The organism is Janthinobacterium pasteuri (assembly GCF_051380775.1).
Taxonomy (GTDB): Bacteria; Pseudomonadota; Gammaproteobacteria; order Burkholderiales; family Burkholderiaceae_D; genus Janthinobacterium.
In genome coordinates, this window is sequence record NZ_JBNYXS010000003.1 from 54,493 (window position 1) to 167,038 (window position 112,546).

Below are 112,546 nucleotides of genomic sequence, written 5' to 3' on the forward strand. Positions count from 1 at the left end.
TGCGAGGCGGATAATTGCCCGCCATTCGCATACGACGTTTCCATGGCCGCGTAGCGGCGGCGCTCGATCAGGGTCACGTCCACGCCCCGTTTCGCCAGCGCATACGCCGTCGTCACGCCCGTGATGCCCCCGCCCAGCACGGCCACGCGCTTCATAGTGGCGACACCTTGTGCACGACGGTATCGCCCGCCTGCAAGGTGCGTCCATCCTCGGCCAACACGTCGATGCGGCGTACGGGCAAGCCTGAACTGCGCTGCAGCAGGGTCGAGTGCGCCTCGCCTTGCTCGAACAACTGCGCCTCGCTCCACTGGCGCAAGCCCACCACGACGGGAAAAATGCCTAGCCCCTTGGCAGTCAGCACGTATTCCTGGTAAGCCGAGCCATCCGAGGCGGGCGCAACCGTAAAAATGCCCTCTTCCACCAGAGTGTGCAGGCGGTCGGCCAGGATATTCTTCGCCACGCCCAGGCTTTTCTGGAATTCCCCAAACCTGCGCATGCCGTCGAAGGCGTCACGCACGATCAGCAGCGACCAGCGCTCGCCGATCACGTCGAGCGCGCGCGCCACGGGACAGGGGTCGGTTTTCAGGCTTTTGCGTTTGGCCACGGTGCCTCCTTGATTGAGTGGTTGCATTTTAAAACTTCCCGGCGTAGACTCCAACTGGTTTTAATTTGAAACCACTTATATACCATCCTATGCGCGACACAAACCCTCCCCTCACGACCGCACTTCCCCCCACCCTCGTCTGGCTGTTTGCCACGGCAGCCGGCCTCAGCGTGGCCAATGTGTATTACGCCCAGCCCTTGCTCGCCACCCTGGCGCACGAATTCGGCATGACGGACGCCGCCAGCGGCATGGTCATCACGGCCACGCAGATCGGCTGCGCGCTGGCCCTGCTGCTACTGGTACCCTTGGGCGACATGCTGAACCGGCGCCGCCTGACCTTGATCCAGCTGGGCCTGCTGGCCATCACCCTGGCGGCGCTGGGCTGCGCCCGCTCCACGGCCGCCCTGCTGGGCGGCATGCTGCTGGTGGGCTTGCTGGGCACGGCCATGACGCAAGGCTTGATCGCCTACGCGGCCAGTGCGGCGGCCAGCCACGAGCGGGGCCGGGTGGTGGGCAGGGCGCAGGGCGGCGTGGTGATCGGCTTGCTGCTGGCGCGCACCTTGTCCGGCGTAGTGGCCGATCTCGCCGACTGGCGTGCCGTGTATTTCGTCTCGGCGGCCATGGCTTGCGCCCTGCTGTTGCTGCTGTGGCGCAAGCTGCCGCCGGCGCAGCCGGGCAGTCAACGGCTGGCCTACGGCGCGCTGATTGCCTCGATGCTGGACATGCTGCTGCATAACAAGGTGCTGCGCGTGCGCGGCATGCTGGCCCTGCTGATGTTTGCCGTATTCAATATTTTCTGGAGTGCCCTGGTGCTGCCATTGACGGCGCAAGGCTATACGCACGCGGCCATCGGCGCATTTGGCCTGGTGGGCGTGATCGGCGCGCTGGGCGCGGCGCGTGCCGGGGCGCTGGCCGACAAGGGCCGCGCGCAATGGACGACGGGCGCGGCGCTGCTATTGCTGCTGGCCGCCTGGCTGCCACTCGGCTTTGCCAGTATGGCCCTGTGGCCCCTGGTCGTCGGCATCATCGCGCTGGACCTGGCAGGACAAGCCATCCACGTGACGAACCAGAGCCTGATTTTCAAGCACGATAGCGACGCGCACAGCCGCCTGGTAGCGTGCTATATGCTGTTTTATGCGGTGGGAAGCGGTGTGGGAGCGATTGCCGCCACCAGCGTGTATGCGCTGGCGGGCTGGCATGGCGTATGCGCGCTGGGCGCGGGGGTCAGCTTGCTCGCCCTGCTATTCTGGCGGCTGACCTTGCCTGCTGAAAAAGTTTAGTTCAAGAGCGCCGTGGCGGAACCGTGGCGGTACGTCTTCAAGGCATCAGGCTGGATCTGGATCAGCGAACCGCTGACTTTAATCAAATGCAAGTCCGTCAATTGGTGCAGCACGCGCGACAGGGTGGCGGGCGCCAGGTTCAGGAACGATGCCAGCAGACTTTTCTTCAGGTCCAGCTTGACTTCGTTCGAACGCTGCTGGTCCGACGCCTGCAGCAGGTACTCGACCACGCGCTGGGTGGCGTTCTGCACGGAGCAGCGCTCCACGTTGCGGATAAAACCCATCAGGTGATGCGACAGGCTGTTCATCATCTGGCGCGCGATGCGCGGCGACTGGTCCAGCAGGCGCAGCAGCGCGTGCGGCGGGATGCGCAGCAGCAGGCAGTGCTCGAGCGCTTCGGCGCAGAACGGGTATGGTTCATCGAGGAAAATCATGGCTTCGCCGAAGCTCTGGCCCGGGCGAATCAGTTCCAGTACCTTGTCGGTACCTTCCATGGAGAATACGCTCAGCTTGACGAGGCCGAAGACCACCACATAGGCGCCTTCCGCCACTTCGCCCTTGCGGAACAGCACTTTGCCTTTTTCCACTTCGACGCGCACGACATCCTGGCGCAATTGTTCTAATTGCGAAGGGGAAATATGGCGGAACAGAGCCTGGCTCGATAGCAAGCCATCGACGTTGACCTTATGCATGACACTCTCTTATTAGATTAGCGAATGACTAAGAGTGTAATGCGCAGGCAGCGTCAAGGCCATACGTCAAAGGAACTAGGGTTGTCTAGGCCGGAACGCCATGCAGATCAAACAATCGCGCATTCCTTGTGGCCTATTTGCGCTTTGCTTGATTTTTATTTGCCCAGTTCGCGCTCCACCGCATACACGGCGATCTGCACGCGGCTGCTGAGCTTAAGCTTTTTGAGGATGTTTTGCACGTGGATTTTCACCGTGCTTTCGGCCACGTCCAGCTGGCGCGCGATTTCCTTGTTGCTCTGGCCGCGCGCCAGGCAGGCCATGGCTTCGCGCTCGCGTGGCGTCAATTTGTCGTAGTCGGCCTGGGGCGCGTTCTGCCCCGCGCGGAACTGCGACACCAGCTTGGCCGTCATGGCGTCGGCAATCACCGATTCACCGGCGGCGGCGCGGCAGATTGCCTGGCCCAGCTGCTCGGCTTCTATATTTTTCAGCAAGTAGCCGCGTGCGCCCGCGCGCAGTGCCGCGCCCAGGTCGGCTGCGTTTTCCGATACGGTCAGCATCAGCACCACCATCTGCGGCATGTCCTGCAAGATCAGCTGCAGCGCTTCGACGCCCGTTACGCCGGGCATGTTCAAGTCCATCAGCACCACGTCGGGCTGCAGCTCGGCCGTCAGGCGCACGCCGTCGAGCCCGTTCGATGCCTCTCCCACCACCTGGAATTGAGGATTGCGCTGCAGCAGCAGCTTGACGCCGCTGCGCAGCAAGGTATGGTCGTCGACCAGCAGGATTTTGATTGGAGCGTTCACGTATTTGTTTCTTCTGACTGGTAGGAATGAATCGTCTGTTACGCCGCCTGGCGCCGGGCTGCCGGCAAGGCCAGCGAGATCGTCGTGCCGCCGCCGGGCGTGCTGTCGATGGCAAATTGCGCACCGAGCCGCTCGGCTCTTTCCTGCATGATACGCAAGCCGATCTGCAATTCCGTTTTCTTGTCGCGCAGGTTGGCGGCGAAGCCTTCGCCATCGTCGCGCACCTGCAGAGCAAAATCACGCCCGTTTTCCACGCGCAGGGCCACATTGCTCGCTTGCGCGTGCTTGCGGATATTCGACAGCGCTTCCTGCACGATGAACAGGATCTGCAACTGTTGCTCCGGCGCCAGCGGCGCGCCATTGCCGCTCATGTCCAGGGTGCCGACGACGCCCGTCTGCAGCTCGAACTTGGCCAGCACTTCGCTGAGTTTGCTTTCCAGGTCGCTGCCATGCCAGCGCGTGCGGAAATTGACCAGCAATTCGCGCACATCCTGGTAACTTTGTTCGACGCCCATGCGCATCAGCGGCAGCACTTCGGCCGCTTCGTCGAGCTGGCCCCGGCGCACGGAATCGTCGAGCATCTGTACTTGCAGGCTGATGAAGTTCAAGCTTTGCGCGATGCTGTCATGCAAGCCTTCGGCCAGCAGGCTGCGTTCGCGCGCGACGGCGAATTCCTTCTCGCGCGCGATCAGGCGCTGGTTCTCGATGGCGATGCCCAGGCTCTGGCCCAGCGTTTCCAGCCAGCCCTGCTGCTGCGCATGCACCGCTTGCGGGCCCGCAAAGTGCAGCGAAAAACTGCCCACTACCTGCTCGCGTGCGAGGATGGGAAAGACGGCGATGGCGATAAAACCTTCGTCCTGGCAGCGGAAGCGCTGCAGCGCATCGACCTGGCGGAAATCACGGATCTGGATCACGCCCTGCGCCACGGCCGCGCCACACAGGCAATCGTTGTTGCGGATGCAGTGTTCCTCTTCCACCATGGCGTCCGAAATGCCCTCATGCACGATGATGTGCACGGTATCGTTCTGCGGATCGAGGATGCGCACGGTGCCGCCTTCGGCTTGCGCGAACTGCATCACATGGCGCAGGAAGCCACGGCATAGCGCATCGATGGCGTGCTGGCCCGCCAGCAGGGTGGAGATCTCATGCAGGGTGGCCAGCTGGCGTTCCTGTGCGGCGCTCAGGCCCGATTCGGCCTGCGCCAGGCGGCGCTGGCGCCAGCGCGAGGCTGGAAGTTGTTTGCGGGAAGGTTGACTGCGCGGCGCATGCATGAAAAACTCGAATCTGAAAAGTGGTGCGCCCGGCAAACGCTGCGGCCTGCCGGGCTGGTAAAGGTTACAAATGGATTTCGGTACCCAGCAGCTTGACGAACTGCGCCAGCCAGGCTGGATGCGCGGGCCAGGCGGGCGCCGTAACGAACTGGCCATCGGTGACGGCGTCCGTGACGGCGATGTCGGCATACGTGCCGCCCGCCAGCTTGACTTCCGGCGCGCAGGCGGGATAGGCGGAAATGCGCTTGCCACGAATGACGTCGGCGGCCGCCAGCAATTGCGCACCATGACAAACGGCGGCGACAGGCTTGCCCGCGTCGGCAAAGTGGCGCACGGCGGCGATGACTTTCTCGTTCAGGCGCAGGTATTCGGGCGCGCGACCGCCGGCGATCATCACGGCGTCATAGTCGGCCGGATCGATCTCGTCGAAGCTGGCGTTCAGGGTGAACAAGTGACCCGGCTTTTCCGTGTAGGTCTGGTCGCCCTCGAAATCGTGAATGGCCGTCTTGATCGTCGCGCCGCTTTTCTTGCCGGGACAGACGGCATGTACGGTATGGCCCAGCATCAGCAGGGCCTGGAACGGCACCATCGTTTCATAATCTTCTGCAAAATCGCCGGTCAAAAACAGAATTTTCTTCGCTGCCATTTAGTTCTCCTATGAAAGATTGACCCCGTATCCCTGCCTGCAGGACGCACCGCAAGGCGTATCTTAGCGCGACTTGGCAGCCATACTGGATATTTATCAAACTTTTGCGCCTTGATCGAGGATTTTACAGGCTGAGGCAGAATTTTTTACAGGCTGGCAGGTCGAAGCAGGGCAAGGCGGCATGACGCCTCGTTGGCGACATCGGCACTCCACAGTAACGGTAACAGGGCACGCCATCGTGCAGGCGTACACGCGCTGGCGGGCGCAGGCCCTCCCCCGCGCGGCCAAACTATGGCAAGATCAAGCTTCCTTCAGTCCACAGTGGAACTTGACATGATTTTTGAAATTGCCCACATCCAGATCAAATCGGCCACGCATGACGCTTTCGAAGCTGCCGTCGCCAAAGCCGTGCCCCTGTTCCAGCGCGCGCGCGGCTGCGTCTCGATGCGCCTGGAGCGCTCGATCGAAAACGGCGATGCCTACCGCCTGGTGGTAGGCTGGAGCACCCTGGAAGACCATACCGTGCATTTCCGCGGCAGCGACGACTTCCAGGCATGGCGCGGCCTGGTGGGCGAATTCTTTGCCGCCCCTCCCCAGGTCGAGCACATGAACACGGTGGTCGCAGGCTTCTAGACCGGTACTGGCACGGCAGGATGGTGAAACACCTGCCGCAAGTAGGCGAGGAAGGTTTCATCCTTGCACAGGGTCTTGCCCGGCGAGTCGGACAGTTTCGCCACCGACTGGCCATTGCAGCGCACCAGTTTCATGACGATGTTGAGCGGCGTCAAACCCACATCGTTGGTCAGATTGGTGCCGATGCCGAAACCCGTCATGATGCGGTCGGCGAAATGCTGGTACAGGGCAAACGCCTTGTCCAGGTCCAGGCCGTCAGAAAACACGAGGCGCTTGGTATTGGCGTCGATGCGCAGGGCCGCGTAGTGGGCCAGCGCCTTCTCTCCCCACTCGACGGGGTCGCCCGAATCGTGGCGCAAGCCGTCGAACAGCTTGGCGAAATACAGGTCGAAGTCGGCCAGGAAGGCGTCCATGCCCACCACATCCGTCAGGGCGATGCCCAGGTCACCCCGGTATTCCTGCACCCAGTCTTCCAGAGCCGCCTTTTGAAAGTCGCGCAGGCGCACGCCGAAGGACTGGAATGACTGCATGTATTTATGTACGATGGACTTGTTCATTACTTTTTCTCAGCTTTACGACGTGTTTACGTTTGACCTCTCCTCTGTAGCCACCTTCGCTTATACGTTTGACCTCTGGACTGAGTATAAGCAATGCGTCATCTATTCTCACGATGAAAATTTGTTCATTCAACTTCTGATTCATTGCGGAAACCTCTTTCCGGCATTACACTGTGTTCATTACGCCATTGAAAAAATTGCATGACTATCAGTGTTCACAAAGCTGTTCTGTTACCAAAAGACAGCCCTTGGTTTTCTCATGCACTTCCAGAAAATTTTCCGTTCCTAGTCATCGATGAGCAATCGAAAATCATTGAGCCGGCTCTGCTCTACCTCATACATACCCAACTCAAACGTGGCCCGCGTCATTGGAAGCAACACACGGCTGACGCCATGGCATACGACCTTAGAGACTGGTTCGACTACCTAGCCCACTGCCAGTGGGTCAACCCTGTCACCAAGAAGCTTGAGGTCGGCAAGCCATGGGACGTAGCCGCTGAATCAGATTACATTGCTTGGCGGGACACAATGCAGGAAGTCATCAGTCCGCAGACAAACAAACATCTATCCAGCAGAACAATCGCCAGACGTCAGGTCTATGTAGAGCGCTTCTATGCATATGCCCAGAAGAAGGGCTGGTACGACGGCGAATTTGTTATTTCCAAAATAAGGAAGGGGCGCCTCTCTCACGACATAAATCAAGGCGAATTTGACCCTGAAAGCAACTCCGCGAAGGCGGAAGTCGTCGTCTCTGAATACAGAGAACGGATGGAGTACGGGGAGCCGGTTCGACCGTTATCGGAAGACGAGTGGCACCGCATACAACTAGAACTCGGTCCGCTGCCGAGCGAACGTGAATTCGACCTCAGACCAAGCAGGGACAGGATTGCGTCCGAACTCACAATCGGGACTGGAATGCGCGTCGACGAAGTTACTTCGCTTACGGAGTTTCAACTGCGTGACCTGCATCAAGCATGGTTAGTAGCCGATGAGGAACAGCGCAAGGATGGCTTTTTCGCGCTCTACATCGTTAAAACTAAGCGCCTCAAACCCCGCACTGTTCTCGTGCCTGGCTACCTTATCCCTGAATTGATGGTTTATCTGGACAACGAGCGCGAAGCTTCAATTATAAGAGGCATGACACGTGCTAATGCGAAAGGTCAGAAATACAATCGCCCGACAAGCCTGTTCGTTAATCACACTGAATCAGCAGTGCATTCAGGTAATGCAGTCAGAGCAACCTCATTATCATGTGAATTCAAAAAAGCATGCTTGGACGCAAAAATTACGCATTCGGTTGAGAAAATTGATATTGAGACGAGCGAGAGATACAGAGTAAATTTATCAAAACATCACTTTCATGACCTTCGGCATACCTTTGCCGTCTGGACTTATCACAATTTAAAATCCAACGGTGAAACTGAGCCGTGGAAAGAGATTCAGGTCCGTCTCGGCCACGCCAACTTAAAAGTAACAATGGATACTTATCTCAAAGTTGTCGACGTTGACCGCCGTAATGCCGGACGTGTTCAATATAATTTCAAGAGAACGATGGGGCAGCCTGATGCGTAAACAAAAAAAGCCGAGCGCATATACGCAAAAGCGAGCTGGCTCAAATGTTACAGACTTCGTTGCGGAGAAAATTGCTAAGTCTTACCGTGTCGAACATCATGAAGAGCCATCGGGGCCAACTCTCAAATTAGTCGTCCCCTTTAAACCAGCACCCGGTGGCGAAAAATCAATTGACATTAGCTTCCTGCTGGATTTCCCGATGTTGTGGGAGCCTTTTTCCCAGGCGCTTGCGTTACCAGCTCGACTTGTTGCCAGTCCCTTTGTAACGGTCAACGGAAAAGTCCGCAACTTGAAGAATGGCCTCGTCAAGTATCTCCGGGTGGCAGCGCCTGATGCCGGCCTCGGCGACATCACCACGGACGTTTTTGAGAGGTTCATTATCTGGCTTCGACGCACTGAGAACGGAGCAGCGAAGTATAAAAAAATGTCGAAGCAGCATTTCGAAATGACTGCGTCCGCAGTCATGCGCTACCTGCAGAAGTCTGACGGATGGAAGGAGCAGCTTTCTCCTGAGCTCCACATTAGGAAAAACTATTGGATTGGCGAGCCGGATGACCGCACTCAGGTAAAAATCATTCCGGAAGAAGATTACCGCGACATCTACGTTGCGTGCAAAAAAGAGATTACAGCTACGATGACAAAGGTGCGCCATCAACGAGCCCTTATGCAAGCTCAACTTGACAATCCTATAGCTTTGCAAGGGGATATCTTCCCGGGTGAGGCATATCATCCATGCGGGAAGTTTAACAATTCAATTTGGAAAACAAACCCTTATAAAGACCTAGGGCTTTGTTTAGCAGCTCTCCGACATCGCGTACCTGGCGTTATTCTTAGTATTACCAGACTTAAAAAAATGCAGGACAAAATGTTGCTGCGGGTCGTCGAAGGCACTCAACCATTTGGAAGTATACCGCAACTCCATTACTGTTTCTATCCATACGCGCGAGAGCTCGTCCCCTTTGTGCTAATGCTTGCAATTCATCTTGACTACAATCCTGAGACGCTACTACAGAGCCTCTTACATGATTACGTCATTCGCAAAAATGAGATTGGGAGCATCGAGTTAGTCGCTTCGCCTGCAAACATAAATCGCGAGAAGAAAGAAGCACTGGACGCGTCTGGGGAGCGCGAGCCGGCGGAGCTCGAAATTCTTGCTCGGGCAAAGAAGGGGCGGTCAAATAATGCTGCACAGTCGCAAATTAGACCAGCTACGGACGACCTAGATAATCCGGCGAGTATCGTTCAATTCCTCAAGGAGTGGACTTCGTTCTCACGTCCCTTGGTCCCTCCGGCAGAGAGGGAACGTCTATTCATTTTTGCTACTGAACAAAGAGACCGTATTTTTAAGTCCTTTGTCGGAACATCCACTGCAACTAGCGATAACGCATGGCGAAATAGCCTTAAGCGGTTCTATGACGACCACGGCCTGCCCCAGACGGCTCTCAATCGGTTTCGACCAACTGGACTTGATTTCACAGATGTGTTGTTCGGTGGTGATATCAGAGCCAAGCAAGCCGCAGCGAACCACGCATCGCCTGAGACAACGTACCGCCTCTACAGCACAGACGCCCAAAAGCAACGGGGGGATGAGTTCCTTGGCCAGGTTGGCCTGCTCCGACGTAGGTGGCGTGAAAGCCGCGGGAAGGTCGACCCAAGGAACAAGCCTAGTAGCTCCGATGTTGGGGCGGCTACGCCTGGCTGGACTTGCGTCGACCCGTTTAGCGGCCCGTACACCCCGAACAAACTTTGCAACAGCTACGGTTCGTGTCCGGGCTGCCCGCACGGCTCCATTGCTCTCGACGACCCCTATGCACTTGCGCAGGCATGGAACCTACTTTACGCGATTGACGAAGCAGCGGTCGAGATTGCGCCCGATGCATGGCTTACCAGATGGGCTCCGATAAAGGAGAAACTCTTGAAGATTTGGCTGCCGAGCTTTCCTGACTTGATACAAGAGCAAGCCAAGCGCATCAAGCTCGCTAAATTACCACCACTAGAGTGACAAGAACATGACTGATTCACGCAGAAAAATACGTTACCCCACTCTCGCAAAAGGTGCGTTGCCCCTCGCAGATGTCAATGTCGGCGACAAAGTAATTTGGGTCTCGAGCGTCAGTCGATGGACCGACAGGAAATGGGTATTCGATGGGAGGTTGGTCGGAGCAGGTACAAACACCGTTACCTGCATCTGGGACTTCAAGCTTCATGATGGCACTTCGCTTTTTGACCCGCAGCATTCGCGCCTGCTTAATGAGGCCAGGCACTTCTTTTGGAGTCTCTACTCAGCGCGACGTGTAGGTAGGCAGCTCAAGTCAGGCGGCGCCGGGAGCATCTTTTCTGGTTTGCGACGCCTGTTGAAATGGATGGTCGAACACGACTACGCTGGATTCGACGAATTGAACAATCGTGCCTCGGCCAGATTCTGCGACTGGCTTGTCGATTTCTATGCGATGAAGGCTGATGAGAACGATTTTACCGACGACAGCGGCAGCCTCGACGACGACACAGAACTTGACGAGTTGGACCAGGCTGATGCCGCAGTCAAGGGCAACGACTCCAGTGAGTTTCTAAGTGACGATGGCGAGGCAGTAGACCCGGAAGACATCGGCGGAGTTACCCCTGGAACGTTCAGTCGCTCGCTTTCTGTTTGGTGCTACCTGTGGGAACAGCGGTTTGCAATGTCTAAACTCGGAATTGGGGCGATGCAGGAAGCACCTTTTTTTGGACGCTCTGTTAACAAGGTCAGCATTGAACTATCTACGAAACTTCCGGTCCGCATCCCCGCCCTTCCGGACGCCGTCGCTATCTCTTTGATGAACGCGGCGCATGAATTCATCGCGATGACGGCTAACGATTTGATTGAGCTTGTGAACGGCTTGTATCAGATTCGCGGCACAACCCCTGAAGACAAGCCAGATGCTCCGCCGGATACCCCTGAAGTTAGCGCTTTTCTTCGTAACTTTCGGTTCTCGGCTGTTGAAGGCGGGTTGCCCTGGCATGACCCGCTTGGTTCGAGAGGCAGCTCGGCGTTTGCCGAGTTAAGACGTCTTGTTGATGAGTTGGTCGATGCGTGCGTGATAACTGCACAGGGCGAAACCGGCATGCGCATCGGCGAACTTAGCGCTCTTCTCGGGGGCATGAACGAGCAAACTGGGCTGCCATCGTGCGTTACGGTACGTCCATCAAAAACGGGGATGCTGGACCTGTACTACTTGAATTCGAAGCTTACAAAACTGCGTCCTGCACCGGTCAACGAAGAATGGCTGCTTGCTGCTGCTCCCCGTGGTACGACGGAACAGCCCGACGCAGTACGGGCAGTTGTGGTTCTTGAGCAGCTACTTGCGCCTCTTAGGGCATTAGCAGACCCACAGATAGGGCAATACCTCATCGTCACAATTGGAGTGCCTTCCGGTTTTCCAATTAGTCGCTCGGGCGTTACTGAGCCTAATAACCATTTACTTCGTTTAGGGCAGAAAGATTTTGCGCGGTCATTCGTCGACTGGCACGAAATCCCAATGACCGAAGAAACGCGTCCGTACAAAAAAAGCCGAGGGAAGTGCATCCGCACTCACCAATGGCGTAAAACGTACGCTCAGTACGTATTTCAGGTCAACAAACGCATGCTACCTGCCATCGCAAGGCAGTTCAAGCACCTGGCGCTGGCAATGACTGAAGGTGCTTACGTTGGGACGAGTGCAAGCCTAATCACCGGTGTGGCCGAGTTCAATCGTAACCTCACATCAGACTTCTTCTTGTCTAGGGTGCGAGGCACCTCTTCGAAGCAAGAGGGACGGTTGGCGAAGCTAATGGAGCAGTATCTGCCTGAGCTGCGGAAAATCGTCGAGGGCATGGACGACAATAAGGCTCGAGGAGCAATCGATGCATGGTGCCGAAATCGTGACATGAAGATTTTCTTCCATGGCTACGGCCAATGCATTCCTGCAATTGCCCCCTTGCAGGCTGAGTGCCACAAGCGTGCTCAGACGGTCCATTGGGCAAACAAAGCCCCAAACTTCGCGCACCGTGAGCCATCAATTTGCACTGGCTGCTACCTTTTCTTAGCTGGCGAACAGAACATCGACCACTGGACGAAGCGTTACGTTGACAATAAGGTCATCTGGTTGAAGGCGAATGCGGTAGGGAGAGGCAATGAATTTCGAGTTGCAAAAATTCGGGCAGACCAGGCAAAGAGCTACCTCTTGAGCCTCGGCGCTACGCTCCCAGAACTGGAGACGACCGATGAGGGGTAAGCGGAAGGACTTGCCTGCTACACGCGAGGGTATGGAGCGACACCTGCTCGACGCTTGGGCTAGAGTTAAAGAAGGTCGCCCAGAGAATCCTAAGTTAGCTGTCTTGGCAAAACAAGGAAAGTTGAAGGCGAATCCTACAACGGTGTCTATAGAGGCAGGGGTCTCACGTACGTTGATTGGCTATGATAAATGTCGCTATCCAAATGTGCGTCAAGCGATTTGTGAAAAAGACGCTGCCGCTGACCAGCTACCTGTACGCGTGCCTACCGACATGCGTGCAATCAACGAGGACTTGAAGCAAATCAACCGTACCCTAGAGCAGCGCCTCAAGGTCTCCCTATCCGAGCAGGCAGCGATGCTAAAACGCATGCAGAAACTCGAGACAGAGTACCGCGACAAGGCGGAAGAAATCAATCGAATCAATAAGCGTGCGGACCGTAATCCCAACGAGGTCGTCGGCCTCCATGTGGTGAGGCCTGTCGACAAGCCGTAGAAGGCCCGGCGATTGTCAAAAAAAAGTGACGGCCCCACGTTCACCGCGATAGCTAAGCCCCGAGCTCGTCGTGCCACGCCCATACTGCGGGACGTTTAGCACTCGCGAACACCTTGGTTTTCATCATCTCAAAGAACACGGCGTCCGACTGTTTTTTTGGGTTATAGGCCCCATAGTCGCGGCCCAGTTGGAAGAATGGTTCGCTGGGGCGCTTCGAGGCCTTGTTCACGACAAGTACCGCAGGAAGAAATATGTATAGGTCGTAGATGTTGGTAAAAATTTGACCCAATATTTCTCCTGTAAGCCCACGGTGATGCGAGTTCCGCCAGTTCAGACCAATGCCGTTCATGAAGGCACCGTACTCAGAAGTCTCGCCGGACTTGGCCATTGCGTGTATTCATCGCCGCCTTCTAGGCCGACAACTCAACGCTGGAGTATCATGGCGAGAGGCTAATATCGATGCAAAAGGCACTATGAATATTGAACTCGGCAATGAGCCGCAAGACGAATCGGAAGCGGCACTCTTTGCTGCGCTGCCATTAGATTTCCCACGTCCAAGCAACCTAGGCGCCGTTTCAGGCGCCCAGCCTAAATTCTCCATGAATCGGTACCAAGGCCGGTTCTACAGCCCTGGCTGCTCGCCGCCGGAACTACTCGAGCGCTGGAACAACTGCGAAGACCTCGCACAACAGCTGTCCGTAACATCCCTTGAGTCCAAGGCCGGGAAACGCTCGCACATGTCAGAGACTGAGATTCTCGACCAATATTTGCCGCGGCTGATTGCAACGGGCTGGGTGTCCGAGCCAGAGGCCAGGTGGGTAATGCGTCGAACCGCCGACTTGGTCGGATGGCAGGTTCCTCCATCCGCGTCCCGCTGACTTGCTTCAAGACAGCAGCAAATGACGATAATAATCCAATAATAACCCGAAGTGAAAAGTTTGGCTCCTGTGACTCAAAACGAGGTCGCCGAGGCTGCCGCAGTCGACGCGAAGGTCCAGGGGATACCGTGCGCAGCACGCGCACGTGGACCGGCTGGCTCCATTGCAGCTCCGGAGTCTATCCGTGACGGCAACGAGTGCATGGTTTCTGCCCTTTGCCAAGCGAGCACTTCCGCGTGACTTTTAGCGGTGGCGGGTAATGTTCGACTAGCAAGCCCCGCAACCTGCAGTGTAGACTGCATACAAAACATCTCACATGGGACGAGCATGGCGTCTGAATACCTGAGCTACGTGAAACAAGACGAGGAGCTCTATCGCATCGTCGAACAGGCGCTGCCGGGTTTGGAGACTCTTAACGCGCAACAAGTGGAAACCTTCATTTTTTATTTGAAGTCCCTCCATGGTTACAACCCGGCCAGCGAGAACCATGTCGCCTACTACGACCGCTTCAGCAAGCAACTTGAGGAGCTCCGTAATAGCAAATTTCAACAGGCATTGCAAACCAAGGCCGCACGGTTGATGTTGATGGCGATGGTCGCCGGCGGTGTCGGCGGAATCGTTCTTGCAGTGGGGGCGGTGATTATGCTGGGGGGTGCTGCGGGTTGGGGGACGACACTTATCGTCGTAGGCTTGGGACTTTTCGTGCTGGCAGAAGCCCGATTCGGCAAGCCCGCCCTAGAAACCGCCAAGGAACAGGAGCGGCGGTACTTCTTGAAATCGCTCCGTTCGGCGCGTGCCTGCAATGAATTAGACTGGGCAGGCCTGTTCAGCCACAACGGTGTTACCCAACCAGGTCCACAAAGTGACGCTGATATCGAACAAACGGGAATACGAATTGCAGAGTTGACCCACCAACTTCGCACCGCACTCTATAACGACGAATATATGCAGTATTCGCATCCCAGGGAACGATAGTCTAAACCACGGGATATGGTCCAAAACACATGCCGCCTGCATGGCGCGAGCACTGCATCAGGTACCGCAACTCGTCGGGCCCCAGAACGTCCCCTGAGCGTTGTAGTCTACACGGGCCCTGCGGCCCATACCCTACTAAATTGAACCCAGTTCTGCCGGCCGAGTCCTTGGCGGGTGCGCTCCTTACGCTGCTGTAGCCACTGCCTCGCAGGACACGTTGTGAAGGACAGTCGCACAGAAGGTCTCCTAGCCGAAAAAATATGCGCTGGGGTGCATCGCCCCGCTATCAATGCTACATTGTGTTATCGCTCACGGCCAACCTCTTCGTGTTGACTGCAATGCTAACATTTGGCCCATAGCCAACGGTCTTTATCTTGCCAACCTATAGCCCCCTGGACCATGTGCGCACAATGGTTTCGCTCTTGTGCGAGAACCGTGTGTCTGCGCTGCAGCCAAAACTTCTATTTAGTGGTCAAAAATGCATAAGAAAACGATTGTTTGGGATGTAGCGAGAACATTAGCAAAGCTGAAAGAACTCGTTGAACCTGGCGTCATTGGGTTCTATCGTAGTGTCGAAATCACCGAGGTCCTTGGGGTTCAAGGCAAAGCGTTCACGAACTTTTTAACACTTGCGGTTGCAGAACCGCTTGAGGCACCTTTGGAGATTGACTGGAAGTCGGTTCTTCTAAACGGGAAGGAGCGGCATAAGTTACCAGGAACGGATTGGGACGTCGCCATAGCCCAGTACCGGCTTCCGCTCAAGACCTTCCTCGAGAAAGTGGCTGAGTTTGGGGCGAACGGACAATGGAAGCCTGCGCCGATTCCAATTCAGACTGGCACCCTCGTAGCATTGCCACCTCAATTTGTGCCTTCCGATGGGAACGACCATCACCCGTGGAACGGCGTTCTTAAGAACAACTTCTTCGAAGGTGCTCATGTACTAGAGCTTTTCGATACCGACAAGACGCGCTTGCGGTTCCTCCTTGACGATTCACGCAGACTGACAAATCTTGCGGAGACCGTTAATAAGTATTTGCCGATGAAGGTAGATGGGATGTCGGACTGCCTGGGCAACGTCATCATCCAGCTGCCGGTGACGGTTGTGTCCACAGCAGTACTCCGCTCCCCCGAAGCTGACCATTCAGTGATGGTTGCTTGGCACCCTGACGCCCCCCCTCGCAGCGTGCGGGTTTCAGCTGATATTTGGCGGGACTCCACCGTTAGTAGCTTCGATTCAGCTGTAGCTGACGCCGACATTGCGAAACTTCAGCTCAACTCTCCAAGTGGCGGAGCACGCACGCATGTTTGGGATGAAAAGAAGCACATCCTCCTGAGCGCTACGCCTCCGCTGGACTTCATCACGAGCTTCTCCTTTTCGATGTTCGCGGTGCCTTCTGGGACAGAGTCACCCATTCGAGAATTCCTTCTTGCGGACTCAACGGGAAAGAAGTCCATGCATTCACTTTTTCTTATACAGCCCAACGAACCAACGCAACTCATCGGGAATATAGTTAATGCCTCCCGCGAACCGTGGGTTTCACAACGTGTCTTCGGTGAATCAGTGACCAGCCTCAAAGCGCGAAAAGAGTTTGTTCAATACGGCATCGATGAGGCCACTAAGCAACAAACCACGAAGCATGACGGCATACCGAAAGAGCGCTATCAGGGGGAGGATACGAGCCCGGAGGGTATATCGCGGAAGTACTTAAGAAGGCAGGCAGCACTTGAGGACCTTCGGTGGCTGATGAAAGAACACGGTACAGAAGGCGTCTGGCTATGGGACCCATTCTTAAATGCAGAGGATGTTTTGCGTACTTTGTTCTTCTGCCCACACAATGATGTACCGCTTCGGGCATTAACTGCCGGCAAGACCGCTCCGAATTGTACGCAGCGACTGAATACAGCAAATTGCTTGTCCGAGCGGGAGCGTCAACGCCTGGCCCGCGAGCGAGCTGAACGAGAAAAGCAAGAGCAAGCTGCCCAACTAGAAGCGGCAAAGGGGAACTGCAATGGCCTGCAACTTGAGTTTCGCATACGAGAGGGAGGCGCTGGATGGGGATTCCATGACCGATTCATTATCTTCCCGCGAGCACAAGGAGGCGCACTAGCGTGGTCTCTCGGCACATCGATAAATAGCTTCGGCCATGAACACCACATCCTTCAAAAGGTGTTGCACGGTGAGCCTATCGCACAGGCCTTCCAAGACTTGTGGGGACAACTTGAGGGAGCAGATTATCTAATATGGAAAACGCTAACGCGTGACGGGAAGGAGCAATAATGGGTAATTCATTGGACCGCGCGGTAAACCACACTGTCGAAGTACCCGCTGCTGCCGCAAGAATATTAGCGAGCATACCGGAGCTCTACGCTCAGTCGAAGCCTATCAACGCAACGCAGTTAAATAGTGAGCTTCAAGAAGCGCTTTGGTGGGGTACTGAGCCAGGAAGTTCGGAGCAGGAAGCGCAAACCCGACAACGGCTGCGTGCCCAATGTTGGGCGCTGGAGGAACTTGAAGCCTTTATACCTGAGCCTTCCCATGAGCAGTACCATTTGCAGATTGTTCTCACGACGTTATTGATATCATCGAATTCCGACAGAGAAGCAGCAGAGGCGGCACCGCCGCAAACGGCCGGCTCTCCACTTATAGAAAGTCTGGTACTACTTTTAAGCGCTATGAATACAGGGGCTCTAAGTCGTCGTGACCGTTTTGGTGACCAACAGCAGCAGGAAGAAATACTAGCTGCAGGTCGTCGCGGTGATTACCGCCAGATTGGGAATCGGATTCGCCATATGGATATGGAGCTTCCGTCCGCTTTATGCATGGCTGTCATGCTCCTCACGAGGTTTGAACCCGAAAGGCTCGCCCTGCATATAGAACATAGGCAGGACGTTTTCTTCTCAGCCGCTGTCCGAAACACACTAGCGGGAGATGCCCCACAATTTGCTCTATTGGTCAACGATGTCACCTTCAAGTTCGTTTGCGCATCCATGCTGGGGGATATGCTGGTTTCCAATGCACCGGACGGCTCTGTGGATACAGTCCGTAAGTTACTGCTTCAAGTAGCCCAGACTGACCGTTGGCAAGACTGGCTACTTGATTTCGCTCGATATCCGCATCTAGGTACAGTTACCGAAAAAGCACTTTCCGAGGCCCTCCCGCATTTAACACCGACCCATTGGTCTGCTTTTGTGGACGCTGTCGAGCTTTGGACACACGCGGCGACCGCAGGGCCGGTAGCCAACATCCTAGTCCCCTTCCTACATGCATTGGGAAACGAAAAGTCCGCCGACATGTGGCAATTCGCGTTCGAGCGATGGAACAAATGGGACTACGGCCGTGACGATAGAGCCAAGCACTTGTTTGCGCCTTCAGCATGCTCCTTTGATTTTCCAGTGGCTATGTATTACTCCCTTCTACCTTTGGATGACATCCAGGCTGAAAAGGCCAGGCTGCTGGAATGCATTGCGACCGTTGAGCAGAAATGGTTCACCGACTTGTCCAAGCTTGTGAGCTACCGCAATCGTCTCTTCTCTCGGCTGCGCTTGGTTCAGCATGGCCTCACCATTCGCAGCTCATCACCAGGAAGTGCGAGTCCCCTGCCACCTCCGGTCAAACCGGACAGTGAGTTTGCAAAAATTCGCTACCGATTCTACGACGCAAGCTCCCCAAGGGAGTAAAAAGAGGCGCTGTCTCGAGCCGTGACCGTCGGGCCTTTGTTAACCTCTGCCAAATGGGTAGCAACGACAGCCCGACAAGGTTCGTGTGTGCGGACTATTCTGTTAGCTGTTAATGACGCGATTAAAGACAAAAGGAAAATGGGCAGCCGTCGGGTATCGTTCTCGGCGTCGAGCATTGCGCCGGACAGCCCAGATGACATTCAGAAGTTCGAAGCGGGATGACCGAAACGCCGCGGCTAAGCTCCTACCGGTGCCGGCACGAAAACTCGAATCCGCTGTTGTAGGTGCCACCGCAATGGCGGCATAGCGGTAGATGGCATTTCTATGAGGGTGCTAGTGCTGCAGTAAATCGAGGATATCAATCTTCAGCACGTCGGCCAATTTCTCAATATTGTCTAGAGATACGGTCTCGAGAGCTCCCTCGAGGCGAGAAAGAAACACGCGGGATAGACCCGAGTGCTCCGCCAGAACATCCTGGCTCATACCTCTTTTTACACGCCAATCCTTTAGATTACGAGCGAGTCGTTCTCGGGCGGTTTTGACTGTGTAAGGGCTGCTCATGACAGCCGTAGCATGAGTTATATACTTTGCTCGGTCTATAAAGTATACGATACAATATTTCACAATGCGGCAAATCACCATTGCCGTGAGCTTCCGCGTCATTTTTATCTTCTGTTTTTACTGCCATCAATACGGGTAAGGCAGGTTTGCTCCTATTCGTTTACTAACAGAACGCATCCACATGATGCTTTGACCATCGCGATTTTTATCTACGAAATGACTTCAGCCCAATTCCTTTCTTCCTACTGCATTTTTTCAGCCGCGGTGGGTGCATTCCGCGGAGGGCTTCTGCCCCCAGAGCGAACCGATGCCGATAGCAAGGCGGTGGCGAAAGCGTTCAGGGAAGCCACCAAAGGGCTGGCACAGTCTGATTTGGCGCGCGTTACCGAGTACTTGCATTGGATATCCGCGCAGCCAGCTTGCGTCGAAAGTAATCGAACCCAGGCATACGTCACAGAATTCCGTCTCGACCGGGCCATGGCGAGAAGTGGACGTGAGTTAATCGACGATGGAACCTTAATCACCGCAACTGAGCTGTGCCTTCGCACCGGCACCGCTGAAGGTCACTTACTCGAGTTGGTACGTGAACGAAAAATCTTCGCGATGCCGCACTGGGTTGAGGGTGTCTTTGGCGAGGACTATTACCCTGCTTTTTTCGCTGAATCCCACTACGACTGGGCTTCTCTTACCGCTGTCTCAGAAGCGTTGCTTGGCATTGATGGAATTCGTAAATTTCGCTTTTTTACGACCGAACATCCGGACTTGGACAACCAGACACCGTTAAAAATACTAGCGGCTACAGCGCGACACGGTGGCGCCGTAACGCGCGAACAGGTGCTTGAACGTGTGCTACCGGCTGTAAAGGAATTCCGAAGGCGGGCACCTAAATTGAGGTTAAAGCCATGAAACTGCATGACGAAGCTCACTCTCATTACACGTTCATTAAGCGAGCCTGGCGGCATCTGCTCCTACTAGCCACCCTTATGCCGCCGGTCAGTCACGCATACACCGCCATTGCGCAGGTCGACGGCACACCACACGGTACGCTTTACGCGGCGTGGGGTTACCAAACTCAAAAGGAAGCTGACTTGGCCGCCGTAAAAGGATGTAGAGCCGCAGCAAAACAACGCGGCCTCACTAAAAAGGCGGCAACGTGCGCCGTAATGCATAGGCAAAAAGGGTTCGGGGGCGGAGCGATAGTATGCGGCGCGGCGGGCTGTAATCTCAGCACAGGCCTCGATACGCAACAAGATGCCGTGGACCGGGCATTTCGCCAATGCGAACAACAAAAAATGGGGAATTGTCAGACTACTGACATCATTAGTTGGTGGGACGAGGCTGGATATAGCCAGCGCAATGAGGCGAAGCGGGAGCCGAAACCGCAATGCGGTCTGCCACCAGGGCGAACAGTTCGGTCTACCTACCAGTGCAATAACGGCGACTGCGTACGTACGTTTGAAAATGGCTGCACGCAGCGGTTTCAGGCACCGTATTGCCACGACCCAAGCAGTGGCAGATGGGACTGGAAACCGGAGGGATGCTAGCCCTGTGTGCGCAGCAGGCGCCCCGTTCGAACCAGGCTTTCACCTGTGAATCCAGATACAAACATTTATACCTGCCCGCAAGGGGCTTCGCTCGTCCACACTTAGGGAAAGAATGAAAACTCTACAAAAAATTTCAGCAACAGCCGCTATGCTTATTATTGGCGGATGCGGCGGTGGAGGTTCCAATAGCAATGCGGGCCCGTCCACGCCACCGGCAACGGTGACGCCGCCAGTAACGGCGACGCCTACGACCATAACCAATATTTTGACCGGCACCGCTGCGCCGGGCGTCGCCACCCAGACTATTCGCGGGACCGCATACGTAGGCGCCTCCGTGACCGCCTATAGCGTGCAGGCAGATGGCAGCTCCGGTGCGACCTTGGGTGCCGCTGCCACTGCCGATGTCAACGGCCTGTTCGTCATCATAGCAACCGCCGCACCATTGGGTCCGGTGCGCCTCGTGGCGGTTGGAGGAACAGTAGCCCGCGCTGCAGATAACACTATTCAACCCGGTGGCTCACTTGAGCTGATAACGCCGTTCGTGACATCCGAGTACAACAACTTCAAAATTAGCCCGCTAACCGATATCGCGGCTAACGCGATGGCATCGAGCGCACGGAGCGGCGCGACGTTGGCCAACGCATTCGTCGAGGGAATGCAGCGCCTGCTCGAATTAGACGTTGCAAGCGTCGTTTTCCTGCAGGACAAGTCGGTATACCTGAATATCTTGAAGGGGGCGGTCAAGAGCGACACGACATATTACGGTGCCCAATCATTACAAGGCCAAGAACTTCTAAATGGGCTGGAGTACCTCGGCGTTATGCTGGACCTGCCCGCCCAGGCGGTGGTGAAGGCTGTCGGCGCCGCAGCTCAGAGTAGCTATGCGTTGGCCAATGTAGATGGCTCTGGCATGCCCGTCAATGTTGGGACGTGGGCGAACGGCACGTTTAATCCCGGCGCGACAATAACCCTAAAGGCACTACGGGACGCGAAAACGCCTGAGGCACAAAAAGTAGCGGGAACCGTTGCCGGCACTAAAGTCGCCCCTCGTCTAAACGAGTACGTGAGTCGCTACTTAGTTATGGACTTCGTCATGGATACTGCGTGCCGTAGCAATGCGTCGCTGTATTTCACTAGCCGCTATCCCTTCTACCAGGTTGATGCTCAAGGCAAAATGTTCGCGGCCGATTGCAGCGCGGCAGCGCAGCGCATTGCTGAACTCAAGGCGCAGGCCGCAACTAACAATAGCATTGGAATGAAGTAACAGGGTCCGACGTGGTGCGGCTGCAATCCAAGCGCTGGGATATTTGGAAGCGCCTTTGTAGCCGACGCGCAATTAGAAACAAATCAAAGGAAGACCGTGAAGCCATTGGTATTTCTCGATTTTGACGATGTCATTGCTATCCACCCTGACTACACGTCAGGAGTGGTCCTGGCAGCGCTCAGGTCCGGCAAACCGCGTCTGGCCACAGAACTCTGGGCAAACGTGTTTCATCAAGAACTGAGGGCTAACCTTGAGCGGCTTCACCACGAGTTCGCCCCCCGTTACGTAATCAGTTCATCATGGTCAACCTATATGTCACGCGACGAAATTCAGGACGTACTCATTCGAGGGGGATTAGGTTTCGTTGCTGCGTCGTTACATTCACGCTGGCGGAGCGCAACCGAGGTGGGCTCATTTCGTGTTACAGATATCGTGGCTTGGTTGAGGGCAGACGGCTCCACGAGACCGTTCGCGTACGTCATCCTCGACGATTTATCGAGTGGCCGCACTCTGGTCGACTCGGTCCTGGAGCCTCACACCGTGCTCTGCGATGAATGGGTTGGGTTTACGGGAATCCAATTGGAGCGCGCCAGAGCGATTCTCCTAGCACAACGGACGTAGTAAGCGATAGAGGTTTAGGCCAGCTTTTGACTGCAAATCCTCCCCACATCTTTGGCGGTCATGAACCCTGTACTCTATCTCGATTTTGACGGCATTTTGCATCCAGCAGATGTCCGCGTTACGCCTGAAGAACCTCTGCACCCTAGGGTGTACGTGCGTGGCAAGCCAACCGATGGACCTCTTTTTCGGTACGTTTCGCTGCTCGAGCTCCTTTTGTACCCACACCCTGATTTACGGATTGTGCTAGCGACATCCTGGGTACGTGCATTCGGGTATGAAAACGCTTTAAAGCGGTTGTCGCCAGCGCTTCAAGCGCGCGTTATCGGTGCCGCGACGTTTCCAGCGCCAACTCAGTTTGGCACCATATCCGTAGATGCGGAGGAACGGGGACTCACGCGCTGGCTAGCGCTCGACGACGACCACTTTGGGTGGCCGGAAGAACGTCGGCACCAGTTGGTTGCACCAACCAATCCCGACCTTGCGCTCGTTGAGCCTGGCGTCGCCGCAACGCTAGCGATAAAGCTCGAGACCCTGTGCGCCGGAGTTCCCCTTGATGCGGTAACAAACTTCGCGAGGCCGACTTCGACGGCAGAACGTCTTTTTGCTCTGCCCAACGTCACAGAGGCGGAGGTTATTCGCGCACTTGAGGAGGATGCCAGAGTCGAGGCGATACTCCGACAGGCTCGAGCGCGGCGTGACAACGTTATCTAGCCGTCCAGTAGCGTGGCCCTGTATTCCTGCCACAGCAGTTCGAGCGTCACGCCCTTGCGCCTCAGTTCGCTTTGTACGGTCGGCTAAGCCGATGCCAACCGCTGCACGGACGACTATGCATCGGGGAGGCAACAGTAGAAAATCCAAGTGAATTCCGAAAAATGCAGGCTGCGTTTATGAATTGAAAGCGAAAAATAAAATGACAACTTTGGAACAGAAGAGCAAGTTGCTATCACGCTGGCTTCGGCACCGGCCGGACGCAATCGGCCTTGAAATCGATAAACGTGGATGGGTTGACGTAGCTGAGTTGCTCTTGAAATCAGCGGGTGCCGACGTCGCGCTCACTCATGACGAGCTGATGCAAATAGTGGTCGAAAACGATAAGCAGCGATTTTCGTTGAGTGAGGACCGGAAGCGTATCCGCGCGGCACAAGGGCACTCTGTCGACGTTGACCTGAAGCTTCCGGTCAAAACCCCGCCTTCGGTGTTATTTCACGGTACGGTGCAAAAGTTTATCGCATCGATTCGCCGGCAGGGTCTGCTGCCAGGAACGCGACGAGACGTACACCTGTCTGCGACGAAACAAACTGCAGAAGAGGTCGGTGCGCGACGGGGTACCGCTGTTGTACTCATTGTCGAGACATACCCATTGCTCCACGACGGCTATCAATTCAGATGTGCTGAGAACGGCGTTTGGCTAATTCAGCGCGTCCCGGCAAAGTACATCCGGTTCCCGGATAAATGAATGCACAGGCGACGCTCACCATGGACGCAGACAATGCTGTTAGTTTTTACTACACCAGTGGTGTCAAGGTGCAGGACGCCGGTCCATGGGAGTTTCAAGTCATCAGTCTTCAGGCTTAGCGGGCGGCGATGGGGGGCTGGTGGTTATGCGGGCTGCGGTTTAGCCCTCCTATCTTGTTTAGCGAAGAAAATCCTGGGCTTTTCCAGGAGCTCTTCGTCAGCTTCGCACGACGCCTGTGTGCCGTACACGGGTATGGCGGCTACAGTCTCATCCTGGCAACCTCTCGCTGTGACGAGAACCAGACATTTGAGACATTTCTGACATCCAAGTTTAAAGGGTTTGATGCGGGCCATCTTGTCACCGGCTCAGCCACTGCGGACCTGGGCGTCAAGACCGTTAGCTGGCTCTCGGCCATAGACAATGATTACGTGGAAAAAGTCGGAGGCATATCAACCATTCGTTCGGAATTACCTATGGATTGGTTTGGCAAGTTTGACTACGGAGCTGGACTTGTCATTCAGGGCGGCCCCCAACCCGACGCCGCACCTTCTGACTTGCCGACGCCCGCACGGTTGGTGCTTCCCAATCTGCTCCTCAAACCCATCAGGACCACGAAAACTCGAATGCATTTCGCATCCGGGGGGATTGACCCGCGGTTGATTGGCGCGGCTGCGGATGAATGGATGAAACGATTCGATGTCGAAGACGACGAGCTAATGGCGTACAAGGCTAAACTGCTGGACGAGCCGAAATTTACTGAGCTACCAAGACATCCGACTCGCCGCTGACTGTCTAAAATAGCGGGCATCGGCCCTGGCCGACATGAAAAACTTCCACGGCGGCGAGCACGTGGAGATGAGGTTTGTCAGTACGCCCACGACAGCTTGCCTAGAGTTCCCTGTCAGACGCCGAGCACGACCCGCATGTACTCGGTCCACGGACATTGGCGATACGGGTGCGGCCTTGCGCGAGCCGTACCTCTAGCTTCTTTCCTGACAATGTCTATTATCAGGAAAGATTTTACGCCAAATCTACAATGGCCACCATTCACCTTCGTCGGATTACAATCACAAGTCGGATGTCACTTATTTGTTCAGCAAACCTTGCTCACTCAAAGCTTTACCGTCCTGGCCCACACACGGCATGCAATGGTCCTTCCTTTTTTCTGGCGTTACGGGATGAACAACTGTTCTCGACAAAGCCGGAAGCGTAATTGTGACGGTGTTCCGCATGGTCGCGTTTGGCTCCAGCGTCGTACGTGGTTCTTCCCTAGGCTTGACCTTGGAGTCGGAAAAACTTATAGCTACGTCGTTACTCAAGCTCAGATTCGAATTTTCTCTTTCAGCCTTACCAGCCTGCGGAAGCTGTGCTGGCGTTTTAGATGCAACACTGACATTCAATGACGAGGAAGAAAATTTAACGTGGCTTACGACAAAAAAAAGTAAAAATATATAGGCAATAGCAATGGATGAAAGTTTTCCCCAAAACAGAATTAACGTTGGCCAATTCAAGAATTCCTGAACTGTGTACGACTTCGTAACATCCGGCCCATACACCCTCTCAATCCGCCATTGAAGAAATCCCCACACTCCCGACCTATAGCAGTATTGCAACAAATCGAGAGTGAGCGCGGCCACGATGAAAAGCGTTGGCCAATATAGTTCCTCGGGAAGACTATACGCATCATTGGCCTCTTTGGCAGTTCGTTGGAAAATCCAAACAAGCGCGATACCGGCGAAAGCGAGCTGACGTGCAATATCACCAGCTTTTGCTGAAGCGGCATAGTAAGTGTCTCTGTAGTCTTTCAGCGTGGGGGAAGCCATTATTTCCTACCTCTCGGTTTAATACCGGGTCCCGTACTGCCCGTCCCTCCGCCAACTGTAGAGCTTGCTCTAGTCCGCCCCGGCTTCTTGCGGCCTTCATCGAAAGACAATTTCCCGGCAGCCGAACGTCCTAAAACAAATAATTTCGTTGGTGGCGACGACGGCGGTGCAGCTTTAGCTTGGCCGAGTGCATTAATATACCTCAGTACCTCCCTCAGTGTTTCTTCTGAACCATTTAAAAGAAGCTGTTCGAATTGGGAGGTTAATTGAGATATAGTTCTCTGCTTTCTACTTCCTCTACTTTTTATAGGTCCGTAAATGTGGAGAACGTCATTTTCACGGTCTTCTGACAACAATGCATCTTGCAAGAATTGGTCAAATCCCTCCGTGTTTAACGAAATTAAAATCTTCTCAGGCCCTTTGGGAGGTTTTTTATCTCCAGCAGACATAGCAATCCAGTTATTATGAAAATGTCATTCTGCACCCAATCTTCCCTGCATGCAACTACTTGATTCCTAGGACGAGAGCAAAGCGTCACAGACATCGCAAACCTCCCCCGGTTCCTCGCCCCTTCCTACCGACACAATGTGGATGCTTGCCGGACCACGAACTTGGTCGGAGCGCGCGATGTAGCATGCGTTCAACAAATGATGAATTGTTAGACAGTGTTGACCCCAACGCCACCATGCATTTCTGTACCCCTTTAGATGTCGAGCATTCAGTTCACCTATCTACATCCATGAAAGGGTATGAAATGTCGGTAGTTGGATATGGTCGAATGCTTGAGTCGCTTAATGTGGCGCCAACTGAGGCGCTCGACGCTTATGGCGGATGCACGTACTTAGTCTTAATACGAGTACTCTCCGCCCACTCGGCCACCTCCGCGTGCCTTCTTTGGAGCAGACAGACCAAGGAAACTCACCAATACTCACTTTCTTGACGGTCAGTTCGCAGTCGAGTCCTCCATTCTGTATCCATGTAAACAATATTGATACTTCGTGCAAGAATGCCTCCATTTTCGCGACAATCTCCCTTAGAATGTTTCGATATATCCATCACCAACTAGGAAGTTCAAGACATGGCATACCAAGCGCCCATTCAGCGTAGTACCCCAACCGCATTTCTATTTCTAGTTGACCAGTCTGGGTCCATGGGAGACCGCATGGCGGGCTCTGAAAAGACAAAAGCACAGTTCGTGTCGGATGTGCTGAATCGAACCTTTGTGGACTTGGTCACTCGCTGCACGAAGGCGGATGGCGTGCGTGACTACTTCGAAATTGGTGTTATCGGCTATGGCGGCGATGGGGTAAGTAATGGTTTGGCTGGTGGGCTCAGCGGCCAGGTACTGAATCCTATTTCTGCACTTGAAGCGAACCCGCTGCGCATCGAAGACCGCAAGCGTCGTATCGACGACGGCGCCGGCGGGCTGGTGGAGCAGTCCATCAAATTCCCAGTCTGGTTCGAGCCGAAGGCGAGTGGCGGAACGCCAATGCGCGAAGCGATTCGTCGCGCTGGGGAAGAGTTAGCCGCATGGTGTGACACGCATCCGGACAGCTATCCGCCGACAGTACTTCACGTGACCGATGGTGAGTCCAACGATGGCGACCCAGAGGAACTCGCCGAGACATTGCGACAGTTCTCGACTGGCGACGGAGGTGTGCTGCTATTGAACCTGCATGTCAGCGCCCAGGCCGGTCAGCCCGTTTCGTTCCCAGCGGGCGAGCACAGTCTTCCTGACCAGTACGCCAAACTTCTCTTCCGCATGTCCAGCCAACTTCCCGAGCACCTAGTAAAGGCTGTTCAAGAAAAAGGCTTGAAGGTGTCCCATGAGTCGCGCGGCTATATCTTTAATGCAGAGGCGGCAGAAATCGTCGACTTCTTCGACATTGGTACTCGAGCTTCCCAGCTTCGATAACCTATGCGTTTTCGCGTTGACCTGGCGGCCTCAGTCCCTAAGGACTGCGCTTACCCTGACCTTAATGAGGATGCGTGGGCTCATAACGATGAGTTCACTTGCATCGCCCTTTCTGATGGCGCTTCGGAGTCGTTCGATTCCAAAACTTGGGCACAGCTGCTCGTGAAACGTTACGCCAGCAACCATGCTATGACACCAGATTGGGTTGGTGAAGCGCTTAGCGAATATTCGAGCGCGTTCAACTTCGAAGACCTCACGTGGTCGGGGCAACGTGCATTCGACCGAGGTAGTTTCGCCACCTTACTGGGTTTGGTCATTGGGCACAATGAGACTGACCTCGAGGTCCTTTGCGTTGGCGACAGCCTTGCACTGCTTGTGCGGGATGGGCGTGTAATTTCGTCGTTTCCGTTTGACGTGCCCGAGCAGTTCGACGCGCGCCCAACATTGCTTTCAACAAAGGGACATTCCAATTCTCTGTGGGTGAATTCGGAATTCTTCCAAGGCGCTAGTCGGACCTGGAAGGTGGAGGCGGGTGATGTTATCTACGCCGTAACCGATGCTGTGGGCCATTGGATTTTGTCTCAATTAACCGAAAACAAGAGCATCTCAGACCGGCTCTTGAAAGTAAGGTCCGAAGCCGAATTTACGGATTTGGTCCAGTCAATGCGACCAGGTCGAGAGATTAGGCTCGATGACTCCACAGTGCTTCGGCTCATTGTCGAGGATGAGTGATTGCATCATGGCTTACCCCAGTATTGACCAATATCAACGCGCCCTACAAAATCCACAGTACGTTTTTGCAGACGCCCAACTAAAGAGTGGCACCATTCGGTCATCAGGGCTGGGATTGCCCTTAGTGGCATCCGGGGGCTTTGCACTGACTTATGCCTTGGAATCAGGCGGACGGAAATTCGCAGTGCGTTGCTTCCACCGGGAAGCACCGGGAATTGAACGACGGTACGCCGCGATTTCCACCAAGGTGAAGGGGTTATCCTCAAAGTACTTTGTCGACTTCGATTTCCAACAGCGTGGTGCCCAGATTGAGAAGGGCTACTACCCGCTTGTTAAGATGGCATGGGCGGAAGGTGAAACGCTAGGGGAGTTCGTTGAGTCCAACTACAAAGACAGGGCCAAGCTTTCTAACCTGATTGCATCGTTAACCGAGCTTTCCAAGTATTTGGAGTCGGTGGGAATTGCCCACGGTGACATCCAGGAGGGCAACCTGATGGTTGCCGATGCTGGTCGCAAAGTCCAGCTTATCGACTACGATGGGATGTATGTACCGGAAGTCGCGGCACTAGGAGGTTCCGAACTCGGGCACCGGGACTACCAGCATCCCAAGCGGAGCTTTGCGAACTTCGGACCAAGACTCGACCGATTTTCGTTCATTTCACTGAACCTCGCTCTGCGTGCACTTTGCCAGCGCCCAGCCTTATGGAATGCATCGCAAAGCGGAGCGGGCGTAATCCTCTTTCGTGCAAATGATTTTGCGGCACCAGGGCAATCAGTTGTCATCCAGGACATTGCAAAAATCCCTGGGTTGGAACGTGATGCAAAAAGCTTCATGTCGATTTGTGCCGCTGAATTTTCGGCAATACCCTCGCTTTCGGACTTCTTCAATGGTGCAAACATCCCGGCCGTGTTGGTGCAGCAAATTGTTGTCGGAACTGTGCAGCGTGCTGGCTATATCAGCCAATACCCGGTGTTGAATCCTGCGAATTATGCCGTTTTCCACGCAAACATCGGAGCGATGGTGGAGTTGGTCGGCAAAGTGATTGAGGTGAAGGTAGACCGAACTCGACACGGCAAGCCGTACATTTTCATTAATTTTGCGCCCTGGAAAGGGAAAGCTGTGAAAATCGCTCTGTGGAGTACGGCCTTGACCGGGGAGCGTGAGCTACCTTCAGCAGCATGGGTGGGGCAGTGGGTGACCATTCGCGGCCTCGTTGAGCCAGTGTACTCAAGTAAGAAGCTGGGATATGACCACATCACAATAACAGCAGCTCTTGCCAGCCATGTCTCGAAGGTTACTGAGCAGGAAGCCCGGTATCGCTTAACGCCAGGCTCATCCGTGCAAGCAGCCAGTCGACCATTGTCCACGAATGCGGCAGCACTCATTGCTCTTAAGAATACGGGCTCTGCATCAGAAGTACTGGTGGGCGCCGCGCCGCGGAAGCAGGCGCCCACGCCCACTGCAACGGCCCAGCCGCAGGCGCTTACTTCGAACCAATTGGCCCTTCAAAAACTTCGTCAACAGGCAGCGCCACCCGGCGGCCAAGCCAGTAGTACGAATTCCACTGGGACTAATTCGGTAGCCGGTGCGGGAACTCGCAAACCGACTAACTTGTCTGGCGGTGCCGGGCCCACCAATTATTCGCAAAACCACGCAGCTGCGCCAAGGAAGAAAAAGGGATTCTTTAATTGGCTCTTGGACCTTTTTTCGTGACCCGAAATAATGATGACGCGACCACCAACGCTGGCCACGATAAATGCTGGAGAAACGATGCCACCACACTCCCCGGAGCGAAGAGCGAGTTTGATTCTCAATAAGCTATCTGCGCTCACACTCACTCCTGAGCATTTGCAACTCATCGGGGCTTTCGTTGTTGCCTACGGCCTTTTTGAGACGGGTCTTGAGCCGGGTCTTTTAGCATTGGCTAATACGAACGTCCGTGGGATGGGTTCAAAAGACCAGTTCAAGCTTCTCGCCGCAGGGCATTGGTCGTTCAGCGAAAAGGCCAACGCTGTAATGTGCGTTGCCGGACAAGCGGCCGGTGACATTTGTGAGTATCGGAACAGCTTGGTCCACGGCTACCTCATGGCGATTCCGGGGGGCACGCCCGCATTCATGAAGAACCCAGCATGGAACGCCGCCATAGTTAAAAAAGGGAAAGACGCTGGAGACGCCTACGCAGATATTGCGCAGCTTCACCTCGCACTTGACGCGGCATGGACGCTTTCAACGCTGGTGCGTCGGGCCCAGAAAGCGGCGTTAGATAGTGCTGCTCAAGCCTCCATTGAAGCGCTTGAGGACGATGTGAACAACGCAAAAAGCTGTGCAGGTGAACTTCGCCACCTGCGTGCGCTCATGAACCGCGAAAAATACTGATTGGGCCGGCCGCTCCGGCGTGCACTCAAACCGCCAGAAGGCCTTCTTTCAACGCGTACCATCGCAGTGGGCCCACGTGGCACCCTCGGGTTGGAGCCACCGTATCAAGTAGACGCTACAGCCTACCGCCCTAGCGGTTCAGTTTTAAAGGCAAAATACGTCTCGACAATGTGTGTCCGTCCAACTAGCAGCAGAGGACCCGATTCTCAAAGTGCGCTGCGCGGTATCAAACAAAGCAACCTGTGAATGTCCACTTCCATCCCCGTATTTAAGAATAGTCCCCGCTTCAAAAGAAGCATAATGCTGCGAGAAATGCAAAAAATAGCACCTAAGCAACAGCCCTGTATTAAACTGCCAGTGGCGCTCGACTACGAGATGCGAGCGCAGAGCCAGACGCAATAACCTGAAAGTTTAATATGAATGAAGACGATTTCCACACTGAGGAGTCCATCGAGTCGGGCGTAGAAATGCCACCAACGATTTCCGGAATGCCCATCACCCAGGCACTCGAGCAACTCCGGCTTCGGCTGTTGGACCTGACAGGCAGGAATCGGCTAATCAATTTTAAGCACGGACCCGGTAAAACAATCCAATTCGTTGATAGCGACTTCAATGCCGTCTTTGAACGGCTTGCAGGCGAGACGGCGACCGGGGTAAGGCTTGAGTTCATTCCAGAGCCCAGCCGCGAGGACTGGGAGACAAAAAACGGCCGGCTGGTTCGCCCGGATGCAAAGGTCTATGCCGGCCGAATCGGCAAAAGCACGGCTTATGACCTAGCAAGCGTCAAAATTGCGACGGGTGGACGAGCCCGGTCACCGGCCGCATTGCAGACGTTGTACTACGGCGACGAATTAGGAAAGCACGGTCGAAAGCTGGCGCGCGAAGCAAAGTTGGCCATCGAAGAAACTGGCTCGAATATGCTGTACCTCGTTTTTGGGTTTTTAGAGTTTCCCGATAACCCTGGCAGCGACAAGCTCTACCAGGCTCCCCTGCTGTGCGTACCCGCGACCGTAGCTATTTCGGACGAAGGTCAGTATTCTACCTTTACGCTACTTAGTTCCGGCGAAGAGCTAACGGACAATCTCTCGTTACGTGAGAAAGTAAAGCGGGACTTTGGACTCAACCTTCCGACCTATTTGGACGAAGAAGACGAGTCAGCTGACGCGTACCTAGCACGCGTAGCGGAGACCGTTAAAGAACTACCCGGCTGGCGAGTGCAACACCGTATCACGCTCTCGCTACTCTCATTCGCAAACATGCTGATGGTTAAAGACATCGCGCCCGAGACTTGGGTTGACGCATCAGGAAATTCAGCGTTGCTTGACCATCCTTTGATACGTCAGGTATTCGAGGGAAGCCATTCGTCAATCGGAGAGCCAGCATATGCCGGCGAGTACGACATTGATGCCCATCCACGCGGCGACGTACCGCTAATTTACGACGCGGATAGCTCCCAGCACAGTGCATTGATTGATGTCCTTGAAGGCAAGAATCGAGTAATCGAAGGCCCGCCTGGAACCGGCAAGTCCCAGACCATTACCAATATCGTTGCGGCCGCAATGCAAGCTGGCAAGACAGTACTTTTCGTTGCTGAAAAGTTGGCGGCCCTTGAGGTCGTTAAGTCCAGACTAGAACAGGCAGGTCTGGAAGATTTTGTGCTCGAGCTGCATAGCAATAAGACGAATAAAAAGCGCGTGCTGGAGGACTTAAAGCACCGCCTGGAAATGACTGTGCCGCGGCTCGGAGAACTACCGGCGCTGATGAGTCAGCTACAGGAAAAGAAGGACGAGCTGCGCTCCCACATGGAAATCATGCGGAACACCGACGGCAATGCGCTTGGGTTGACGCTGCATCAGGTTATGTGGAGAGCTGAGCTCAATCGCGCGCGATGCGGGGATGAGTCCATCGCGTTAGAAACTCTTGAGTATTTACCTGCAGCGGTGACGACCTCAGCTGCATTCTTGGGTATTCACGATAGTCTGAAATACACGGTTCAACAGTTTGAAGCAATCGAAAAATTCGATGAGTCGCATCCGTTCTGGGGATTTTTCCCAACAGAGCTGACGCCGCACGATGCTATTCCGATACAGCAAATACTTACGACTTATCGAGCTCGCTTCCAGGACTTCCAAAACGGTTTAGAGCGTGCGCTAAAGATATTGGGCACAGACGAAGTCCAGTTGGACAATGCTACCGCGTCAAGGCTGATTTCAGTACTGACAGATTTGGCGCCGGCGGAGCCCGAGGAAGTGGACTTCCAGCTACTTCCTTCGCTCTTTCCACCGGAAGACGAACAAGGGAGGAAGTCCGTTGCGGTCCTCAAGGAACTGGCTGCTGCTCAGGAGCTGCTATCCGCACTGGAGCGTAGCCGCGACCGTACGCTGATTCCAAACTCAACCCCGTCCATCGAGGACCTCGCGCAAGGTGAGGAAATCCTAAGGCTTGCAACTGTCACAAAGCTTGACGAGCGAACACGTGAGCAGTTTGAACAGATGCTCGATAAGTTTCGGCCGGCAGTTCAAGCCGGTCGATTGGCGCTCCGGGATTTGGAGCGTATTGCGGCACTTTTCCGCATATCATTTGAAGGTTCTGCTGAGGACGTCAACAAGCTTCTAATAATACGCTCGGTCTTGGAAGATGCACCTGTGGGACTGTTGCACCTTCGAAGCGAGTACCTTATGCATCCGACATCGCTCGAAACACTCAAGCGCATGGCTGAGGAGCTCAAATCCATTCAATCGTCATTCGGCAAGCTTGAAGAGTCTCTCTACATGGACTCGATACCTTCCGAAGGCGAACTGACAGAGGCAATCGCGACACTGCGTGAAGGCAGCGCTTGGTATCGAATATTCCAAGGTGGTTGGCGGAAGGCTATAAGCTTGCACAAGCGACTTGCACGCAACAAAACCATCAAGCTCTCCTCCGACCAGAGGCTTGCTGAACTTGAGTCTATTCGGAAATATGCGAAGCGACACCAGGCTTGGAAAAACGATGAGAAGCTCAAAAGCGTTGCCGGTACCGCCTTCGATGGCGAAGCAACTCCGTTCCAAGACCTAATCTCTGTCGCCACTTGGTTGGTAAAATCTAACGAGAAATTTGCGGACAGCCGCATAACCGACGCGTCCCTTGACCTTCTTAGAATCGCACGCCCCGATATAGTCGAATTGACCAACGCGACGAGTAATCTTCACGCAGCACTCACCGCGTTGAATTCGTTGGCGGCATTGGCAGCATCGACACATTCGGCAGCGCCTGAGGTTTGCGCCCGCATCGACCTTGCCAATTGGGATGAACGACTGTGCGAGTATCATGAATTCGCTGAGATGTTTGATTCAGCGATTGCGTTTATGACGAAATGGGTCAGGCCAAATGCTACGCTCAGGGATGGCGTCGTCGCAATCGCAGATGCTTCGAAAGTTCCCGAAGTCGAGCGCTCTCTTGCGTTCCACACGCAGGGACGAGAAATTTTCGGAACATCCTATCGAGGCCGAGACACTAACTTAGCGACTGCCTTCGCTGCCCATACCTACGGAACACTTCTGCTCGCAGCACGCCTACCTGTTTCAATCGAGCAGTTACTGCTATCGGCCAACTCCGTCGCAAACTATGCTGCGATTGAAGAGTCAATCATCGCAATCAATAAGGGTTGGCAGGACCTGGTCGAGTTCGAACAATCCTTGAGAGAATTTGGTGAGGTAAACACTACGCAATGGGCTGGCAGCGACGCAGATGACATCACCGAGTTCGCGAGCGGCCTTTTCGAACGTACGGCATCGGCTGTGCAGGATTATTCAAGCCTGCTCCCCTGGGCGCAGTACGTGCAGGCGCGCAAGGCATGCCAACACGCCGGCCTGATGGACTATCTCTCCCTAGTTGAGACGGGTAGGCTCTCTGCAAAGCGATTAACGAGTGGCTTTGCTTTCCGTTTTTACGCATCGATAGCTGAACAGCTCTTCCGTCAGAACAAGGACCTGCGAACATTCAGTGGAACGCGCCATTCATCGGTACGCAAAGACTTCGTTTCGCTGGACCGCGAGGTCATCAAAATGCGTGGTGCGCAGGTGGCGCGTGATTGCATGCGGGCTAGCACGCCACCACAAGGTACCTCCGGAGTCCGGGTTGATGACAAGACCGAACTGAGGCTTCTCGAGCATCTGATTCCGCAACAGCGTCCCCGCGTGCCGTTAAGGAAACTACTGAGCCGCTCGGGCAGAGCTATTCAGTCGTTAAAGCCCTGCTTCATGATGGGACCACAGGCAGTGGCTCAATTCCTTCAGCCGGGTCGACTGCACTTTGACATCGTTATCATGGACGAAGCGTCGCAATTGAAACCGGAACAAGCCCTGGGTGCGATTGCACGTGGCTCGCAACTTGTCGTCGTAGGGGACCCGAAACAGCTTCCTCCAACGTCATTCTTCGCACGTATGGCTTCGCCAGATGACGATGGCGATAGCGGTAAGGGTGCAGCCGCAGTAGATGCTGAAAGCATACTCGACGTTTGCATCAGCCACTTTCACCCGGTTCGCACCCTACGTTGGCACTACCGCTCCCAGCACGAGTCGCTCATAGCGTTTTCGAACCAGAACTTTTACCGCGGCAACTTAGTCGTCTTCCCGTCTCCATTCGGAAAAAGCAAAGAGCTTGGACTGCGTTACCACTACGTGAAGAACGGGATATACGAAGGCCAGATGAATGTAATAGAAGCGCGCCAAGTCGTCGAAGCTGTCGCCTCTCACATTCAGACCCGGCCAGGCATTTCGCTCGGCGTCGTGACCCTGAATGTGAAGCAACGGGAACTCATTTCAGAGATGCTTGAAGAACGCCTGAAAACAGTGAGCGGTGCTGACGATTTCAAGATGCATTGGAAATCGCATGGCATGGAACTGTTCGTGAAAAATCTCGAGAACGTTCAGGGTGATGAGCGTGACTGCATCATAATTTCCACCACTTTTGGCCGCCCAGCGACTGCGGGCGTGGTTCGACAGAATTTCGGTCCTATTAGTAGGGGCGGAGGATGGCGCAGGCTTAACGTGCTTTTCACTCGTGCGAAAAAATCGGTCGTAGTTTTTAGCTCAATGCGCCCTGAAGACATCGTAGTCGATAAAAGCACTCCCGAAGGTACGAAGGCTTTACGTAACTATCTTCTCTTCGCACGGGATAACGTGCTCACACAGAATGAAGAAACAGACCTGCCTCCAGATAGCGATTTTGAGGTGGCAATACTCGATTTGTTGAAAGGTAAAGGCTACGAAGTAGTTCCTCAGTTGGGTGTCGCCGGCTTTAGAATCGACATCGCGGTGCGGCATCCAGACTACAAGTCCGTCTTCCTGGCGGCCATCGAATGTGACGGCGCTAGCTATCACTCCGGTGTAACCGTACGCGACCGAGACCGGATTCGACAAGAAATTCTCGAGGGATTGGGATGGCGTGGTCGCATCTGGCGTATTTGGTCGACAGACTGGTTCCGTAATCCACAATTGGAAGCCGAGCGCCTCTTTAGCTTCCTTGAGGAACTTCGCTCCGTTCCACTTCCCGTCGGCGAGAGCTACGATGAAGTAGAAGAAGACTATGAAGAGGCTGGGTCTCAAGTATTGGATGTGGCACCAACGACTAGTTTAGAAGTCTCCCAGATGGTTCTCGAAACTGCCGATGACGAAATTGAAGTGCGTGTGGGCGACCTCGTAACGTACTTCAATATCGAGAGCCCAGAGATGCATCTTTCAGTCCAGATAACGACCTTGCTGACAGACTTGAATCAAGGTTTGATAGGGGAAGGAACGCCTTTGGCTCAAGTTTTGCTGGGCTCCACTGAAGGGGACGAAGTCGTTCTCCGAGTTCCAGGAAAATCTGCGGCGACCTTACGCATTCACAAAGTCTACCGCAAGGAGTTAGCGCAGCCGGAGATAGCATAGCAGTGGCTGTTGCGCATACACATTGCCAGCTTGAGCGGGTGACTTTTGTCCTCGCCATAAGCTGGCAACCACGCAATTGTGGCAGGAAGACAAGGCCCAGGCGATGACGATTCGCGACCGGAAGCAGTAGTGAACTCATTAGAATGCTAAGTTGTAATCACCATCCAACTTTTCGATGAAATATGCTTGTTAATACCTCTTTTTATTGCGCTACCTCGATATTGCACTAGGACCTGCTTGTTTCACCACTTTTGGCGAGAACGTTCAGCTCAAAAAAGTTCGCGCTGCTGGACAACAGGTATCTTCGGTGCCGGCTCTCCCCACATCAGGTCGGCCGGATACGGCTGAAGATATGTCCTCGCGCGTTCTGGGTCTTTGCAACCAAGCCACTCGTCGTAATCGCTAGTTGGGACAATGACTAACGAACGCTTCTCCTCTCCAGGGCGATGGAAGCGACTCATGAAGGGATGGTCGTCGGCGTTAATGGTCAGCTGGGTGAACGAAAATGTTCGCTTCCCATCCTCCTCGACCCATTCCCGGTATAGGCCGGCGACGGCAAATGGTTCTCCGGTAGCCATTCCAATTGACCATCGCACATGCGTTGGTTGTTCCCAGTTTGGCTCAAAGAAGCGGACCATTGGAACGAGGCAAAGTTGAGACTTGGCCCAAGCGGACTTGTACGTCCTCAGTTGACCAACTGTCTCCGCACGGGCATTCATCGTCGTGAGGCGCTGGCCGGGTGGCATGTGCCGCTTGGGGATGAACCCATATGTACCAGTTATACCTTTGCGATTACCCGCTTCGTCATGAACGATGATTGGACCAACGTAGTCCTGGTAGAGCTCATCACGCCAATCGTCGCTTTCCTCCATTGACGTGCGGAAGAAGTCGAAGGCCAGTTGCCGTGAGACAGTCACGTAGTTGACGCACATGGCGTTCTCCGGGTTGAATGCTGATGTCTGATTTTATCCGGCATTTTGGAGTATGGGCGTCTATCCTTTTTTCATTGTCAGTATTGAAAATTTGACTTCTGGACATTGTATGCGGAGCCGGATATTCTTTGCATACTATATCTGGCGCAGCGTGTCCGAGGCGCATAAGCGCACTTACCGTCCTGCGTTGCCGCTGGATTTCAATTACTGATGCGGCGGTAGTCGGCCAAAATTGGACGTTTTCAAGGGCGTGACAGGCTGCGCCCCACAAAAGCTCCTGTTTGAAAGAGCCCCACGACCCATTGGGCCTTCTGCAGACACAAAGCATAGGTACAAAACGAAAGGTCGGAGGGAAGTTATGAAGGAAGGCACATCGGGGGATAGTCGGAGGGGCAACGCCGGAGATGTGCTGCGGCAGCTTGTTCGCGAGATGGGAGTTCCGTTTCTCATAGCGGCTGGGTGGACTGTCTACAGTGTTGTGGCTGCGCCTGAGAAGCGGAATGTGGTTGATGCCATCTCAGTTTTTGGCGGCTCCTTTTTTTTGGCCTGTTGGGCGTTCGCGCAGTGGTTCCGGGTTAAGAAGCAACAAGCTGTGGAAAGTGGGCTTGGCGGTATCGTGTTGAAGCAGGAGGCTTTGGTCGCCGCGCTAACGGAGGCCACAGAGCGCTTGGAAGGGCATTCTTCCGGCGGAAAGAGTATCGGATGGCTCATGCTCACGCCCCCTTTGGACGGCGCTATTCGGGACGTTACAGCCCATGTGAATGGGAATTACCCTCTTATCGATGCCAACGCAAGCGTCCTTGACCTGGCTAAAGCCGGTTTGGGATTAGAAGAACTCCAGCGAACTGGCAAAATCCAGGACGTCTTCAAGCACCATGTGACGTTCAACTGCGGTATGCTGCAGCCGAACCTAGCTATTTTGCAACGCTCAGTTGTGCCTTGTGACACCACCCAACCTTTGATTCGCTTTAGAGTGGAATGGTCTGCCCGCAATGGGACATGGACTCAGTACGTCGAACTGAAGCGAAACGGCAATAAGTATGACTTCTATACCGCCGTTCAGCGTGGTGACGATTGGGTTTTTGAGAACCCTCAAAGGGACTCCATCCCCAAACGGCCGGATGGAACGCCGGACGTGTTCTGGCATAGCGGACTTGCGGAAGCGCTGACCGGGCGTGGTACCTGAATCTTATAGGCCAGAAACTTGGGGTTTTCAGGCCTTCTTTACCAGATTGTTGAAACCAGAAGCCTAGTGGTTAGGCATAACTTATCTTTCCAGCGGACCGGCCTCGGCGGCCTCTGAACTTAAACGTTAAACGTCCGATTTCCGCGCGGTCGACAGGCAGCTTTGGGGCACTAGCTGCCGCTCTTCGAAGGTCATCTATGTCCCTGAACTTCGCCATTAAGCCCCTCGATTTCAATGAAAATTCCGCGACTTAGTGTCCAGCTCCCCGAGCATATGGCTCAGGTCCACAAGCCTCTTTGCAACCAGGTGCCGTACGTTGCGCTCAGACTGCCACACACCGTAGACGCCAAGTAGCTTGGCACCCATTAGTTCCCTGCGCTGCTGCTCGACAAGGTTGGGCCAGCAAATGACGTTCACGGTGCCGGACTCATCTTCAATGGTCACGAATACCACGCCCTTGGCAGTCTCCGGCCGCTGGCGAACCGTGACGATGCCGCAGCCGCGAGCCAATCGACCATTGTCGAATTGGTTCAATATCTCCGCGGGGAGAAACTTCATGGCCGCGAGTCGCGGACGCAGGAGTGCAAGCGGGTGGCGTCCCAGTGTCAGTCCCAGGTGTCTGTAGTCGGCCACGATATTTTCGGCTTCAGTCGGCGCGTCCATTTCGACAGGCTCTTCAATCACCGTAGCGGACCGTAGGAGCCCTTTTTCAGGCACGCTGGCAACTGCCTCCCACAGTGCCTGGCGGCGATTGCCTGACAGCGATTCCAGGGCATTGGCGCTCGCCAGTGCGTTAAGGTGGCCTGCATTCAGATTCGCCCGTGATGCTAGGTCGGCCGTGGTTTCGAACTGCTGGATGGCGCGCGCCTCCTCAATGCGCCAGGCCGCCTCTTGCTCTAGGCCTTTGATGTTGTTGAGGCCCAGGCGAACGGCTGGCTGCGAAGCTGATGCAATGGATTCGAGCTGCGCATCCCAGTTGCTAACAGACACATCGACAGGGCGCACCTCCACGCCGTGGCGGCAAGCATCCTGTACGAGGGAGGAACGCGAGTAGAAACCCATCGGCTGACTGTTCAGCAGCGCGGTGAGAAACGCAGCGGGTTCGTGGCATTTGAGCCAGCTTGAGGCATACGCCAGGAGCGCAAAAGAGGCGGCATGAGACTCGGGAAAACCGTACTCGGCGAACCCTCTGATTTGGCCGATGATTGATGTCGCAAACTCGGTGGTGTAGCCCCGTTCCGCCATGCCGTGCATGAGTTTGTCTTCAAACTGCTCGAGACCGCCTTTGCGCTTCCATGCCGCCATCGCTCTGCGTAAGGCGTCAGCTTCACCAGGTGAAAATCCTGCCGCAACCATGGCGATTTGCATGACCTGTTCCTGGAAAATCGGAATGCCCAAGGTGCGTTCAAGGACCGACTCGATTTCGGGACTCGGATACGACACCGGGTCGATACCCTGGCGGCGGCGTAGAAATGGATGAATCATCCCGCCTTGAATTGGACCAGGACGAATGATGGCAACCTCAATGACGAGGTCGTAAAACGTGCGGGGCTGAAGCCGCGGCAGCATCGACATCTGAGCACGCGACTCGATTTGGAATACGCCCACCGTGTCGGCCTGGCAAATCATCTCGTATGTCGCGGGGTCCTCAGCAGGAACGTCGCCGAGCTCGAACCGTGCTCCACGCTGCTCAGACACTAAGTCAAGTGCGCGCCGAATGCACGATAGCATTCCGAGTGCGAGCACGTCGACCTTGAGGAGACCGACGGCATCGATGTCGTCCTTGTCCCACTGGATAATGCTACGTTCCGCCATCGCGGCGTTTTCGATTGGTACCAGCCTGGACAACTTGGTGTGCGAGATGACGAACCCGCCCGGATGCTGTGAGAGGTGACGCGGGAACCGCATCAACCTCTCGGCCAGCGCCGCCCACTTCTCAGCGATGGGTGAGTTTGGGTCAAAGCCGCACGAGACCAGGCGCTCTTGAAGGTCCGATTTCCCCCCCCAACCGTGGGAGGCCTTCGCGACCTTATCGACGACCGAGAGGTCAACGCCCAGGGCCTTTCCGACATCGCGTAGCACGCTACGCGGTCGATACGAAATGACCACGGCGGTAAGGGCGGCACGCATCCGACCGTATTTCTTGTAAATGTACTGAATCACCTCTTCGCGCCGCTGGTGCTCGAAATCGATGTCGATGTCAGGCGGCTCGTTTCTCTCCTTTGAGATGAACCGTTCGAACAATAGCGTGCCGCGCGACGGGTCCACTTCCGTGACACCCAGGCAATAGCATACAGCCGAGTTTGCGGCCGAGCCACGGCCCTGGCAGAGGATATGCTGAGACCTGGCGAACCGCACGATGTCAAAGACAGTTAGAAAATACGATTCGTACTGGAGTTCGGCGATGATGGCCAGTTCGCGTTCCAGTAGCGCCTGGACGTTCTCTGGGATACCTGCCGGAAAGCGCCAGTGCGCGCCAATGTATGCCTCCTTGCGAAGGTACGACGTCGCCGTTTCGCCTTCAGGAACCAATTCTTGCGGATACTCGTATCGCAGCTCATCGAGCGAAAACTGACAAAGCTGCGCGACCCGGACCGATTCGTTGAGCGCTTCCCGCGAATAGAGGTTACCCAGGCGTACACGGGAGCGAAGATGCTGCTCAGCGTTTGGCGCCAGCCGATATCCGCATTGTGCGACCGGAATGCCGTGACGTATGGCGGTCATCGTGTCTTGAAGTGGTTTGTACGACCGCACGTGCATGCAGACATCGCCGGTCGCGACGATGGGCATCCCGAATTCCTCAGATATACCGGACACCAGTGCTCGATGCTTGTCGTCCTGGGCGCGGTGGTGCAAGGTGAGCGCGATGCGCGCGCGGCCAGGTACACATTGAATCAGCCACGCCGCTTGGCGTTCCACCTCGTCGTAGCTGGCGTTGTATTTTGGCGCGAGAATGAACTGGCAATCTGGCAGGCTCCGCAGATGCACCAAGTCACCAACCGGCGAGGCGATATCGCGGGGCAGGACTAGGTAGGAACCTTTTTCAGTACGGGTCCGCGCGACGGTAATGAGCTCGCTGAGGTTCCCGTAGCCATTTCTATTCGTCGCCAGGATAATGAGAGCGAATGGAGAACTTCCATCCTCGGGAGTCACCGTCATTTGGCTGCCGATGACCAGATGGATTCCGAGTTCCTTGGCGGCGATGTGGGCCTTGACGACGCCGGCCAACGTGCATTCATCCGTAATCGCGATGGAGGCGTACCCAAGCGTTGCGGCGCGCGCTACCAGTTGTTCCGGCGCCGACGCGCCCCGCAGGAACGTGTAGTGGCTAAATACCTGAAGCTCCGCGTAGTCCGGGAGCGCCGGTGCAAGCGGCGGGAGGGGAGATGCATTCATGGCTTATGCATAAAGGCCGTGCAGAAACCAGCGCGCTTCCTGCGTGCGCTCGAGATAGACCCAGTAGCAGGATGCGTCGGTACCCTGCGCAATGAAATAGTCGCGTGCCGCCGTTTGGTCATTCCACCATCCGGCCTCGAGGCGCTCCGGGCCTTGAATAATTTTCAACGGGCTGCCGTAGAACGGCCGCTCGCCACGCATTAATAGGGGAATGGGTTTTGGCAGGAGCCAAAACGGGCGACCTTCCAGCACCTCATCGCCGTCCAGTTTGAGATATTTTTCCGTGAGCGGCACCCATTCGTTGCAGACCTCGGGACGGTAGTCCTGCATTGCGGCTGGCGTCAGCACGTTCTCAGCTCCCAGGCGCGCAGTAAGCAGCTCCAGGAGCCGGTGGAAGTCCTGTGGCGACCCACCGGGCTCTGGGAACAAGGACTCGTTCGACGGAAGCATCGGTTCGACCTTTTTGGCGTCGAGCCGCAATGCAATGACGGGTGCGATGAGCTCAACCTTGCCGAGGCGCTCCTTGAGTAAGCGCACCAAGTGGGCCTCGTGCCAGGCTGGCTCCGCAAGCGCGATTTCTAATTCAGTCGGAGGCATCGCCGCACGCCCGCGCTCATGCTCCAAAACAATGGTGAAAACACGGACCGCCTGTTGGAGTGACGTCAGCCAACCCACGAGTTGGAGGATAAGTCGCGTGGCGCCGTGCAGCAACGCGTCGGCATGTTCAATACGGTCGAACGTCTCAACCCGTTCGGAGAACGTTAGCGGAACCTTAATCCACTCGAACATCTCCGGCGCCTGGCCATAGGCGCGGTCGAGGTCCGCAAGCAGGTCCTTGCTAGTGCGTCGAAGTAGACCTGTGCGTGGCAGACGTTGCAATGCGCCGAGGTTCTTGGCTCCGATGCCGGCCAGCCATTCGTCGTATGCCGCGGCGGCGGGTAGCAATCCGCACGGCAGTCTGTCAAGCATGCGTTCCAGCGATTTCATAGTCAGCGCGCGCCGGCGGAACACGGTACCTTTGCGACGAAAACTCCTGGCAAGCAGCCACGCTCCTTGCGCGGTAGGCGCGGCCCCAAGGCGCGCGGTGAAACCCAGCGCAGCAATACTGCGGGCTATGGCCCCGCAGATGGCATGTGGCCCTTTGAATAATCGCAGGCTGGCGCTCACATCCATCAGGATAGAGAAGTCGTCTTGAAGCGTCACCTCGGGGGTGTACTGCAACAGAGCCATAGCGACGGCGTCCAGCGCCAAGGCCTCCTTCTCAAGACTGCGCTCAAGTATCACCGTACCAGGTGCGATGGCCGACACGCCCCCAATGCGCATCCCCAAACGCACGCCGCTATGCGCGGCACCGGGAGATATTGCCGAGACTTGCTCCTGATGCATTACTGCATACGGACCTGGCTCAGACCAGGATGGCCGCAGCGTTTCTAATGGCAGTAGTGGAAGGTACACGCTTAACAGTAATTTCATGGTCTACATCCAGATGCTGACGACCAGCGGGCATGTCCGCAAGCGGTATAAAAAAGGGGTTGTCACAATGAGGCCCCCGACGTTTGATAATGTCGACCGACACACCGCCTAGAGCCGGCCGAAGCCCGATTCGAAGCGGTGATGGCGACGAGTCGACACTGCTGGAAAGCGGCCGTATCAGCCATAGCCAGGTATCAGTACTTTGGGCTGCCAGATTCAACCGCCTCAAGGATTCTGAGCGGACATTCGACTGCCAAAGCACGACGGCCCCGCACGAGCCGTTTTTCAAGATTTGTTCCGCAGACCAAAGCGCATCGGCCGAACTGCTCGGCCGAAGCCAAAGCAAGTTGCGGTCAACAAGCCCCCAGGATTTGCACGTCATAGCGTGCGGTAGATATGGCGGCTGAATCAATGCGATGCGTTGCGTCGCTGCCAACTTTGCGAGAGTGGGTTTGAGCAACTGCATCTCGCCGATACCCGCCTGTTGAAGCAGTACCTCCACCAAAGCTGACCTAGGCCATCCACCGTTTGGCAGTTCCGCGTCCAAAGCCGCGTGGCCGGTCGTGCAGGTCGTCGACCGGGACAGCGCAAGTTCGCTCGCACGCCATACATCCTGCAGGGGCAGTTGCAGAAGCGCGCGAGTTGACTCGCTTTGGATGAGGGGTGGGCACAGCATTGAATTTGGTCACGTGGTTAGGGTTTGAAGATTTATTGCGAAAAAGACTGTATATGCATACAGTATAATTCATGAGATGAAAAAATACATCCTTGATTTAAGTGCCAAAAAAATATTATTATTTAGACGAAATTGTTTTGTGATGATGAAATGTCGTTTTCCAGCGCGGATTGGCTCGTTGGAATCGGCCGCCTAGTCGGGCTTAGAGCAACTGAAAGGGAATACTGAACTCCCATGGCTTTGTGCCGCGCCGGCATCGCACATTCAAGAAGTTGACGCCGGAAGAACAAGCGAAATTTGCCAGGAACGTCGAAAAACTATAGATGACGACGTCGTCGAGGATGCTGAAGGCGCTATTCCCGAATTTCGAAGCGTACAACAGGCGTCGCTGTTTTAGCCAGCCAAGCCGATGGTAACCAACCGTCTCCAAAAAGCTCCCCGTCACTCGTGTTGTTCATCGTGTTGACGACCGATGCGACAACTGGGCTAAGCATGCGCACAACTTCTGAGATGCGGACTCCAGCACCAACCCGGCCTCAGGCATATGAAACTGGCACTGGTCCGACTTTATGGACCCGGATTGACAGGTATGCTAGCCCAACGTGGCGTTGGGTAAGTAAAGTTGTCTACCGATAACCCTACGTTGATGTTATGGTAATGGCTTTATTGCCTTTTAGACTAATTCCTGTGGCCCGAAGAGTAAGTCTTATTGAACGGCAGTTAGTCCATCAAATTGGCAAAGGCCATAACCTTAATTTGTACAAGGGAATTGTGAATGTGGCATGACAACGAAACTAGTGTTGACTACGTAAACTTTCGAATCGTCGCCAAGGCCTGCGCGGAGCTCATCCGCAACGCTGGTGATGAGCCTGTCTCAATCGGTATCTCTGGCGGATGGGGGGTCGGAAAATCGTCATTGGTCCGCATGATTGAAACGGAGTTCGAAGCTGACCGAGCAAAGTACGTTGTCGTGACCTTTAACCCGTGGCTCTACCAGGGTTTTGAGGACGCCAAGACGGCCCTACTCCAGATTGTAGGGGACGCCGTGCTGAAGCAGGCAAAGTCTTCTGAGACGTTACAAAAGAAAGCTGAAGGGTTCCTCAAACGCATCAACCTGCTGCGACTTGCTCAGCTCGGTGGCGAAGTGGCAGCGACCTTAATAACTGGGGTCCCAGTTGGCTTGATAGGTAAATCCATATCTGCCCTCGTCGATGCTGTCGGAAACGAGTCCGTCGCTGAAGGACTCTCAGCAGGGAAGGAACTTCCAGCATCAGCAAAAGGTTTACTTAACGACGCCAAGCCTGTGTCCCTGCCTCACGAAATTCAAGCGCTGCGGACGTCGCTCGAAGAACTGCTCAAAGAACTGGACATCACGCTCATCGTCTTTGTCGACGACTTGGACCGCTGCCTACCTACGACGACCATCGCGACGCTTGAGGCAATCCGTTTGCTGCTATTCCTCCGCCGCAGCGCCTTCGTTCTCGCCGCTGACGACACATTCGTACGCGGAGCCGTCCGTGTCCACTTTGCCGGCACCGGAATTAGCGATGACATGGCAACAAGTTACTTTGATAAGCTCATCCAAATTCCACTACGGGTGCCTCGCCTCGGTGCCAACGAGACGAAGGCGTACATCGCACTGCTGTTTCTGGAACGTGCGCGTCGTGAAGGGAAACTGCCCGTCGACGCTTTCAACCAAGCAAAGCAACTCGTTGAAGAACGGTTACGCGAAACATGGAAAAATAAAAATGTTGACCTAGTCTTTCTTGAAAGCCTCGCCCCGAGCGGCAACGCTGAGCTAACCGCCCTGATGGGCCTGTCTGAACGTCTTGCGCCGTTGTTACTGAGTTCAGGTGCTGTGCAGTCAAATCCCCGCCTCATCAAGCGGTTCCTCAACACTATCTTCTTACGTAAAGCACTCGCAACGCCGCAGGGCATCGACGTCGACGTCTCTGTGTTAGCCAAATGGCACCTGCTTGAGCGATGCGAGGGTGAGCTGGCCGACGCTATCGGCGAAATGGTATCGTCCGTAAACGATGGCCAAGTTGCGCTTTTGAAAAAAGCTGAAGACGAAGCCAAGAATGCAGAAAGCCGTCTGCCGCCGCCATTCGGAGACAAAGCATTTGTCAGAGAGTGGCTACAACTTGCACCACCCTTGGGTGATTACGACTTGCGCGGGCTACTCCATCTCAGCCGCGACAGCACCGTACGGGATTACGGGAGCGACGACCTTAGTGCGGAAGGCAAACTACTTCGAGACAGCCTCGTCGCAGCTCGCGCCCAGAGCGAAGCCTTGGACGACAAAATCCGTACTGCTGGAGAGCGGCAAGCGGCGCTGGCGATGTCCCGAGCGTGGGAACAGAAGCGACCAAGCCGTAAATGGCAGAAGGCCGAGGAGCTGTTCATCCTTACCGAAGTATGTCGCATCTTCCCTTCCGCCGGCCCTCGCGCAGCCGCGCTCTTAGCGGAAGCACCGACTGCACAGCTGACGCCAGGCTTGGTGTTTCACCTTAAATCGTCCAGTTGGGCTACTGAGTCTCTAAGTAAATGGTTAGCGGACTCGAATACCCCACCGAACATTAAGAAGGTCATCCAACAGGAGCAGAACTAATGGGTACATCTACCTCCAGTGCGGGGGCTGGCGCCGGCAGTCCGTTTGACCCACCTTGGCTTGACGGGGCAGGAGAGGGAGTCGATGATAGTCACTCTGACACCGAGCTTCCACCATCAGGGGATGGGGATGAAGTCGGCGGCGCCGGCAGTGAAGACGGTGCCGACAGTGATTCGGCAGACTCCTCCACGGATGACGCCGCTGCGCCGCGTGCTGCCGACTCGGACTCTGGTATCGATACGGCTCCTAGCGGCAGGTACAAGGAAGCACGAACGCACATGGGTCGGTTTATGCGTTCTGGCGACGGCCGCGACGCCGCGCGCGCTATGGGAAGCTTTGTAAGAAAAGGTCTTGGCGGCCCCGCGAAAGCGGTAAGTCGGATGCGAATGAGTTCGCGAGCTGCAGCTGCACTGGGGGGCTTCTTCACTCAAGTACGCGAAGGAACCGACCCTACAATCAATGATTGGGTCAATTCTGCTCGTGCTCGCGGACTATCGGCCCAAGACGCAGCACTCGAGGTTATCAACCAGATTATTCCAGCAGGCGGGAGCGTTGACGAAGAATCGGCCAAGCATGCAATGAATCAGGCGATTATCCATCTTTATGAAGTCGACCCAACTACCGATATCTTTGCCCTCACAAATGAGCAAATTTCAGCACTAATGGGGTACACCCTCGCCTTTGACGTGTATAACCGAGTACAACTGGAACTAGGACGGGTTTTTGAGAAACTCAAATTCTCAGCAGAGGTTGTGCAAGACCGGCTCGCCCAAGTCCAAGACTACATCCTCGTCGTCGTAAGAGATGCAATGAAAAAGGTGCGCACCTCTCGCAAGCCGCGCTCTGTCCGTGATATCTCGGCCTCAGCCCTCCGTAACGCTCTTGATATCTTCGGTGCTCAATGAAAGTCCTCTGCTCCTCGCTTACAACGTTGCCAGTCTCAATTCCCGAAGGCGTCAAGGCGTTCACTTTTTTCGAACGCAGTAAGGACCCCAATGTTGGCGGTATCGGTAACGGATGGATACGTCAACTAGAGGCTGCAGGCTTCGCGCCTTCCGTCTCAACTTGGGACTTTGTGTTGTTTGCGTTTGCCATTTGTGCAGCTGACTTTGCCGTCATACGCAAGGACTCGGCCGATGGCTGGACGCGTCAAATAGAACTGAAAATAACGCTTAACGACCCCACAGCCTGGAACCACGGGGCTGCGCGTCTTGAGGAGATGTTGAAGACCTTAACCGGCGATTATTGGACGCTCAGCTTTACTAACGGTGGCCCACCTCCCCCAGCAGGCAAGCGCGTACTTTGTGACCGCGACTGTGTTGCTCTTCTATCTGGCGGCTTGGACAGCCTGGTAGGTGGCATCGACGCGAAAACTCAGGGAAAGAGCCCTATCTTCGTCTCCCAGCTCGCTCATGAGGATTCAGAGCGACAACGGAAATACGCGGCTATGCTAGGAGGTGGCACTTGGCATCAGCAGTGGAGCCATAAGATTGACTTCAAAGGACGTCATGAGCCATCGACCCGCGGCCGGTCAATGGCGTTTTATGGCTTAGCCGTACTTTCGGCTTCCTTGCTTACGGTCAAAAAGCCAGAAATTATCGTCCCGGAAAACGGATTCATCAGCGTCAATCCACCGTTGCTACCGGGAAGAATGGCGAGCTTGAGCACCAGAACAACACATCCACTGTTCATGCAGCAACTGCAGGAAGTGCTTCCATTAATTGGAGTGGATGTGCGCCTGGTCATGCCCTATCAGTTCAAGACGAAAGGCGAAATGCTGGCAGAATGCGCAGACCAAAAAATTTTGAAGCAGTATGCATCTGACACCACCAGTTGTGGGCGCTTCAGGACTTACAACCGTACTCACTGCGGCCGCTGCGTCCCTTGCATGGTCAGGAAAGCTGCGTTTCTACGATGGGACCCTGCGTCTGATAAAACGACGTATCGCTTCACCAACGTAGCAAGTGCCGGCAAATCGAGCGCTGATGACCCAATGGCCGTCGCAGTAGCGATTCTCGCCGCACGGCGCGGCGGACTGGACAAGCTACTTGGCGCAACTCTGTCGTTCGCATCCTCAACTGAGCGTCCTAACTATCGGCGAATGCTTGAAAGTGGATTGGGTGAGCTGGCCACGCTTCTCACAAGAGACGGCTTGCTATGATGGACTTCCATTGCCACTTGGACTTATATCCAGACGCCCGAAGTGTGTACGCAAAGGCTCAGCAACAGATGGATTTTGTCTGGCTGGTTACAACGAGTCCTCGTGCTTACGTGGCAACGTCAAAGGTCCTGCCCCAGACAAAATCAATTACTGTATCCCCCGGCCTACACCCTGAGGTAGCGGACCAGAAGGCTGCTGAGCTTGAACTGTTGCTTGTCCAAATAGCCGACTCACCGGCAGTAGGTGAAGTTGGCCTCGACGGCTCTGCCAGATACCGACACAGCTTCGACCTGCAAAAGCGAATCTTTACTGCAATTATAGAGCGCTCGGCGTCGCTCGGCGGTCGAGTACTTAGTATTCATTCGCGAGCTGCCGCAAAAGAGGTTCTTGACACTCTTGAGCAATTCCCTGGGTTTGGTACGGCTGTGCTGCACTGGTTTACCGACTCGGTAACGCTACTTCGCCGGGCAGACATTCTAGGTTGCTGGTTTAGCGTTGGACCTGCAATGCTCAATACTGCGAACGGTCGTAAAATTGCAGCCGCCATTCCTAGAGACCGTATCGTGGCAGAGAGTGACGGTCCGTTCGCGAAGACCGACGGAAAGACGGTTATGCCTTGGGAAGCATCTAATATCTCGAGCGCGATGGCAGGCATTTGGGGAATGCAGACCTCGACTGCCAGTGATATCCTCATTAATAATGGCCGAGAGTTGCTTTCGCAAATCCAAAAGCAACAACGTTAAACTAGCGCGAACGTAAGCAATGGATGTACAAAACTGGCTGGCCGGAAGCCTTCCGTTAGCCATTCGAGGCCTATCCTTGGCCAGGTAGCCCGCGCCATTGCGCAGGACACCTAGACCAGCGGAACCGGGTCAAGCCGGCTTATCGAAAATCTGGCGAAGGTAAGCAACGAACGTCGGGTCGCTGCAACTAGTCTTCTCCGGATTGTCAGATATTTTGCAGACTGGCTGACCATTGCAACCCACTAGCTTCATCACAATACTGAGAGCAGGAACTCCCATATCGTTTGTCAGGTTCGTTCCAATACCAAAGCCCGTCATCGTCCTGTCGACAAAGTGGTCGTATAGTTCGAATGCCCTGTCTACGTCCAGACCGTCGGAGAACACAAGTCGTTTTGTGTTTGCGTCGATTTTCAGCTTCGCATAGTGCGCTAGAGCCTTCTCACCCCAGGCCACAGGGTCACCACTGTCGTGACGAAGAGAGTCAAACAGTTTCGCAAAATATAGGTCGAAGTCGCTCAAAAACGCATCCATACCAATCATGTCCGTCAAAGCCGTGCCAAGGTCACCGCGGTACTCGTCAACCCAAGCCTGAAGCGCGGCCCTTTGGAAGTTGCGAAGCCTAACAGTCTCCTGCGCCTGGAACAGACCGAACCATTCGTGCGCATGCGTCCCAATCGGGACTAGATTGTATTTGCGTGCAAGGTGAACGTTGGAAGTCCCCTTGAAATGTTCGGGTAGCTCGTGTGCAAGCGTCGCTACAACCACGTCTTGCATTTTGGCAGAGAACCTACGACGCAAACCAAAATCAAAGAACTCGAATGGGTGCGGGCGATTAGTCGCTAGTTCCTTCACGCGCTTCTTGATGAGGTCAACCTTGCGAAGCAGGCGTGTTACGCCCTCCTCCATCAACTGCGCGTTGTCGAACCTGCGGAAGTAAATCTCATTAACTATTTGCAGAACGAATATCTCGAAGGGCATCGTGTGCACCATCGGGCCAACAACGTGTACCCGAAGATGCTCGCCTTCCGTACTAACAGTAATAAACTTGCGCTGTAAATGGAATAGAGAAAGGAAGTCAACGAAGTCAGGCTTGATGAAGCGGAGACCGCGCAAGTAGTCCAACTCATCCTCACCAAAGCGAAGCGTACAGAGGTGGTCCAATTGGAAGTTAAGCTCATCGGCAAGCTCCGACAGCGGGTACTGAGGCTTGTTACGACAGGTGAACTCATACTCCGCATGCGCAGCAGGATGGCTGTGCAATAGCGCCTGCCACATCGTAAACTTGTAAAGGTCGTTCTCAAGTAAAGACGAAACAACAGGAACAAAGGTAGGACTGTTCATGAACAAAACTTTCTTTTAGGTGTGGTTAGTGCAAATGAACAGTCGTCTCGACAGCACGCATAACAGTGCGCATACCCCTTGGCACTTCAACGTTTTTCGCCCGTAACTGCGTTTTTGGTGAACAGTTCCATCTTTGATAAAGCAGCTCATGTGCCATGGTGCCGATCGGCACGATGCCCAACTTTTTTGCCAGATACACATTCGACGTGCCCTTGAAGTATTCGGGCACTTCATGCGCCAGACGCTGCACCACCTCGTCGTGCCAGGCACCGGAAAAACGCCGGCGCACGCCGAAATCGGAAAACTCGAACGGATGCTTGCGCCGTGGCAGCTTGCCAAATTCCTTGACGGCCGCCACTTTCAAGCCCAGGCGATGGCGCCCTTCGCGCATGGCCGCATCGAGGTCGAAGCGGCGGAAATACAGTTCGTTGATGACGTACAACACGAAAATCTCGAAGCCCATCACGTGTACTTGCGGCCCGGCCGCATGCACGAGCAAGGTGTCGCCATCCGTGCTGACGTCGATGAACTTGCGCTGGAAGCGGAACACCGTCAGAAAGTCGACGAAATCGCTCTTCATGAAGCGCAGGGTGCGCAAATAGGCCAGTTCGTCGTCGGCAAACGACATCGAGCACAGGTGGTCGAGCTGTTCTTCCAGCTCGACCTTCAGTTCGGCCAAGGGAAAGGCGGTGGCGTTGCGGCAGACAAATTCGTATTCGGTATGGGTGTTCGGATGACCGTGCAGCAATGCTTGCCACATTGTAAATTTATACAGATCGGTTTCCAGCAAACTGCGCACTATCGGGGTCATGTGTGTTTTCTCCAACTTCCTGAAGCCAGAATAGTACGCCACCACAAGCATTTCAGCAGGGAACGTTCGACAGTGGCTCAGGCCAACGCGTTGGACAGCAACTCGGGCAAGACCTCGGCGGACGTCGCCAGGCGTGCGCCGCGTGCATGCATCGCGGCAAGGAAGTCGCGCTGCTGCGCTGCAAAGCCAGTGACGGGGCTCATGCAGTCCGTCAGCAAGACAAGGCGCGACAGCGCCGGCTTGCCTTGCTGCGCTTCCAGATAATCGGCGATGTGCTCGGTGCTGGCTTTCACGCAGTGGCTGCCCGCTTCGCCCGTGACATAGATCTGCTGCGCCGGCAGCAGGGTGGCGAGGAAATCCAGGTTGAGCTGGGTGGCCGCATCCTGGGCATCGGGCACTTCCGCCATGACGGCCGAGTAATGCTCGGTCCAGGGGTTGGAACCCTTGCTCAGCTTGGCGACCACTTGCAGGTTGTCCACTTCCCAGCCGTTGTAGGCGGCGCGCACGGCAGCATGGATATTCTGGCCCCAGCTGCCGATCTCGCAATGCACGGGCCACACCATCAATTGATAGCGCCCCGCTTGCTGCAAGGCATCGAGATAAGCCAGCGCGCGTGGCAAGGCGCCGCTGGCGGCGGGCAGGAACAATCGGTCGCGCACCTGCTGTGCGCTGATCTGCGTAAACGGCGCGACAGCATCGCCATCGCCCGTGCGCCAGAAGGCGGGGTGCGCGATGTCGTAGCGGTGGTGGGCGTCGAGGGTCACGCTGATCTGCGTCAAACCGCCGCCCCCTTCACGGATCAGCTGCGCCACGCGCAGCATGTCCTGGTGGGCGCCGGGCACGGCCAGCGCGGGTGCGGCATCTGGCGGCAGCCAGGTAGCGGGCAAGTCGCAAAAATCGTTTTGCGGGTCGATGACGAGCAGGTGCAGCTGGCGTTTCATGGCGATCCTCGTGCGTAGCGGGTATTGCATGATAATGGCAACATCGCCATCACGCCAATCCTGGAGCCGCCATGAACCTTCAAAAGCACAACAACGTACGTCCGAACAAATTACTCAACAGCAAATGGACGGCCGTCACGCCAGCCAACAAGGAAAAACACTTCCTCGTTATCAAGCTATGCGCAACGGACACGCCCGATGAGCCCGTCACGCACGTAGAGCTGGAAGCCGTGCATTCCGGCCGCGTGCAAATCCTGCCCTGGCGCGCGCTGCAGGATGCGGCGCAATGGCATCAGGGGTGGAAGACATAGCGCCGCTGGCGCCGCTCCACCAGCTTGACGGCCACCTCGCCCGCTTCCGTCATGGCGTCCGCTTCCGTTGTAAACTGGTGGTCGGCCGACACCCGGCGCTTGCGCACCAGATTCACCCGGTGCATCGGGTTGGACGAGGGGGCATAGATGGCGACGTACGCGCCCCATAGCTTGCAGCCCCGCAAGCGCTCTGCCGTGTAATTCACCTCATAAAAATCAACATACTTTATCGGCACGATGTGCGCTCCAAAAATAACATGGCCGGACAGCTTGTCTCCACGGACTGACGCGGTAAAAAGGGTGAAGCCATGCGCTCACGATTGCTCAGGATACTCAATTCAGTTCTCTTTTTATCACGCGGCACAGGGTAAAAGGAAGGCATGACGACATCAATTGCTTGCACCAGCCAGGCCGGCAACACCACACCGGTCAGGCTATCTATGTGCATGCTGAAAGTATAGACGATGCGAAAAAATTATTACTGGGCAACCTCGTACTGAACGCAGCTGGCATCGCGGCAATGCGCACGCTGCCACGCGACTGACGCGGCATGGCTGGGGCCTACTTTCCGGCCTCGGCGGCGGCATGCATGGACCAGACGACGCTGAGGATTTTCCATTCGCCATCGCGCTTGAGCATTTGCCACGCTTCCACGCCATAGTTGGACAATTTGTCACCGACGAGGAATTCGTAGTCGAAGTTGACCCACGCCACATGGCGGTCCTGGGTGATCTTGACGTTGTAGAATTTTTCTTCCGTGCGCTGCGGTTCGCGCTTGATGAAATTGGCGAAACCGACGTAGCCGGCCGCCCCGACGCCGTCGAAGTGGACGTCCGTCGTGTCGCGCATTTTCTTGATGAAAGCGTCGTCAGCGGGCGAAGCGAACAAAATGTTCGTGTGCAGCATCAGCGACGACAGCAGCTTGACATCCTTGGCGATCAGGGCCGCCTGGAAGTCGGCGACGACTTTTTCGATGGCGCGGATATCGTCAGGCGTGGAGGCGTGACGGCCCACATGAGGTGGCGCCGCTGGCGCAGTCTGCGCTTGCGCAATGCCTGCCGTCAGCAGGGAACATCCGAACAGAACTGCGCTTGCCAATTTGTGCATGGGGGACTTTCATGGCGAACTGCTCGCCGGGCTGGCACGAGACGTGCCGCCGGCAAGCTTATGTTAACCATGGCAGATTGGCAATCCCCCTGAAGACCTAGTTCAGGCAGCCAGGGCCTCGATCGACGCGCGGCCCCTGGCAATCGCACTGGCGACGGCATCGTCTCCCATGGCCACGCCTTCGGCTTGCACGAACTCGATGTCGGTAATACCGATGAAGCCCAGCGCCGTGCGCAGATACGTGCTCAGGTAGTCATATGCGGCACCAGGGCCTTCACTGTAGACGCCGCCGCTGGCCGTGAAAATAAGCGCTTTCTTGCCAGTGGCAAGGCCGACGGGGCCGGTCGCCGTGTACTGGAAAGTGCGGCCCGCGCGCGCCACGTGATCGATCCACGCCTTCAGGGTCGATGGCACGGAAAAGTTGTACATGGGCGCTGCCAGCACGAGCACGTCCGCGGCCAGCAATTCATCGACCAGGGTATCGGACAATTGCACCGCCGCTGCCGCCTGCGCGCTGCGCTGCTCTGCCGGCGTGAAGAAAGCGCCCATCACCTCTTCCGTCAGGTGCGGCACGGGCTGCAAGGCCAGGTCGCGTTCGACGACGCTGGCCCCTTGCGCGACCAGTTTCGCCACAAATTCGCCGGACAATTGGCGCGACAGTGAACCGCTGTTACGCACGCTGCTATTGATGTACAAGACCTTGCTCATGAATTGCTCCTATGGAAATGAATGAGGGGATGGGGCCACATCGCAGCCCTTGCACACAGCATAGTTCGGGTCTACCATCGATGAAACCTTATAAATATCAATGTTTAGCATCGAATTTCTAGATATGGAGCCACCATGAGAGAACCGGGCCAGCCTTCGCTCGACCAGTTACGCGTGTTTGTCGCCGTCATCGACGCGGGCGGCTTCGCCCACGCGGCGCGCCAGTTGCACCGCACGCAGTCGGTGATCAGCTACACCATCGCCAACCTGGAAGAACAACTGAATGTGGTACTGCTCGACCGTAGCAAGCGCAAGCCCACCCTGACGGACGCGGGCAAGGCCCTGCTGGCCGATGCGCGCGCCGTGGCCCTGAAGGTCGACGGCCTGCGCGCGCGCGCCAAGGCGCTGGCCGGCGGGCTGGAAGCGGAAGTATCGGTGGTGGTCGACGTGATGTTTCCCACCTGCGTGCTGGTGCGCGTCCTGGAAGCGTTCCAGGCGCAGTTCCCCACCGTCGCCCTGCGCCTGCGCATCGAAGCCATGGGCGCCGTGGCGCAGCTGGTGATGGATGGCAGCTGCCACATCGGCCTCGGTGGCTGGATGACGGCCACGGCCAGCGTCTTTGAGCGCCTGGCCGTGGGCCACGTGCGCCTGATTCCCGTGGCCGCGCCCAGCCACGCGCTGGCACAGCTGGCAGGGCCGATCGCCTCCAGCGTGGCGCGCGAACACGTGCAACTGGTACTCAGCGACCGCAGCGACCTGACGCAGGGCCAGGATTTCGGCGTGCTGGGATTGCGCAACTGGCGCCTGGGCGACCTCGGTTCAAAGCACGCCTTGCTGCGCGCGGGACTTGGCTGGGGCAACATGCCAGAAGCGATGGTACGCGACGACCTGGCAGAAGGCCGCCTGGTACACCTGCCGCTGGCCGTCGACAAGGGCGAGAATTATCCGATTTACCTGATCCAGCGCGCCGACACGCGGCCCGGCCAGGCGGGCAAATGGCTGACCGAGCGCTTTGCGGAGCAGTTGCCGCTGCTGGAACAGGGGTTTTAGAAGCGCGCGCAGACGGGTATCATGCCTCAGCAAGCCCCAAACAACTGCTGGGGTCAGTCCCTGCGGAATCGCAACCCGTCCCATTGGGACGGGTTGCCCCGACGGGGCTGACCCCTATTTCAGACACAACCTTGAAGAGAATCACCATGGCCGGCATCGACGACTTCGTCAACAAACAAAAACCTGGCGCGCGCTTCGTCATCACGGCGCAGATGCTGCGCATGACGCCGCAGCAGTTCGACTCACTGGCGCAGGAATGGATGGAAGACGGCGGCCCCGGCTTCGACGTGGCAGGCATCCCACACCGGGTGGTCGTCGACGGGCAGTTTTATATCGGCCGGATCACCGTGCAGCGGCACGGCGAGCCGGGCTCAGGGCTTATGATCTAATCGACGCCCAGCACGTGCAGGCGGCGCCGCAGGCGCGCCACTTCTTCCGACAAGTCGACCACCAGCGCAGCCAGTTCCGCATTCGCGTCGAACACAGATTCGATTTCGTGCAGGCGGCGCGCGCGCACCAGATCCAGGCTGGTGAAGCGCCAAGCCGTAAGGTGCCCCGCTGGCGGGCCATTTTGCAGCAGCACGCCCGTCTGCACATGCTGCACCACCCAGTCCGGCTCCACGGCGCAGGCGCGCGCCAGTTCCTCCAGGCTCAGGGCACGATCTTCGAGCAATTCGCCAATTACCTTGTTTGTCATGATTTACCCTCCCAGCTTCTGGCGCGGATTGAAAGCCATCTCGCGCGCCATGGTTGCATACAGTTCGCGCGCCTTGTCGTCGTTTGCCAGCGGCAGCACCACTTCCAGCAGCAGATACAGGTCGCCCGGCTGGGCGGCGGGAATGCCGCGCCCTTTCAGGCGCAGCTTGCGCCCCGTCTGCGAATTGGGCGGCACGCTGACGGCCACCGTACCTGACGGCGTGGGCACGGCGATTTCGCCGCCCAGCGCCGCCTCCCATGGCGTGACGGGCACCGTCTCGAACACGTCGCGCCCTTCCACCTTGTAGCGTGCATCGGGCTGGAAGCGGATTTCCAGATACAGGTCGCCGGCTGGCGCGCCGCCGCTGCCCGGGTTCCCCTGCCCCTTCATGCGCAGCTGCTGGCCCTCCGTGACGCCCTTCGGTATCGTCACTTCCAGCGTGCGCTCGCGCGTCACCACATGGCCTTGCGCATCCGCTTCGGGCACGCGCATGACGATGTGACGCTTGGCGCCCTGGTAACTGTCGTGCAAATCGATGGTGATGGCGGCGTGGCTGTCCTCGCCCTGCATCTGGAAACTGCCGCCGGCGCGGCGGCGCCCGCCCACGTGGGCAAACAGGTCGGCAAAGAAGTCGCTGTCGTCGGCGCCCGACGCTTCGTAGCCCGAACCCCAGTCCGGCGGCGGCCGGAATGGCTGCCCTTGGGCGCCCTGGTTACGCCCCAGGTCATCGTAGGCGGCGCGTTTTTCCGCGTCGCCCAGCACGCCATAGGCTTCATTCAGGGCCTTGGTGCGCTTGTCGGCGTCCGGCTCCTTGCTCACATCGGGATGGTATTTGCGTACCAGCTTGCGGTAGGCCTTCTTGATCTCGGCCTCGGTCGCCGTCTTTTCGACGCCAAGCTCCTTGTAGTAGTCCTTGTATTCCACCGTGCTTGCTCCCCATGGTTGAACTGCCTGTGGGAAGGGTACACGAATTGGCGGCAGCATAGCGCGCGCACAATACAACAACGCCCGCGAAACACGGGGTACGCGGGCGCTGGAAGGGAAGGCCGAAACGCCTAGCGCACGCGGCGCAGCGAGGATATACGGCGGTCGAGGCCACCGTGCAGGCGGCCGTAGCCGCCTGGCCCCATCACCACGCAGCGGCCACGAAAGTTGGCATCGACGCAGAACTCCCAGCGGCCGTAGTTGACGACGATCGATTCGGCGCGGTCGTTGAAGCCATAGCGGCTCAAATCACGCACTTCGCGGTCCAGGCGCACGGGCCGGCCGCGCATGCCGGCGTCAGGAAACATCAGCACGGCGCCATTCATGTCGGGACGGTGTCCGCCGCCATGGCCCGGGCGGCTCACTTCGCGCACGGAGGAAACGGCGTCGTTCATGCCCGGCATGCTGTCGTAGCGGCCAGGCTGCAGCACGCGGCAGTTGCCCCGGTAATTGGCGTCCTTGCACACTTCCCAGGCGCCCGAGCGCACGATGATGCTGGAGGTCTTGTCGTTAAATCCCATGCGCGACAGGTCGCCCGTATCGGAACGCAGGGTGACCGGGCGGCCGCGGAAACCGGCGTCCTCGAACACGGTGATTTCGCCTGCGGACGCGGCAAGCGGAGCGAGGAAGGTGGCGGCGCACAGCAGCGCGGGGCGGAAAGATCGAACCATGACAACTCCAATACTGAGACATTTTCGCCAGTGTAGTCCGGGCGGCAGGCGGCGAGTGTAACAAAGGGCAAGCAAATGTCAGCGCACGGCAGCGAATGTAAAAACCGCCCGGCGGGATCAACCCGGCAGGCGGCCTGTCAGCATGTGTGCTGGAGAAAATCAGCGCACGCGGCGCAGCGAGGAAATCTGGTTTTCCATGCCGTTCAGGCGACCATATTCGCCCGGTCCGATCACTTCGCAGCGGCCATGGAAGTTCGAATCGCTGCACACTTCCCACTGTCCCTCGTTGACGACGATGGACGAGGCGCGGTCATTGAAGTTGTAGCGCACCAGGTCTTCCGCATTGCGGTCCAGCGCCAGCGGTTCGCCGCGCATGCCCGCTTCGGGGAACAGCAGGACGGCACCGCGCGGCTGGTACTGCTGTTGCGGATACTGCTGCTCGTATTGCGGCCGCTGATACTGCTGTTCAAACTGCTGCTGGCGCCGCGCTTCGCGCTCGTCGACCATGCGTGCCGACGAGACGCGCCCATCGAGGCCGCGTCCAAGGTCGTCGTGACGGCCGGGGCCAAAGATGCGGCACACGCCGTTATAGTTCGAATCGCTGCACAGCTGCCAGTAGCCGTTATAAACGACGATGCTGGTGGTGCGATCGTTGAAACCGATGCTGACGAAATCGTCCGTGTCGCGGTTCAGCCGCGCCGAGCCGCCATTCTGGCCTGCGCCCGAATACACTTCGAGGGTGCCGCCACGGCCATAGCCGCCATTGCCCCGGTCGGGATCGCGTCCCGGGCGTCCCGGATTGTAGTCATCACCACGGCCCGACTCGCGCACTGAACTGATGGCGTCGTTCATGCCCGGCATCGAGCTGTACTCCCCCGGCCCCAGGGTCTTGCATCTGCCGCGAAAGCCGGCATCTGTACACACATCCCAGGTGCCCGAACGCACCACGATGCTCGACGCCTTGTCGTTGAAGCCAAAGCGCGACAGATCGTCCGTCGTCTCGCGCAGGTTCACCGCGCGGCCACGGAAATCAACGTCTTCGAACAAGGTGATATCGCCTGCATGGGCGGCCGCATGGGCCCCCAGCGAGAGCAGCAAGGTCGCCGCGCATGCCAGCGTGTGTTTGAAAGGGCCCGTCATGATTAACTCCATTCTTCATTCTTTGATGATGATTTGCCTGGCTGTTGCGCCAGGATGCTAGTGTAACAAATACAAGGCCACGGAAAAACGCGGTCACACGCTCAATATCACATGCTCGATACAGCCGGCGCAGCGAGGAAAACCGCTGGCCCGCATCGTCCCGCGCAGGAACACCGCGCCCCAAGGACAAGTGATCGACATGACAACTGCTGTCAGTGTAGCCATCCGTAGAAAAAACGGTGTAACAAAGTATGGGAAAAGCACAATAATTTGTTACTAAAAGCAAGAGCAGCCCCCACGGAGCCTGTTATTGCCATTTACCTTGCCATGCGCCTTGTATCAACGCACATCAATCAGCGCAATCCCGGACGTCAGGGTCGCTGCGGCGGACAGGCACGGCGAATGCCGGTAGAATCTTGTGTTTAGTTAAGCTTGCCGCTCATGCCACACACTACCTCGTTCACGCTGCCCGCCGTCCGTACTGAAATTTCCTCGCTGTGGAAGCTGGCCTGGCCCATCCTGATCGGCCAGCTGGCCACCGTCGGCATGGGCGCGGCCGATGTGGCGATGACGGGCCATACGAATCCCGAGGAACTGGCGGCCGTGTCGCTGGGCGCGGCCATCTGGTCCATCGTGCTGGTCACCGTGAGCGGCATCATGATGGCGATCAATACCTTGGTAGCGCATGAAATCGGCGCCGCGCGCCACGACCAGGTGCCGCACATCGTGCGCCAGTCGCTCTGGAAGGCGCTGCTCGTGGGCCTGGTGGCTTGCCTGCTGACGAACATGGCGGCGCTGGTGTTCGACCACCTGATGCTCGAACCCGCTGTCGCGGCCAAGGCCAAGCTGTTCGTGCACATCATCAGCTGCGCGCTGCCGCCGTTCGCCGCCTACCGCGCGCTGTACGGCTACAGCACCAGCATCAACCAGACCAAGCCCGTGATGGTCATCGCGCTGGCCGCCCTGGCGCTGAACATTTTCGTCAACTACCTGCTGATCTACGGCCACTGGGGCATGCCGAAGATGGGCGGCGTGGGCTGCGCCGTGGCCACCACCTGCTGCGTGTGGATGATGCTATTGGCCATGCTGGTCTGGATCAGGATCGCCCCCGCCTACCACGCCACGTATCCATTCACGCATTGGGAATGGCCGCAACCGTCGTCCATCGCCCCCATGCTGCGCCTGGGCCTGCCCATCGGCGTGACCTACTTTGCCGAGGTGAGCGCCTTTGGCGTCATCAGCCTGCTGGTGGCGCGCTTCGGCGTGATCCAGGTGTCGGCGCACCAGATCGCCCTGAATTTCTCGTCCGTCGTCTTCATGGTGCCGCTCACCTTCGGCATCGCGCTGGTCACGCGCGTGGGCCATGCCGTGGGCGAAGCCAATCTGCACCGCGCGCGCTTCATTTCGTGGGTGGGCGTGGCCATGTCGCTGACGGCGGCCATCGTCTCGGCCACCGTCATCACCGTCTTCCGCCACCAGATCGCGCAAGCCTATACGTCCGACCCGCAGGTACAGGCGCTGTGTGCGCAGCTGCTGCTGTTTGCGGCCCTGTTCCAGCTGTCCGATGCCACGCAAGTAGCCACCTCGTGCGCCATCCGCGGCTACAAGGTGACGCGCCAGCCGATGCTGATCCAGCTGCTGGCCTTCTGGGGCTTCTCGCTGCCGATCGGCTATGTGCTGGGACTCGCGCCGCAAGGCTTCATCTGGTCGCCGGCCGAACCGATGGCCGCCGCCGGTTTCTGGATCGGCCTGGTGACGGGCTTGACGGTGGCCGCCGTGCTGCTGACCTGGTACTTGAACCGGCTGTCGCTGCAGCGCCTGCGCGCCGCCCGATAAGCCAACAAGGAAACCGCCATGCCGCAACAACGCCCCTTCAGGCAAGTCGATGTTTTCAGCACGATGCCCTTCTTGGGCAATCCGCTGGCCGTGGTGCTCGACGCGAATGGCCTCGATGACGCGCAGATGCAGGCGATCGCGCGCTGGACCGGCCTGTCGGAAACCACCTTCGTGCTGGCGCCGCGCGATCCCGCCGCCGATTACCGCGTGCGGATTTTTTCGCCCGAGATGGAATTCCCGTTCGCCGGCCACCCGACCCTGGGCACGGCGCATGCCCTGCTCGATGCGGGCATGCGGCCCAAGGGCGCGCGCATCGTGCAGGAATGTGGCGTCGGCCTGGTGCAGATAGAACGCGGCGCAGGCGGCGTGCTGGCGTTCCAGGCGCCGCCCTGCACCACGCATGCGCTCGCCCCCGCGCTGCTGCCGCTGCTACAAACGGCGCTGGGCGACGCGGCGGCCGCTGGCGGCACCGTCGTCGACATGGGCATCCGCTGGCTGTGCGTGCCGCTGCCAAGCGCCGCGGCCTGCCTGGCCGTGCATGCCGACATCGCGGCGCTGACGGCATTGCTGGCCGCCTCAATGGCTGACGGACTGGCCCTCTACGGCGCGCACGGCGCCGACGGCCCGACCGATTACGAAGTGCGTGCGCTGCTCAGCGAGCACGGCGCGCTGGTCGAGGATCCCGTCACCGGCAGCGCCAACGCCTGCATCGCGCACCTGCTGGCGGGCGCCGATTACCGCGTGCGCCAGGGCACCTGCCTGCAGCGCGACGGCCGCGTGTCCGTCAATTTCCGCGATGGCCACGCCTGGATAGGCGGTGCATGCCTGACCGTGATCGCAGGTACGATATTGGCCTGAACCAGGGAAAGCGCCATGGAATGGGCGGCTGTTGGATATTTTTGACGAAGGAAATACGGCCAGGCACGTCTTATTCCGTGGCCGGGGCTATCGCATAAACAGGCACGCTCTGGTATCGTCTTACGCTTAGGCAACGCTCAAGCTCGCCTTTGCATGCAGTGCCATTCATTCTTCCAACTACCGAGACATCCATGCGTTTTATTCTTTGTTTTCTGGCCGCGATGGCCAGCGTTCCCGCATCGGCTGAAAAGCTGACCCTGGAACGCATCCACGCCGATCCGGCACTGGCCGGCCCCGGCGTGCGCTACCTGAAGGTCTCGCCCGACGGCGAGCGCGTCACGTTCCTGCGCGGCCGCGCCGACAACCAGTTCCAGCTCGACCTGTGGGAATTCAAGCTCAAGGACAAGAGCACGCACCGCCTGATCGACTCCAAGGCGCTGGTGCCGAATGAAACGATTTCGCCGGAAGAGCAGGCGCGTCGCGAACGCGAGCGCACAGCCAGCCTGAACGGCATTCTCAGCTACAGCTGGTCGCCCGATGGCAAGCAGCTGCTGGTGCCGCTGGCCGGCAATCTGTACCTGGTCGATGCGACCCACCCGGACCAGGCGCGCCTGGTCGCCAAAGGCAATGTGCTGGACCCAAAAATCTCGCCGAAAGGCCGCTATGTGTCGTTTGTGCGCGATCAAAACATCTATGTGATCGACCTCAAGACGAACAAGGAACGCCAGCTGACCACGGACGGCAAAGGCACCATTCGCAATGGCGAAGCCGAATTCGTGGCGCAGGAAGAAATGGGCCAGCGCACCGGCTACTACTGGGCTCCCGACGACAGCGCCATCGCGTATAAACGCTACGACGAAGCACCCGTGCCCGTCGTGCGCCGCTTTGAAATCTTCGCCGACCGCACCGACGTCGTCGAACAGCGCTACCCTGCCGCCGGCGACCCGAACGTGCTGGTGCAGCTGCTGATCGTCTCGCCGGAAACGGGCGCGCAACGCCAGGTGGACCTGGGCACGAACCCGGACATCTACCTGGTGCGCGCCGACTGGAGCGCGGACAGCAAGTCGCTGGTGTACCAGCGCCAGTCGCGCGACCAGAAGACGCTCGACCTGGTCGCCGTCGATGCGGGTACTTTGGCGCAGCGCACCCTGCTGACGGAAACGTCGACAACCTGGGTCAGCGTCCATGACGACCTGCGCTTCCTGTCGAACGGCACCTTCCTCTGGTCGTCCGAGCGCACGGGCCGCAACCATCTGTACCTGTACGACATGCGCGGCAAGCTGCTGCACCCGGTCACTTCGGGTGAGTGGGGCATCGACAGCGTGCTGGCCGTGAACCAGAAAACCGGCAAGGTCTATGTATCGTCTAACCGCGACGCGGTGATCGACAAGCAGACCTACGCCCTGGCGCTCGATGGCAGCACGGCGGACAAGCCGCAGCGCGTGACGAAAGCGGACGGCTGGCACGACACGACGTTCTCGCGCAATGGCGAAGTGTTTGTCGACACCTACTCCGACCCGGCCACGCCGCCGCAAGTGAGCATCCGCCGTCCGGACGGTTCGATGGTGGGCTGGCTGGAAGAAAATGCGCTGAACGCCAGCCACCCGTACGCGAAATACAAGGCGGACCACCTGCCGACGCAGTACGGCACCCTGAAAGCCAACGATGGCCAGACGCTGTATTACTCCATCGTCAAACCGTCGAACTTCGATGCGAGCAAGCGCTATCCCGTCTACCTGTCGACGTATGGCGGCCCGCACTCGCAGCACGTGGCTCGCCGCTGGGGCAACAACTTCGACCAGTACATGGCGCAACAGGGCTTTGTCGTCTTCCGCCTCGATAACCGGGGTTCGTCGCGCCGCGAACGCGCGTTCACGGACGCCATCTATCACAATCTGGGCGCAGCCGAAGTGGCGGACCAGCTGGTGGGCATCGACTGGCTGGGCAAGCAAAGCTTCGTCGACGCGAAGCGCATCGGCGTGTTTGGCTGGAGCTACGGCGGCTTCATGACCCTGCGTTTGCTGTCGGCAGCATCCGACAAGATCGCCATGGGCGTCTCGGTGGCGCCCGTGACCGACTGGTCGCTGTACGATACCCACTACACGGAGCAATTCCTCGGCATGCCGAAGGAAAACGTGGATGGCTACAAGGCCAGCACCGTATTCGCCCACCTCGACGGCTTGAAGTCGCCGCTGCTGCTGGTGCATGGCATGGCCGACGATAACGTGCTGTTCAGCAACAGCACGCGCCTGATCGACGCCCTCGTCAACCGCGGCGTGCAATTCGACCTGATGACGTATCCGGGCGCCAAGCACGGCATCTCGTCGCGCGCGGGACAGCGCCACGTGTACAAAAAAATTGAAATGTTCTTCAAGCAAAACCTGATGAAGCCAGCACAGTAAGCTTGCGCTGCATCCAATAAAAAACCGCCGCCTGTCTTGCGACAGGCGGCGGTTTTTATTTTGTACTGTACTCAATGCGATCAAGCACAGTAACGACATCTGACAGGACCGTAGCGAGCGGAAGCCAATTGTGGCCGAGAAGCGGAACTGTGCTGTGCACGGGGCCGCCGAGGCAGTGAGCATCGCAGGCCGCAAGTCACGACGCGCAGTAGGTCTTGTCAGGTGTCTGCCATTATGGTTTGCGCGTGATGGTCTCTACCGCATCTTTCACATCGCCAACTTTCTTTTGCACTTTGCCTTCCACCTGGTTTGCCAGGCCCTTGGCTTGCTGTTCTTCGCTGCCGACGACTTTGCCAGCGGCTTCCTGGATTTTACCGCCGACTTCCTTCAGTTTACCTTCGACTTGATCTTTGTTCATGATGAATCCTCACTGTAGTTGGTACATCTGTTGTCCAGCCCGCAAGGGCCGGTACTGCGGCTCACACGCTGTTGCAAACTGCTTGCTGCGTGTTGATGTGTCCATAGTACGCAAGGAGGATCAAAAGCTCTGTACGGTTCCTAACACAGCACTAACATCGCCGATTACGCCACCGTGTCCTTGCGCCAGACGGTGGCCAGCCACGGCTGCTGTTCGCGTGGCAAGCCCGGCGGGCGGTAGTACTGCTCGACCAGGGTAAAACCGGCCGCCTGCACGTACGCGGCCCAGTGCTCTTCGTCGTGGTAGCTGCCGTAGCGCGCGCCATTCCAGCCTTCCTGGTTCTGGCCGCGCGGGTTTGAGCTGAACAGTACGCCACCGGGCTTCAAGCATGCGCACAGGGCGTGCAGCACGCCAGCCAAGGCGGCGCTGGGCACGTGAAACAGCACGGCATTGGCGAACACGCCGTCGAAGTGCGCGGTGGGCAGATCGAGGTCGACGAAATCCTGCTGCCACACGGTACAGCCGCTGTAGGCGCGCGCCATCTCGACGAAGCGGGGACAGCCATCGACGCCTGTGGCATGGTGCCCCAGGGCCGTGAACGCCTTCAGATCGCGGCCCGGGCCGCATCCCAGGTCGAGGATCGCCAACGGCGCGGGCTTGCCGATGGCGGCCAGCAGCGCGGCGATATTCTGGCTGACGTCGTGGTCGCGCGTGCCTTCAAAAAACTGCTCGGCGCTGGCGTCGTAATGGGCCAGGGTGCGTCCGGTGATGGCGTGGATGGGGTCTTGCGGTGGGGTCGGCTTCATGGCGCTCCTGTCATCGATGGGCGCATTTTACGCTGCCGGCCCGCTTACCGGCCGGCAGCGCAAGCGCACTTACCAGACGCGCACCCGTTGTTCCGGCGCCAGGTACAGCTGCTGCCCTGGCTGCACGTCGAAGGCCGGGTACCAGGCGTCGAGGTTGCGCACGGTGGCGGCACGGTACTGCGCCGGCGCATGGCCATCGGTGAGGATTTGCTGGCGCGCCGCCGCTTCGCGTGCCTTGCTGCGCCAGCTGACGCCGTAACCGGTGAAGAAATCACGGTCCGCGCCCGCCTGCGCAGGTTTGCCCTGCTGCGACAGGGTGAATGCGTCATGCGCGGCGGCCACGCCAGCCAGGTCGGCCAGGTTTTCGCTCAGGGTCAGCTGGCCATTCACGGCCAGATCGGGAAATGGTTTATAAGCCGCGAACTGCGCCACCAGTTGCTGGGACGCCGCCTGGAAATGCGCCAGATCGGCCGGCGTCCACCAGTCGCGCAGCTTGCCCTGGGCATCGAACTGCGCGCCCTGGTCATCGAAGCTGTGGCTGATCTCGTGGCCGATGGTGGCGCCGATGCCGCCATAGTTGGCCGCATCGGACGCTTGCGGGTCGAAGAACGGCGGCTGCAGGATGGCGGCGGGGAAGTTCAGCGCATTTTGCAGCGGCAGGTTGACGGCGTTGACCAGCTGCGCCGGCATGGCCCAGGCCTTGCGGTCAGGCGACTGGCCCAGCTTGGCCAGCTCCTGCTGGTAATGAAACTGTTCCGCCCGCTGCACATTGCCCAGCGCGTCGCCGCGCACCACGCGCAAGCCCGCATAGCTGGCCCAGCGTTCCGGGTAGCCGACGCCCACATACAAGGTCTTGAGTTTTTCCTGCGCCTGCGCCTTGGTGGCCGGCGCCATCCAGTCCAGCTTGTCGATGCGGCGCGAGAAGGCGGCGACGATATTGCTCACCATGTCCTGCACGCGGGCTTTCGATTCCGGCGGGAAATAGCGCTCCACGTACAGCTTGCCGACGGCGTCGCTCAGGGCCGCATTCGTCGCGGCCAGCGCGCGCTTGCTGCGCGGCGACTGCTGCGGCGTACCGCTCAGGGCGCTGCCATAGAAGGCGAAGCGCTGGTCGGCGGCCGCCTTCGGCAAGGTCGTGCTGAAATGGTTGATCGCGTGGAAGGCGAGGAAATCCTTCCAGGTGGCCAGCGGCACGCTCGCCACCAGCGCGGCGCTGCCCGTCATGGCCGTCGGGTGCCAGACGATGAAATCTGTCTGCCTGCCCAGCCCTGCCGCCTGGAAAAAGGCTTTCCAGTCCAGGCCTGGCGCCTTGCTGGCAAAGTCGGCGGCACGCCACGCGTTGTTGCCCTTGGCGACATCGGCCGAATCCTCGCGGCTGGCGTGACTGGCGGCAATCTGCTGCTCCAGCGCAAACACGCGCGCGGCGCGCGCTGGCGCATCGCTGTAGCCGGCCTGCTTGAGCATGGCGGCAATATGCGCCTGGTAGCCCGTGCGCAAGCCCTGCATGCGCGCGCTGTCGGCCTGGTAAAACGCGCGGTCGGGCAAGCCCAGCCCGCCCTGCAGCAAATAGGCCACATTGCGCGTGGTGTCGTTCAAGTCTTGCGCCACCCACAGGCCGAACAGGTTTTCCGTATAAAAATTGGTGGCATTGAGCGGGTCGACATCGGCGCGCAGGCTCTCGCCCAGCGCACGGGCCAGTCCCGCCTGGTCGCGGATGCCATTAATCTTTGTCAACAAGGGCTTGATCGGCGCCCAGCCTTTCGCTTCGATAGCCGGTTCGTCCATCCAGGAACGGTAAAAATCGCTGACCTGACGCGCTGCCGCGTCCGTCTGTGGCGCCGCCGCCAGGCCTTCGACGAGGCCGATGATGCGCTCGTTGGTCGCGTTGGAGAGCATGGCGAACGAGCCCCAGCTGCTGCGGTCGGCGGGAATCTCCGTGCTGCGCAGCCAGTCGCCATTCACGTAGTCATAGAAGTCGTCGCCGGGCAAGGCCGTGGCGGCAGCAGGGACAGAGGCGCTGGCGGCCGCCTGCTGGCCATGCGCCTGGGCCGGTAAATAGACCAGAGTGGCGCCGGCCAGGGCGATGGCGATGGCAGCCTGAACTGGCGTCAGGGACCAGGGAAAACGCAAACCGTGCATGGCGATCCTTTCGATGAAAATAGCCAAAATCATAGCCTGAAATCAGACCTTTTTCGGGCCAAAAAACCGTCCCCTAACTTTTTTGCATACGCACAAAAAATCGGCATATAGTTGCACGACCCCGTGCCGCGTGCACGCCAAGGAGATTGCCATGCAACTGGAAGCGCTGTTCCAGCAACCCCACGCCCTGCCTACCGCCCCGAGGATCGTCGATGAACTGGTACGCAGTTTCGACAACCCCGCCATTGCCATCGAAGACATCGCGCGCCAGTTGGGTGCGGACCCGGTGCTGAGCGCCAAGCTGCTGCGCTTGGCCAACTCGGCCCATTACCACGTTTCACGCAGCGTCGGCACGGTCGAAGACGCCGTGCTGATGCTCGGTTTTGTTACCGTGCGCACCCTCGTCATCAGCTCGGGCCTGGTCAGCGGATACAAGGCCGTACCCGGCCTGAATCTGCCGCAGTTCTGGCGCTACAGCCTGCACAGCGCAGTATCGGCCCGCTGGATCGCCAGGCAGACGGGCGACAACCAGGACCTGGCATTCACCATCGGCATGATGCATGCGATCGGCCAACTGGTGATCCATGCCGCCATGCCCGAGCAAGCCATGCAGCTCGACAAGATCGCGCCGCCGCTCGATGCGCGCCGGCTCGACGCGGAACGGGTGTCGCTGGGCTATGACTATGCGCACGTGGGCGCCGAGCTGACGCGCCGCTGGAAGTTTCCCAGTACCTTTGCCGATGCCATCGCCGCCTTTCCCGACCCGCTGGCCAAGGTGCCTTTGAACCGGCTGGCCGCCATCGTGCACCTGGCCGCCTGGCGCGCGCGCATCGATGAAAACCAGTTGAGCAATGAGGAAATCATCGCCTGTTACCCCAACGACGTGGCCGAAGCGCTGAGCTTGCCGCCCTCGGTACTGGTGGACAGGATGCCGCCGCCTGCCGAACTGAGCGCGGGACTGGAAGAACTCGTTAAATAGTGGCAGGTGCCGGCATCGTCGCTTCCAGCAACCATGCGGGTTTGCGGGCGATGCCGGCGACCGGCAAAAAATCATCTAATTATTTTCACTTTTTTTCAAAAACACCCTCAAGTTCCCGATCAGCACGCCGTTAATCTAGACAAGCGGTAATCCATTCACTAGTTACGGGTGTGCTCATGACCTCCAACGACGTTCTCTCGATGTATGAAAATATTGCAGGAATGACCAATAAAATGGTTGTGGCCGCACGTTCGAGCGACTGGGATGGCTTGGATACCCTGGAAAACCAGTGCGCCAGCGCCGCCAGCACGACCATGACGGGCAGCGTACCTGCCCTGGCTGGCGCCTCGCGCCTGCGCAAGATCGATTTACTCAAGCAAATCCTGGCCAATGACCGCGAAATCCGCGCCATCACGGAACCGTGGATGACGCAGCTGTCGAATGCCATGCCAGGATCGCGCGCCCACATGTAAGTCAATAAGCAAGCTTGCAGCACCAGAAACACCACCCGCGGGTGCTTTTTTTACGTCTGCCGCCGTGCCAGGCAGCGCGGCATTGGCGGCGCTCAGGAAGAAAAGAGGGGGAATTTGGAAGGCGAGCCCCAGGTATCTCCTGGCGTCGCCTCGCTGCCGGTTGCATCCGGCGTTCGCGAGCACATCGTCGGCATCGCAAACCGCTTCCAGACCCAGGCGTTTATGCAACGCTACACCTGTTTGCCGCGCCACACTATCGTTGGTGACTGCGACAGGCTGGGACTGTTTTGTCGTAGAGCAAGTCCACTGCATTAATCATATCACCATCTTTAAAAAATAAGCAACACGATAGACAGGCACTTTCTGTCTTTTTTAAATATCTTTTCTTGCATCAAATTTTTAGCGCGGCCTTGCAGCAGCATTAACGCGAGAACGGCTCCGGTTCCGGCTCGGCCGCTTCCTCCTCCAGCGCTTCCGTCAGCACCGGCACATCCTTCTTCTTGCGGCCAAATGGCTTGCGCAGCAAGACCCAGTATTTCGAGGGCGCGCCCGGCCCCGCCGCTTGCTTGCGCTTGCGCACGACATACACGATGAGCGCCGTCAGCAACAGGAAGATCAGGGTGCCCACACCCAGCCACAGCAAGCCGTTGCCGCCCGCTTTCTTTTCCTTGTCAGCCGCTGGCGCCGCATGCAGGGGCTTGGGCTTGGCATGGGGCACTTCCGTCACGACTGGCGCTGCGGCAGGCGCAATGGCAGCGGTCGCAGCGACGGGCAGCGCCAGCGCCTGTTGCAAGACGCCGATCTTGCCTTCCAATTCACCGAGCTTTTCATTCAGGGCCACGTTTTTCTGGCCCAGCGCCACGCACGCTTCCGCCAGCCCGGCATCCGCCTGCGGCGCGCAAGCGGCCACAGGCGCGATGGCGCGGCGTAACGGCGGCGGGCGCAACGCAGGGGCAGCCGGCATGGTCGCGGCGGGCGGCGGCACTCGCGCGGGGCGCACGAGGCCCTCGGCGCGCGCACGAGCCGCCAGCGCGGCGGCATCGGGCGGCGGCGCACCGGGCACAGCGCGCGGCTGCGGCAACGGCAGTGGCTGCGCCAGCGGCACAGGCGCCGGAATGGCGGGCCTGACTGGCGCACTGGCGGCGACGGCGGCGGGCGGTACCGGCGTCAGCCACAGCGTACCGAGGCGCACGATGGCGCCACTGCCATTGCCCAATAATAAATACAAATGCACATGACCGGCCTGGATCGCTTGCCGGGTGGTCACGCGCACATAGTGCCGCCCACCCCGCTCCAGCGGGCTGATCGTCAAGGTTTGCAGGGCCGGGTCCATGCCGATGCCGCCGCCCCGGTACACATCAGGCGAGGCCAGGCGCACGGCCACGCCACTGGCTTCCTCGGGCGCCAGGGCCGTCAGTTCGATCTCGGCCAGCAAGGGCTGGCCCACGTGCGACAGCACCGCCATCTCGCCCAGTTCGGCCGCCATGACGGGCGACAAGGCCAGGCTGGCGGCGGCGCACGCGATCAGGGACCAACGGGAAACAATGCTGCTTTGCATGGACTGATCGCTTTGATAACAAGATAAAAATGGGAACTCGCCTGTCTTTAACGGCAGGAAATCGCAAAAATATAGATGGGCCATGGCAATAATGATGCAATACAGCATCATCCTGTGCCTTTTTGACGTCTGGAGTACACTCGTTTTACCTCCATCGATGAAAGGGATGCCATGAGTAGCAGAATCGAACGCGACAGTTTCGGCCCGATCGACGTACCCGCCGACCGGCTTTGGGGAGCGCAAACGCAGCGCTCACTTGAGCACTTCCATATCTCCACGGAAAAGATGCCGCCCGAACTGATCGCCGCCCTGGCCACCGTCAAGCGCGCGGCCGCCCACGTCAACCTGGACTTGGGATTACTGGATGGCAAGAAAGCCATCGCCATCACGCAGGCAGCCGACGAAGTGCTGGCTGGCAAGCATGACGCAGAATTCCCGCTGGCCGTCTGGCAGACGGGCTCCGGCACGCAAAGCAATATGAACATGAATGAAGTGCTGGCCAACCGCGGTTCCGAACTGATCGGCGGCTTGCGCGGCGCCGAGCGCCTGCTGCACCCGAACGACGACGTCAACCTGGGCCAGTCCTCGAACGACATCTTTCCGACCGCCATTCATGTGGCAGCTGCCCTGGCCGTCGCAAACACGGTCTTGCCGCCCCTGCGCCAGCTGCGCGCCACGCTGGACGCCAAGGCCACGGAATTTGCCGACATCGTCAAGATCGGCCGCACGCATTTGCAGGATGCCACGCCCTTGACCCTGGGCCAGGAATTTTCCGGCTATGTGGCGCAGCTGGACTTTGCCGGGCACATCATCACGGCATCCTTGCCGCCGCTGCTGCAACTGGCCGCCGGCGGCACGGCCGTGGGCACGGGATTGAATGCCCACGTGGAATTTGCCGGCCGCATCGCGCTTGAACTGGCGCGCCTGACGGGCCAGCCGTTCGAGACGGCCAGCAACAAGTTTGCCGCCCTGGCCGCCCACGATGCCTTGGTGGCCGCCCATGGCGCGCTGAAAACCCTGGCCACGGCCCTGATGAAAATTGCCAACGACGTGCGCTGGATGGCGTCCGGCCCCCGTTCCGGCCTCGGTGAAATCACGATCCCTGAAAACGAGCCGGGCAGCTCCATCATGCCGGGCAAGGTCAATCCCACCCAGTGCGAAGCACTGACCATGCTGTGCTGCCAGGTGTTCGGCAACGATGTCGCCATCACGGTGGGCGGCGCCTCGGGCAATTTCGAGCTGAACGTCTTCAAACCCTTGATTGCGCACAACTTCCTGCAAAGCGCGCGCCTGCTGGGCGACGGCATGCGCAGCTTCGACGAGCATTGCGCGCACGGCATCGCGCCGAACCGTGGTCGCATCGCCGAACTGATGGAACGTTCCCTGATGCTGGTCACGGCGCTGGCGCCCCACATCGGCTACGACAAGGCGGCGCAAATTGCCAAACGGGCCCAGCACGAAGGCACGACCTTGAAGGAAGCGGCGCTGGCCCTGGGCTTTGTGACGGAAGAGCAATTCAGTGCGTGGATCGTGCCATTGGAGATGACGCGACCCAACAAAAGCTAAAGCTCAGCCTGCATTATCCCTGGCTTCATGTAAACTATGACCTTAGTTGATGCCGTCATAAAGTGTTTAAAACACATCATTGCAATAAGGGATACAATGCAAAAAGTAAGCTTTGATTTAACATCCGAGTTCGTCGAGCTGAACCAGCTTTTGAAGCTGGTGGGCTTGTGCGACAGTGGTGGCGCAGGCAAGGTCATGGTCGATAGCGGCGTGGTGAAAGTCGATGGCAAGAAGGAATTGCGCAAGACTGCCAAGATCCGCGCCGGCCAGGTCGTCAGCGTGGGCGATATCCGTATCACGGTCGTCGCTCCTGTCTGACCCCCGCATGGGGCGCGAAAGCAGCCCCATGTGTCCAGCCAGCATGCCTGCCAACCCGGCTGCCCGGATCAAGCTGCAACTGTCGTTATTGTCAGATAAATATCGATTGCAGAAGGGAAGCGCCATGGACCATCCCGAACAAGGTACGCGCAGCCAGGAACGCCTGATCGGCGACTTGCGCCAGGTAATAGAAAACGCGGAAGAATTACTGCGCAACACAGACAAATACACTAGCAGCCTGTACCAGAGCGCGCGCGCCAGACTGGAACTGGCCCTCGTCGCGGCCACTGCCGAACTCGCCCGCTTCGAAGAGGAGCAAGTGACGCGCATGATGGACGCCACCCTGGCCGCGAATGCCCTGTACTGCGATCAGACGGGCGAAGCGCGCCTGCTGCGGGCCTTCGAGTAAACCGTCAACCATTACGCTGCCAGCACCGCATGCGTCAGCCACTGGCGCAAGTGTGCCGCCAGGTCAAATACCGGGTCCCGCTCGAACGCCACATCGAGCGCGGCGCCAAACGTTTGTCCTTGCTGCAACGCCAGCAGGGCCGCGTGCGTGGCCGCATCCACTACCAGCACCTGCGCCTTCCAGCGCGGCCGGCATACCAGTGCCCAGCTCGCCACCTGCATATCGTGCGGAAACATTCCCTGCCCTTCCCCCTCCTGATGCGCCTGCCACAAGACGGCCACTTGCCAGTTCGATGCCAGCAAGGCGCAGGCAGGATGCAAGGTCAAATGGCGCGCTTCGAGCTGATCAGGATGCAAGGCGGCCAGCGACTCGGGCGCCAGCGCCTGCGCATCGGGCGCGTAATGGGCCAGGTGCAAGGCCCATTCCAGGCGCGCCATGTCGGGCAAATACGGGAGTGCGGCCACAGGCGGGAAAGCAGCCAGAAAATCGGCGAAACGGGCGCCAAACTGGTTCAAATCGGCACTATCGGATGGCATCTTCCGGCCATACGCGCGCGCCAGGCCAGCAAAGAAATCCTCGCCCACCAGCGCCAGCACGACAGGATAGGCCTGACCCAGGGTGCGGCGCCAGGTGGCGCCCAAGTTGCCGCGGTACAAAGAGAAACGCTCTGATACCGCCTCTCCCGCGAACGATGGCAAAGTTGCCCCAGTATCCAGCAAGGCCGTGACAAACGCTTGCTGACCGGCCGCCAGCGTATCGGCAGGAACGGCCGGCGCCGCCGCCAGCAGCGTTCCCTGCCATGGCGCCTGCGGCGCATGGCGCGCCAGCATGGTCTGGGCCTTGTCCGCTTCGCCCAGCAGGATATCGAGCGGCGGTAAATGCGTATCCCATTCGACCAGGGTGGGCAAGGCGCCAAAACGCAGCAGCGCGGCCGCATACAAGTCCCAGACGGGATCGGCCACGGCGGCGCCATGGTGGTCGATCACGGCCTGCGGCGTCACCAGATGGCCGCCCAGGTGCAGTTCGCCCACGCTGCCCGGCGCGATACTTTGCAGGGCAAGCAGGCCATCTTCGCCGTGGTTGCACTGGTTCACATACAGGTTATTGATATCGAGCAGCAGCCCGCAGCCGCTGCGGCGCGCCAGCTCCGCCAGGAATTGCGCCTCGCTCATGGCATCGTCGGCAAAACGCAGGTAAGTAGAGACATTCTCCAGCAAGATCGGCCTTTTCAGCACATCCTGCACGCGTCCCACCCGTGCGCACAGCAAATCCAGGGCGGCGCCATTCAAGGCCAGCGGCAACAGATCATTGAGTTGCTGCTGCGCCACGGCGCCCCAGCACAGGTGTTCCGACACGAGGGCCGGCTCGATGCGCTCCACCACGGCACGCACGCGCTGCAAATGGGCCTCGGAAAAGCCGCGCGCGGAACCCAGACCCAGTCCCACGCCATGCAGACTGATCGGGTAATCGTGGCGCAGGGTCTGCAACACATGACTATCCCAGCCCGACGGCTGCAGATAATTTTCGGTATGCACTTCCAGCCAGCCCACCTTGGGCCGGCGCGCCAGGAAGTCGCGGTAGTGCGCGGCCCGCAAGCCGACGCCGGCACCGGCAAGCGCTGAAACTGGCGGCATGGGCAGGCTGCGGACGCTTACGGCTGCGTGGCCGGTTTGGCAGCCTTGCCGGCCTTGATGGGATTGACGGAGCCGCCCGCCTGTTCGCAGGTGCCCTTGGCAACATAGGTCCATTCCGTGGGCAAGTTATCCGCCTCCGCCTGGCCCGCGCAGGAATGCGCGCCATCGGACGAGGCACAATCGTTCTGCCCGGCCTTGGCCACGCCGTAGCATTTCTCCTTGTCGCCGGGGGCGGGGCCATCGTGCGCGGTCGCGTTGACGGAGGTACCGGCGCAGATGCCCGCGAGGGCGGCGGCGATGAGAGCTTGACGTTTGTTCATGGGGATTCCTCTTGCATGGGTCAAAGTAATTGCTAAGTAATCGCGCTAAGTAATCACGCGGCAAGTCACGACACGCACCAGGCTGCGCCATGGGCAACGCGAGGTGATGGACATCATTTTACTGAATCCGCCGTGACATGGCGAACCATGCTCAGTTAGTTATCTTGATAGAAGTGGAACGCAAGCCGGAATTTCGGACAGGATGACGATTGCAGCGAAGAAAAACAAAAACGCCCACTCGCCACCGTCGGCAACGGTGGTGTGGGCATAGCGAGCGCCAGACTGGCGCTACAGACCTGCGCTCAGGCTGTCGTGTTGATGCGGTTACCGAGGTGAGCCGGCAGACTCGGCGCCGACTGGACTGGCGGCAGTGCTGCCAGCAAGGCAGTGGCAGTCGAACTTTGAATATCCTGGGCTTTTTTCAGGACAGTCAAACCAACGGCTTGCCGCGTACCTGTCTCCGCCATCGTGGTTGACAGTTGAGCAATGCTTCCGACGTCCATACATTTCTCCAATGAGGTTCTATCAGTATTAACGGATGACCGTGGCAAACCTTTAGCTTATTTTTCCAGCTTATTTTCCAACTGCAGCAGCAGCCAGGCCAGCACGTGCTCGCGCGCATTCAAGTCCAGCCATTGCACGCCCTCGCGCAAGTCGGCCGGCGCCGGGCTGTCGGAGGCGACGGCGATCACCTGCGGGTCATGCGGATACAGGGGCGCCTGCCCCACTTCCGGGCGAAATACTTCCAGCTTGGGGATGGGGTCCGTCTTGAAGCCTTCCACCAGGGTCAGGTCTGCCGGCCCCATGCGGGACAATTGCTGCGCCAGGGTCGGCTCGGGCGCACCGCGCAGCTCATGCACGATGGCAAAACGATACGGCGACGCCACCAGCACTTCCGCCGCCCCTGCCAGGCGCAAGCGGGCGCTGTCTTTTTGCGGTGGCTCCAGCGCCAGATCATGGTGGCTGTGCTTGACCAGGTTGACGCGCAAGCCGCGCGCCGCCAGTTCCTTCACCACAAATTCCAGCAGGGTCGTCTTGCCGCTACCGGAACGGCCGATCACACCCAGTACCGGGTGGGCGGGCATCGCATCGTGCATGGTCACTCCTTGATTGAGAAGCAGTGATTATACGCAGCCCCACCGGCGCCAGCGCCTGGCCTTGCCCAGCTCATCGACCACCTCATTAACCACCTCATCGACCAGCTCATTGCCCAGATCAAGCGCCACAGGATTTCCGCATGGCATCGCCTGCGGACGCCGTCTGGCTCAACGGCCGCCGCCATCGACCGTGCCCCTGCCGGACCGCACAGCGGCGTGCGCTGTCTTGCCATTCGCCGCCCGTGCATTCCTGGCCGAGCGCGTCAATTGCCGATGCGCGGCGATCACGCCCGCTTCGGCATCCGATTGCACGGGCACGGCGGCAGCGGCGGCCAGCTCGCCAGCCTGCGCCAGCGGGGCGAAGTCCTGCGCCAGCACATCTGCTTCCCATGCGGCGCGCTGCGCCAGGACAACGGCGGGCACAGCAGGCGCCGCGCGGGGATGCGCCAGGGTCAGCACCGCACCCAGGCCGCTGGCGGCCGCCACGCGCGCGCCCATCTGGGGCAAGGCGCCATCGGCGGCGCGGCAAAAGCGCTGCAAGATGGTCTTGATGATGGACGTGTGGTCGACCACCTCGTGGCTGACGCTGCCCGGCGCGATCAGCGGCGACACCAGCAACATGGGCACGCGCACGCCATACTGGCGAAACGCGGGCTCGTCGTCCACAGCGGCGGGGGGCGGCACATGGTCGAAAAAGCCGCCGTGTTCGTCATAACTGAGGATCAGCAAGGTGCGCGCCCAGGCCGGTCCGCGCGACAGCGCCTGGTAAACCTGCGCCACCAATGCCTGGCCGGCGCGGATATCGGCCGGCGGATGGTCGTCATTGCCAAAGAAATGCGGATCGATCCAGCTGACCGAGGGCAAGGTGCCCGCCAGCGCATCGCCGATGAAGCCATAGCGGCGCCCGAAAGAGCCGAAGGGCTCGTAAAACTCGGACGAGCGGTAATGGTCGTCCGTCAGCGCCAGGCTCCAGGGTTTCCAGGCGGAATAAAATTTCCAGCTGACCATGGCATGCTCGAGGTGGCGCACGAAGGACTTGTTTGCATACTGGGGCACGCGCTTGCTGTCGCGGCTGCCGGCCGCCTTGCCGCTGATCGCATACAGGCGGTTGGGCCAGGTGGCGCCCGGCACGGAGCTGTAGCAGCGGTCGCAGACGCAGAACTGCTGCGCCAGGAAATCATACATGGGCAAGTCGGCCCCATTGTAGTACCCCATCACCAGGTCGATGTCGGGGTCGCCCGGATGCGTTTGCGCATAGTCGTCGATGAAGCCGCCATTATTGTTTTGCAATTGCTGCGCCACGGACAGGCCCGTATGCGACGGGTCTTGCTGCGGGCCGAAGGCCGTGCGCCGCAAATGGTGCACGGGGTAGACCACGCCCGCATGCACGTTGGCATGGCTAGCCTGCAAGCCATCGATGTCAGCCCGCCCGCCTTCCAGGCTCAGGTAGCCGAGCATGTGGTCGAACGAACGGTTTTCCATCATCAGCACGACGATATGATCGATGCGCGCCAGATTTTCCGGCGCATCCATATCAAGCGCACCCTCACCAGCAGCAGCGGCAGCAATCATCGGAACTCCCCGGCCACGCACACAGGCGCAGCGATCCTGGTTCGACCAGGCCAGGCCAGGTTGGTTCAGCGATGGCGGCCCGGCCTTGATGCGCAACAACTCAATACGGCACGCGGTAGCGGTAGCCCTTGAAACTGAAGATGGCCGCCTTCGGCTGCAACTTTTCCAGCACCAGGCCGGGTGCCAGTTCCTCGCCCTCATGGCGCAAGACCTTGTCGATCAGCAACAGGCGGTCGGCCGGATTCTTCGAATAAATATAGCCGCCGATGGCGATAGTGGGAATTTGCCGCTGTATCGGCTCGGGCAAGTCGCGCATGCCGGGCACGCTTTCCTCGGCGCCAGGCGCGGGCGTGGACGCGGGCGCAGGCGGCGCTGCAGGCATCGGTGCCACAACGGGCGACGGCGCGGCCTGGCCGGGCGTCTCCTGCTTCGGTTCCGCCACGGACCTGGCATGGTGCACGGGTGCGGCAGTGGCCGCTGATGGCACGGACGGGACAGCCAGCGGCACAGGCGCCGGCGCGGGTAGTGCTGGCGGGGTAGCTGCCGGCACGGGTGCGGGCACAGCCTGGGCCAACACGGCAGGGGTGACAGCAGCGGCAGCAGGCGCAGCCGCGCCCGCCTGCCAAGGCTGCCACAGCAGCAACGCGGCAGCCACAGCCACGCTCACGCCACCCAGCGCCAGCCAGACGGGCGCGCGCCGCGCAGAAGCGGACGCTGCGCCATCGTGCAGCTGCACTTGCGGTGCGTGGATCGAAGGCAACTCGCCCAGTTGGCGCTCGGCCTGCGATTTTTTCAGTGCTTCAAGTATGTAAGACATCTTATTTCCCCGCCACCATCGCCGTCGCAGCGGGTGCTGCCACGGCAGAAGCTGCGCTGCTCAGGCGCGGCTCCGCGTTGTCACCCAGTTGCATCAGGCGTATATACGTTTTCGGACCCGCCAGGCCATCGGCCCGCAAGTGCTGGCTTTGCTGGAAAGCACGCAGCTGGCCTTGCATCTCGGCATCGAGCGGCAGGTTGGCGGCCGGTGCCGGCAAGCCACGCTGTTGCGCCAGGCGCTGCGCCAGCCAGTCCACATCGGCGCCGCGGGCACCCAGCGGCACTTCGTCGCGCCAGTTGCGCGGAGCGCGCCAGAAGGTAGTGAAGCTGCCATCGCTGCGCTGCGCCAGTTGGGCCAGCGGCAGGCTTTGAGATTTACCGTCCAGTATCAGCGTGGCCGTTTCGCCCTGCAAGCGCGTCAGCAGCGCCAGCTGTTCCACTCCTTGCCCATCGCGCAAAGCCAGCATGGCGGGAGTATCCAGCACGCGCAGCTCGGCGATGCCGCCACGGCTGTGCAGGCAACGCAGGCCGGCGCGCGCACCCGCCTGGCAAGCATCGCCGGCCGGCAACTGCTCGCCCCACAGGGCGGCCAACTGGCGCAGCACGGCATTGCGGTCCGGCGCGCTGGCCGGCGCGGACGCGGCCACCGCTGCAGACGCCGCTGGCACGGAGGCGGCCATGGCCGGTGCGACGGCCGCCGGTACAGGCACGCTGGCGGGCGGCATGAAATGCCAGGCCAGTGCTGCCGTGACCACAGCGCCGGCCAGCACGCCGGCCGCCACGTGCGGCCAGCGCAGGCCCCGTCCGGCAGCCGGTTTCCCCTCTTCCGCAAACACTTCCTCGGCGGCACGGCGCAGTATCTGGCGCGTCACTTGCGGCTGGTTTTCAACATAGGCCCCCAGCAGCGCGCGGTCGCACAGCAGGTTGATGCGGCGCGGCACGCCGTGGCTCAAAGCATGGATCTGCGCCATCAGGCGGGGCGCGAACGGCGTCTGCGCCGTGCTGCCCGCCACGGCCAGGCGGTGGCGGATATAGCTGGCTGTTTCCTCGGCCGTCAGCGAGCCCAGGTGATAGCGGGCAATCACGCGCTGCGCCAGTTGCTCCAGCTCGGGCCGGGCCAGCATGACGCGCAATTCCGGCTGGCCGATCAGGATGATCTGCAGCAGCTTGCGCTCGCTCGTTTCCAGGTTCGTCAGCAAACGCAGCTGCTCCAGCACGGCGGCGGACAGGTTTTGCGCTTCATCGATGATCAGCACATTGTTCTTGCCTTGTGCATGGCTGGCCAGCAGGTGCGCATTGATGACGTCGACATAGCCTTTCACGCTGGCCACGCCGGGCGCCACAGGGATGCGGAATTCCTCGCAAATCGACAGCAGCAATTCCTCGACGGACAGTTTCGGATTGAAGATGTAGGCGAGCTGGCAGTTTTCGGGAATCTGCTCCATGAAGCAGCGGCACACGGTGGTCTTGCCGGCGCCGATCTCCCCCGTCAACAGCACGAAGCCGCCGCCGCTGCCCACGCCATACAGCAGGTGCGCCAGTGCTTCGCGGTGACGTTCGCTCATGAACAGGTAGCGGGGATCGGGGGCGATCGAGAACGGCGATTGCTTGAGCTGGAAATAATGCGTGTACATGGAGACCCTGCGGATGAAACGATCAAAATGCGCGGCGGCAAGCCGGTACCCTCATCGGGTGCGGGCTGGCGGCAACGGCTTGTATTTGGCGCAATACACTTTCGCCTTGCTACGGAAGTAGACGATTTTACTGCCAGGCACGGAACCACGGACAGGAAAGGCGGAATTGTCGAGCTTATTGAAACGCAGGCCGGAGGCGCTGCGGATGGCCGGTTCCAGCTTTTCCGGCGTCGAATCGGCCACCACGCCCATGAAGACGAGGGGACTGGTATCGTCGCTGACGATCACGTCGGTAATCGGCGCGCCCCACAAGGTGGCGTCCGTGCGGAACCAGTAGGCGCCCCCTTCATGCTTGTAGGCGGGGCCGAAGGCCGTCAGCAAATAAGCATAGAAGGCCTTGTTGTCGATCTGGTCGATGCACAGCACGGCATTGCCCACCACTTGCCCGAACGTGGACGGCGGGGCCTTTTGCTGCGCCAGCACGCCGGACACGGGTACACCGGAGGCCAGCAGAGCGAACGCCGCCAGCAGGGCCGGCGCACGCCACGGGCACATCAATGAACGGCGCACGCGCATGATCAGCGCTTGCGCTCTTCTTTCTTGACCTTCTTGGCTTCCTTCTTTTCCTTCATGCTCTTGGCCGGTTCCTTCTTGGCTTCCTTCTTGCTGTCCTGTGCCTTGCTCATCATTTACTCCATACCTGGGCGAAAATGCCTGGGCCATTATGACACTCCCCCATGAAAATGCCAGCCGAAAAGCAAAACGGCCGCACAAGGCGGCCGTTCCAGTCACGCGCGCGTGTCAGCCTAGTGCAGGCACAGGCGGCGGCGCGTCTTTTCGATCAGCGCTGCATCGTAGGGATACAGGTTCTCGATAAAGAACAATTCCGTTTCCGCTTCATCTTCCAGGCACATTTCGATCATGACCGGGCCGTCGCTTTCGCGGCCCAGGAAATCCTTCGGCCAGCGGTTCTTGCGGTGCGTGCGCATCATTTCCATGCCCAGCGCGGCCAGCGGCGCCGACACGCCGGCGGCCAGCGCCTCTTGCTGCCAGTCGTCCCAGTACTCGCTCTTTGCTGCCTTGTCGTTCATCATGCTCTTCCAACTCAGTGTAAAAGCCGGACTTTACTCTTCATGGCGTCCCTTGCCAAGCATGCATACAAGCAATAGCGCAACACCAGACATAGACCACTCGGAAAAAATTGGCATTAAACAAGGCCAATTTCAATACCATTCACGAGATACAAAAACCCCTTTACTAACAATGACTTGAAATCATCCCCTCGGGCATGGCGCGACATCGTGCAAGGCATTTATTAATACCACTTAAATACCTGTTGACAAGCCATCGGGGCGACAATATAGTGCCTTCAGCTTTTTCGCCGCCCGACAAATAAAAGAACCGAGACAGGCGCACTCAACCAAACGCGGGACTGCACAACATGATCGAATACATAATCGGCGTCGACGGCGGGGGCAGCGGGACCCGCGTACGCCTGGCGCGCCTCGATGGCCAGGAACTGGCACAGGGACAAAGCGGCCCTTCCGGCCTGGGACTGGGCATCGAGCGGGCCTGGACTTCCGTGGCGCATGCCGTCACCCTGGCCTTCCGCAGCGCCGGCCTGGAACAGCCATCGCTGCAGCGCATGGCCATCGGCCTGGGCCTGGCCGGCGTGCACAACAAGCAGTGGGCCGCCAGCTTCGTCGAACACAATCCCGGCTATGCCGCCGTCGCACTCGAATCGGATGCCCTGACCACCCTGCTGGGTGCCCACGCGGGCAAGCCGGGCGCCATCGTCGCCATCGGCACCGGCAGCGTGGGCGAAGTGCTGCATGCGGACGGCAGCCGCCATGAAGTGGGAGGCTGGGGCTTCCCCTCGGGCGACGAAGCGGGCGGCGCCTGGATCGGCATGCGCGCCGTCAACCACGTGCAGCAGGTGGTCGACGGCCGCGTGCCCGGCAGCGCCTTCGCCATGGCCGTCATCGACGCCTGCGGCGGCCAGCGCAACGCCATGCAAGTGTGGCTGGCGGCCGCCAGCCAGACCACTTTCGCGCAACTGGCGCGGCTGGTGCTCGAACACGCGGCCACCAATGTGGTGGCGCGCGCCATCCTGGTCGATGCGGGCCAGCAGATCGCCCTCATCGCCAGGGCCCTCGACCCGGCCGGCACCTTGCCCGTGGCTCTATGCGGTGGGCTGGCGGCACCGTTGTCGGCCTACCTGCCAGCGGAATTGTTGCAACTGGTCGTGCCGGCACAGGGCGACTCGGCGGCAGGCGGCCTGCGCCTGATACGCAAGCACTTGCAGGAGCAATGACCATGCTGGCCAAACTGTCTGCCTTCAAACCCAATCCGGCCAGCGACACGCCGCTCTACATGCAGCTGGCGAACATGCTGTCGGACGGCATCACCAGCGGCGACTGGCGCGCCAACCAGGCCTTGCCTTCCGAGCGCGTGCTGTCGGAGATCCTGGAAATCTCGCGCGTCACGGCGCGCAAGGCCATCGACATGCTGTGCGACCGGGGCATGCTGACGCGCAAGCGCGGCTCGGGCACCTACATCACGCCCAAGCTGGAGCAGCCGCTGTCGCGCCTGACGAGCTTTTCGGAAGAATTGCGCCAGCGGGGCTTCACGGCCGGCTCGCGCTGGCTGCAGCGCGATATCGGCGCAGCCGCGCCGCTGGAACTGCTGTCGCTGGGCCTGTCGCCGCACATGCCGGTGGCGCGTTTGCGCCGCCTGCGCACGGCCGACGAAGTGGTGATGGCGATCGAAACGACCACCATCCCCGCGCTGTACATGCCGGACCCGCAGCAAGTGACGGATTCCCTGTACGGCTACCTGGAGTCGCGCGGCACCATCCCGATGCGCGCGCTGCAGCATATCCGCGCCGTCAACGCCACGGCGGAACAGGCCAAGCTGGCCAATATCAAGACGGGTGAAGCCATGCTGCACATCACCCGTGTCAGTTATCTCGACAACGGCGCAGCGGTGGAACTGACCCACTCGTATTGCCGCAGTGATTATTATGAATTCGTAGCGGAGTCGCGCAGATGAGCAGCACTATCAAAGGCAATATCCTTACCCCGGGCGGCTGGATCCACGGCGCCATCGCCTTCGGCGAGCGCGTCGACAGCATCACGGGCGATTCCCTCCACCCGTCGAACAATAGCGACGATTACATCCTGCCCGGCTTCATCGACTTGCATGTGCATGGCGGCGCCGGCAAGGACATCATGGAAGGCGGCGAAGCCGTCTACACCATCGCGGCCATCCACGCGCGCCACGGCACCACCAGCCTGCTGGCCACCACCATGACGGCGCCGCCGGAAGATATCGACATGGCCCTGACGGCCATCGGCATCGCCGCCAAGCACCGCCGCCCGAACACGGCGCGCGTGCTGGGTGCCCACCTGGAAGGCCCGTACATCAATTCGGGCAAGCTCGGAGCGCAGCCCAACTACGCGCGCGCCGCCACGCTGGCCGAAATCGAACGCCTGCAAACCCTGGCCAAGCTGCGCGTCATCACCGTGGCGCCGGAAATCGCCGGCCACCTGGAACTGGTGCGCGCCCTGGCCGACGCCGGCGTGCGCGTGCAGATCGGCCACACGCTCGGCTCCTATGAAGACGGCGTGGCCGCGCTGGAGCATGGCGCCATGGGTTTCACGCATCTGTTCAATGCCATGAGCGGCCTGCACCACCGCGAGCCGGGCATGGTCGGCGCCGCCCTGGCGCACGCCGAGTACGCCGAACTGATCCCCGACCTGCTGCACGTGCATCCGGGCGCCATCAAGGTGGCCCTGCGCGCCATCCCGCGCCTGTACTGCGTCACCGATTCGACCGCCGCCACCGGCATGCCGGACGGCGAATACATGCTGGGCCGCCACGCCGTGCAGAAATGCATGGGCGGCGTGCGCCTGTCCGACGGCACCCTGGCGGGCAGCACCCTGACCCTGGACCAGGCACTGCGCAATCTGGTGGGACTGGGACTGGACCTGGCCGACGCGTCCAAGCGCGTGTCGACCAACGCCGCCGATTACCTGGGCCTGGAAGAACGCGGCCGGCTGGCCCCCGGTACTTACGCCGATCTGGTGGTACTCGATCGCGATCTCAAACTCAAAGCTGTGTATATAGAAGGAGAAATCTGTGACCTCAATGATGCTTAAAGAAGCCATTTCCGCCGCCGAATGCGTCGCCCTGCAACTGGACAGCGACACGGAACGCTACGCGGAACTGGGCCGCAAATTGAGGAGCACCTCGTTCTCGACCGCGCTGACCATCGCGCGCGGCAGCTCGGACCACGCCTGCAACTACGTCGCCTACCTGATCATGGCGCGCCTGGGCCGTGTCGTCGCATCGCTGCCGATGTCGCTGGTGACCCTGAACAAGTCGCCGCTGGTGACGCGTGATACCTTGGCCATCTCGATCTCGCAATCGGGCCAGAGCCCGGACGTGGTCGAGCCGATCCGCTACTTCCGCGACGGCGGCGCCACCACCGTGGCCCTGGTCAACGACATCGATTCGCCGCTGGCGCACGCCGCCGAGTGGGCCATGCCCCTGCGCGCCGGCAAGGAACAAAGCGTCGCCGCCACCAAGAGCTTCATCACCAGCCTGGTCGCCGGCGCGCGCATGGTGGCCCAGTGGCAGAATGATCCCGAGCTGCAGGCTGGCCTGGAAGCGCTGCCCGAAGCGCTGCTCGAAGCGACCCGCGTGGACTGGTCGCCCGCCATCGACGTGCTGGCGCCGGCGCGCAACATCATGGTCGTGGGACGCGGCATCAGTTTTCCCGTGGCGCTGGAAGCAGCACTGAAATTCAAGGAAACCTCGGCCCTGCAGGCGGAAGCCTTCAGCGGCGCCGAAATCAAGCATGGCCCGATGGCCCTGATCGAAGATGGCTACCCGCTGCTCATTTTTGCGACGCGCGGCCCGACCCAGGCCGGCCTGCTGCAGCTGGCCACGGAAATGCGCGGCCGCGGCGCCAAGGTCTTGCTGGCGGCGCCCGACGACGTGGCCGAGCGCGACCTGACCCTGCCCGTGGCAGCCACGCCGGATCTCGATCCGATCGTCGCCATCCAGTCCTTCTACGTGATGGCGGCAAAACTGTCGGCGGCGCGCGGCATGGACCCGGATGCGCCGCGTCACCTGAGCAAAGTCACCAAGACCAACTAAGCAGTATGTAAGCAGTATCCGGCAGCTGCGCCCCCGGCACGGGGCGCGGCTGCCGGCAGCAGCACCCGAATATAAGAGACGGCAAGGGCATGTACCCGCGCCGCGGACTCATGGACATTGGAGCGCCACGCTCCAGGATAAAAATGACGATCAAGAGACTGTTGGCAGTGTTTGCCTGCGCGGGCCTGCTCGCGCCACAGGCATGGGCTGCCGAGAAAATCGAATTCTGGACCTTCAGCATGAAGCCCAAGTTCACGCCGTATTTCAATGCGGTGGTGGCGCGCTATGAGGCGCAGAATCCCGACGTCAAGATCGAATGGATAGACTTTCCGTGGGACGTCATCCAGACCAAACTGGTCACGCGCATCGTGGCCGGCACGCCGCCCGCACTGGTCAGCCTGAACGTGCCCTGGGCCGATGAATTTGCGCGCGACGGCTTGCTCACGCCCGTCGATGGCCTGATCGCGCCAGCGCGCACCAGCTACATTCCCAGTGCCCTGGAAGACTTGCGCTTCAAGGGCCGCACCTACGGTTTTCCCATGTACAGCAATGTCGCGGTGATCGCCTTCAATACCGATATCTTCAAACAGGCCGGGCTCACGCGCGGCCCCGCCAGCCTCGATGAACAGCTGGCGTTCGCGCGCCAGATCGCGCAACGCACGGGCAAGGCCGGCATCGCCCCGGCCCTGTCGAAGATCGACGGCCTGTTCATGCAGCAGGGCCTGGCCGTCATTACCGACAACCGCGCCGTCTTCAATTCGCCGCAGCACGTGGCGCTGGTGCAAAAACTGGCCGACACCTACAAGGTGGGCGGCCTGTTGAAGGAAAGTCTGTTCGCCGAAGATAACTTCCCGGCCGTGATCGACGCCTACAAGGGCGGCCGCCTGGGCATGCTGCTGGCGCCGCCCACGGCCATGCAGCGCATCCGCGGCGATGCGAAAGACATCTACGCCATCACCGACGTGGCACCCGCCCCACTGGGCCCGACGGGCATCGCCGACGGCGGCTGGCTGGTGCACTTCGCCATTCCGAAAGGCGTGCCGGCGCACCTGCTGCCGTCAGTCGGCAAGTTCGCGCGCTTCCTGACGAACGACGACAACCAGCTGGCCTTCGCCAGGCAGGCCAGCGTCTTTCCCACCACCGTCAAGGCGGCCGCCGACCCGTTTTTCCTCGCCACGCCGCAAAATGCGGGCGCGGCCGAAAAGGCGATGGCCGCTGGCGCCCTGTCGATGGGCCACTCGCGCACACTGTACGTGGCCGGCATCGACGACTACGACGAACTGCGCCGCTCACTGGTGAAAGCCGTCGAGGCGGGCGTGACGGGCAAGCAGGATGTCAAGCAGGCGCTGGACCAGGCCGTCGCCATCTGGAACCGCAAGCTGGCCACCCTGCCGCGCCACTGAGGACAGCATGAAACTCGCCCATCGCCACACCCTGCAAGCCTGGCTATTCCTCGCCCCGGCACTGCTGCTGCTGGCCGCCTTTTCCTTCTGGCCCGTCGGCTACGGCTCCGTGCTGGCGTTCACCGACTACAGCCTGATACGCGAGACGCGCTTCGTCGGCCTCGATAACTTCCGCTACATCTTCAATAACGAGATGTTCGTCTCGGGCCTGAAAAACTCGCTGATGTTTTTGCTGATGGTGCCCTTCGTGCAGGTGGGCGCCATCGTGCTGGCCGTGCTGGTGAACAACCGCCTGCCCGGCATCCGCCTGTTCCGCGCCGCCTTCTACGTGCCCGTGGTGACCACCGTTTCCGTGGTCGGCATCATGTGGGGCTTCATGTTCCACGAACAGGGCGCGCTCAATTACGTGATGATGACCCTGAAACTCGTGAACGCGCCCGTGGGCTGGCTGACGAATGACAGCCTGGCCCTGTTTGCCGTCATGTTCGTCACCCTGTGGCGCGGCCTGGGCTGGTACATGGTGATGTACCTGGCGGCGCTGCAGTCGATTCCGTCGGACATGCAGGAAGCGGCCATGCTCGATGGCGCCAACCGCTGGCAGCGCTTCTGGAAGATCACCGTGCCGATGCTGCGCCCGACCATCATGCTGTGCTCCATCCTGTCCGTGCTGGCCGCCTTGAAGGCTTACCAGGAAGTCGACGTGCTGACCCAGGGCGGACCGATGAACTCGACCTTCACGGCGCTGTACTACGCGTATGACCAGGGCCTCAAGCACTTGAAACTGCCGCGCGCGCTGGCGGCCAGCTTCGTCGTCTCGCTGTTCTGCATAGCCATCGCCCTGCTATGCCTGCGCTATCTGAAACCCAAGCACCGCTGACAGGGGCATGATCATGACAACCCGCTCCCGCCCCCTGAAAACGCGCCTGCAAATACTCGGCCACTATGCCGTGCTGTGCGTGATCGCCGTCGTCTGCGTCTTCCCGTTCTGGTGGACGCTGGTGACGGCCATCTCCACGGAAGGCAATATCTTCGCCTTCCCGCCCACCTTCTGGCCCAAGGCGCCGTCCTTTGACAACTTCATCGAAGTGTTCCAGGCCATCCCCATCTGGTCGTTTTTCAAGAACTCGGTACTGATCGCCGTGTTCACCGTGTTCTGGAAACTGCTGCTGTGCTCTTTGGCCGCGTATCCGCTGGCGCGCCTGAAATTTCGTGGCCGCAAACTGGTGTTCGGCCTGATCCTGGCCACCCTGGTGCTGCCGTCGGAAGTCAATTTCCTCGTCAACTTCATCACCATCACGCAAATGAGCCTGGTCGACACCTACACGGGAGTCATCCTGCCCAACGTGGTGACGGCCGTGGCCATTTTGCTGCTCAAGCAGGCGTTCGAGGAAGTGCCGCAAGACCTGATCGACGCAGCGCGGGTCGACGGCGCCAGCGAATGGGTGATCTTCAGCCGCATCATGCTGCCCCTGATTACGCCGTGGCTGGCCACCGTCGGCATTCTGACGGCCGTCGAATCGTGGAATGAATACATCTGGCCCTCCATCGTCATGAGTAAACCCGATGAATTCCCCCTGTCGGTGGGCGTGCTGTATTTGCGCGGCACCTTCGGCAGCAGCACGCGCGTGATCGCGGCCGGCACCCTGATCACCATCGTGCCAACCCTGCTCGCCTTCCTGTTTACCCAACGCTTCTTCATGCGCGGCATGGATGGCGCAGTCAAATGAAAACGTCTCTCGATAAGGAAGCCTCCATGCACGACCAGCACATCAGCATCAGCAAACGCAGCCCGATTTCCTGGGTGCCCACCTTATACTTCGCCCAGGGCCTGCCATTCTACGCCGTGGCCCTGGTGGCCGGCCTGATGTTCAAGAGCATGGGCGTGCCGAACGACCAGATCGCCCGCTGGACGGGCCTGATCGGTTTTGCCTGGGTCTTCAAGTCGCTGTGGAGCCCCTTCCTGGAACTGGCGCCCAGCAAGAAGACCATGGTGGTGCTGTTCCAGTTCGCCGGCGGCCTGAGCCTGGGCATGATCGCGCTGGCCCTGCAAACGCCACTATGGTTCGCCGCCTGCATCGCCGTGCTGTTCGTCGCCGCGCTGGCCTCGTCGACGCACGACATCGTCTGCGACGGCCTGTACATCGCCAGCCTGTCGGACAAGCAGCAGGCGGCCTACGCGGGCTGGCAGGGCGCCTTCTTCAACGCGGGCAAGTTCATCTCGCTGGGCGGCCTGGTGATCCTGGCCGGCTACCTGGAAAAAAATATCGGCGTCAAGCCCGCCTGGTCGGTGATCTTCCTGATCATCGGCGCCATGATGTTGTCGCTGGCCGCGTATCACCTGTGGGCGCTGCCGCAGGTGCGCAACGCGGCCGTGGCCGACAAGAGCGTGGCAGGCATCAGCCGCACCCTGTGGGACGTGCTGGTCGACTTCCTGAAAAAGCCCGGCATCTGGGGCATGATCGCCTTCATCATCCTGTTTCGCGCCGGCGAGGCGCAGGTGCAGACCATCGGCCCCCTGTTCCTGCGCGAAGCGCGCGAACTGGGCGGCCTGGGTCTGTCGACGACGGAAGTGGGCGCCGTGTACGGTACGGCCGGCACCGTGGCCTTTTTGCTGGGCAGCATAGGCGGAGGCTATTTCACATCGTGGCTGGGCCTCAAGCGCGCCATGTTCTTCCTGATCCTGGCCATGAACTTGCCGAATCTGGTGTTCTATTACCTGAGCCACAGCATGCCGACCGACCTGACCCTGATCACGGCCGCGCTCAGCGTGGAAATGTTCGGCTATGGCTTCGGCTTCGTCGGCCTGATCCTGTTCATGATGCAGGTGGTCTCCGTCGGCAAGTACCAGACGGCCCACTATGCGTTCGCCACCGGCGTGATGCAGCTCGGTTTCGTGCTATTCAAGATGATCAGCGGCGACATCCAGACGGCGCTTGGCTACAAGACCTTTTTTCTGTGGGTACTGGTGTCGGCCCTGCCCGTCCTGGTCCTGTCGCGCTTCATGCGCATCGGACCAAAGACCCCCTCCGACCAGGCTGATGCCGGCGCCACGTCCGCGCCGGCCAGCGCAAGCTAGGAATCGCATCGTCCATGGCACACATCGTTTTAAAGAATATCGTCAAGCTGTACGACGACAAGCACCCGGTCATCCACGGCATCGACCTCGCTATCCGCGATGGCGAATTCGTCGTCTTCGTGGGACCTTCAGGTTGCGGTAAATCAACCCTGCTGCGCATGATCGCCGGGCTGGAAGACATCACGGACGGCGAATTGCATATCGGTGGCAAGCTGGCCAACGATATCGCCCCTGCCGAGCGGGGCCTGGCCATGGTCTTCCAGAGCTATGCCCTGTATCCGCACATGACGGTGTTCGAGAACATGGCCTTCGCCCTGAGCCTGGCGGGCCACAAGAAGGCGGAGGTGCGCGCCGCCGTCGAGCGCGCGGCCGAGATCCTGCAGATCACGCCTTTGCTCAAGCGCAAACCGAAGGACCTGTCGGGCGGCCAGCGCCAGCGCGTGGCCATCGGCCGCGCCATCGTGCGCAAACCCAAGGTATTCCTGTTCGACGAGCCCCTGTCAAACCTCGACGCCTCGCTGCGCGTGCAGATGCGCGTGGAAATTTCGCGCCTGCACCAGGAACTGAAGACCACCATGATCTACGTCACGCACGACCAGGTCGAGGCCATGACGCTGGGCGAGCGCATCGTCGTCTTCAACGGCGGGCGCATCGAGCAGGTGGGCAGTCCGCACGAGCTGTACAACCATCCCGGCAACCTGTTCGTGGCCGGCTTCCTGGGCGCGCCGAAGATGAACTTTATCGCTTGCGAGGCCGTTGCCTGCGGACCCGGCACGGTAGCCGTGCGCCTGCCTGGCGGCGCCGTGATCGAGGTCGAGGCGCAAGGTGACGGCGTGGCGCCAGGCGAGCAGCTGACTCTGGGCGTGCGCGCCGAGCATGTCAGCCTGCAGCACGGAGAGACGGCGACCGACAACGTGATCGATGCCAGTGTCAGCCATGTCGAATACCTGGGCGACGTGGCCATCGTCTACGCCAGCATGCCAGGTGTGGCCGGGATGCTGGCCGAGATGCTGGCCGTCAAGCTGCCGGCCGAGGATGGCTTACGCCAGGCGGGCGACGCCATGCGTTTGCATCTGCCGGCGCAGCGCTGCCTGCTGTTCGATGCCAAAGGGCAAGCACTGGCGCGCACGTTTGCTGCACCAGCCCAGCAGTTTATGTGACAATAGCCGCTCTGTATCATGCCGCTTCTGTTTGACTTATGCAGGCAGACTGGTAGAAATGTATTTTTTCGAGCTTCCTTGCCCCTCTGGCAATGCCACTGCACGATGCTGCGGCTGCCACTGCAGGTGCGTATTTTTGTTTTTGATTGAAGGATAACCCATGTCCCAATTCCGTCTTGCCCGTCTCAGCCTGATCCTGGCCGCCATCGGCCTGAACGTCCTGCCAGCCCTGTCGCACGCCCAGGATGCCAAGCCAGCCGCTGCTGCCGGTGCACCCGCCGCCGCCCCGGCCGACACGGTGCGCCCTGAAGTGTTCAAACTGCTCGATCCGGTCGCCGTGAAGGCATCGATGGATGCGAAAAACTACGCCGACGTGCAAAGCCGCATCGACCAGACTGCCGCCATTCCCGCCCTGACACCCTACGAATTGTTCGTGCTGAACCGCCTGCGCGTGGCGCTGGCGTCGACCACCAACAATGCTCCGATGGCCATGACGGCGCTGGAAGCGGTGATCGAATCGGGCAAGCTGGACAAGAAAGCCCAGGGCGACTTTATCCAGGCGCTGGCCAACTACCACTACAACGCCAAGGATTATCCGAACGCCATCAAATGGTTCACCCGTTACCAAACGGAAACGGGCGACGTGGCCACCGTGCGTCCCTACATCATCCGCGCCTATTACTTCAGCAATGATTTTGCGCGCGCAAAACAGGAACTGATGGCCGACCTGACGGCCAAGCAGCAAGCGGGCAAGACGCCGACCATCGAAGAACTGCAATTGCTGGCCAACACGGGTTCGAAGAGCAAGGATCCGGCTACCTACCTGGTCGCCATGGAAAACCTGGTGCGCTACTACCCGTCGGATGACTACTGGAGCGATTTGCTGAGCCGCACGCAAGGCAAGGCTGGCTATTCCGACCGCTTCGCGCTCGACGTGCTGCGCCTGCAATTCAAGGCCGTCGACACCATGCCGCCACAGGACTACAGCGACATGGCTGAAATTGCCCTGCAAAACGCCTTCCCGACGGAAGCGAAAAAAGTCCTCGACGCGGGCTTTGCCAAAGGCGTGCTGGGTACGGGGGCGAATGCCGCCAAGCACAAGAAACTGCGTGACCAGGCCAACAAGGCTGCCGCCGACGACGCAAAAAATATCGCCAGCGGCGAAGCCTCGGCCATGAAGAGCAAGGATGGCACGGGCTTGATCAACCTGGGCTACGCCTTCGTGACGATGGACCAGTTCGACAAAGGTATCGACCTGATCCAGAAAGGCATCGCCAAAGGCGGCTTGAAGCGTCCGGAAGATGCCAAGCTGCGCCTCGGCTATTCCTACGCCATGGCTGGCAAGAAAGATGACGCCATCAAGGTCCTGGAAACGGTCAAGGGCGGCGACGGCGTGGGCGACCTGGCCCGCTACTGGATCCTGTGGCTGAACCGTCCTGCCACGGCAGCAGCGGCCAAGTAATTCTTGCTACCTCAAGCATGCGCAAGGCAGTTCCCGGCTCACGCCGGGGCTGCTTTTTTTTCGACCTAGCATCCCTCGTCCACGGATGCGCGTCTCTGCCCTGTCCACGCGGCATGGGCTGACGTGAAGTGTCAGACCTTGACGTAGATCTTCCGCTTGTCCATGCCGTAGGCGATCAGCCAGCACAGCAGCATGAAGCCGACGGCAAACAGCAGCGAACCCACTCGTGCCGGCACCCAGCCCGTAAACCACTGCTGGTACAGCCACTGGTACAGATTGCCGCCGCCGATGCGCACGGTAAAGGCGATGATCACCAGCACTTCCGACACCAGGTAAATGAACAGGGTGTTCTTGCCGAAGACTTCAAAAAAGTACGTCCAGCCCGTGATCTTGCGCACGTCAATGACGAACATCAGCAGCGCCAGCAGCAGTAAGTCCAGGCCGATGCCCAGCATCACATATGAGCTGGTCCACAGCTTCTTGTTAATCGGAAACACTTCGTTCCAGCACAGGGCCACCGCCACGCAGATGACGCCGGCCACGGCCAGCTGAACCAGGCTGGAGCGCAGCTGCGCCGGCGCCGCCTGGCGCAAAAAACTGCCCGCCAGATAGCCGGCAATCACATTGACGACCGATGGCAAGGTGCCGAGGATACCTTCCGGATCGAAGGCGATGCCTTCGCCGTGGTACAAATGGCTGTCGCCCAGCAGGATCAGATCCAGCTTGGCCGGCGCGTTGCCGTGCAAGCTGTAGTCACCCCAGGTCGCCAGGATGGCCCAGTAGCCGAGCAAGGCGCACGTGCTGAAGAGCAGCGCGCCCCGTGTCTTCCAGTAATGCAGGATCAAAGCGGCGGCCAGGTAGCACACGGCGATGCGCTGCAGCACGCCCGGGATGCGCGTGTGCGACAGCGGCGACCAGGCAAACTGGCCCGCGTCGTCAATCTTGAAGAAGGGGAACCAGTACAGCAAGAAGCCCAGTAAAAAGATCAGCGCACTGCGCTTGCACAGCTTGGCCAGCACGGCGCCATGCCCCAGATTTTCATATTTCCCCAGCGCAAACGCCAGCGCATTGCCGACGACAAACAAAAAGCTGGGAAAGACCAGGTCCGTGAGAGTAAAACCATGCCATTCGGCATGCAGGAACGGCGCATACACGCTGCCCCAGTCGCCCGGCGTATTGACGACGATCATCAGGGCCACGGTCAGGCCGCGCAGGACGTCGAGGGCGAGGTAGCGTTGAGGTGCAATAGTCATGATCAAACAATTCCAAATGAGAAAAACCGCCTTCCTGCTTGCGGCAAGGAGGCGGCAAAAACCCTTACGCCCCGGATACAATCTTCGCGGGCGCAAGTCATGCTGGCGACCGGCGGCGACAGCCCTGGCATGAACAAGACAGAAGCCACCCTACCGGTGAGCGCAAAAAAAAAGCAAGCCCCTGAAGCAGGAACTTGCTTGAAAGACCGAGGAAGACCTGGCCTGATGCGGGTGCATCAGACCTGGCCGTCTTGCTTACAGCTTGCCGCGCAAGCCCAGGTAGAAAGTACGGCCGTTGCTATAGAAAGCGCGTGGCTGATCCTTGTTTTCAGCGTACATCTTGATGGTTTCGTTGGTCAGGTTAAGCGCATCGAACGTGATCGTGAAGTTCTCATTGATCTTGTAGTTGAGCGAACCTGCCAGGGTGCTGCTGTCGTCGACGTGCTGGCTGGCACCACGGTCCACGCCCGCCTTGTAAGCCGAACGATAGTTGTAAGCCAGGCGCGCGCTAAAACCGTGTGCTTCGTAGAAAGCGGTCAGGTTGTAGGTGTTTTTCGACGCATTTAACAATTCGCTGCCATCGTTCAGCTTGCCATCGGCGTAGGTGTAGTTGGCCAGTACGCCGAAATCACCCAGCACCGGTTGCTGATAGCTCAACTCGATACCCTTGTTCTTGCCCTTGGTGTTGTAGGACTCGGTAACTTGGAACACCCTGTCAGCACCGACCTTGGTATTGAAATAGGTGGCGTTGACGTTACGTTGCGCCACGATCGAATTCAAATCCATGTAGAAAATACCGGCCGATACCGCCGATTTTGGCGCGAAATACCACTCGGCGCTAACTTCAGCATTGTTCGAACGCACAGGATTGAGGTTGATGTTGCCCTTGGTACCACTCAGGGAATCCTCATTCAGCGATACCGCGCCGCCCAACGCGCTATAGTCAGGACGCGCGATGGTCTTTGCCAATGCACCGCGCACAACGAGATCGCGGCTGACATCAAACTTGACGTTGGCGCTAGGCAAGAAGTCGTTATAGCTACGGTCATAGGTATTTTGCGAGTAGGCGCCAAAAGCGGAACCTGTGATCGGACCGCCACTGGAATTAACAGTAGTGGACTGCTTGGTATGAACTGCACGCACGCCGAAGTTACCGCTCCAGTTATCGCCAGCCAAATTGGCCATACCGTAGACTGCCTGGGTTTTTTCCTGCAGTTTGAATTCATCGCGCCAGTTGTGGCGCGCTACGCGGTCGGGATTACGGTTACCCGGAATCGCCGCCCATTTTGCCAAGGCATCACCGTCGTAGCGGAAATAGTTGGTAGGCAAATTGCCGCCCAGATTGGAGGCGAAATTACCCGGATACTGCGTACCGTTCCAGATGGGGCCGGCACTGGCCAATCCTGTCGCGCCAGGACCCGTTTCAAACGGATGCTCGGCGGTACGTTTATGGTCAGTGAAGCGTGCACCAAACTTAATGGAATCCCATATACCGTTCGACAGGCGTAATTCGCCATCGATCTGGGTATACAGTTCCTTGTCGACCGACTGCGATTCCCCGCCACCGATCCATGCCGTGCCCAATGGCGCGGTAGTCGTACCGCCTGGATAGGCGACGGTTGCCGGACTCATGCCATTTAGCGCATAGTTCATGCCGCCATCGACCTTGTTTTGGTAGTACACATCATCACGGTCGTAGCCCACGCCGTGGGTCTTGCCCAACTTGCCTGTGAAGGTCAGGTCCTTGCTGGCACGGTACTTGAAGTTGAAATCCAGATAGTACGTTTCGCCGCCTGCGTCCGGACGATAAATATTATCGACCTCGCCAGCATTCTGCGTGAAGTTCGCCGCCACGAGCGTATTATTGCGCACCGTGTAGGACGTCGGTACCATCCCCGCGTTAATCGAGCCACTCGGCGCGGCCAAATGGTTGGTGTTCGAATGCGGCGCCTTCAATTGCGAATAGAAGCCATTCAAATCCAGCGTCAAATCCTTGTTCGGTTTGAATTCGATATCGAAAGCACCACCTTCACGGGTTTTCTTTTGCTCGAAGAAACTCGCGCCTATGAAGGTAGGAGCCAGTACTCCCACCAGGTCCGGGTGCGCCTTCGCAGCAGCCTTGTCAGCGGCAATTGCCGTGTAACCGAGGATTTCCTGGCCATCACGACGCACTTGCGACTTTTGCGAGAAACCCTGAACCATGATCCCCAACGTATTGTCGTCATTTTTCCAATTCACCATACCAGAGAATTGCGGCTGGGTTTTCTCCGACAGGTCATTGTAGTTGGCCTGAATGGAGCCTTCGGCGGTAAGTTTGTTCTTGAACTCCAGCGGGCGACGGGTGATCACGTCGATCGCACCGGACACGCCACCTTCCACCAGATCGGCTGTAGCACTCTTCCGCACGACAACCGAGCTCACCAGCTCCGATGGCAGCAGGGAGAAGCTGCTGCTGCGGCCGACGTTGCCACCGAACTGGTTCAGCACGAACCAGTCGCCCGTGCTGATGGCGTGGCCATTGAACAGGGTTTGCTGCAAGCTGGGGCTGGTGCCGCGCAGGCTGACGCGGTCGTTTTCGCCGAAGCCGCCTTCGCCACCGGCAGACGATTGAGTATTCACACCTGGCAGGCGCTGGATCGCGTCAGCCACGTTACGGTCTGGCATCTTGCCGATATCTTCAGCGGTGACCACTTCCACCACGGAATCCGCATTACGTTTTTGCTTCAGCGATTTTTCCAGCGAGGCACGCACGCCGGTCACCGTCACTACGGTGGACACGTCGTCGGCGGGTGCTTCCTGCGCCTGTGCCGAAAAAGCCAGACCGGCGACCATCACGGCAACGGCCGTAGCGATCGGCGTACGGCTACGCGATCCGGATTTCACGACGGCAGCTGCAGGTGTCAAATTGCGTTTCATGTACTCCCCCTTGATTTAGGCTCCAGGATTGGACCCTTTTCATTTTTAACGTAGGTCTTCTTTCCAGCCCGCCCACTCTCGCCGGCATGCTGCAGACCCTTCGGCACAACCACTTACAAAACCAATTCAACGCCAATATACTACTATCCAATACCAGAACACTACCAGTTGCAACTTTTTTTTTATAACGTTGTTTGAATCACACAGACCACTTCACCTGAATCAATCTGTAGCCCGTATGAGCGGGGTAAATACCAGCGAAGCCAGGCATAAATTGCCGGCCTGATAATTCAAATTGGTTTTATAACGGTCTTTTTTGGTATTATCCAGCGACACAAAACAGATACAGAGCGCGTCTGCAACGCGCCGTAACGGAGACCCTCAGCGTATGACAACCCTGGCTCACATCATGCAAGGCCTGGGGCAGACGAGTAGCCTGCCCCTGTACCAGCAACTGCAGCGCGCGCTGCGCGAAGCGATCGACAAGCGCATCCTCGGCCCCGACGAAGCCCTGCCGGCCGAGCGCCAGCTGGCCAGCGACCTGGCCGTCTCGCGCATCACCGTGCGCAAGGCCATCGATGGCCTCGTCAACGAGGGCTTGCTGGTGCGGCGTCCCGGTTCGGGCAATTTCATCAATACGCGCATCGAGAAGAATTTCGCCAAGCTGACCTCGTTTTCCGAGGACATGCGCGCGCGCGGGCGCACGCCCCGCAGTGTCTGGCTCAAGCGCGCGGAGGGAACCGTCACACCGGAAGAGGCCTTGCGCCTGCGGCTGTCGCCCGGCGCGCCCGTGTACCGATTTCACCGTATCCGCTATGCGGACGAGGTGCCGATGTGCCTGGAATACGCGACCATCGTCGCCAATTGCCTGCCGGCGCTCGACGCTGTCGACGTATCCATGTATGACGCGCTGGAACAGGCGGGCAACCGCCCCGTGCGCGCCTTGCAGCGCCTCAGCGCACTTTTACTGACGGGGGAACAGGCCAGCCTGCTGCAAGCGGAGGAAGGCGACGCGGGCTTGTCGGTGGAAAGACTGGGCTTTTTGCGCGATGGCCGCGCCGTGGAATTTTGCCGCTCCTACTTTCGCGGCGATATGTATGACTTCGTGGCCGAATTAAGTACCAATTAATACCAGCCGCCCGGATTACCGAATACCAGATAAAACCACTTATTGCAGTGCAATATATATTCGACGTAACGGCTATATATTTGCACGGCCATGATGGAATAATCGGCGACCATTATGTCGGCGCTTGCGGAGAATATAAAAGAAAGCCGCATAATACGGCTTTGCGCATTGCAGCAAAACGTGGCGTAGCCCGTCAGGAAGCGGGCGCGGCACGCACAGCACTGCATAGCCGTTTTCCACGCCCCGCACCACGGTCATGCGCGCGCCCATCCAGGCATCCAGCTGAAAATCCCGGGCCGGTACCAGCATCGCCTGCGCTCCGGCCACGCCCTACGCTTGCCTCAAGGGCGCGACATGCATGTGCTTGCAGATCGCCAAGCCCATGGCCAGATCCGCCACCGGCTGCACGGCATAGGCGCTGCCAGCAAGAAAATCGCGCTCGGGCGGCGCCAGATGATGTTTCTGGTAGCCGACGGGCGCGGAGCCATTGGGAGAAAACAGCCAGGCCAGGTTGCGCAGGCAGGCAGCGTCTTGCCGCCGATGCCCAGAGTAACCCACGCGCCCGTGCTGCGCGCCAGGCACAGCATAAACAACAGGGCAGACACGCCAGCCAAGGCTGCCACTTGCAGCACGGCAAGGTTATCGGCTTGCGAATAAGCGAGGCTGCCCCAGTTACCCTCCGGCAGCAAAGCCGCCATCAAGGTGTCGATGGTGCCCCACAGCACGGGATACGCCAGCACTGTCCAGCCGGACCGGTAGCGCAGCACGAGGCGCCGCGTGACCAGCACCACCAGCGGCCACAGCAGTGTCTTGACGAAGATCACGGCCAGCACGGCCGGCAAGAGCATGAGCAGGTGGAAATAAACAAGGTTGGATGACAGTCTCAGCATGGCGGCCAGGAACGTCATTCAGGCCGCATCGCGGCGGGACGCACGCAGGGCCAGGCACAACAGGGGGTGTGGCGCGGACAACGTTGGGAATATGCTCAGGCTTTCAAGGGTAACCAGATTTCCACGCCGCCAACACCGCTGGCGCGGTCGAACTGCTGGTCGTAGCGTTCAAAATCGGGCGCGTCGGCCACTACCAGCCCGGACTGGGGCAGCCACTCGTTCCACAGCGTGCGCCAGGGTGGCGCGGATGGTGTGCAGGGTACAGATGTCGCCGATACTCGTGTCGCCACTGCGTTTGAGGCAGAGTGTCCACGCTACGCTGTCCCGCCGTGACGGGCTTTGTGCCAGATCAAATGAAACGGGTGTTACTTTTCTTCGGGGGGCGGCAGGAAACAGGCTTCGACGATTTGCAGGTCGTTATCCTTGGCGAACTCACGCACGAAGTGAAACGCCATCGGCTCGATCTCGCGCAGCTTGGTGTTGACCACCACCGACTTGACGCCATTGACGACGGTCGGGCGCACGTAGGGCGAATACTGGAGGTGCGCATTGCGCCCGCCACCTTCGGGATTGAAACAGGACATCACTCCACAAAGGCGCTCGGCCCAATCGCTGGGTCGGAATTGCTTGCCATTGCTGGTGAGACCAAGGATGAAGAACTCGTCTGAGAGTTCCCCTGTTTTTTGAGATAACTCGGCCATGTGGCTTGTCGGGACTGGATTGCGTGAATGGCCCCGGCGGGTAAGCCGGGCTGGTAATTCAACTACGTTTGCTGCGGTAAGCCAGTATTATATCTTATAGAAGACTTGGGTTCTACCTCGATCTTCCCTGCGGTTGCAAACAGGGGCTGGCACGCGTAACGCGCCAGCCCCTATTTTAACCTTGTTCCACGTGCCAGGCGCATGGATGGCGCGTGTGCGCCCGCCCAACTCCCGTATCAGCCGAGGAAAACGGCGCCCGACATCAACAGCAGCAGCAGCATCCACAGCAGCAAGGCGCGCCATACCAGGCCCACCGTGCTCTGCAAGGCGCGCGCCCCAGGCTCTTCACCGGGCAGGATATCGCTTTCGCTGTCGCTGTCATCGACGGCCAGGTCCGGCGTGACCAGCACGCGCGCCGCCGTTTCGGCTGGCGTGCCCAGGCGTACGCCCATGGCGCCGCCGCCAGCCGTAAGGATGATGCCGATGGCTTCGTCCTGCCAGCGCTGGGCGAAATTGCGCCAGGCATAGATGGCATCCTCGAAATTGCCGACCACGGCAAACGCCACGGCCGTCAGGCGCACAGGGATCCAGTCGATCCAGTAAAAGGCGCGCGCGGCGAACTGGCCAAAGGCTTCATTGCGCATGTGCTCGGGCTCGTTCCAGGCGCGCGCCAGGTATTCGGCCACGCGGTACATCACGGCGCAGGCAGGGCCCAGCGGCATCAGGAACCAGAAGAATACGCCAAACACATTGCGATGCGTGGTGATCAAGGCTTTTTCTACGGCGATGCGGGCGATTTCGCTCGCTTCCATGCCCACCGTGTCGAGCTTGGTCCAGTCTGCCAGCAAGGTGCGCGCGGTCGCCTCATCACCGGCGCTCAGGGCCAGCTGGATCGAGGTAAAGTAATGGCTGTAATGGCGGAAGCCCAGGGTCAGGTAGACGATGAGCACGTTCCAGGCGAAGGCCAGCAGCGTCAGCTGATAATGCTGCAAGAGCCAGTAAATGCCTGCAGTCGGCACCATCAGCACGCCGATCATGAGGAACCAGCCCATGCGGCCATGGTTGGCGTGGCCGGCATTGAACCAGGTCTCCATGCGCATTGCCAGGCTCTTGATTTCGGCGTAGATCGGATTGTCCGCGCGCAAAGGTTTGAGCTGCTCGATCAGCAATGCGCAAAGTATGGAGAGAAATGTCATCAAACGTCCTTTTTGTCTTTTTCAGCAATACCGCAATGCCCGCTACGATAGCGCAGTGCAGTGCTGGAATCAAACTTATTACGTGCGGGGCGGCATTTTACGCGCGCAAGAGGTGAAACAGATTGCGCAGCATGCCAGCGGTGGCGCCCCAAATGTAGAAGCGCTCGTACGGCATGGCATAGAACGAGCGCCGCCCGCCAGGCAATTCCACCGACAGGCGCTGATGGTTGAGTCCATCCATGAGGAAGGCCAGCGGCACTTCGAAGATTTCCGCCACCTCGGACGGGTCGGCGCGCAGTTCGAACGGCGGCGTCACCAGCCCCACCACCGGCGCGACCTGGTAGCCGGTGCCCGTCAGGTAGTCGGGCAGACAGCCCAGCACTTCAATATGCTCGCGCGCCAGGCCCACCTCTTCTTGCGTTTCGCGCAGGGCCGTGGCGATGGGCGACGCATCGAAGGCTTCGCTGCGCCCGCCGGGAAAGCTGACCTGGCCCGCATGGCTGCTCAGGTGGTCCGTGCGCATGGTCAGCAAGATGGTCAAGCCTTGCGGGCGTTGCACCAGCGGAATGAGCACGGCGGCGCGCACGGGCACCACGCGGGCGGAGAGGAAATCCTGGGTAATCTCGGGCTGCCAGTCCGGCTGTTCGGCCAGGCGCTGGCGCAGCCAGTCCGGCGTCAGGCGCACGGCGTCCAGCGCCGCCTCGCCGGCGATCGAATCGATGGCGAGTTGCTTGGGATCAAATGCAATAGTGGCCATTACCCGTCCTTCATGATTAAAGCCACCTGGCAAAACCGTCGCGAGCGGAAGGAAGAGGTGGCCGAGACGCGCAACCGTACTCTAGTACGGTGAGCATCGCAGGCTACCTAAGCCGACGCGCAGCAGGTTAGGCCAGGTGTCACCATAAAAAAAAGGGGCACCATCACAGGCACCCCTTTTCCCAACGCAGACGCTGATATTACGCGCTTGCTTTCGCCACAACGCGGCGATTTGGCAATTTTTCTTTGATACGCGCCGATTTACCCGAACGCTCACGCAGATAGTACAGCTTGGCGCGGCGAACATCACCACGGCGTTTCACTTCGATCGAAGCGATCAGCGGCGAGTACAGTTGGAACGTACGCTCAACGCCTTCGCCGGACGAGATCTTACGAACGATGAAGTTCGAGTTCAGGCCACGGTTACGACGGGAGATAACGACGCCTTCGTAAGCCTGGGCGCGCTTGCGCGTACCTTCGACTACGTTGACGCTGACGATAACGGTATCGCCTGGTGCGAATTCAGGAATGGTTTTACCCAGACGAGCAATTTCTTCCTGCTCTAATTGTTGAATCAAGTCCATTTTTATAACTCCGAAAACCATCATGCCGGCGCACTGTGGATAGCAAGTATCCGCCCGGTAGAGGATGGGTAACACAATTTGGGCAACATGCCCGGCACTACTGGCCACCCTGCCGGCCGTCCGGAGACGGCTTACAGGCTGGCCAAGAATTTTTCGTCGGTCTTGCTGAGCAAGCCGGCGGCGCGTGCACTGACCAGCAGGTCAGGCCGCTTTGTCGCGGTCGCTTCCAGCATGCGCTGGCGGCGCCACTTGACGATCTCGGCATGATTACCCCCCATCAAAACGGGCGGCACACTCATGTCTTCATATGTTTCCGGCCGCGTGTAGTGCGGCGAATCAAGCAAGCCATTGACGAAGCTATCCTCGATGGCCGATGCCTCGGTGTTCAAGACACCCGGCAACAGGCGGATCACCGCGTCCATCAACGCCATGGCAGGCAATTCACCGCCTGACAGGACAAAGTCGCCCACGCTGATTTCTTCGTCGACGCAACGGTCCAGCAAACGCTGATCCACGGCTTCATAGCGGCCACACAGGATCACCAAACCAGGTTCAGCTTTCAGCTGCGTGACACGCTCGTGCGTCAACGGACGGCCTTGCGGCGACATGAACACCACGCGGGGCGCCGCCAGGCCTAATTCGGTCTGGCGTTGCTTCGCGGCGTTAATTGTCGCTTCGAGGGGACGGGCCATCATCACCATGCCGGGGCCACCGCCATACGGGCGGTCATCTACGGTACGGTGATTGTCGGTCGTGAAATCACGGGGATTCCACAGCGACAAGCCACATTTACCCTGCTCGAAGGCGCGCCGGGTCACACCCGACTGCGTCAGCGCGGCAAACATTTCCGGGAACAGGGTCACGACATCAAATTGCATCGCTCACCATCCTGCAAAGTTTGCCCGGCGCAAAATTATGCGCAGACGGTTTAATAATCGAGGCCCCAGTCGACCGTGATCTTGTTGGCAGCCTTGTCAACGTTAATGACGAACTGGCTGACAAACGGGATCAGGCGCTCAGGCGCCATTTCAACGGTCTCATCGGCAGTGGCGACGGGCGTAACGCGCAAGATCGACTGCGGACCATTGCTCATCATGTCGTGCACTGTGCCGAGGCACTCGCCTTGCAAATTCTCAACTGTCAGCCCGATCAGATCGGACCAATAAAATTCATCGGCCGTCAGCGTCGGGAAATGGCTACGCGGAATTTGCACAGAGACGCCTTTCAGCGCTTCTGCTGCATCCCGCCCGACCACACCCACCAGCTGGGCCACGACGTCGCCGCCGTGTAACTTCGCTTGCCTGACTTGAACATCATGCAAGGTCGGTTTATCAAACCACCAGGTTTTGACGCTTAATAATGCATCCGCGTCGTCGGAGAAAGGAGTGATCCTGACCCCGCCAGCAATGCCATAAGCACCGGAGACATAGCCTACCTGTACCAGGTCATCGGGGACTTTCACCCCGGATGCAGTCTTGACCGTCAAACCAGTGATCTAATTAAGCTGCTGCTTTGTTGTTGCTGGCAACCAGGCGAGCAACGGTTGGCGACAATTGTGCGCCAACGCCTTGCCAGTAGGCCAGACGGTCTGCGGTGATACGCAGTGGAACTTCGCCACCTTGCGCCATCGGGTTGTAAAAACCGATACGCTCAATGAAGCGACCATCGCGGCGATTGCGCGAATCAGTAGCGACGATGTTGAAGAACGGGCGCTTCTTGGCGCCTCCACGAGCTAAACGAATAACGACCATAATATTTCCAAAAAGTGTGCTGAGGCGGAAAAAGCCGCAAATTATAGCGCGCTTTACCGCCAGGCAGCAAGCGTTATGATGACGGGCGTGTAATTTGGGCTAATCAAACATTATGACCAGTCATGGCCGAAGACGCAATAGGTGTCTGCGCCTATCGTGCCGGCCATGGCTTGAAATCAAGCCAAATCATTGTATAAACGCCACAGGAAAGTGCTATCGTTGTGCGAGACAATGACCGATACTGGCAATCTTTACCGATGAGCAACTCTGGAGTCCCATGACCACCGCCACCATTTTGCAACAGTCGCACAAGAACAAGGCATTCACCACCTTGCTGGCCTTCCTGCTGGGCACGCTGGGCGCGCACCGCTTCTACCTGCATGGCGCCAAAGACCGCTGGGGCTGGCTACACCTGGCCGCCCTGCCCGCCTCCCTGCTGCTGCACCAGCTGTTTCCCGAAGCCGACTGGTTTTACCAGATACTGCCGCTGACCCTGTCCGCCCTGGGCGGCTTCCTGGAAGCACTGGTACTGGGCCTGATGCCGGACGACAAGTGGGATATCCGCTACAACGCCGCCTCCGGCCGCCTGTCGGACACGGGCTGGCCCCTGGCTGTGGTGCTGGTCGCTACCTTGATGCTAGGCGCTGGCGTGCTGATCGCCACCATGGCGCGCCTGTTCGATTTACTGTACACAGGCGGCGCCTACGGTTAATTTCCGCATGGAAATTGCATCATTTGCCACGCCCTGCACGCACATGTAAGTGTTGGTAAGCAATCATGATTTTCCTCTATACTGCATTCACAATGCCAGCATTACTGGCACATTCAACACCCCCTAGGAGAAGATCATGATTCGTCGCCCACTCATCCTCGCAGTAGCCATCACGGCCCTGTTCAGCACATCCGCCTTCGCGCAAAACCTGTCACCGAAGGCGCAATACGCCTACGACACGAAGCAAGCCAGCACCCGCTATGCGGACGACAAGAAATTGTGCGCAGAAGAAACCAGCTCGAAATCGCGCATGCAATGCCTGCGCGACGCCAAGGGCGAATACGACCAGGCCATCATCAACGCCAAGGCCGCGCAAAAAGCGGGCAATTCCTACGCCAGCCAGCCATCGAAGCAGCCACAGCATCAGATCTGCGCCGATTGCGGCAAGGTGCTGGCAGTTAATGTCACTGAAAAAGCGGGAGAAGGCGGCGCCCTGGGCATGATCGGCGGCGGCGTGGCCGGCGCCCTGCTGGGCCGCCAGGTCGGCGGCGGACGCGGCAAGGACCTGGCCACCCTGGCCGGCGCCGCCGGCGGCGCGTATGCGGGCAAGCAAGTGGAAGGCCAGATGAAAAATGCCAAGACGTGGACCGTCACCGTGCAATACGAAACGGGCGCCAAGGCTGACTTCGCGTTTGACCAGGACCCGGGGCTGGCTGCTGGCGATCTGGTGCGCAATTCGGGCAACGGCATCGCCCGCCGTTAAGAGCGCAGAGTAAATCTGGGGTCAGACCCGGCGGGTCTGACCCCGGCACTTAAGTTTGGGGTTAAAAAAGCGCTGGAGAGTGATCTCCAGCGCTTTTTTCATTCAACCTGCCTTCGGCAAACTGCCGGGGTCAGACCCTCGCCAACGCTAACATCGAAGCTCGGCGTTAGCGAACGAGGGGGGGGCTGACCCAGGTTAAAACTGCTCTTCCGACAAGGCCATCACACCGGCGCTGCCATCGATGATGGTGGCGCGCAGTCCTGGCGCCTGCGACAGGATGTGATCGGCAAAGAAGCGCGCCGTGGCGATTTTTGCCTTGTAGAACGAGGCGTCGCCGCTCCCCTCTCCCAGCCTTTGCTGCGCCACCACGGCCGCGCGCGCCATTTGCCAGCCGCCCAGCACGATGCCGGCCAGTTTCAGATACGGCACGCTGCCCGCAAACACGGCCTTGATGTCCGTCTTCATGTTCGCCACCACGTATTCCACCACCGCTTCGAGCGCGGCGCTGCCTTCGGCCAGGTGACGCTGCATGGCCTGGAAGTCGGCGCCGGAGAGCTCGCCCAACTGGGCTTCCGTGGCGCGCACCTGGGCGATGATGGCTTTCGCCACGGCGCCGCCGTCGCGCACCGTCTTGCGGCCCACCAGGTCGTTCGCCTGGATGGCCGTCGTGCCTTCGTAGATGGTCAGGATCTTGGCGTCGCGGTAGTGCTGGGCGGCGCCTGTTTCCTCGATGAAGCCCATGCCGCCATGCACTTGCACGCCGTCGCGCGTGACGTCCTGCGACATTTCCGTGGCCCAGCCCTTGATCACGGGCACCAGGTATTCATAGGTGGCCAGGCTTTCCGCGCGCACGGCCGCGTCCGGATGGTGATGCGCCACGTCGCTGATGGCCGCCCCCACGTAGGCCAGCGCGCGCGCCGCCTCCGTCTGCGAGCGCATGGACATCAGCATGCGGCGTACGTCCGGGTGGTGGATGATGGAGACGGGGCCGGGCGAGCCGGCCAGGTCGCGCGACTGCACGCGGTCCTTGGCGAACGCCACGGCTTGCTGGTAGGCGCGCTCGGCCAGGCCGATGCCTTGCAAGCCCACGCCGAAGCGGGCCGCATTCATCATGATGAACATGTATTCAAGGCCGCGGTTTTCCTCGCCCACCAGGGTGCCGATGGCGCCGCCATGGTCGCCGAATTGCAGCACCGCCGTGGGACTGGCCTTGATGCCCAGCTTGTGCTCGATGGACACGCAATGGGCATCGTTGCGCTCACCGAGGCTGCCATCGGCATTGACGAGGAACTTCGGCACGATGAACAGCGAAATGCCTTTCACGCCAGCGGGCGCGTCCGGCGTGCGGGCCAGCACCAGGTGGACGATGTTTTCCGCCATGTCGTGCTCGCCATACGTGATGAAAATCTTCGTGCCGAAGACTTTATAAGTACCGTCGCCCTGCGGCACGGCGCGCGTGCGCACGGCGGCCAGGTCGGAACCGGCTTGCGGCTCCGTCAGATTCATGGTGCCCGTCCACTTGCCCGACACCAGGTTTTCCAGGTAGACCGCCTTCTGTTCATCGCTGCCGGCCGTCAGCAGCGCTTCGATGGCGCCATCGGACAGCAGGGCCACCAGGGCGAAGGAGATGCTGGCCGAATTGAGCATTTCGATGCAGGGCGTCGCCAGCAGCTTGGGCAAACCCTGGCCGCCGAACTCGGTCGGATGCTGCACGCCCTGCCAGCCCGCTTCGCCGTAGGCCTTGAAGGCTTCCTTGAAGCCTTTCGAGGTGGTGACCTGGCCGTCGTGCCAGAAACTGGGTTCCTTGTCGCTGGGCCAGTTCAGGGGGGCCACCACGGCGCCGCAGAATTTGGCATTCTCTTCCAGCACGGCTTCGGCCGTGTCGGGCGTGGCGTCTTCGCAGCCCGGCAAAGTGTGGATTTCGGCCAGGCCGGCCAGTTCGCTCATCACGAACAACATATCTTTCAGCGGGGCTTGATAGCTCATCTTCTTTTCTCCAAGAAAAAAGCCACGCGCGGCTCGCCGTGTGGGGCGGGCCGGCGTGGCTTTGTCAATAACAAAACCTGAATGGGTAAGACTTAACCCAGTTCCTTAACCAGTTGCGGCACGATCTCGAACAGATCGCCCACGATGCCGTAGTCGGCCACGGCAAAGATCGGCGCTTCCGGATCCTTGTTGATGGCAACGATGGTTTTCGAGTCTTTCATGCCGGCCAGATGCTGGATCGCGCCCGAGATACCGACGGCGATGTACAGCGATGGCGCGACGATCTTGCCCGTCTGGCCCACTTGCCAGTCGTTCGGCACGAAGCCGGCGTCGACGGCGGCGCGCGAGGCACCCATGGCGGCGCCCAGCTTGTCGGCCAGCGGCTCCAGGATGTGGAAGTTCTCGGCCGAACCCATGCCACGGCCACCCGACACGATGATTTTCGCGGCGGTCAGTTCAGGACGGTCGGACTTGGCCAGTTCGCGGCCCACGAAGGCCGATTTGCCGGCGTCGGCAACGGCGGCGACAGTTTCGGTGGCAGCCGAACCGCCGGTGGCGGCAGCCGCATCGAAACCGGTGGTGCGCACGGTGATGACCTTGACCTTGTCGCCAGATTGCACGGTGGCAATGGCGTTACCGGCGTAGATCGGGCGCTCGAAGGTGTCAGGCGAATCGACCTTGGTGATTTCCGAGATTTGCGCCACGTCCAGCTTGGCAGCCACGCGCGGCAGGATGTTCTTGCCGTAGGCGGTGGCTGGCGCCAGGATGTGGCTGTAATTGCCGGCGATGGCCAGCACTTGCTCGGCCACGTTTTCGGCCAGGCCGTCGGCAAAGTATGGCGCGTCGGCGACGATGACTTTCGTCACGCCAGCGATTTGCGCGGCGGCAGCGGCAGCAGCCGATGCGTTCGAACCTGCGACGAGCACGTGCACGTCGCCGCCGCACTGGGCAGCCGCAGTCACGGTGTGGTGGGTGCTGCCCTTTAAGGTAGCGTTGTCGTGTTCAGCAATAACTAATGCGACCATGATTATTCCTAGTAATGTGCAAGTGCCGGGGGGCGGACCTTCCAGGTCTGACCCCAGTTTTTGTCTTGGGGTATGTTTAAATAACCTTGGCTTCGGTACGCAGCTTGGCGACCAGCGTGGCCACGTCCGGCACCTTGATGCCGGCCGAGCGCTTGGCTGGCTCGACGACTTTCAAGGTCTTCAGGCGTGGCGCAACGTCGACGCCCAGGTCTTCCGGCTTGACGGTCTCGAGCGGCTTTTTCTTTGCCTTCATGATGTTTGGCAAGGTCACATAGCGTGGCTCGTTCAAACGCAGGTCGGTGGTGATGATCGCTGGCAAGGTCAATGCCAGGGTTTCCAGGCCGCCGTCGACTTCGCGCGTGACGGTGACTTTGCCGTCTTCCAGCACGACTTTCGAGGCGAACGTGGCTTGCGGCCACCCCAGCAGGGCTGCCAGCATCTGGCCGGTCTGGTTGCTGTCGTCATCGATGGCTTGCTTGCCCAGGATGATCAGTTGCGGCTGTTCTTTCTCGGCCAGGGCTTTCACCAGCTTGGCCACGGCCAGCGGTTCCAGTTCAGTCGTCGTTTCCACCAGGATGCCGCGGTCGGCGCCGATGGCCATGGCGGTGCGCAAGGTTTCCTGGCACTGCGTCACGCCGCAGGAGATGGCGACCACTTCAGTGACCTTGCCGGCTTCTTTCAGGCGCATCGCTTCTTCCAGCGCGATCTCATCGAAAGGGTTCATCGACATTTTGACGTTGGCGGTATCGACGCCAGTGCCGTCACTCTTGACGCGGACTTTGACGTTATAGTCGACCACGCGTTTGACGGGTACCAAGACTTTCATAGCTATGCCTTTGGGAAATTATAAAAATGACGGATCAAGTGCTGATTGTGCGTTCGATTATAAGAGAAATTTGAATCCTGAACCGAATTTAAGCACGATCGTGCGATTTTTTGTTAGAGCAATCCATCTAAATTGTCCAGCTTGCGGGATTTCAGGGGAGTCTGCCGCTACGCTGCAGGGCAGCAAAACGACGTGGAAATGGCACGGCAGGTGATCAAGCAGGCCGCGCCACGGCGGCCCCGGCTGGCAGAATTATTTGCGTTGCATCAGGAAGACGAATTCAGTACCCGTCTGCACATGCGACAGCAGGGCATTGCCCGTTTGCTTGGCGAAAGCCTGGAAGTCGCGCACGGAACCGGGATCGGTTGCCATGATGCGCAGCACTTCCCCGCTCTGCAGCTCTGACAAAGCCTTTTTCGCCTTCAGAATCGGCAAGGGGCAATTCAAGCCCCGTGCGTCGAGTTCTTTGTGAAATTCCATAATCTCGGTATCAAGTAGTGTGTCGCTCATCATCAATATCCCACCATTGTTTTGTTGCACTGATTTTCGACATACTACTCTAAATCAGGGGCATTGACGCGCTGCACCAAAATAGTTCATCGGCTGTTGTGGGGTCGCAACGAGATTCCACACGGCATAACGGCCCGCAAACAGTGTCTGCGGGCCGTTTTCAAGGGGCTGTGGGGCGAAAACCCCGCATTTCCTCTAGCTTACGCCTTATTTTGCGCGTTCGCCGACCCAGGCCGGTACGCCAGCCAGGGCATTCGCCAGACCACTGGCATCGGTGCCGCCGGCCTGCGCCATATCGGGGCGTCCGCCGCCTTTTCCGCCCACTTGCTGTGCAACGAAGTTCACCAGCTCGCCCGCTTTGACCTTGGAAGTCGCATCCGCCGTGACGCCGGCGATCAGGCTGACCTTGCCGTCGGTCACGCTGGCCAGCACGATAGCGGCCGTCTTCAGCTTGTCCTTCAGCTTATCCATGGTTTCGCGCAAACGGGCCACGTCGGCGCCTTCCAGCACGGCGGCCAGCACCTTGATGCCATTGACATCAACGGCTTGCGTGACCAGCTCATCGCCCTGGCCCGACGCCAGTTTCGATTTCAGCGCGGCCAATTCCTTCTCCAGCGCCTTCACATGGTCCTGCACCTGGACGATGCGGGCAGTCAGTTCTTCCGGCTGCGCCTTCAGGGCGTTGGCCGCTTCGACCAGGCGGCGATTGATGGTTTGCACCAGCGCCAGCGCGCCCTCGCCCGTCACGGCCTCGACGCGGCGGATGCCGGCGGCAACACCGCTTTCGCCGATGATCTTGAACAGGCCGATGTCGCCCGTGCGCTGCACGTGGACGCCGCCGCACAGCTCTTTCGAGCTGCCGATGTCGAGCACGCGCACTTCGTCGCCGTATTTCTCGCCGAACAGGGCCATCGCGCCATGCTTGACGGCATCGTCAAACGACATCAGGTGGGCTTGCGTGGCGCGGTTTTCCAGGATCTCTTTATTGACGATGGTTTCCACTGCGGCGATTTGCTCCGCCGTCATCGGTGCATGGTGGCTGAAGTCGAAACGGGTTTTGTCGGGATCGACCAGCGAACCTTTTTGCGCCACGTGGCTGCCCAGCACTTCGCGCAAGGCCTTGTGCATCAAGTGCGTGGCCGAGTGGTTGCGGATGGTGCGCGCGCGCTTGGCCGTGTCGACCTCGGCCGAGACGGCGTCGCCCACCTTCAGCACACCCGATTCCAGCACACCGTGGTGGCCAAACACGTCGGCCTGGATTTTCAGGGTGTCGCTGACGGCAAAGGTGGCCGCGCCCGATGCGATCACGCCCTGGTCGCCCACCTGGCCGCCCGATTCCGCATAGAACGGCGTGGTATCGAGCACGACGATGCCCGCTTCACCGGCTTTCAGTTCCTGCACGGGCGTGCCGGCCGCGTACAGCGCCACGACCTTGCTGCTGAACGTCAATTGATCGTAGCCGACGAATTTGTTTTTCTCGCCCGTGTACTCGACCTTGCTATCCTTGTGCGTCTTGCCGCCCTTGCGCGACAGTTCCTGGCTTTCCTTCAAGGCTGCGTCATAGCCCACCTGGTCGAACGTGATAGCGCGTTCGCGGCAGATGTCGGCCGTCAGGTCTGGCGGGAAGCCGTAGGTTTCGTACAGGGTGAAGGCGGTGGCACCGTCGATGCCCGTGGCATCCTTGGCCAGCTGCGCTTCCAGCACTTTCATACCCGTTTCCAGGGTTTCGCCGAAACGCTCTTCCTCGGCCTTGAGCATGTTGGCGACGTTTTCTTTCGCTTCTTCCAGCTCCGGATAGGCGCCGCCCATCTCGATGGCCAGATCGGCCACCAGCTTGTAGAAGAATGGCTTGGTCTGGCCCAGCTTGTGGCCATGACGCAAGGCGCGACGGATGATGCGGCGCAACACATACGCGCGCCCTTCGCTGCCAGGAATGACGCCATCGACGATCATGAAGGCGGCGGAGCGGATATGGTCGGCGATCACGCGCAGCGACTTGTTTTCCAGGTCGGTGGCACCCGTTTCGCGCGCGGCAGCGCGGATCAAATGCTGGAACAGGTCGATTTCATAGTTCGAATGCACGTGCTGCAGCACGGCGGCCAGACGCTCCATGCCCATGCCCGTGTCGACGCACGGCTTCGGCAGCTTGTGCATGACGCCCGCTTCGTCGCGGTTGAACTGCATGAACACCAGGTTCCAGATTTCAATGAAGCGGTCGCCATCTTCGTCCGGCGAGCCCGGCGGGCCGCCAGGAATGTCGGCGCCGTGGTCGTAGAAGATTTCCGTGCATGGACCGCATGGGCCCGTGTCCGCCATCTGCCAGAAATTGTCCGACGCATAGCGCGCACCCTTGTTGTCGCCGATGCGGATGATGCGTTCGACGGGCACGCCGATTTCTTTTGCCCAGATGTCATACGCTTCGTCATCTTCGATGTACACGGTGACCGTCAGCTTGTCGGCCGGCAAACCATACACCTTGGTCAGCAGTTCCCACGCGTATTGAATCGCATCGCGCTTGAAGTAGTCGCCGAAGCTGAAGTTGCCCAGCATTTCAAAGAAAGTATGGTGGCGCGCCGTGTAGCCGACGTTTTCCAGGTCGTTGTGCTTGCCGCCGGCGCGCACGCAGCGCTGCACCGAGGTGGCACGCGTGTACGGACGGCTGTCCGTACCCGTAAACACGTCCTTGAATTGCACCATGCCGCTGTTCGTCAACAGCAAGGTCGGATCGTTGCCTGGCACCAGGGAGCTGGAACGGACGATGGAATGGCCCTTGGACTCGAAAAATTTGAGGAACTTGTCGCGGATTTCAGATGATTTCATGTTTTTTTGGCAAAGAGTGGCGGCAGCTTTAAAGGGAAGATTATACGTGATATGGGTATGGTAATTGACGCCGGGCGGCCAGCATTGTTGCAAGCCTGCCCAGCAATGCAGCCCTGCCTGCTCAGGCCGGGTCGTGGCCGCTGGCGCAGGCGT

The 112,546-nt window shown here is 58.9% G+C and carries 104 protein-coding genes and 2 pseudogenes (2 of these 106 running past the window's edge); 50 read left to right on the plus strand and 56 right to left on the minus strand.

What is annotated here, in order from left to right:
* A protein-coding gene (locus tag ACQ4WN_RS04535; RefSeq protein WP_436550451.1) for a D-amino acid dehydrogenase crosses the window boundary here: on the minus strand, nt 1-155 show its 5' end (the start). 1,063 nt of this gene lie to the left of the window's left edge; the window shows 155 of its 1,218 coding nt (coding positions 1-155); it begins with the start codon at nt 153-155; its stop codon lies off the left edge, out of view.
* On the minus strand, nt 152-604 hold the full coding sequence (locus ACQ4WN_RS04540; protein WP_436550452.1) for a winged helix-turn-helix transcriptional regulator: 453 nt from the start codon (nt 602-604) through the stop codon (nt 152-154). Before ACQ4WN_RS04540 ends, ACQ4WN_RS04535 begins: the two co-directional genes overlap by 4 nt.
* Nucleotides 605-693: 89 nt before the next feature.
* On the opposite strand from ACQ4WN_RS04540, the gene ACQ4WN_RS04545 reads away from it, so the two are divergent.
* On the plus strand, nt 694-1,884 hold the full coding sequence (locus ACQ4WN_RS04545) for an MFS transporter (protein WP_436550453.1): 1,191 nt from the start codon (nt 694-696) through the stop codon (nt 1,882-1,884).
* Here ACQ4WN_RS04545 and ACQ4WN_RS04550 read toward each other — a convergent pair.
* The 4 genes from ACQ4WN_RS04550 to ACQ4WN_RS04565 all read right to left on the minus strand — a co-directional run bounded on the left by ACQ4WN_RS04550 (nt 1,881) and on the right by ACQ4WN_RS04565 (nt 5,296).
* Nucleotides 1,881-2,576, minus strand: coding sequence for a Crp/Fnr family transcriptional regulator (locus tag ACQ4WN_RS04550; RefSeq protein ID WP_092798371.1), 696 nt, complete (start codon nt 2,574-2,576; stop codon nt 1,881-1,883). The genes ACQ4WN_RS04545 and ACQ4WN_RS04550 overlap by 4 nt on opposite strands.
* 155 nt (nt 2,577-2,731) lie before the next feature.
* Nucleotides 2,732-3,379 carry a response regulator gene (locus tag ACQ4WN_RS04555; protein ID WP_436550454.1) on the minus strand — a complete coding sequence of 216 codons (648 nt, stop codon included), beginning with the start codon at nt 3,377-3,379 and terminating at the stop codon, nt 2,732-2,734.
* Between the two features lie 38 nt (nt 3,380-3,417).
* Nucleotides 3,418-4,650 carry a GAF domain-containing sensor histidine kinase gene (locus ACQ4WN_RS04560; protein ID WP_436550455.1) on the minus strand — a complete coding sequence of 411 codons (1,233 nt, stop codon included), beginning with the start codon at nt 4,648-4,650 and terminating at the stop codon, nt 3,418-3,420.
* A 64-nt stretch (nt 4,651-4,714) separates the two neighbouring features.
* On the minus strand, nt 4,715-5,296 hold the full coding sequence (locus tag ACQ4WN_RS04565; RefSeq protein WP_426088661.1) for a DJ-1/PfpI family protein: 582 nt from the start codon (nt 5,294-5,296) through the stop codon (nt 4,715-4,717).
* 333 nt (nt 5,297-5,629) lie between these two features.
* Here ACQ4WN_RS04565 and ACQ4WN_RS04570 point away from each other — a divergent pair, with 333 nt between their 5' ends.
* On the plus strand, nt 5,630-5,929 hold the full coding sequence (locus ACQ4WN_RS04570) for an antibiotic biosynthesis monooxygenase family protein (RefSeq protein WP_101484207.1): 300 nt from the start codon (nt 5,630-5,632) through the stop codon (nt 5,927-5,929).
* Here ACQ4WN_RS04570 and ACQ4WN_RS04575 read toward each other — a convergent pair.
* Nucleotides 5,926-6,468, minus strand: a pseudogene (locus tag ACQ4WN_RS04575) (beta/alpha barrel domain-containing protein); the annotation flags it as partial. The gene ACQ4WN_RS04570 and the pseudogene ACQ4WN_RS04575 overlap by 4 nt on opposite strands.
* A 219-nt stretch (nt 6,469-6,687) precedes the next feature.
* Between ACQ4WN_RS04575 and ACQ4WN_RS04580 the strand changes: the two are divergent.
* The 4 genes from ACQ4WN_RS04580 to ACQ4WN_RS04595 are packed head-to-tail and all read left to right on the plus strand — an operon-like array spanning nt 6,688 to nt 12,801.
* Nucleotides 6,688-8,058 carry a tyrosine-type recombinase/integrase gene (locus tag ACQ4WN_RS04580; RefSeq protein ID WP_436550456.1) on the plus strand — a complete coding sequence of 457 codons (1,371 nt, stop codon included), beginning with the start codon at nt 6,688-6,690 and terminating at the stop codon, nt 8,056-8,058.
* Nucleotides 8,051-10,060: a hypothetical protein gene (locus tag ACQ4WN_RS04585; protein ID WP_436550457.1), complete on the plus strand. Its 2,010-nt coding sequence runs from the start codon at nt 8,051-8,053 to the stop codon at nt 10,058-10,060. The genes ACQ4WN_RS04580 and ACQ4WN_RS04585 overlap by 8 nt, the downstream gene beginning before the upstream one ends.
* A 7-nt stretch (nt 10,061-10,067) precedes the next feature.
* The gene (locus ACQ4WN_RS04590) at nt 10,068-12,308 is read left to right on the plus strand and encodes a hypothetical protein (RefSeq protein WP_436550458.1); all 2,241 of its coding nucleotides are present in this window, start codon (nt 10,068-10,070) and stop codon (nt 12,306-12,308) included.
* A gap of 31 nt (nt 12,309-12,339) precedes the next feature.
* Entirely contained in the window at nt 12,340-12,801 is a 462-nt protein-coding gene (locus tag ACQ4WN_RS04595) for a hypothetical protein (RefSeq protein ID WP_436550459.1), read from the plus strand.
* Nucleotides 12,802-12,853: 52 nt separating this feature from the next.
* Here the strand turns inward: ACQ4WN_RS04595 and ACQ4WN_RS04600 are convergent, their stop codons facing one another.
* The gene (locus ACQ4WN_RS04600; RefSeq protein ID WP_436550460.1) at nt 12,854-13,189 is read right to left on the minus strand and encodes a hypothetical protein; all 336 of its coding nucleotides are present in this window, start codon (nt 13,187-13,189) and stop codon (nt 12,854-12,856) included.
* A gap of 85 nt (nt 13,190-13,274) precedes the next feature.
* On the opposite strand from ACQ4WN_RS04600, the gene ACQ4WN_RS04605 reads away from it, so the two are divergent.
* From ACQ4WN_RS04605 to ACQ4WN_RS04620, 4 genes are all read left to right on the plus strand, one after another.
* A complete protein-coding gene (locus ACQ4WN_RS04605; RefSeq protein WP_436550461.1) occupies nt 13,275-13,679 on the plus strand; it encodes a hypothetical protein in 405 nt (134 codons plus the stop codon).
* 327 nt (nt 13,680-14,006) lie between these two features.
* Complete coding sequence (locus tag ACQ4WN_RS04610; protein ID WP_436550462.1) at nt 14,007-14,654, plus strand: hypothetical protein; 648 nt, start codon at nt 14,007-14,009, stop codon at nt 14,652-14,654.
* A 478-nt stretch (nt 14,655-15,132) separates the two neighbouring features.
* Nucleotides 15,133-16,932, plus strand: a complete 1,800-nt coding sequence (locus ACQ4WN_RS04615) for a VPA1262 family N-terminal domain-containing protein (RefSeq protein WP_436550463.1) — start codon at nt 15,133-15,135, stop codon at nt 16,930-16,932.
* The gene (locus ACQ4WN_RS04620) at nt 16,932-18,332 is read left to right on the plus strand and encodes a hypothetical protein (RefSeq protein ID WP_436550464.1); all 1,401 of its coding nucleotides are present in this window, start codon (nt 16,932-16,934) and stop codon (nt 18,330-18,332) included. Before ACQ4WN_RS04615 ends, ACQ4WN_RS04620 begins: the two co-directional genes overlap by 1 nt.
* Nucleotides 18,333-18,665: 333 nt before the next feature.
* Here the strand turns inward: ACQ4WN_RS04620 and ACQ4WN_RS04625 are convergent, their stop codons facing one another.
* The gene (locus tag ACQ4WN_RS04625) at nt 18,666-18,995 is read right to left on the minus strand and encodes a helix-turn-helix domain-containing protein (RefSeq protein WP_436550465.1); all 330 of its coding nucleotides are present in this window, start codon (nt 18,993-18,995) and stop codon (nt 18,666-18,668) included.
* Between ACQ4WN_RS04625 and ACQ4WN_RS04630 the strand changes: the two genes are divergently transcribed.
* The 6 genes from ACQ4WN_RS04630 to ACQ4WN_RS04655 all read left to right on the plus strand — a co-directional run bounded on the left by ACQ4WN_RS04630 (nt 18,906) and on the right by ACQ4WN_RS04655 (nt 24,566).
* A complete protein-coding gene (locus ACQ4WN_RS04630; RefSeq protein ID WP_436550647.1) occupies nt 18,906-19,799 on the plus strand; it encodes a hypothetical protein in 894 nt (297 codons plus the stop codon). The genes ACQ4WN_RS04625 and ACQ4WN_RS04630 overlap by 90 nt on opposite strands.
* Before the next feature lie 750 nt (nt 19,800-20,549).
* Entirely contained in the window at nt 20,550-21,701 is a 1,152-nt protein-coding gene (locus tag ACQ4WN_RS04635) for a hypothetical protein (protein WP_436550466.1), read from the plus strand.
* Nucleotides 21,702-21,797: 96 nt separating this feature from the next.
* Entirely contained in the window at nt 21,798-22,322 is a 525-nt protein-coding gene (locus ACQ4WN_RS04640) for an HAD domain-containing protein (RefSeq protein ID WP_436550467.1), read from the plus strand.
* 60 nt (nt 22,323-22,382) lie between these two features.
* On the plus strand, nt 22,383-23,033 hold the full coding sequence (locus ACQ4WN_RS04645) for an HAD domain-containing protein (RefSeq protein WP_436550468.1): 651 nt from the start codon (nt 22,383-22,385) through the stop codon (nt 23,031-23,033).
* A gap of 199 nt (nt 23,034-23,232) precedes the next feature.
* The gene (locus ACQ4WN_RS04650; protein ID WP_436550469.1) at nt 23,233-23,778 is read left to right on the plus strand and encodes an RNA 2'-phosphotransferase; all 546 of its coding nucleotides are present in this window, start codon (nt 23,233-23,235) and stop codon (nt 23,776-23,778) included.
* A 128-nt stretch (nt 23,779-23,906) separates the two neighbouring features.
* Nucleotides 23,907-24,566, plus strand: a complete 660-nt coding sequence (locus tag ACQ4WN_RS04655) for a type VI immunity family protein (protein ID WP_436550470.1) — start codon at nt 23,907-23,909, stop codon at nt 24,564-24,566.
* A 297-nt stretch (nt 24,567-24,863) separates the two neighbouring features.
* Here the strand turns inward: ACQ4WN_RS04655 and ACQ4WN_RS04660 are convergent, their stop codons facing one another.
* Entirely contained in the window at nt 24,864-25,601 is a 738-nt protein-coding gene (locus tag ACQ4WN_RS04660) for a hypothetical protein (RefSeq protein ID WP_436550471.1), read from the minus strand.
* On the minus strand, nt 25,601-26,050 hold the full coding sequence (locus tag ACQ4WN_RS04665; RefSeq protein ID WP_436498817.1) for a hypothetical protein: 450 nt from the start codon (nt 26,048-26,050) through the stop codon (nt 25,601-25,603). The genes ACQ4WN_RS04660 and ACQ4WN_RS04665 overlap by 1 nt, the downstream gene beginning before the upstream one ends.
* Nucleotides 26,051-26,763: 713 nt before the next feature.
* Here ACQ4WN_RS04665 and ACQ4WN_RS04670 point away from each other — a divergent pair.
* The 5 genes from ACQ4WN_RS04670 (at nt 26,764) to ACQ4WN_RS04690 (ending at nt 36,537) form a co-directional block, all read left to right on the plus strand.
* The gene (locus ACQ4WN_RS04670) at nt 26,764-27,516 is read left to right on the plus strand and encodes a VWA domain-containing protein (RefSeq protein ID WP_436550472.1); all 753 of its coding nucleotides are present in this window, start codon (nt 26,764-26,766) and stop codon (nt 27,514-27,516) included.
* A 3-nt stretch (nt 27,517-27,519) separates the two neighbouring features.
* A complete protein-coding gene (locus tag ACQ4WN_RS04675) occupies nt 27,520-28,248 on the plus strand; it encodes a PP2C family serine/threonine-protein phosphatase (RefSeq protein ID WP_436550473.1) in 729 nt (242 codons plus the stop codon).
* 7 nt (nt 28,249-28,255) lie between these two features.
* A complete protein-coding gene (locus ACQ4WN_RS04680; RefSeq protein WP_436550474.1) occupies nt 28,256-29,962 on the plus strand; it encodes a protein kinase family protein in 1,707 nt (568 codons plus the stop codon).
* A gap of 90 nt (nt 29,963-30,052) precedes the next feature.
* On the plus strand, nt 30,053-30,625 hold the full coding sequence (locus ACQ4WN_RS04685; RefSeq protein ID WP_436550475.1) for a hypothetical protein: 573 nt from the start codon (nt 30,053-30,055) through the stop codon (nt 30,623-30,625).
* Between the two features lie 416 nt (nt 30,626-31,041).
* Nucleotides 31,042-36,537 carry a DUF4011 domain-containing protein gene (locus ACQ4WN_RS04690; protein WP_436550476.1) on the plus strand — a complete coding sequence of 1,832 codons (5,496 nt, stop codon included), beginning with the start codon at nt 31,042-31,044 and terminating at the stop codon, nt 36,535-36,537.
* 269 nt (nt 36,538-36,806) lie between these two features.
* Here ACQ4WN_RS04690 and ACQ4WN_RS04695 read toward each other — a convergent pair whose 3' ends face one another.
* Nucleotides 36,807-37,469 carry an SOS response-associated peptidase family protein gene (locus ACQ4WN_RS04695; protein WP_436550477.1) on the minus strand — a complete coding sequence of 221 codons (663 nt, stop codon included), beginning with the start codon at nt 37,467-37,469 and terminating at the stop codon, nt 36,807-36,809.
* Nucleotides 37,470-37,827: 358 nt separating this feature from the next.
* Here ACQ4WN_RS04695 and ACQ4WN_RS04700 point away from each other — a divergent pair, with 358 nt between their 5' ends.
* Nucleotides 37,828-38,655, plus strand: coding sequence for a hypothetical protein (locus ACQ4WN_RS04700; protein ID WP_436550478.1), 828 nt, complete (start codon nt 37,828-37,830; stop codon nt 38,653-38,655).
* Between the two features lie 231 nt (nt 38,656-38,886).
* Here the strand turns inward: ACQ4WN_RS04700 and ACQ4WN_RS04705 are convergent, their stop codons facing one another.
* Genes ACQ4WN_RS04705 through imuA form a run of 3 tightly spaced genes read right to left on the minus strand, consistent with a single transcriptional unit; the run spans nt 38,887 to nt 44,200 of the window.
* A complete protein-coding gene (locus ACQ4WN_RS04705; protein ID WP_436550479.1) occupies nt 38,887-42,051 on the minus strand; it encodes an error-prone DNA polymerase in 3,165 nt (1,054 codons plus the stop codon).
* Nucleotides 42,052-42,054: 3 nt separating this feature from the next.
* Nucleotides 42,055-43,524: a Y-family DNA polymerase gene (locus ACQ4WN_RS04710; RefSeq protein ID WP_436550480.1), complete on the minus strand. Its 1,470-nt coding sequence runs from the start codon at nt 43,522-43,524 to the stop codon at nt 42,055-42,057.
* Nucleotides 43,457-44,200 (minus strand): translesion DNA synthesis-associated protein ImuA, encoded by a 744-nt coding sequence (imuA, locus tag ACQ4WN_RS04715; protein ID WP_436550481.1) that lies wholly within the window; start codon nt 44,198-44,200, stop codon nt 43,457-43,459. Before imuA ends, ACQ4WN_RS04710 begins: the two co-directional genes overlap by 68 nt.
* Before the next feature lie 775 nt (nt 44,201-44,975).
* On the opposite strand from imuA, the gene ACQ4WN_RS04720 reads away from it, so the two are divergent.
* The 4 genes from ACQ4WN_RS04720 to qatD are packed head-to-tail and all read left to right on the plus strand — an operon-like array spanning nt 44,976 to nt 49,715.
* Nucleotides 44,976-46,811, plus strand: coding sequence for a KAP family P-loop NTPase fold protein (locus tag ACQ4WN_RS04720; protein ID WP_436550482.1), 1,836 nt, complete (start codon nt 44,976-44,978; stop codon nt 46,809-46,811).
* Nucleotides 46,811-47,716, plus strand: a complete 906-nt coding sequence (gene qatB, locus ACQ4WN_RS04725; RefSeq protein WP_436550483.1) for a Qat anti-phage system associated protein QatB — start codon at nt 46,811-46,813, stop codon at nt 47,714-47,716. The genes ACQ4WN_RS04720 and qatB overlap by 1 nt, the downstream gene beginning before the upstream one ends.
* Nucleotides 47,713-48,972, plus strand: a complete 1,260-nt coding sequence (gene qatC / locus ACQ4WN_RS04730; RefSeq protein ID WP_436550484.1) for a Qat anti-phage system QueC-like protein QatC — start codon at nt 47,713-47,715, stop codon at nt 48,970-48,972. Before qatB ends, qatC begins: the two co-directional genes overlap by 4 nt.
* The gene (gene qatD / locus ACQ4WN_RS04735; RefSeq protein WP_436550642.1) at nt 48,972-49,715 is read left to right on the plus strand and encodes a Qat anti-phage system TatD family nuclease QatD; all 744 of its coding nucleotides are present in this window, start codon (nt 48,972-48,974) and stop codon (nt 49,713-49,715) included. The genes qatC and qatD overlap by 1 nt, the downstream gene beginning before the upstream one ends.
* A 129-nt stretch (nt 49,716-49,844) precedes the next feature.
* Here qatD and pncB read toward each other — a convergent pair whose 3' ends face one another.
* The 3 genes and pseudogenes from pncB to ACQ4WN_RS04750 all read right to left on the minus strand — a co-directional run bounded on the left by pncB (nt 49,845) and on the right by ACQ4WN_RS04750 (nt 52,808).
* Nucleotides 49,845-51,056 (minus strand): nicotinate phosphoribosyltransferase, encoded by a 1,212-nt coding sequence (gene pncB, locus ACQ4WN_RS04740; RefSeq protein ID WP_436498797.1) that lies wholly within the window; start codon nt 51,054-51,056, stop codon nt 49,845-49,847.
* Between the two features lie 139 nt (nt 51,057-51,195).
* Nucleotides 51,196-51,867 (minus strand): annotated as a pseudogene (locus ACQ4WN_RS04745) (beta/alpha barrel domain-containing protein); the annotation flags it as partial.
* Nucleotides 51,868-51,944: 77 nt separating this feature from the next.
* A complete protein-coding gene (locus tag ACQ4WN_RS04750) occupies nt 51,945-52,808 on the minus strand; it encodes a cysteine hydrolase family protein (RefSeq protein ID WP_436550485.1) in 864 nt (287 codons plus the stop codon).
* Between the two features lie 71 nt (nt 52,809-52,879).
* Between ACQ4WN_RS04750 and ACQ4WN_RS04755 the strand changes: the two genes are divergently transcribed.
* Nucleotides 52,880-53,119 (plus strand): TIGR02450 family Trp-rich protein, encoded by a 240-nt coding sequence (locus ACQ4WN_RS04755; RefSeq protein WP_436550486.1) that lies wholly within the window; start codon nt 52,880-52,882, stop codon nt 53,117-53,119.
* On the opposite strand, the gene ACQ4WN_RS04760 is transcribed toward ACQ4WN_RS04755, so the two are convergent.
* From ACQ4WN_RS04760 to ACQ4WN_RS04770, 3 genes are all read right to left on the minus strand, one after another.
* Nucleotides 53,101-53,355: a hypothetical protein gene (locus tag ACQ4WN_RS04760; RefSeq protein ID WP_143452650.1), complete on the minus strand. Its 255-nt coding sequence runs from the start codon at nt 53,353-53,355 to the stop codon at nt 53,101-53,103. The two genes, ACQ4WN_RS04755 and ACQ4WN_RS04760, sit on opposite strands and share 19 nt — an antisense overlap.
* Before the next feature lie 325 nt (nt 53,356-53,680).
* Nucleotides 53,681-54,226: a Cif family virulence factor gene (locus ACQ4WN_RS04765; RefSeq protein ID WP_436550487.1), complete on the minus strand. Its 546-nt coding sequence runs from the start codon at nt 54,224-54,226 to the stop codon at nt 53,681-53,683.
* A gap of 102 nt (nt 54,227-54,328) precedes the next feature.
* Complete coding sequence (locus tag ACQ4WN_RS04770) at nt 54,329-54,934, minus strand: FMN-dependent NADH-azoreductase (protein ID WP_436550488.1); 606 nt, start codon at nt 54,932-54,934, stop codon at nt 54,329-54,331.
* A gap of 135 nt (nt 54,935-55,069) precedes the next feature.
* Here ACQ4WN_RS04770 and ACQ4WN_RS04775 point away from each other — a divergent pair, with 135 nt between their 5' ends.
* Both ACQ4WN_RS04775 and ACQ4WN_RS04780 read left to right on the plus strand, forming a co-directional pair.
* On the plus strand, nt 55,070-55,984 hold the full coding sequence (locus tag ACQ4WN_RS04775) for a LysR family transcriptional regulator (RefSeq protein WP_436550489.1): 915 nt from the start codon (nt 55,070-55,072) through the stop codon (nt 55,982-55,984).
* Nucleotides 55,985-56,130: 146 nt separating this feature from the next.
* Entirely contained in the window at nt 56,131-56,373 is a 243-nt protein-coding gene (locus tag ACQ4WN_RS04780) for a hypothetical protein (RefSeq protein ID WP_436550490.1), read from the plus strand.
* On the opposite strand, the gene ACQ4WN_RS04785 is transcribed toward ACQ4WN_RS04780, so the two are convergent.
* The 4 genes from ACQ4WN_RS04785 to ACQ4WN_RS04800 all read right to left on the minus strand — a co-directional run bounded on the left by ACQ4WN_RS04785 (nt 56,370) and on the right by ACQ4WN_RS04800 (nt 59,476).
* The gene (locus tag ACQ4WN_RS04785; RefSeq protein ID WP_436550491.1) at nt 56,370-56,681 is read right to left on the minus strand and encodes a chaperone modulator CbpM; all 312 of its coding nucleotides are present in this window, start codon (nt 56,679-56,681) and stop codon (nt 56,370-56,372) included. The genes ACQ4WN_RS04780 and ACQ4WN_RS04785 overlap by 4 nt on opposite strands.
* A gap of 3 nt (nt 56,682-56,684) precedes the next feature.
* Entirely contained in the window at nt 56,685-57,605 is a 921-nt protein-coding gene (locus tag ACQ4WN_RS04790; RefSeq protein ID WP_436550492.1) for a DnaJ C-terminal domain-containing protein, read from the minus strand.
* A 131-nt stretch (nt 57,606-57,736) separates the two neighbouring features.
* Nucleotides 57,737-58,336: a beta/gamma crystallin family protein gene (locus ACQ4WN_RS04795; protein WP_436550493.1), complete on the minus strand. Its 600-nt coding sequence runs from the start codon at nt 58,334-58,336 to the stop codon at nt 57,737-57,739.
* Nucleotides 58,337-58,495: 159 nt separating this feature from the next.
* Nucleotides 58,496-59,476 (minus strand): beta/gamma crystallin family protein, encoded by a 981-nt coding sequence (locus ACQ4WN_RS04800; protein WP_436550494.1) that lies wholly within the window; start codon nt 59,474-59,476, stop codon nt 58,496-58,498.
* 441 nt (nt 59,477-59,917) lie between these two features.
* On the opposite strand from ACQ4WN_RS04800, the gene ACQ4WN_RS04805 reads away from it, so the two are divergent.
* The 3 genes from ACQ4WN_RS04805 to ACQ4WN_RS04815 all read left to right on the plus strand — a co-directional run bounded on the left by ACQ4WN_RS04805 (nt 59,918) and on the right by ACQ4WN_RS04815 (nt 64,572).
* Nucleotides 59,918-61,312 (plus strand): MATE family efflux transporter, encoded by a 1,395-nt coding sequence (locus tag ACQ4WN_RS04805; protein WP_436550495.1) that lies wholly within the window; start codon nt 59,918-59,920, stop codon nt 61,310-61,312.
* Between the two features lie 18 nt (nt 61,313-61,330).
* A complete protein-coding gene (locus tag ACQ4WN_RS04810) occupies nt 61,331-62,170 on the plus strand; it encodes a PhzF family phenazine biosynthesis protein (RefSeq protein ID WP_436550496.1) in 840 nt (279 codons plus the stop codon).
* A gap of 191 nt (nt 62,171-62,361) precedes the next feature.
* Nucleotides 62,362-64,572, plus strand: coding sequence for a S9 family peptidase (locus tag ACQ4WN_RS04815; protein WP_436550497.1), 2,211 nt, complete (start codon nt 62,362-62,364; stop codon nt 64,570-64,572).
* A 232-nt stretch (nt 64,573-64,804) separates the two neighbouring features.
* Here the strand turns inward: ACQ4WN_RS04815 and ACQ4WN_RS04820 are convergent, their stop codons facing one another.
* The 3 genes from ACQ4WN_RS04820 to ACQ4WN_RS04830 form a co-directional block, all read right to left on the minus strand.
* Nucleotides 64,805-64,990: a CsbD family protein gene (locus ACQ4WN_RS04820; protein ID WP_116743435.1), complete on the minus strand. Its 186-nt coding sequence runs from the start codon at nt 64,988-64,990 to the stop codon at nt 64,805-64,807.
* Between the two features lie 164 nt (nt 64,991-65,154).
* On the minus strand, nt 65,155-65,796 hold the full coding sequence (locus ACQ4WN_RS04825) for a class I SAM-dependent methyltransferase (protein WP_436550498.1): 642 nt from the start codon (nt 65,794-65,796) through the stop codon (nt 65,155-65,157).
* 69 nt (nt 65,797-65,865) lie between these two features.
* The gene (locus ACQ4WN_RS04830; protein WP_436550499.1) at nt 65,866-67,935 is read right to left on the minus strand and encodes a M13 family metallopeptidase; all 2,070 of its coding nucleotides are present in this window, start codon (nt 67,933-67,935) and stop codon (nt 65,866-65,868) included.
* Between the two features lie 151 nt (nt 67,936-68,086).
* On the opposite strand from ACQ4WN_RS04830, the gene ACQ4WN_RS04835 reads away from it, so the two are divergent.
* Nucleotides 68,087-68,914 carry an HDOD domain-containing protein gene (locus ACQ4WN_RS04835; protein ID WP_436550500.1) on the plus strand — a complete coding sequence of 276 codons (828 nt, stop codon included), beginning with the start codon at nt 68,087-68,089 and terminating at the stop codon, nt 68,912-68,914.
* A 176-nt stretch (nt 68,915-69,090) separates the two neighbouring features.
* Nucleotides 69,091-69,387 carry a flagellar protein FliT gene (locus ACQ4WN_RS04840; RefSeq protein WP_436518563.1) on the plus strand — a complete coding sequence of 99 codons (297 nt, stop codon included), beginning with the start codon at nt 69,091-69,093 and terminating at the stop codon, nt 69,385-69,387.
* Between the two features lie 421 nt (nt 69,388-69,808).
* On the opposite strand, the gene ACQ4WN_RS04845 is transcribed toward ACQ4WN_RS04840, so the two are convergent.
* On the minus strand, nt 69,809-70,945 hold the full coding sequence (locus ACQ4WN_RS04845; RefSeq protein ID WP_436550501.1) for a type IV pilus assembly protein FimV: 1,137 nt from the start codon (nt 70,943-70,945) through the stop codon (nt 69,809-69,811).
* 171 nt (nt 70,946-71,116) lie between these two features.
* Between ACQ4WN_RS04845 and fumC the strand changes: the two genes are divergently transcribed.
* The 3 genes from fumC (at nt 71,117) to ACQ4WN_RS04860 (ending at nt 73,238) form a co-directional block, all read left to right on the plus strand.
* Nucleotides 71,117-72,511: a class II fumarate hydratase gene (gene fumC / locus ACQ4WN_RS04850; RefSeq protein ID WP_436550502.1), complete on the plus strand. Its 1,395-nt coding sequence runs from the start codon at nt 71,117-71,119 to the stop codon at nt 72,509-72,511.
* A 96-nt stretch (nt 72,512-72,607) separates the two neighbouring features.
* Nucleotides 72,608-72,829 carry an RNA-binding S4 domain-containing protein gene (locus ACQ4WN_RS04855; RefSeq protein ID WP_035825476.1) on the plus strand — a complete coding sequence of 74 codons (222 nt, stop codon included), beginning with the start codon at nt 72,608-72,610 and terminating at the stop codon, nt 72,827-72,829.
* 124 nt (nt 72,830-72,953) lie between these two features.
* Complete coding sequence (locus ACQ4WN_RS04860; protein WP_436550503.1) at nt 72,954-73,238, plus strand: hypothetical protein; 285 nt, start codon at nt 72,954-72,956, stop codon at nt 73,236-73,238.
* Between the two features lie 11 nt (nt 73,239-73,249).
* On the opposite strand, the gene bufB is transcribed toward ACQ4WN_RS04860, so the two are convergent.
* The 9 genes from bufB to ACQ4WN_RS04905 form a co-directional block, all read right to left on the minus strand.
* Entirely contained in the window at nt 73,250-74,872 is a 1,623-nt protein-coding gene (gene bufB / locus ACQ4WN_RS04865) for an MNIO family bufferin maturase (protein ID WP_436550504.1), read from the minus strand.
* 17 nt (nt 74,873-74,889) lie between these two features.
* Complete coding sequence (locus ACQ4WN_RS04870) at nt 74,890-75,192, minus strand: BufA1 family periplasmic bufferin-type metallophore (RefSeq protein ID WP_436550505.1); 303 nt, start codon at nt 75,190-75,192, stop codon at nt 74,890-74,892.
* A 302-nt stretch (nt 75,193-75,494) separates the two neighbouring features.
* Entirely contained in the window at nt 75,495-75,695 is a 201-nt protein-coding gene (locus ACQ4WN_RS04875) for a YjfB family protein (protein ID WP_034781856.1), read from the minus strand.
* Between the two features lie 57 nt (nt 75,696-75,752).
* Nucleotides 75,753-76,289 carry a molybdopterin-guanine dinucleotide biosynthesis protein B gene (gene mobB, locus ACQ4WN_RS04880; RefSeq protein ID WP_436550506.1) on the minus strand — a complete coding sequence of 179 codons (537 nt, stop codon included), beginning with the start codon at nt 76,287-76,289 and terminating at the stop codon, nt 75,753-75,755.
* A 168-nt stretch (nt 76,290-76,457) separates the two neighbouring features.
* Nucleotides 76,458-77,861: an alkaline phosphatase family protein gene (locus tag ACQ4WN_RS04885; RefSeq protein WP_436550507.1), complete on the minus strand. Its 1,404-nt coding sequence runs from the start codon at nt 77,859-77,861 to the stop codon at nt 76,458-76,460.
* A gap of 100 nt (nt 77,862-77,961) precedes the next feature.
* A complete protein-coding gene (locus tag ACQ4WN_RS04890; RefSeq protein WP_436550508.1) occupies nt 77,962-78,678 on the minus strand; it encodes a general secretion pathway protein GspB in 717 nt (238 codons plus the stop codon).
* 1 nt (nt 78,679) lies between these two features.
* Nucleotides 78,680-80,311 (minus strand): AAA family ATPase, encoded by a 1,632-nt coding sequence (locus tag ACQ4WN_RS04895; protein ID WP_436550509.1) that lies wholly within the window; start codon nt 80,309-80,311, stop codon nt 78,680-78,682.
* A 51-nt stretch (nt 80,312-80,362) separates the two neighbouring features.
* Nucleotides 80,363-80,887, minus strand: coding sequence for a hypothetical protein (locus ACQ4WN_RS04900; protein WP_436550510.1), 525 nt, complete (start codon nt 80,885-80,887; stop codon nt 80,363-80,365).
* 230 nt (nt 80,888-81,117) lie between these two features.
* On the minus strand, nt 81,118-81,405 hold the full coding sequence (locus tag ACQ4WN_RS04905) for a hypothetical protein (protein WP_034759823.1): 288 nt from the start codon (nt 81,403-81,405) through the stop codon (nt 81,118-81,120).
* Between the two features lie 347 nt (nt 81,406-81,752).
* Here ACQ4WN_RS04905 and ACQ4WN_RS04910 point away from each other — a divergent pair, with 347 nt between their 5' ends.
* The 10 genes from ACQ4WN_RS04910 (at nt 81,753) to ACQ4WN_RS04955 (ending at nt 92,575) form a co-directional block, all read left to right on the plus strand.
* Nucleotides 81,753-82,625, plus strand: coding sequence for a glucosamine kinase nucleotide-binding domain-containing protein (locus ACQ4WN_RS04910; protein ID WP_436550511.1), 873 nt, complete (start codon nt 81,753-81,755; stop codon nt 82,623-82,625).
* Nucleotides 82,626-82,627: 2 nt separating this feature from the next.
* Nucleotides 82,628-83,362, plus strand: coding sequence for a GntR family transcriptional regulator (locus ACQ4WN_RS04915; RefSeq protein WP_436550512.1), 735 nt, complete (start codon nt 82,628-82,630; stop codon nt 83,360-83,362).
* On the plus strand, nt 83,359-84,471 hold the full coding sequence (gene nagA, locus ACQ4WN_RS04920; RefSeq protein WP_436550513.1) for an N-acetylglucosamine-6-phosphate deacetylase: 1,113 nt from the start codon (nt 83,359-83,361) through the stop codon (nt 84,469-84,471). Before ACQ4WN_RS04915 ends, nagA begins: the two co-directional genes overlap by 4 nt.
* Nucleotides 84,461-85,474: an SIS domain-containing protein gene (locus ACQ4WN_RS04925; RefSeq protein ID WP_436550514.1), complete on the plus strand. Its 1,014-nt coding sequence runs from the start codon at nt 84,461-84,463 to the stop codon at nt 85,472-85,474. Before nagA ends, ACQ4WN_RS04925 begins: the two co-directional genes overlap by 11 nt.
* 143 nt (nt 85,475-85,617) lie before the next feature.
* Nucleotides 85,618-86,877 carry an ABC transporter substrate-binding protein gene (locus ACQ4WN_RS04930; protein WP_436550515.1) on the plus strand — a complete coding sequence of 420 codons (1,260 nt, stop codon included), beginning with the start codon at nt 85,618-85,620 and terminating at the stop codon, nt 86,875-86,877.
* 7 nt (nt 86,878-86,884) lie between these two features.
* Entirely contained in the window at nt 86,885-87,754 is an 870-nt protein-coding gene (locus ACQ4WN_RS04935; protein ID WP_289950228.1) for a carbohydrate ABC transporter permease, read from the plus strand.
* Nucleotides 87,755-87,767: 13 nt separating this feature from the next.
* Nucleotides 87,768-88,604: a carbohydrate ABC transporter permease gene (locus ACQ4WN_RS04940; protein ID WP_436550516.1), complete on the plus strand. Its 837-nt coding sequence runs from the start codon at nt 87,768-87,770 to the stop codon at nt 88,602-88,604.
* A gap of 26 nt (nt 88,605-88,630) precedes the next feature.
* Nucleotides 88,631-89,953, plus strand: coding sequence for an MFS transporter (locus ACQ4WN_RS04945; protein ID WP_436550517.1), 1,323 nt, complete (start codon nt 88,631-88,633; stop codon nt 89,951-89,953).
* A 14-nt stretch (nt 89,954-89,967) separates the two neighbouring features.
* Nucleotides 89,968-91,113, plus strand: a complete 1,146-nt coding sequence (locus ACQ4WN_RS04950; protein WP_436550518.1) for an ABC transporter ATP-binding protein — start codon at nt 89,968-89,970, stop codon at nt 91,111-91,113.
* A gap of 160 nt (nt 91,114-91,273) precedes the next feature.
* Nucleotides 91,274-92,575, plus strand: a complete 1,302-nt coding sequence (locus ACQ4WN_RS04955; RefSeq protein ID WP_436550519.1) for a tetratricopeptide repeat protein — start codon at nt 91,274-91,276, stop codon at nt 92,573-92,575.
* A gap of 131 nt (nt 92,576-92,706) precedes the next feature.
* Here the strand turns inward: ACQ4WN_RS04955 and ACQ4WN_RS04960 are convergent, their stop codons facing one another.
* Nucleotides 92,707-93,828, minus strand: coding sequence for an acyltransferase family protein (locus ACQ4WN_RS04960; protein WP_436550520.1), 1,122 nt, complete (start codon nt 93,826-93,828; stop codon nt 92,707-92,709).
* Between the two features lie 255 nt (nt 93,829-94,083).
* The gene (locus ACQ4WN_RS04965; protein ID WP_436550521.1) at nt 94,084-96,744 is read right to left on the minus strand and encodes a TonB-dependent receptor; all 2,661 of its coding nucleotides are present in this window, start codon (nt 96,742-96,744) and stop codon (nt 94,084-94,086) included.
* Between the two features lie 388 nt (nt 96,745-97,132).
* On the opposite strand from ACQ4WN_RS04965, the gene ACQ4WN_RS04970 reads away from it, so the two are divergent.
* Nucleotides 97,133-97,873, plus strand: a complete 741-nt coding sequence (locus tag ACQ4WN_RS04970; protein WP_436550522.1) for a GntR family transcriptional regulator — start codon at nt 97,133-97,135, stop codon at nt 97,871-97,873.
* Between the two features lie 72 nt (nt 97,874-97,945).
* On the opposite strand, the gene ACQ4WN_RS04975 is transcribed toward ACQ4WN_RS04970, so the two are convergent.
* From ACQ4WN_RS04975 to rpsP, 10 genes are all read right to left on the minus strand, one after another.
* Complete coding sequence (locus ACQ4WN_RS04975) at nt 97,946-98,182, minus strand: hypothetical protein (RefSeq protein WP_436550523.1); 237 nt, start codon at nt 98,180-98,182, stop codon at nt 97,946-97,948.
* 32 nt (nt 98,183-98,214) lie between these two features.
* The gene (locus tag ACQ4WN_RS04980) at nt 98,215-98,781 is read right to left on the minus strand and encodes a hypothetical protein (RefSeq protein WP_436550524.1); all 567 of its coding nucleotides are present in this window, start codon (nt 98,779-98,781) and stop codon (nt 98,215-98,217) included.
* A gap of 77 nt (nt 98,782-98,858) precedes the next feature.
* Nucleotides 98,859-99,053, minus strand: a complete 195-nt coding sequence (locus ACQ4WN_RS04985) for a GyrI-like domain-containing protein (RefSeq protein ID WP_495542757.1) — start codon at nt 99,051-99,053, stop codon at nt 98,859-98,861.
* Nucleotides 99,054-99,128: 75 nt separating this feature from the next.
* Nucleotides 99,129-99,464 (minus strand): DUF3579 domain-containing protein, encoded by a 336-nt coding sequence (locus tag ACQ4WN_RS04990; RefSeq protein WP_029496213.1) that lies wholly within the window; start codon nt 99,462-99,464, stop codon nt 99,129-99,131.
* Nucleotides 99,465-99,700: 236 nt separating this feature from the next.
* Nucleotides 99,701-100,660 (minus strand): CobD/CbiB family protein, encoded by a 960-nt coding sequence (locus tag ACQ4WN_RS04995; RefSeq protein ID WP_436550525.1) that lies wholly within the window; start codon nt 100,658-100,660, stop codon nt 99,701-99,703.
* 97 nt (nt 100,661-100,757) lie between these two features.
* Entirely contained in the window at nt 100,758-101,417 is a 660-nt protein-coding gene (locus ACQ4WN_RS05000; protein WP_436550526.1) for a CoA pyrophosphatase, read from the minus strand.
* Between the two features lie 199 nt (nt 101,418-101,616).
* Nucleotides 101,617-102,000: a 50S ribosomal protein L19 gene (rplS, locus tag ACQ4WN_RS05005; RefSeq protein ID WP_010395528.1), complete on the minus strand. Its 384-nt coding sequence runs from the start codon at nt 101,998-102,000 to the stop codon at nt 101,617-101,619.
* Between the two features lie 131 nt (nt 102,001-102,131).
* Complete coding sequence (gene trmD, locus ACQ4WN_RS05010; protein WP_436550527.1) at nt 102,132-102,878, minus strand: tRNA (guanosine(37)-N1)-methyltransferase TrmD; 747 nt, start codon at nt 102,876-102,878, stop codon at nt 102,132-102,134.
* Nucleotides 102,879-102,928: 50 nt separating this feature from the next.
* Complete coding sequence (gene rimM, locus ACQ4WN_RS05015) at nt 102,929-103,486, minus strand: ribosome maturation factor RimM (RefSeq protein ID WP_436550528.1); 558 nt, start codon at nt 103,484-103,486, stop codon at nt 102,929-102,931.
* 13 nt (nt 103,487-103,499) lie between these two features.
* Nucleotides 103,500-103,751: a 30S ribosomal protein S16 gene (gene rpsP / locus ACQ4WN_RS05020; protein ID WP_010395524.1), complete on the minus strand. Its 252-nt coding sequence runs from the start codon at nt 103,749-103,751 to the stop codon at nt 103,500-103,502.
* Between the two features lie 277 nt (nt 103,752-104,028).
* On the opposite strand from rpsP, the gene ACQ4WN_RS05025 reads away from it, so the two are divergent.
* Nucleotides 104,029-104,463 carry an NINE protein gene (locus tag ACQ4WN_RS05025; RefSeq protein ID WP_436550529.1) on the plus strand — a complete coding sequence of 145 codons (435 nt, stop codon included), beginning with the start codon at nt 104,029-104,031 and terminating at the stop codon, nt 104,461-104,463.
* A gap of 136 nt (nt 104,464-104,599) precedes the next feature.
* Complete coding sequence (locus ACQ4WN_RS05030) at nt 104,600-105,226, plus strand: glycine zipper 2TM domain-containing protein (RefSeq protein WP_436550530.1); 627 nt, start codon at nt 104,600-104,602, stop codon at nt 105,224-105,226.
* A 195-nt stretch (nt 105,227-105,421) separates the two neighbouring features.
* Here ACQ4WN_RS05030 and ACQ4WN_RS05035 read toward each other — a convergent pair whose 3' ends face one another.
* From ACQ4WN_RS05035 to ACQ4WN_RS05060, 6 genes are all read right to left on the minus strand, one after another.
* The gene (locus tag ACQ4WN_RS05035) at nt 105,422-107,212 is read right to left on the minus strand and encodes an acyl-CoA dehydrogenase (protein WP_436550531.1); all 1,791 of its coding nucleotides are present in this window, start codon (nt 107,210-107,212) and stop codon (nt 105,422-105,424) included.
* Nucleotides 107,213-107,304: 92 nt separating this feature from the next.
* The gene (locus tag ACQ4WN_RS05040) at nt 107,305-108,237 is read right to left on the minus strand and encodes an electron transfer flavoprotein subunit alpha/FixB family protein (RefSeq protein WP_077400542.1); all 933 of its coding nucleotides are present in this window, start codon (nt 108,235-108,237) and stop codon (nt 107,305-107,307) included.
* A gap of 76 nt (nt 108,238-108,313) precedes the next feature.
* Complete coding sequence (locus ACQ4WN_RS05045) at nt 108,314-109,063, minus strand: electron transfer flavoprotein subunit beta/FixA family protein (RefSeq protein ID WP_099379460.1); 750 nt, start codon at nt 109,061-109,063, stop codon at nt 108,314-108,316.
* Nucleotides 109,064-109,315: 252 nt separating this feature from the next.
* Complete coding sequence (locus ACQ4WN_RS05050) at nt 109,316-109,543, minus strand: sulfurtransferase TusA family protein (protein WP_010395510.1); 228 nt, start codon at nt 109,541-109,543, stop codon at nt 109,316-109,318.
* 237 nt (nt 109,544-109,780) lie between these two features.
* Nucleotides 109,781-112,393: an alanine--tRNA ligase gene (gene alaS, locus ACQ4WN_RS05055; RefSeq protein ID WP_436550532.1), complete on the minus strand. Its 2,613-nt coding sequence runs from the start codon at nt 112,391-112,393 to the stop codon at nt 109,781-109,783.
* Nucleotides 112,394-112,514: 121 nt separating this feature from the next.
* Nucleotides 112,515-112,546: the 3' end of a Fur family transcriptional regulator gene (locus tag ACQ4WN_RS05060; RefSeq protein ID WP_436550533.1), read on the minus strand. Its footprint extends 427 nt past the window's final position; 32 of the gene's 459 nt are visible here — the last part of the coding sequence; the start codon falls outside the window, past its right edge; the stop codon is at nt 112,515-112,517.

What these genes read in the sequence shown, in the direction of transcription:
- ACQ4WN_RS04755 (WP_436550486.1), top strand. Translation starts at nt 52,880, where the DNA reads ATGAACCTTCAAAAGCACAACAACGTACGTCCGAACAAATTACTCAAC.
- ACQ4WN_RS04830 (WP_436550499.1), bottom strand. Translation starts at nt 67,935, where the DNA reads ATGCACGGTTTGCGTTTTCCCTGGTCCCTGACGCCAGTTCAGGCTGCC.
- ACQ4WN_RS04635 (WP_436550466.1), top strand. Translation starts at nt 20,550, where the DNA reads ATGAAAACTCTACAAAAAATTTCAGCAACAGCCGCTATGCTTATTATT.
- ACQ4WN_RS04855 (WP_035825476.1), top strand. Translation starts at nt 72,608, where the DNA reads ATGCAAAAAGTAAGCTTTGATTTAACATCCGAGTTCGTCGAGCTGAAC.
- ACQ4WN_RS05000 (WP_436550526.1), bottom strand. Translation starts at nt 101,417, where the DNA reads ATGGCCACTATTGCATTTGATCCCAAGCAACTCGCCATCGATTCGATC.
- ACQ4WN_RS04570 (WP_101484207.1), top strand. Translation starts at nt 5,630, where the DNA reads ATGATTTTTGAAATTGCCCACATCCAGATCAAATCGGCCACGCATGAC.
- ACQ4WN_RS04550 (WP_092798371.1), bottom strand. Translation starts at nt 2,576, where the DNA reads ATGCATAAGGTCAACGTCGATGGCTTGCTATCGAGCCAGGCTCTGTTC.
- ACQ4WN_RS04820 (WP_116743435.1), bottom strand. Translation starts at nt 64,990, where the DNA reads ATGAACAAAGATCAAGTCGAAGGTAAACTGAAGGAAGTCGGCGGTAAA.
- ACQ4WN_RS04905 (WP_034759823.1), bottom strand. Translation starts at nt 81,405, where the DNA reads ATGATGAACGACAAGGCAGCAAAGAGCGAGTACTGGGACGACTGGCAG.
- ACQ4WN_RS04705 (WP_436550479.1), bottom strand. Translation starts at nt 42,051, where the DNA reads ATGAATGCATCTCCCCTCCCGCCGCTTGCACCGGCGCTCCCGGACTAC.
- ACQ4WN_RS04970 (WP_436550522.1), top strand. Translation starts at nt 97,133, where the DNA reads ATGACAACCCTGGCTCACATCATGCAAGGCCTGGGGCAGACGAGTAGC.
- ACQ4WN_RS04950 (WP_436550518.1), top strand. Translation starts at nt 89,968, where the DNA reads ATGGCACACATCGTTTTAAAGAATATCGTCAAGCTGTACGACGACAAG.
- ACQ4WN_RS04845 (WP_436550501.1), bottom strand. Translation starts at nt 70,945, where the DNA reads ATGCAAAGCAGCATTGTTTCCCGTTGGTCCCTGATCGCGTGCGCCGCC.
- ACQ4WN_RS04565 (WP_426088661.1), bottom strand. Translation starts at nt 5,296, where the DNA reads ATGGCAGCGAAGAAAATTCTGTTTTTGACCGGCGATTTTGCAGAAGAT.
- ACQ4WN_RS05050 (WP_010395510.1), bottom strand. Translation starts at nt 109,543, where the DNA reads ATGGAATTTCACAAAGAACTCGACGCACGGGGCTTGAATTGCCCCTTG.
- ACQ4WN_RS04960 (WP_436550520.1), bottom strand. Translation starts at nt 93,828, where the DNA reads ATGACTATTGCACCTCAACGCTACCTCGCCCTCGACGTCCTGCGCGGC.
- ACQ4WN_RS04695 (WP_436550477.1), bottom strand. Translation starts at nt 37,469, where the DNA reads ATGTGCGTCAACTACGTGACTGTCTCACGGCAACTGGCCTTCGACTTC.
- ACQ4WN_RS04630 (WP_436550647.1), top strand. Translation starts at nt 18,906, where the DNA reads ATGAGTTATATACTTTGCTCGGTCTATAAAGTATACGATACAATATTT.
- imuA (WP_436550481.1), bottom strand. Translation starts at nt 44,200, where the DNA reads ATGCTGTGCCCACCCCTCATCCAAAGCGAGTCAACTCGCGCGCTTCTG.
- ACQ4WN_RS05030 (WP_436550530.1), top strand. Translation starts at nt 104,600, where the DNA reads ATGATTCGTCGCCCACTCATCCTCGCAGTAGCCATCACGGCCCTGTTC.
- mobB (WP_436550506.1), bottom strand. Translation starts at nt 76,289, where the DNA reads ATGCACGATGCGATGCCCGCCCACCCGGTACTGGGTGTGATCGGCCGT.
- ACQ4WN_RS04810 (WP_436550496.1), top strand. Translation starts at nt 61,331, where the DNA reads ATGCCGCAACAACGCCCCTTCAGGCAAGTCGATGTTTTCAGCACGATG.
- ACQ4WN_RS04785 (WP_436550491.1), bottom strand. Translation starts at nt 56,681, where the DNA reads ATGACAAACAAGGTAATTGGCGAATTGCTCGAAGATCGTGCCCTGAGC.
- ACQ4WN_RS04585 (WP_436550457.1), top strand. Translation starts at nt 8,051, where the DNA reads ATGCGTAAACAAAAAAAGCCGAGCGCATATACGCAAAAGCGAGCTGGC.
- ACQ4WN_RS04580 (WP_436550456.1), top strand. Translation starts at nt 6,688, where the DNA reads ATGACTATCAGTGTTCACAAAGCTGTTCTGTTACCAAAAGACAGCCCT.
- rplS (WP_010395528.1), bottom strand. Translation starts at nt 102,000, where the DNA reads ATGGACTTGATTCAACAATTAGAGCAGGAAGAAATTGCTCGTCTGGGT.
- ACQ4WN_RS04750 (WP_436550485.1), bottom strand. Translation starts at nt 52,808, where the DNA reads ATGAAACGCCAGCTGCACCTGCTCGTCATCGACCCGCAAAACGATTTT.
- ACQ4WN_RS04975 (WP_436550523.1), bottom strand. Translation starts at nt 98,182, where the DNA reads ATGCTGGTACCGGCCCGGGATTTTCAGCTGGATGCCTGGATGGGCGCG.
- ACQ4WN_RS04910 (WP_436550511.1), top strand. Translation starts at nt 81,753, where the DNA reads ATGATCGAATACATAATCGGCGTCGACGGCGGGGGCAGCGGGACCCGC.
- ACQ4WN_RS04935 (WP_289950228.1), top strand. Translation starts at nt 86,885, where the DNA reads ATGAAACTCGCCCATCGCCACACCCTGCAAGCCTGGCTATTCCTCGCC.
- ACQ4WN_RS04610 (WP_436550462.1), top strand. Translation starts at nt 14,007, where the DNA reads ATGGCGTCTGAATACCTGAGCTACGTGAAACAAGACGAGGAGCTCTAT.
- ACQ4WN_RS04930 (WP_436550515.1), top strand. Translation starts at nt 85,618, where the DNA reads ATGACGATCAAGAGACTGTTGGCAGTGTTTGCCTGCGCGGGCCTGCTC.
- ACQ4WN_RS04600 (WP_436550460.1), bottom strand. Translation starts at nt 13,189, where the DNA reads ATGGCCAAGTCCGGCGAGACTTCTGAGTACGGTGCCTTCATGAACGGC.
- ACQ4WN_RS04680 (WP_436550474.1), top strand. Translation starts at nt 28,256, where the DNA reads ATGGCTTACCCCAGTATTGACCAATATCAACGCGCCCTACAAAATCCA.
- rpsP (WP_010395524.1), bottom strand. Translation starts at nt 103,751, where the DNA reads ATGGTCGTTATTCGTTTAGCTCGTGGAGGCGCCAAGAAGCGCCCGTTC.
- ACQ4WN_RS04780 (WP_436550490.1), top strand. Translation starts at nt 56,131, where the DNA reads ATGGCCGGCATCGACGACTTCGTCAACAAACAAAAACCTGGCGCGCGC.
- pncB (WP_436498797.1), bottom strand. Translation starts at nt 51,056, where the DNA reads ATGAACAGTCCTACCTTTGTTCCTGTTGTTTCGTCTTTACTTGAGAAC.
- fumC (WP_436550502.1), top strand. Translation starts at nt 71,117, where the DNA reads ATGAGTAGCAGAATCGAACGCGACAGTTTCGGCCCGATCGACGTACCC.
- ACQ4WN_RS04825 (WP_436550498.1), bottom strand. Translation starts at nt 65,796, where the DNA reads ATGAAGCCGACCCCACCGCAAGACCCCATCCACGCCATCACCGGACGC.
- ACQ4WN_RS04675 (WP_436550473.1), top strand. Translation starts at nt 27,520, where the DNA reads ATGCGTTTTCGCGTTGACCTGGCGGCCTCAGTCCCTAAGGACTGCGCT.
- ACQ4WN_RS04890 (WP_436550508.1), bottom strand. Translation starts at nt 78,678, where the DNA reads ATGTCTTACATACTTGAAGCACTGAAAAAATCGCAGGCCGAGCGCCAA.
- ACQ4WN_RS04765 (WP_436550487.1), bottom strand. Translation starts at nt 54,226, where the DNA reads ATGCACAAATTGGCAAGCGCAGTTCTGTTCGGATGTTCCCTGCTGACG.
- ACQ4WN_RS04645 (WP_436550468.1), top strand. Translation starts at nt 22,383, where the DNA reads ATGAACCCTGTACTCTATCTCGATTTTGACGGCATTTTGCATCCAGCA.
- ACQ4WN_RS04655 (WP_436550470.1), top strand. Translation starts at nt 23,907, where the DNA reads ATGGGGGGCTGGTGGTTATGCGGGCTGCGGTTTAGCCCTCCTATCTTG.
- ACQ4WN_RS04835 (WP_436550500.1), top strand. Translation starts at nt 68,087, where the DNA reads ATGCAACTGGAAGCGCTGTTCCAGCAACCCCACGCCCTGCCTACCGCC.
- ACQ4WN_RS04605 (WP_436550461.1), top strand. Translation starts at nt 13,275, where the DNA reads ATGAATATTGAACTCGGCAATGAGCCGCAAGACGAATCGGAAGCGGCA.
- ACQ4WN_RS04895 (WP_436550509.1), bottom strand. Translation starts at nt 80,311, where the DNA reads ATGTACACGCATTATTTCCAGCTCAAGCAATCGCCGTTCTCGATCGCC.
- ACQ4WN_RS04805 (WP_436550495.1), top strand. Translation starts at nt 59,918, where the DNA reads ATGCCACACACTACCTCGTTCACGCTGCCCGCCGTCCGTACTGAAATT.
- ACQ4WN_RS04595 (WP_436550459.1), top strand. Translation starts at nt 12,340, where the DNA reads ATGGAGCGACACCTGCTCGACGCTTGGGCTAGAGTTAAAGAAGGTCGC.
- ACQ4WN_RS04615 (WP_436550463.1), top strand. Translation starts at nt 15,133, where the DNA reads ATGCATAAGAAAACGATTGTTTGGGATGTAGCGAGAACATTAGCAAAG.
- ACQ4WN_RS04720 (WP_436550482.1), top strand. Translation starts at nt 44,976, where the DNA reads ATGTGGCATGACAACGAAACTAGTGTTGACTACGTAAACTTTCGAATC.
- ACQ4WN_RS04980 (WP_436550524.1), bottom strand. Translation starts at nt 98,781, where the DNA reads ATGACGTTCCTGGCCGCCATGCTGAGACTGTCATCCAACCTTGTTTAT.
- ACQ4WN_RS04990 (WP_029496213.1), bottom strand. Translation starts at nt 99,464, where the DNA reads ATGGCCGAGTTATCTCAAAAAACAGGGGAACTCTCAGACGAGTTCTTC.
- qatC (WP_436550484.1), top strand. Translation starts at nt 47,713, where the DNA reads ATGAAAGTCCTCTGCTCCTCGCTTACAACGTTGCCAGTCTCAATTCCC.
- ACQ4WN_RS04710 (WP_436550480.1), bottom strand. Translation starts at nt 43,524, where the DNA reads ATGAAATTACTGTTAAGCGTGTACCTTCCACTACTGCCATTAGAAACG.
- ACQ4WN_RS04560 (WP_436550455.1), bottom strand. Translation starts at nt 4,650, where the DNA reads ATGCATGCGCCGCGCAGTCAACCTTCCCGCAAACAACTTCCAGCCTCG.
- ACQ4WN_RS04925 (WP_436550514.1), top strand. Translation starts at nt 84,461, where the DNA reads ATGATGCTTAAAGAAGCCATTTCCGCCGCCGAATGCGTCGCCCTGCAA.
- ACQ4WN_RS04650 (WP_436550469.1), top strand. Translation starts at nt 23,233, where the DNA reads ATGACAACTTTGGAACAGAAGAGCAAGTTGCTATCACGCTGGCTTCGG.
- ACQ4WN_RS04995 (WP_436550525.1), bottom strand. Translation starts at nt 100,660, where the DNA reads ATGACATTTCTCTCCATACTTTGCGCATTGCTGATCGAGCAGCTCAAA.
- qatB (WP_436550483.1), top strand. Translation starts at nt 46,811, where the DNA reads ATGGGTACATCTACCTCCAGTGCGGGGGCTGGCGCCGGCAGTCCGTTT.
- ACQ4WN_RS04965 (WP_436550521.1), bottom strand. Translation starts at nt 96,744, where the DNA reads ATGAAACGCAATTTGACACCTGCAGCTGCCGTCGTGAAATCCGGATCG.
- ACQ4WN_RS04945 (WP_436550517.1), top strand. Translation starts at nt 88,631, where the DNA reads ATGCACGACCAGCACATCAGCATCAGCAAACGCAGCCCGATTTCCTGG.
- nagA (WP_436550513.1), top strand. Translation starts at nt 83,359, where the DNA reads ATGAGCAGCACTATCAAAGGCAATATCCTTACCCCGGGCGGCTGGATC.
- ACQ4WN_RS04800 (WP_436550494.1), bottom strand. Translation starts at nt 59,476, where the DNA reads ATGACGGGCCCTTTCAAACACACGCTGGCATGCGCGGCGACCTTGCTG.
- ACQ4WN_RS04815 (WP_436550497.1), top strand. Translation starts at nt 62,362, where the DNA reads ATGCGTTTTATTCTTTGTTTTCTGGCCGCGATGGCCAGCGTTCCCGCA.
- ACQ4WN_RS04870 (WP_436550505.1), bottom strand. Translation starts at nt 75,192, where the DNA reads ATGAACAAACGTCAAGCTCTCATCGCCGCCGCCCTCGCGGGCATCTGC.
- ACQ4WN_RS04775 (WP_436550489.1), top strand. Translation starts at nt 55,070, where the DNA reads ATGAGAGAACCGGGCCAGCCTTCGCTCGACCAGTTACGCGTGTTTGTC.
- ACQ4WN_RS04700 (WP_436550478.1), top strand. Translation starts at nt 37,828, where the DNA reads ATGAAGGAAGGCACATCGGGGGATAGTCGGAGGGGCAACGCCGGAGAT.
- ACQ4WN_RS05035 (WP_436550531.1), bottom strand. Translation starts at nt 107,212, where the DNA reads ATGAGCTATCAAGCCCCGCTGAAAGATATGTTGTTCGTGATGAGCGAA.
- ACQ4WN_RS04670 (WP_436550472.1), top strand. Translation starts at nt 26,764, where the DNA reads ATGGCGGGCTCTGAAAAGACAAAAGCACAGTTCGTGTCGGATGTGCTG.
- ACQ4WN_RS04625 (WP_436550465.1), bottom strand. Translation starts at nt 18,995, where the DNA reads ATGACGCGGAAGCTCACGGCAATGGTGATTTGCCGCATTGTGAAATAT.
- ACQ4WN_RS04955 (WP_436550519.1), top strand. Translation starts at nt 91,274, where the DNA reads ATGTCCCAATTCCGTCTTGCCCGTCTCAGCCTGATCCTGGCCGCCATC.
- ACQ4WN_RS04915 (WP_436550512.1), top strand. Translation starts at nt 82,628, where the DNA reads ATGCTGGCCAAACTGTCTGCCTTCAAACCCAATCCGGCCAGCGACACG.
- ACQ4WN_RS04660 (WP_436550471.1), bottom strand. Translation starts at nt 25,601, where the DNA reads ATGGCTTCCCCCACGCTGAAAGACTACAGAGACACTTACTATGCCGCT.
- ACQ4WN_RS04900 (WP_436550510.1), bottom strand. Translation starts at nt 80,887, where the DNA reads ATGCGCGTGCGCCGTTCATTGATGTGCCCGTGGCGTGCGCCGGCCCTG.
- ACQ4WN_RS04840 (WP_436518563.1), top strand. Translation starts at nt 69,091, where the DNA reads ATGACCTCCAACGACGTTCTCTCGATGTATGAAAATATTGCAGGAATG.
- trmD (WP_436550527.1), bottom strand. Translation starts at nt 102,878, where the DNA reads ATGCAATTTGATGTCGTGACCCTGTTCCCGGAAATGTTTGCCGCGCTG.
- ACQ4WN_RS05045 (WP_099379460.1), bottom strand. Translation starts at nt 109,063, where the DNA reads ATGAAAGTCTTGGTACCCGTCAAACGCGTGGTCGACTATAACGTCAAA.
- qatD (WP_436550642.1), top strand. Translation starts at nt 48,972, where the DNA reads ATGGACTTCCATTGCCACTTGGACTTATATCCAGACGCCCGAAGTGTG.
- ACQ4WN_RS04665 (WP_436498817.1), bottom strand. Translation starts at nt 26,050, where the DNA reads ATGTCTGCTGGAGATAAAAAACCTCCCAAAGGGCCTGAGAAGATTTTA.
- ACQ4WN_RS04620 (WP_436550464.1), top strand. Translation starts at nt 16,932, where the DNA reads ATGGGTAATTCATTGGACCGCGCGGTAAACCACACTGTCGAAGTACCC.
- ACQ4WN_RS04770 (WP_436550488.1), bottom strand. Translation starts at nt 54,934, where the DNA reads ATGAGCAAGGTCTTGTACATCAATAGCAGCGTGCGTAACAGCGGTTCA.
- ACQ4WN_RS05040 (WP_077400542.1), bottom strand. Translation starts at nt 108,237, where the DNA reads ATGGTCGCATTAGTTATTGCTGAACACGACAACGCTACCTTAAAGGGC.
- ACQ4WN_RS04885 (WP_436550507.1), bottom strand. Translation starts at nt 77,861, where the DNA reads ATGATTGCTGCCGCTGCTGCTGGTGAGGGTGCGCTTGATATGGATGCG.
- ACQ4WN_RS04875 (WP_034781856.1), bottom strand. Translation starts at nt 75,695, where the DNA reads ATGGACGTCGGAAGCATTGCTCAACTGTCAACCACGATGGCGGAGACA.
- bufB (WP_436550504.1), bottom strand. Translation starts at nt 74,872, where the DNA reads ATGCCGCCAGTTTCAGCGCTTGCCGGTGCCGGCGTCGGCTTGCGGGCC.
- ACQ4WN_RS05025 (WP_436550529.1), top strand. Translation starts at nt 104,029, where the DNA reads ATGACCACCGCCACCATTTTGCAACAGTCGCACAAGAACAAGGCATTC.
- ACQ4WN_RS04860 (WP_436550503.1), top strand. Translation starts at nt 72,954, where the DNA reads ATGGACCATCCCGAACAAGGTACGCGCAGCCAGGAACGCCTGATCGGC.
- ACQ4WN_RS04795 (WP_436550493.1), bottom strand. Translation starts at nt 58,336, where the DNA reads ATGGTTCGATCTTTCCGCCCCGCGCTGCTGTGCGCCGCCACCTTCCTC.
- ACQ4WN_RS04545 (WP_436550453.1), top strand. Translation starts at nt 694, where the DNA reads ATGCGCGACACAAACCCTCCCCTCACGACCGCACTTCCCCCCACCCTC.
- ACQ4WN_RS04940 (WP_436550516.1), top strand. Translation starts at nt 87,768, where the DNA reads ATGACAACCCGCTCCCGCCCCCTGAAAACGCGCCTGCAAATACTCGGC.
- ACQ4WN_RS04690 (WP_436550476.1), top strand. Translation starts at nt 31,042, where the DNA reads ATGAATGAAGACGATTTCCACACTGAGGAGTCCATCGAGTCGGGCGTA.
- alaS (WP_436550532.1), bottom strand. Translation starts at nt 112,393, where the DNA reads ATGAAATCATCTGAAATCCGCGACAAGTTCCTCAAATTTTTCGAGTCC.
- ACQ4WN_RS04590 (WP_436550458.1), top strand. Translation starts at nt 10,068, where the DNA reads ATGACTGATTCACGCAGAAAAATACGTTACCCCACTCTCGCAAAAGGT.